The organism is Caulobacter sp. FV1ye6ST, assembly GCF_058681225.1.
Genome location: NZ_CM178733.1, coordinates 4,944,066 through 5,056,847 on the forward strand (window position 1 = coordinate 4,944,066; position 112,782 = coordinate 5,056,847).

The 112,782-nt window shown below is 67.9% G+C and carries 102 protein-coding genes and 1 tRNA gene (2 of these 103 running past the window's edge); 42 read left to right on the plus strand and 61 right to left on the minus strand.

The window, feature by feature from the left end; all coding sequences use genetic code 11:
- Nucleotides 1-4,411 carry the 5' portion of an NAD-glutamate dehydrogenase gene (locus tag ACW175_RS23500; protein WP_492102321.1) on the minus strand. The gene continues 392 nt to the left of window position 1, outside the view, so 4,411 of the gene's 4,803 nt are visible here — the first part of the coding sequence; the start codon lies at nucleotides 4,409-4,411; its stop codon lies off the left edge, out of view.
- A gap of 314 nt (nucleotides 4,412-4,725) precedes the next feature.
- Nucleotides 4,726-5,877 (minus strand): AI-2E family transporter, encoded by a 1,152-nt coding sequence (locus tag ACW175_RS23505; RefSeq protein WP_492102322.1) that lies wholly within the window; start codon nucleotides 5,875-5,877, stop codon nucleotides 4,726-4,728.
- Nucleotides 5,878-5,979: 102 nt separating this feature from the next.
- Between ACW175_RS23505 and ACW175_RS23510 the strand changes: the two genes are divergently transcribed.
- Nucleotides 5,980-7,524 (plus strand): helicase HerA-like C-terminal domain-containing protein, encoded by a 1,545-nt coding sequence (locus ACW175_RS23510; protein WP_492102323.1) that lies wholly within the window; start codon nucleotides 5,980-5,982, stop codon nucleotides 7,522-7,524.
- On the opposite strand, the gene ACW175_RS23515 is transcribed toward ACW175_RS23510, so the two are convergent.
- From ACW175_RS23515 to ACW175_RS23550, 8 genes are all read right to left on the minus strand, one after another.
- Complete coding sequence (locus tag ACW175_RS23515) at nucleotides 7,502-9,907, minus strand: ATP-binding protein (RefSeq protein WP_492102324.1); 2,406 nt, start codon at nucleotides 9,905-9,907, stop codon at nucleotides 7,502-7,504. The two genes, ACW175_RS23510 and ACW175_RS23515, sit on opposite strands and share 23 nt — an antisense overlap.
- A 108-nt stretch (nucleotides 9,908-10,015) precedes the next feature.
- Nucleotides 10,016-12,448: a bifunctional diguanylate cyclase/phosphodiesterase gene (locus ACW175_RS23520; protein ID WP_492102325.1), complete on the minus strand. Its 2,433-nt coding sequence runs from the start codon at nucleotides 12,446-12,448 to the stop codon at nucleotides 10,016-10,018.
- Between the two features lie 136 nt (nucleotides 12,449-12,584).
- Nucleotides 12,585-13,562, minus strand: a complete 978-nt coding sequence (galE, locus tag ACW175_RS23525; protein WP_492102326.1) for a UDP-glucose 4-epimerase GalE — start codon at nucleotides 13,560-13,562, stop codon at nucleotides 12,585-12,587.
- A gap of 99 nt (nucleotides 13,563-13,661) precedes the next feature.
- Complete coding sequence (locus ACW175_RS23530) at nucleotides 13,662-14,573, minus strand: DMT family transporter (protein WP_492102327.1); 912 nt, start codon at nucleotides 14,571-14,573, stop codon at nucleotides 13,662-13,664.
- Complete coding sequence (locus ACW175_RS23535; RefSeq protein WP_492102328.1) at nucleotides 14,570-15,460, minus strand: SDR family NAD(P)-dependent oxidoreductase; 891 nt, start codon at nucleotides 15,458-15,460, stop codon at nucleotides 14,570-14,572. The genes ACW175_RS23530 and ACW175_RS23535 overlap by 4 nt, the downstream gene beginning before the upstream one ends.
- 127 nt (nucleotides 15,461-15,587) lie before the next feature.
- On the minus strand, nucleotides 15,588-15,779 hold the full coding sequence (locus ACW175_RS23540) for a hypothetical protein (protein WP_492102329.1): 192 nt from the start codon (nucleotides 15,777-15,779) through the stop codon (nucleotides 15,588-15,590).
- Between the two features lie 66 nt (nucleotides 15,780-15,845).
- Nucleotides 15,846-16,763: a WecB/TagA/CpsF family glycosyltransferase gene (locus ACW175_RS23545; RefSeq protein ID WP_492102330.1), complete on the minus strand. Its 918-nt coding sequence runs from the start codon at nucleotides 16,761-16,763 to the stop codon at nucleotides 15,846-15,848.
- Between the two features lie 103 nt (nucleotides 16,764-16,866).
- Nucleotides 16,867-17,865 carry an NADPH:quinone oxidoreductase family protein gene (locus ACW175_RS23550; RefSeq protein ID WP_492102331.1) on the minus strand — a complete coding sequence of 333 codons (999 nt, stop codon included), beginning with the start codon at nucleotides 17,863-17,865 and terminating at the stop codon, nucleotides 16,867-16,869.
- Nucleotides 17,866-17,936: 71 nt separating this feature from the next.
- Here ACW175_RS23550 and ACW175_RS23555 point away from each other — a divergent pair, with 71 nt between their 5' ends.
- The 4 genes from ACW175_RS23555 (at nucleotide 17,937) to ACW175_RS23570 (ending at nucleotide 22,650) form a co-directional block, all read left to right on the plus strand.
- Nucleotides 17,937-18,815, plus strand: coding sequence for an isoaspartyl peptidase/L-asparaginase family protein (locus tag ACW175_RS23555; protein WP_492102332.1), 879 nt, complete (start codon nucleotides 17,937-17,939; stop codon nucleotides 18,813-18,815).
- Between the two features lie 87 nt (nucleotides 18,816-18,902).
- Nucleotides 18,903-20,555 carry a phosphoglucomutase (alpha-D-glucose-1,6-bisphosphate-dependent) gene (gene pgm, locus ACW175_RS23560; RefSeq protein WP_492102333.1) on the plus strand — a complete coding sequence of 551 codons (1,653 nt, stop codon included), beginning with the start codon at nucleotides 18,903-18,905 and terminating at the stop codon, nucleotides 20,553-20,555.
- A 43-nt stretch (nucleotides 20,556-20,598) separates the two neighbouring features.
- The gene (locus ACW175_RS23565) at nucleotides 20,599-22,257 is read left to right on the plus strand and encodes a lysine--tRNA ligase (protein WP_492102334.1); all 1,659 of its coding nucleotides are present in this window, start codon (nucleotides 20,599-20,601) and stop codon (nucleotides 22,255-22,257) included.
- A gap of 183 nt (nucleotides 22,258-22,440) precedes the next feature.
- Entirely contained in the window at nucleotides 22,441-22,650 is a 210-nt protein-coding gene (locus tag ACW175_RS23570; protein WP_125157278.1) for a hypothetical protein, read from the plus strand.
- Between the two features lie 17 nt (nucleotides 22,651-22,667).
- Here ACW175_RS23570 and ACW175_RS23575 read toward each other — a convergent pair whose 3' ends face one another.
- Nucleotides 22,668-23,324: a S24 family peptidase gene (locus ACW175_RS23575; protein WP_492102335.1), complete on the minus strand. Its 657-nt coding sequence runs from the start codon at nucleotides 23,322-23,324 to the stop codon at nucleotides 22,668-22,670.
- 193 nt (nucleotides 23,325-23,517) lie between these two features.
- Here ACW175_RS23575 and ACW175_RS23580 point away from each other — a divergent pair, with 193 nt between their 5' ends.
- The 7 genes from ACW175_RS23580 (at nucleotide 23,518) to ACW175_RS23610 (ending at nucleotide 31,710) form a co-directional block, all read left to right on the plus strand.
- Complete coding sequence (locus ACW175_RS23580; protein WP_099581949.1) at nucleotides 23,518-23,997, plus strand: MerR family transcriptional regulator; 480 nt, start codon at nucleotides 23,518-23,520, stop codon at nucleotides 23,995-23,997.
- 108 nt (nucleotides 23,998-24,105) lie between these two features.
- Nucleotides 24,106-25,899 (plus strand): acyl-CoA dehydrogenase C-terminal domain-containing protein, encoded by a 1,794-nt coding sequence (locus tag ACW175_RS23585; RefSeq protein ID WP_492102336.1) that lies wholly within the window; start codon nucleotides 24,106-24,108, stop codon nucleotides 25,897-25,899.
- Between the two features lie 2 nt (nucleotides 25,900-25,901).
- Complete coding sequence (locus ACW175_RS23590) at nucleotides 25,902-27,065, plus strand: acyl-CoA dehydrogenase family protein (RefSeq protein WP_492102337.1); 1,164 nt, start codon at nucleotides 25,902-25,904, stop codon at nucleotides 27,063-27,065.
- Nucleotides 27,062-27,439, plus strand: a complete 378-nt coding sequence (locus ACW175_RS23595; RefSeq protein ID WP_492102338.1) for a hypothetical protein — start codon at nucleotides 27,062-27,064, stop codon at nucleotides 27,437-27,439. The genes ACW175_RS23590 and ACW175_RS23595 overlap by 4 nt, the downstream gene beginning before the upstream one ends.
- Before the next feature lie 64 nt (nucleotides 27,440-27,503).
- Entirely contained in the window at nucleotides 27,504-28,709 is a 1,206-nt protein-coding gene (locus ACW175_RS23600; RefSeq protein ID WP_492102339.1) for an acetyl-CoA C-acetyltransferase, read from the plus strand.
- 20 nt (nucleotides 28,710-28,729) lie between these two features.
- Nucleotides 28,730-30,928 carry a 3-hydroxyacyl-CoA dehydrogenase NAD-binding domain-containing protein gene (locus ACW175_RS23605; protein ID WP_492102340.1) on the plus strand — a complete coding sequence of 733 codons (2,199 nt, stop codon included), beginning with the start codon at nucleotides 28,730-28,732 and terminating at the stop codon, nucleotides 30,926-30,928.
- 131 nt (nucleotides 30,929-31,059) lie between these two features.
- A complete protein-coding gene (locus ACW175_RS23610) occupies nucleotides 31,060-31,710 on the plus strand; it encodes a hypothetical protein (RefSeq protein ID WP_492102341.1) in 651 nt (216 codons plus the stop codon).
- Nucleotides 31,711-31,818: 108 nt separating this feature from the next.
- Here the strand turns inward: ACW175_RS23610 and ACW175_RS23615 are convergent, their stop codons facing one another.
- From ACW175_RS23615 to hemC, 6 genes are all read right to left on the minus strand, one after another.
- On the minus strand, nucleotides 31,819-32,118 hold the full coding sequence (locus tag ACW175_RS23615; RefSeq protein WP_492102342.1) for a hypothetical protein: 300 nt from the start codon (nucleotides 32,116-32,118) through the stop codon (nucleotides 31,819-31,821).
- 71 nt (nucleotides 32,119-32,189) lie between these two features.
- Nucleotides 32,190-32,265 (minus strand) — tRNA-Thr (locus tag ACW175_RS23620).
- Nucleotides 32,266-32,305: 40 nt separating this feature from the next.
- A complete protein-coding gene (locus ACW175_RS23625) occupies nucleotides 32,306-33,850 on the minus strand; it encodes a heme biosynthesis protein HemY (protein ID WP_492102343.1) in 1,545 nt (514 codons plus the stop codon).
- A complete protein-coding gene (locus ACW175_RS23630) occupies nucleotides 33,847-34,740 on the minus strand; it encodes a COG4223 family protein (protein WP_492102344.1) in 894 nt (297 codons plus the stop codon). The genes ACW175_RS23625 and ACW175_RS23630 overlap by 4 nt, the downstream gene beginning before the upstream one ends.
- Before the next feature lie 45 nt (nucleotides 34,741-34,785).
- Nucleotides 34,786-35,472, minus strand: coding sequence for a uroporphyrinogen-III synthase (locus tag ACW175_RS23635; protein ID WP_492102345.1), 687 nt, complete (start codon nucleotides 35,470-35,472; stop codon nucleotides 34,786-34,788).
- Nucleotides 35,473-35,476: 4 nt separating this feature from the next.
- Nucleotides 35,477-36,445 (minus strand): hydroxymethylbilane synthase, encoded by a 969-nt coding sequence (gene hemC, locus ACW175_RS23640; RefSeq protein ID WP_492102346.1) that lies wholly within the window; start codon nucleotides 36,443-36,445, stop codon nucleotides 35,477-35,479.
- Nucleotides 36,446-36,516: 71 nt separating this feature from the next.
- Between hemC and tsaD the strand changes: the two genes are divergently transcribed.
- The 7 genes from tsaD (at nucleotide 36,517) to ACW175_RS23675 (ending at nucleotide 42,660) form a co-directional block, all read left to right on the plus strand.
- Complete coding sequence (gene tsaD, locus ACW175_RS23645; RefSeq protein ID WP_492102347.1) at nucleotides 36,517-37,620, plus strand: tRNA (adenosine(37)-N6)-threonylcarbamoyltransferase complex transferase subunit TsaD; 1,104 nt, start codon at nucleotides 36,517-36,519, stop codon at nucleotides 37,618-37,620.
- On the plus strand, nucleotides 37,617-38,612 hold the full coding sequence (locus ACW175_RS23650; RefSeq protein WP_492102348.1) for an NAD(P)H-dependent glycerol-3-phosphate dehydrogenase: 996 nt from the start codon (nucleotides 37,617-37,619) through the stop codon (nucleotides 38,610-38,612). Before tsaD ends, ACW175_RS23650 begins: the two co-directional genes overlap by 4 nt.
- Before the next feature lie 19 nt (nucleotides 38,613-38,631).
- A complete protein-coding gene (locus ACW175_RS23655; RefSeq protein ID WP_492102349.1) occupies nucleotides 38,632-38,916 on the plus strand; it encodes a YciI family protein in 285 nt (94 codons plus the stop codon).
- Between the two features lie 2 nt (nucleotides 38,917-38,918).
- Complete coding sequence (locus tag ACW175_RS23660) at nucleotides 38,919-39,284, plus strand: Rieske (2Fe-2S) protein (RefSeq protein ID WP_492102350.1); 366 nt, start codon at nucleotides 38,919-38,921, stop codon at nucleotides 39,282-39,284.
- A gap of 51 nt (nucleotides 39,285-39,335) precedes the next feature.
- Nucleotides 39,336-39,902: an Hcp family type VI secretion system effector gene (locus ACW175_RS23665; protein ID WP_492102351.1), complete on the plus strand. Its 567-nt coding sequence runs from the start codon at nucleotides 39,336-39,338 to the stop codon at nucleotides 39,900-39,902.
- A 57-nt stretch (nucleotides 39,903-39,959) separates the two neighbouring features.
- Entirely contained in the window at nucleotides 39,960-40,736 is a 777-nt protein-coding gene (locus ACW175_RS23670; protein ID WP_492102352.1) for a class I SAM-dependent methyltransferase, read from the plus strand.
- A 127-nt stretch (nucleotides 40,737-40,863) separates the two neighbouring features.
- A complete protein-coding gene (locus tag ACW175_RS23675) occupies nucleotides 40,864-42,660 on the plus strand; it encodes a methyl-accepting chemotaxis protein (RefSeq protein WP_492102353.1) in 1,797 nt (598 codons plus the stop codon).
- Here ACW175_RS23675 and moaC read toward each other — a convergent pair.
- From moaC to moaA, 5 genes are read right to left on the minus strand one after another with little or no spacing between them, the layout of a single operon-like run.
- A complete protein-coding gene (gene moaC, locus ACW175_RS23680) occupies nucleotides 42,657-43,136 on the minus strand; it encodes a cyclic pyranopterin monophosphate synthase MoaC (protein WP_492102354.1) in 480 nt (159 codons plus the stop codon). The two genes, ACW175_RS23675 and moaC, sit on opposite strands and share 4 nt — an antisense overlap.
- Nucleotides 43,137-43,149: 13 nt before the next feature.
- Nucleotides 43,150-43,701, minus strand: a complete 552-nt coding sequence (gene moaB / locus ACW175_RS23685; protein WP_492102355.1) for a molybdenum cofactor biosynthesis protein B — start codon at nucleotides 43,699-43,701, stop codon at nucleotides 43,150-43,152.
- 12 nt (nucleotides 43,702-43,713) lie between these two features.
- A complete protein-coding gene (locus ACW175_RS23690) occupies nucleotides 43,714-44,169 on the minus strand; it encodes a molybdenum cofactor biosynthesis protein MoaE (protein ID WP_492102356.1) in 456 nt (151 codons plus the stop codon).
- Nucleotides 44,166-44,405 carry a MoaD/ThiS family protein gene (locus ACW175_RS23695; RefSeq protein ID WP_492102357.1) on the minus strand — a complete coding sequence of 80 codons (240 nt, stop codon included), beginning with the start codon at nucleotides 44,403-44,405 and terminating at the stop codon, nucleotides 44,166-44,168. Before ACW175_RS23695 ends, ACW175_RS23690 begins: the two co-directional genes overlap by 4 nt.
- A gap of 3 nt (nucleotides 44,406-44,408) precedes the next feature.
- Complete coding sequence (gene moaA, locus ACW175_RS23700) at nucleotides 44,409-45,452, minus strand: GTP 3',8-cyclase MoaA (protein WP_492102358.1); 1,044 nt, start codon at nucleotides 45,450-45,452, stop codon at nucleotides 44,409-44,411.
- Between the two features lie 29 nt (nucleotides 45,453-45,481).
- On the opposite strand from moaA, the gene ACW175_RS23705 reads away from it, so the two are divergent.
- A complete protein-coding gene (locus ACW175_RS23705; protein WP_492102359.1) occupies nucleotides 45,482-46,102 on the plus strand; it encodes a nucleotidyltransferase family protein in 621 nt (206 codons plus the stop codon).
- Between the two features lie 46 nt (nucleotides 46,103-46,148).
- On the opposite strand, the gene ACW175_RS23710 is transcribed toward ACW175_RS23705, so the two are convergent.
- The 3 genes from ACW175_RS23710 to ACW175_RS23720 form a co-directional block, all read right to left on the minus strand.
- Entirely contained in the window at nucleotides 46,149-46,373 is a 225-nt protein-coding gene (locus ACW175_RS23710) for a hypothetical protein (RefSeq protein ID WP_492102360.1), read from the minus strand.
- A gap of 175 nt (nucleotides 46,374-46,548) precedes the next feature.
- Nucleotides 46,549-48,744: a xanthine dehydrogenase family protein molybdopterin-binding subunit gene (locus ACW175_RS23715; RefSeq protein ID WP_492102361.1), complete on the minus strand. Its 2,196-nt coding sequence runs from the start codon at nucleotides 48,742-48,744 to the stop codon at nucleotides 46,549-46,551.
- Nucleotides 48,741-49,271, minus strand: coding sequence for a (2Fe-2S)-binding protein (locus ACW175_RS23720; RefSeq protein ID WP_492102362.1), 531 nt, complete (start codon nucleotides 49,269-49,271; stop codon nucleotides 48,741-48,743). The genes ACW175_RS23715 and ACW175_RS23720 overlap by 4 nt, the downstream gene beginning before the upstream one ends.
- Before the next feature lie 153 nt (nucleotides 49,272-49,424).
- Here ACW175_RS23720 and ACW175_RS23725 point away from each other — a divergent pair, with 153 nt between their 5' ends.
- Together ACW175_RS23725 and ACW175_RS23730 are read left to right on the plus strand one after the other, a co-directional pair.
- Entirely contained in the window at nucleotides 49,425-49,739 is a 315-nt protein-coding gene (locus tag ACW175_RS23725; protein ID WP_492102363.1) for an MliC family protein, read from the plus strand.
- 27 nt (nucleotides 49,740-49,766) lie between these two features.
- Entirely contained in the window at nucleotides 49,767-50,660 is an 894-nt protein-coding gene (locus ACW175_RS23730; RefSeq protein ID WP_492102364.1) for an NAD(P)-dependent oxidoreductase, read from the plus strand.
- Here ACW175_RS23730 and ACW175_RS23735 read toward each other — a convergent pair.
- The 4 genes from ACW175_RS23735 to ACW175_RS23750 all read right to left on the minus strand — a co-directional run bounded on the left by ACW175_RS23735 (nucleotide 50,657) and on the right by ACW175_RS23750 (nucleotide 58,350).
- Entirely contained in the window at nucleotides 50,657-52,297 is a 1,641-nt protein-coding gene (locus ACW175_RS23735; RefSeq protein ID WP_492102365.1) for an MFS transporter, read from the minus strand. The genes ACW175_RS23730 and ACW175_RS23735 overlap by 4 nt on opposite strands.
- Nucleotides 52,298-52,371: 74 nt before the next feature.
- A complete protein-coding gene (locus ACW175_RS23740; protein ID WP_492102366.1) occupies nucleotides 52,372-55,080 on the minus strand; it encodes a PAS domain S-box protein in 2,709 nt (902 codons plus the stop codon).
- A 102-nt stretch (nucleotides 55,081-55,182) separates the two neighbouring features.
- Nucleotides 55,183-55,866: a Fe2+-dependent dioxygenase gene (locus ACW175_RS23745; RefSeq protein ID WP_492105038.1), complete on the minus strand. Its 684-nt coding sequence runs from the start codon at nucleotides 55,864-55,866 to the stop codon at nucleotides 55,183-55,185.
- Between the two features lie 141 nt (nucleotides 55,867-56,007).
- Nucleotides 56,008-58,350, minus strand: a complete 2,343-nt coding sequence (locus ACW175_RS23750; protein ID WP_492102367.1) for a TonB-dependent receptor — start codon at nucleotides 58,348-58,350, stop codon at nucleotides 56,008-56,010.
- A 210-nt stretch (nucleotides 58,351-58,560) separates the two neighbouring features.
- On the opposite strand from ACW175_RS23750, the gene ACW175_RS23755 reads away from it, so the two are divergent.
- Nucleotides 58,561-59,193, plus strand: coding sequence for a LysE family translocator (locus ACW175_RS23755; protein ID WP_492102368.1), 633 nt, complete (start codon nucleotides 58,561-58,563; stop codon nucleotides 59,191-59,193).
- Nucleotides 59,194-59,376: 183 nt separating this feature from the next.
- Nucleotides 59,377-60,075, plus strand: coding sequence for a ribonuclease T2 (locus ACW175_RS23760; RefSeq protein ID WP_492105039.1), 699 nt, complete (start codon nucleotides 59,377-59,379; stop codon nucleotides 60,073-60,075).
- A 177-nt stretch (nucleotides 60,076-60,252) separates the two neighbouring features.
- Here the strand turns inward: ACW175_RS23760 and ACW175_RS23765 are convergent, their stop codons facing one another.
- From ACW175_RS23765 to mutS, 10 genes are all read right to left on the minus strand, one after another.
- Nucleotides 60,253-61,089 (minus strand): alpha/beta fold hydrolase, encoded by an 837-nt coding sequence (locus tag ACW175_RS23765; protein ID WP_492102369.1) that lies wholly within the window; start codon nucleotides 61,087-61,089, stop codon nucleotides 60,253-60,255.
- 124 nt (nucleotides 61,090-61,213) lie between these two features.
- A complete protein-coding gene (locus tag ACW175_RS23770) occupies nucleotides 61,214-61,477 on the minus strand; it encodes a hypothetical protein (RefSeq protein ID WP_492102370.1) in 264 nt (87 codons plus the stop codon).
- 125 nt (nucleotides 61,478-61,602) lie between these two features.
- Nucleotides 61,603-63,741, minus strand: a complete 2,139-nt coding sequence (pnp, locus tag ACW175_RS23775) for a polyribonucleotide nucleotidyltransferase (protein ID WP_492102371.1) — start codon at nucleotides 63,739-63,741, stop codon at nucleotides 61,603-61,605.
- 314 nt (nucleotides 63,742-64,055) lie between these two features.
- Nucleotides 64,056-64,325, minus strand: coding sequence for a 30S ribosomal protein S15 (gene rpsO / locus ACW175_RS23780; RefSeq protein ID WP_099581985.1), 270 nt, complete (start codon nucleotides 64,323-64,325; stop codon nucleotides 64,056-64,058).
- 14 nt (nucleotides 64,326-64,339) lie between these two features.
- Nucleotides 64,340-65,272 carry a tRNA pseudouridine(55) synthase TruB gene (gene truB, locus ACW175_RS23785; protein WP_492102372.1) on the minus strand — a complete coding sequence of 311 codons (933 nt, stop codon included), beginning with the start codon at nucleotides 65,270-65,272 and terminating at the stop codon, nucleotides 64,340-64,342.
- Nucleotides 65,273-65,274: 2 nt separating this feature from the next.
- The gene (gene rbfA, locus ACW175_RS23790) at nucleotides 65,275-65,769 is read right to left on the minus strand and encodes a 30S ribosome-binding factor RbfA (protein ID WP_492102373.1); all 495 of its coding nucleotides are present in this window, start codon (nucleotides 65,767-65,769) and stop codon (nucleotides 65,275-65,277) included.
- A gap of 140 nt (nucleotides 65,770-65,909) precedes the next feature.
- Complete coding sequence (locus ACW175_RS23795) at nucleotides 65,910-66,449, minus strand: hypothetical protein (protein ID WP_492102374.1); 540 nt, start codon at nucleotides 66,447-66,449, stop codon at nucleotides 65,910-65,912.
- A 56-nt stretch (nucleotides 66,450-66,505) separates the two neighbouring features.
- Nucleotides 66,506-66,673 carry a hypothetical protein gene (locus ACW175_RS23800; RefSeq protein ID WP_199170684.1) on the minus strand — a complete coding sequence of 56 codons (168 nt, stop codon included), beginning with the start codon at nucleotides 66,671-66,673 and terminating at the stop codon, nucleotides 66,506-66,508.
- A gap of 60 nt (nucleotides 66,674-66,733) precedes the next feature.
- On the minus strand, nucleotides 66,734-69,556 hold the full coding sequence (locus ACW175_RS23805) for a [protein-PII] uridylyltransferase (RefSeq protein WP_492102375.1): 2,823 nt from the start codon (nucleotides 69,554-69,556) through the stop codon (nucleotides 66,734-66,736).
- Between the two features lie 20 nt (nucleotides 69,557-69,576).
- Nucleotides 69,577-72,282 carry a DNA mismatch repair protein MutS gene (gene mutS, locus ACW175_RS23810; RefSeq protein ID WP_492102376.1) on the minus strand — a complete coding sequence of 902 codons (2,706 nt, stop codon included), beginning with the start codon at nucleotides 72,280-72,282 and terminating at the stop codon, nucleotides 69,577-69,579.
- 132 nt (nucleotides 72,283-72,414) lie between these two features.
- Here mutS and ACW175_RS23815 point away from each other — a divergent pair, with 132 nt between their 5' ends.
- Entirely contained in the window at nucleotides 72,415-72,915 is a 501-nt protein-coding gene (locus ACW175_RS23815; RefSeq protein ID WP_492102377.1) for a TonB family protein, read from the plus strand.
- Here ACW175_RS23815 and dnaJ read toward each other — a convergent pair.
- The 3 genes from dnaJ to ACW175_RS23830 form a co-directional block, all read right to left on the minus strand.
- Nucleotides 72,912-74,069 (minus strand): molecular chaperone DnaJ, encoded by a 1,158-nt coding sequence (gene dnaJ / locus ACW175_RS23820; RefSeq protein ID WP_492102378.1) that lies wholly within the window; start codon nucleotides 74,067-74,069, stop codon nucleotides 72,912-72,914. The two genes, ACW175_RS23815 and dnaJ, sit on opposite strands and share 4 nt — an antisense overlap.
- A 160-nt stretch (nucleotides 74,070-74,229) precedes the next feature.
- Nucleotides 74,230-76,128, minus strand: a complete 1,899-nt coding sequence (gene dnaK, locus ACW175_RS23825) for a molecular chaperone DnaK (protein WP_492102379.1) — start codon at nucleotides 76,126-76,128, stop codon at nucleotides 74,230-74,232.
- A 327-nt stretch (nucleotides 76,129-76,455) separates the two neighbouring features.
- Nucleotides 76,456-79,140: a M1 family metallopeptidase gene (locus ACW175_RS23830; protein ID WP_492102380.1), complete on the minus strand. Its 2,685-nt coding sequence runs from the start codon at nucleotides 79,138-79,140 to the stop codon at nucleotides 76,456-76,458.
- Nucleotides 79,141-79,232: 92 nt separating this feature from the next.
- Here ACW175_RS23830 and ACW175_RS23835 point away from each other — a divergent pair, with 92 nt between their 5' ends.
- On the plus strand, nucleotides 79,233-79,850 hold the full coding sequence (locus ACW175_RS23835; protein ID WP_492102381.1) for an alpha-ketoglutarate-dependent dioxygenase AlkB: 618 nt from the start codon (nucleotides 79,233-79,235) through the stop codon (nucleotides 79,848-79,850).
- On the opposite strand, the gene ACW175_RS23840 is transcribed toward ACW175_RS23835, so the two are convergent.
- From ACW175_RS23840 to mutM, 5 genes are all read right to left on the minus strand, one after another.
- Complete coding sequence (locus tag ACW175_RS23840) at nucleotides 79,847-80,320, minus strand: MerR family transcriptional regulator (RefSeq protein ID WP_492102382.1); 474 nt, start codon at nucleotides 80,318-80,320, stop codon at nucleotides 79,847-79,849. The genes ACW175_RS23835 and ACW175_RS23840 overlap by 4 nt on opposite strands.
- Before the next feature lie 118 nt (nucleotides 80,321-80,438).
- Nucleotides 80,439-81,923: a chromosomal replication initiator protein DnaA gene (gene dnaA, locus ACW175_RS23845; protein ID WP_492102383.1), complete on the minus strand. Its 1,485-nt coding sequence runs from the start codon at nucleotides 81,921-81,923 to the stop codon at nucleotides 80,439-80,441.
- Nucleotides 81,924-82,326: 403 nt separating this feature from the next.
- Nucleotides 82,327-82,602, minus strand: coding sequence for a 30S ribosomal protein S20 (gene rpsT, locus ACW175_RS23850; RefSeq protein ID WP_492102384.1), 276 nt, complete (start codon nucleotides 82,600-82,602; stop codon nucleotides 82,327-82,329).
- A gap of 207 nt (nucleotides 82,603-82,809) precedes the next feature.
- Nucleotides 82,810-83,598 carry an enoyl-CoA hydratase gene (locus ACW175_RS23855; protein ID WP_492102385.1) on the minus strand — a complete coding sequence of 263 codons (789 nt, stop codon included), beginning with the start codon at nucleotides 83,596-83,598 and terminating at the stop codon, nucleotides 82,810-82,812.
- 111 nt (nucleotides 83,599-83,709) lie between these two features.
- The gene (gene mutM, locus ACW175_RS23860; protein WP_492102386.1) at nucleotides 83,710-84,573 is read right to left on the minus strand and encodes a bifunctional DNA-formamidopyrimidine glycosylase/DNA-(apurinic or apyrimidinic site) lyase; all 864 of its coding nucleotides are present in this window, start codon (nucleotides 84,571-84,573) and stop codon (nucleotides 83,710-83,712) included.
- An 85-nt stretch (nucleotides 84,574-84,658) separates the two neighbouring features.
- Here mutM and ACW175_RS23865 point away from each other — a divergent pair, with 85 nt between their 5' ends.
- Nucleotides 84,659-85,417, plus strand: coding sequence for a class I SAM-dependent methyltransferase (locus ACW175_RS23865; RefSeq protein ID WP_099582000.1), 759 nt, complete (start codon nucleotides 84,659-84,661; stop codon nucleotides 85,415-85,417).
- Between the two features lie 4 nt (nucleotides 85,418-85,421).
- Entirely contained in the window at nucleotides 85,422-86,930 is a 1,509-nt protein-coding gene (ubiB, locus tag ACW175_RS23870; RefSeq protein WP_492102387.1) for a 2-polyprenylphenol 6-hydroxylase, read from the plus strand.
- A gap of 2 nt (nucleotides 86,931-86,932) precedes the next feature.
- Here the strand turns inward: ubiB and ACW175_RS23875 are convergent, their stop codons facing one another.
- Nucleotides 86,933-87,496, minus strand: a complete 564-nt coding sequence (locus tag ACW175_RS23875) for a hypothetical protein (protein WP_492102388.1) — start codon at nucleotides 87,494-87,496, stop codon at nucleotides 86,933-86,935.
- 166 nt (nucleotides 87,497-87,662) lie between these two features.
- Here ACW175_RS23875 and coaBC point away from each other — a divergent pair, with 166 nt between their 5' ends.
- Both coaBC and dut read left to right on the plus strand, forming a co-directional pair.
- Nucleotides 87,663-88,859 carry a bifunctional phosphopantothenoylcysteine decarboxylase/phosphopantothenate--cysteine ligase CoaBC gene (coaBC, locus tag ACW175_RS23880; RefSeq protein ID WP_492102389.1) on the plus strand — a complete coding sequence of 399 codons (1,197 nt, stop codon included), beginning with the start codon at nucleotides 87,663-87,665 and terminating at the stop codon, nucleotides 88,857-88,859.
- 167 nt (nucleotides 88,860-89,026) lie between these two features.
- Complete coding sequence (gene dut / locus ACW175_RS23885) at nucleotides 89,027-89,494, plus strand: dUTP diphosphatase (protein ID WP_492102390.1); 468 nt, start codon at nucleotides 89,027-89,029, stop codon at nucleotides 89,492-89,494.
- Here dut and ACW175_RS23890 read toward each other — a convergent pair whose 3' ends face one another.
- A complete protein-coding gene (locus tag ACW175_RS23890) occupies nucleotides 89,495-89,632 on the minus strand; it encodes a hypothetical protein (protein ID WP_492102391.1) in 138 nt (45 codons plus the stop codon).
- Nucleotides 89,633-90,024: 392 nt separating this feature from the next.
- Here ACW175_RS23890 and ACW175_RS23895 point away from each other — a divergent pair, with 392 nt between their 5' ends.
- From ACW175_RS23895 to ACW175_RS23910, 4 genes are all read left to right on the plus strand, one after another.
- On the plus strand, nucleotides 90,025-91,815 hold the full coding sequence (locus tag ACW175_RS23895) for a methyl-accepting chemotaxis protein (protein WP_492102392.1): 1,791 nt from the start codon (nucleotides 90,025-90,027) through the stop codon (nucleotides 91,813-91,815).
- Between the two features lie 115 nt (nucleotides 91,816-91,930).
- Complete coding sequence (locus ACW175_RS23900; protein ID WP_492102393.1) at nucleotides 91,931-93,046, plus strand: HlyD family secretion protein; 1,116 nt, start codon at nucleotides 91,931-91,933, stop codon at nucleotides 93,044-93,046.
- Nucleotides 93,047-93,062: 16 nt separating this feature from the next.
- Entirely contained in the window at nucleotides 93,063-94,649 is a 1,587-nt protein-coding gene (locus tag ACW175_RS23905) for a DHA2 family efflux MFS transporter permease subunit (protein ID WP_492102394.1), read from the plus strand.
- A 16-nt stretch (nucleotides 94,650-94,665) separates the two neighbouring features.
- Entirely contained in the window at nucleotides 94,666-95,274 is a 609-nt protein-coding gene (locus tag ACW175_RS23910; RefSeq protein ID WP_492102395.1) for a TetR/AcrR family transcriptional regulator, read from the plus strand.
- A 13-nt stretch (nucleotides 95,275-95,287) separates the two neighbouring features.
- Here the strand turns inward: ACW175_RS23910 and ACW175_RS23915 are convergent, their stop codons facing one another.
- The 5 genes from ACW175_RS23915 to ACW175_RS23935 all read right to left on the minus strand — a co-directional run bounded on the left by ACW175_RS23915 (nucleotide 95,288) and on the right by ACW175_RS23935 (nucleotide 100,492).
- A complete protein-coding gene (locus tag ACW175_RS23915) occupies nucleotides 95,288-96,103 on the minus strand; it encodes an enoyl-ACP reductase FabI (RefSeq protein ID WP_492102396.1) in 816 nt (271 codons plus the stop codon).
- A 75-nt stretch (nucleotides 96,104-96,178) separates the two neighbouring features.
- Entirely contained in the window at nucleotides 96,179-98,068 is a 1,890-nt protein-coding gene (locus tag ACW175_RS23920; RefSeq protein ID WP_492102397.1) for an O-linked N-acetylglucosamine transferase, SPINDLY family protein, read from the minus strand.
- A 7-nt stretch (nucleotides 98,069-98,075) separates the two neighbouring features.
- Entirely contained in the window at nucleotides 98,076-99,290 is a 1,215-nt protein-coding gene (fabB, locus tag ACW175_RS23925; RefSeq protein ID WP_492102398.1) for a beta-ketoacyl-ACP synthase I, read from the minus strand.
- A gap of 71 nt (nucleotides 99,291-99,361) precedes the next feature.
- Nucleotides 99,362-99,877, minus strand: coding sequence for a 3-hydroxyacyl-[acyl-carrier-protein] dehydratase FabA (fabA, locus tag ACW175_RS23930; protein WP_099582011.1), 516 nt, complete (start codon nucleotides 99,875-99,877; stop codon nucleotides 99,362-99,364).
- 81 nt (nucleotides 99,878-99,958) lie between these two features.
- The gene (locus ACW175_RS23935) at nucleotides 99,959-100,492 is read right to left on the minus strand and encodes an SH3 domain-containing protein (RefSeq protein ID WP_492102399.1); all 534 of its coding nucleotides are present in this window, start codon (nucleotides 100,490-100,492) and stop codon (nucleotides 99,959-99,961) included.
- Between the two features lie 72 nt (nucleotides 100,493-100,564).
- On the opposite strand from ACW175_RS23935, the gene ACW175_RS23940 reads away from it, so the two are divergent.
- Nucleotides 100,565-101,551 (plus strand): 2-hydroxyacid dehydrogenase, encoded by a 987-nt coding sequence (locus ACW175_RS23940; RefSeq protein WP_099582013.1) that lies wholly within the window; start codon nucleotides 100,565-100,567, stop codon nucleotides 101,549-101,551.
- Nucleotides 101,552-101,555: 4 nt separating this feature from the next.
- Here the strand turns inward: ACW175_RS23940 and ACW175_RS23945 are convergent, their stop codons facing one another.
- From ACW175_RS23945 to ACW175_RS23960, 4 genes are all read right to left on the minus strand, one after another.
- Nucleotides 101,556-101,939 carry a group II truncated hemoglobin gene (locus tag ACW175_RS23945; RefSeq protein WP_492102400.1) on the minus strand — a complete coding sequence of 128 codons (384 nt, stop codon included), beginning with the start codon at nucleotides 101,937-101,939 and terminating at the stop codon, nucleotides 101,556-101,558.
- A gap of 78 nt (nucleotides 101,940-102,017) precedes the next feature.
- Nucleotides 102,018-103,532 (minus strand): succinyl-CoA:acetate CoA-transferase ScpC, encoded by a 1,515-nt coding sequence (gene scpC / locus ACW175_RS23950; RefSeq protein WP_492102401.1) that lies wholly within the window; start codon nucleotides 103,530-103,532, stop codon nucleotides 102,018-102,020.
- A gap of 63 nt (nucleotides 103,533-103,595) precedes the next feature.
- Entirely contained in the window at nucleotides 103,596-104,573 is a 978-nt protein-coding gene (locus ACW175_RS23955) for an alpha/beta fold hydrolase (RefSeq protein ID WP_492102402.1), read from the minus strand.
- Nucleotides 104,574-104,630: 57 nt separating this feature from the next.
- Nucleotides 104,631-105,368, minus strand: coding sequence for a HesA/MoeB/ThiF family protein (locus ACW175_RS23960; protein WP_492102403.1), 738 nt, complete (start codon nucleotides 105,366-105,368; stop codon nucleotides 104,631-104,633).
- 5 nt (nucleotides 105,369-105,373) lie between these two features.
- Between ACW175_RS23960 and hslV the strand changes: the two genes are divergently transcribed.
- Nucleotides 105,374-105,988, plus strand: coding sequence for an ATP-dependent protease subunit HslV (gene hslV, locus ACW175_RS23965; protein WP_492102404.1), 615 nt, complete (start codon nucleotides 105,374-105,376; stop codon nucleotides 105,986-105,988).
- Nucleotides 105,988-107,283 (plus strand): ATP-dependent protease ATPase subunit HslU, encoded by a 1,296-nt coding sequence (gene hslU / locus ACW175_RS23970; RefSeq protein ID WP_492102405.1) that lies wholly within the window; start codon nucleotides 105,988-105,990, stop codon nucleotides 107,281-107,283. The genes hslV and hslU overlap by 1 nt, the downstream gene beginning before the upstream one ends.
- On the opposite strand, the gene ACW175_RS23975 is transcribed toward hslU, so the two are convergent.
- A complete protein-coding gene (locus tag ACW175_RS23975; RefSeq protein ID WP_492102406.1) occupies nucleotides 107,280-108,182 on the minus strand; it encodes a methylated-DNA--[protein]-cysteine S-methyltransferase in 903 nt (300 codons plus the stop codon). The genes hslU and ACW175_RS23975 overlap by 4 nt on opposite strands.
- A gap of 58 nt (nucleotides 108,183-108,240) precedes the next feature.
- On the minus strand, nucleotides 108,241-108,717 hold the full coding sequence (locus ACW175_RS23980; RefSeq protein ID WP_492102407.1) for a DUF2244 domain-containing protein: 477 nt from the start codon (nucleotides 108,715-108,717) through the stop codon (nucleotides 108,241-108,243).
- 54 nt (nucleotides 108,718-108,771) lie between these two features.
- Between ACW175_RS23980 and nth the strand changes: the two genes are divergently transcribed.
- On the plus strand, nucleotides 108,772-109,479 hold the full coding sequence (gene nth, locus ACW175_RS23985; protein ID WP_492105040.1) for an endonuclease III: 708 nt from the start codon (nucleotides 108,772-108,774) through the stop codon (nucleotides 109,477-109,479).
- Here the strand turns inward: nth and ACW175_RS23990 are convergent.
- A complete protein-coding gene (locus ACW175_RS23990) occupies nucleotides 109,476-110,333 on the minus strand; it encodes an ATP-grasp domain-containing protein (RefSeq protein WP_492102408.1) in 858 nt (285 codons plus the stop codon). The two genes, nth and ACW175_RS23990, sit on opposite strands and share 4 nt — an antisense overlap.
- A gap of 146 nt (nucleotides 110,334-110,479) precedes the next feature.
- Here ACW175_RS23990 and ACW175_RS23995 point away from each other — a divergent pair, with 146 nt between their 5' ends.
- The 4 genes in view from ACW175_RS23995 to hisA are tightly spaced (at most 9 nt apart) and all read left to right on the plus strand, a layout consistent with a single transcriptional unit that may run on beyond the window.
- On the plus strand, nucleotides 110,480-111,469 hold the full coding sequence (locus tag ACW175_RS23995) for an adenosine kinase (RefSeq protein WP_492102409.1): 990 nt from the start codon (nucleotides 110,480-110,482) through the stop codon (nucleotides 111,467-111,469).
- An 8-nt stretch (nucleotides 111,470-111,477) separates the two neighbouring features.
- Nucleotides 111,478-112,068, plus strand: coding sequence for an imidazoleglycerol-phosphate dehydratase HisB (gene hisB, locus ACW175_RS24000; protein ID WP_492102410.1), 591 nt, complete (start codon nucleotides 111,478-111,480; stop codon nucleotides 112,066-112,068).
- 9 nt (nucleotides 112,069-112,077) lie between these two features.
- Nucleotides 112,078-112,719, plus strand: a complete 642-nt coding sequence (hisH, locus tag ACW175_RS24005) for an imidazole glycerol phosphate synthase subunit HisH (RefSeq protein WP_492102411.1) — start codon at nucleotides 112,078-112,080, stop codon at nucleotides 112,717-112,719.
- Nucleotides 112,707-112,782: the 5' portion of a 1-(5-phosphoribosyl)-5-[(5-phosphoribosylamino)methylideneamino]imidazole-4-carboxamide isomerase gene (gene hisA / locus ACW175_RS24010; RefSeq protein WP_199170688.1), read on the plus strand. 659 nt of this gene lie beyond the right edge of the window; only the first 76 of its 735 coding nucleotides appear in the window; its start codon is at nucleotides 112,707-112,709; the stop codon falls past the right edge of the window. The genes hisH and hisA overlap by 13 nt, the downstream gene beginning before the upstream one ends.

Below are 112,782 nucleotides of genomic sequence, written 5' to 3' on the forward strand. Positions count from 1 at the left end.
CCAGATCGACGAGGTCGGCGGCCGTGGTCAGGGGCTGCAGGGCCGCGACGGCCTGGGCCAGGGCGTCGGGCGCGCCGTCCCCGACATAGGCCTTCACCCGCTTGGCGACCGCCCTCTGCTCGTACGGCGACAGGATGGCTGGGGCCATGCCGGTCAAGGCCTTCACCGACGGGCCGTAAGCGTCGAACAGCTGCTGGACGGTCGCCTTGTCGCGCACCGCGCGGCGGGCCAACCAGAAGCTGAGGCTGCGCAGGGCGTAGGCCAGGGCCTTGTAGAGCGCTGTCTGCCCCTCGGCCGACGCCTTGTTGTCCAGCGCGCTGACCTGGTCCCACAGACCGTCGACGCCGAGAATCTCGCGAGCGGCCGTGAAGCCCACCACGACCGCGCCGACATCGGCCACGGCGGCGGCCTTCAGGCGGCTGACGAAGGTCGGACCGCACATGTTGACCATCTGATTGCCGACCACCGTGGCGATAATCTCGCGCTTCAGGCGGTGCTTCTGCATGGCGTCGGCATACTTATCGAGCGCCTTGGGGAAGTAGCCACGCAGGGTCGCCTCGAACCACGGATCGTCCGGCGCCTGGCTGGCGACGATGTCGTCGAACAGGTCCAGCTTGCCGTAGGCCAGCAGCACCGCCAGCTCGGGCCGCGTCAGGCCCTTGTTGGCGGCCTTGCGCTCCAGCAGCGCCGTATTGGTCGGCAGGCCCTCGACCTTGCGATCCAGGCGGCCGCGCTGTTCGAGATCGACCATGTAGCGGATCTGGGCGTCGACCTCGCTGACCGCGTCGCTTTCCAGCAGGGTCAGGGCCAGGGTCTGGTCGTAGTTGTGCTCCAGCACGTGGTGTCCGACATCGTCGGTCATCGAGGCCAGCAGCGTGTTGCGACTTTCGCGAGTCAGCTCGCCGCCGCGTTCCAGGATCCCGGTCAGGATCTTGATATTGACCTCGTGGTCGGAACTGTCGACGCCGGCCGAGTTGTCGATGGCGTCGGTGTTGATGTGACCACCGGCTTGCGCGAACTCGATGCGACCCGCTTGTGTCAGACCCAGATTGGCGCCCTCGCCCACGACCTTGACCCGCAGGTCCGCGCCGTTGATGCGGATGGCGTCGTTGGCCTTGTCGCCGGCGTCGGCGTTGCTCTCGCCCCTGGCCTTCACATAGGTGCCGATGCCGCCGAGATAGAGCAGTTCGGCTTTCGACTTCAGGATCGCGGTCATCAGCTCGGCCGGCGAGACGGCCTCGGCCTTGATCTCGAACAGGTCGCGAACTTCCTTCGACAGCGGGATGCTCTTCAGGCCGCGGGCGAAGACGCCGCCGCCCGCCGAGATCTTCGACTTGTCGTAGTCGTCCCACGACGAGCGCGGCAGCTTGAACATCCGGTCGCGCTCTTCCCACGACGCGGCGGCGTCCGGGTTCGGGTCGAGGAAGATGTGGCGGTGATCGAAGGCGGCCAGCAGCTTGGTCTGCTTGGACAGCAGCATGCCGTTGCCGAACACGTCGCCAGACATGTCGCCGACGCCGACCACGGTGAAGGGCTGGGTCTGGATGTCCTTGCCCAGCTCGCGGAAGTGGCGCTTGACCGCTTCCCAGGCGCCCCGGGCGGTGATGCCCATGACCTTGTGGTCATAGCCGACCGAACCGCCGGACGCGAACGCGTCGCCCAGCCAGAAACCGTAGCTCTCGGCCACGCCATTGGCGATGTCGGAGAAGGTCGCGGTTCCCTTGTCGGCGGCGACGACCAGATACGGATCCTGGCCGTCATGCACGACGACCGAGGCCGGCGGCACGACCTGGTTGTCGGCGTCGATATTGTCGGTCAGGTCCAGCAGGCCCGACAGGAAGGTCTTGTAGGCGCGGATCGCCTCGGCCTGGATCGCGTCGCGATCGCCGCCGCGCGGAAGGCATTTGGGATAGAAGCCGCCCTTCGAACCGACCGGCACGATGACCGCGTTCTTGACCTGCTGGGCCTTCACCAGGCCGAGCACTTCGGTGCGGAAATCGTCGCGACGGTCCGACCAGCGCAAACCGCCCCGGGCGACCGGGCCGAAGCGCAGGTGCACGCCCTCCACATGCGGGGCCGAGACATAGATCTCGCGATAGGGCTTAGGCGCCGGCAGGTCTTCCAACTCGCGCGAGGCGATCTTGAAGCTGATGTACGGCTTGGGGCCGCCATCGGCGGCCGGCTGGTAGAAGTTGGTCCGCTGGATCGCGCCCACGAGGGCGGCCAGGCGGCGCAGCACGCGGTCGGCGTCCAGGCTCTCGACGGCCTGCAAGGCTTCGATGATCTTGCCTTCGACGGCCTTGGCCTGCTCCCGGCGGGTCTTGAGGTCCGCGCGGACGGCCGGGTCGAACTGGGTCTGGAAGAGGTCCAGGATAAGGCGGGCGACGCCCGGATGATCCGCCAGGGCCTGCTCCTGGACGCCCTGGCTGGGGTCGAGGCCTGACTGCTGGCGATAGCGGGCCAGAGCGCGGATGAGCGCGGCCTCGCGCCAGCCGATGCCCAGTTCCAGCACCAGGCGGTTGAAGCCGTCGCTCTCCGCGCGGCCCGTCCAGATGGCGACAAAGGCGGCCTCGAAGGCCTGCTTGATGTCGCCGAACACCAGGTGCTCGCCCGCCTCGTCCCGCAGGACGAATTCATGGACCCAGACCGGCTTGCCGTCCGGCGAGACCTTGAAGCCGTCCTCGATCAGGGCCTTCAGGCCCATGTGCTCCAGGATCGGCAGCACGTCGGCCAGCGGCGCGGCCGCGCCCGGGCGATAGAGCTTGAAGCGGAAAGTCACCGCGCTGTCGTCGGCTCGACGGAAGGCGCGAACGCGGACGGCCTCGTCCTGCGCCAGGTCGTCGATCACCTGGATGTCGGCCAGGGCCTCGTCAGCGTCGTACTGGTCGCGATAGCCGGGCGGGAAGGCGCCGGCATAGCGGGCCAGCAGATGCGCGACACGGCCGGTCGAACCTTCGCGGACGGCGGCTTCGAAGCGGTCCTCCCAGGTGCGGGCGGTTTCGGCGATGGCGGCCTCGACGGCGGCCATGTCAGGCTCGGCGTGGTCGCCGGGCGTCACGCCGAGGATGTAGTGAACGCGGGCCAGCGGGGCGTCGGAGAAGCTGGGATAATAGGCCGAAACCCGGCCCCGGAACGCCTTGGCCAGGATGTCGCCGGCCCGGGCGCGGACGCCGGAGTCGTAACGGTCGCGCGGCACGAACATCAGCACCGAGATAAAGCGGTCGAACGGGTCGCGGCGGGCGAAAAGCTTGACGCGCGGGCGGTCATAGAGGTGCAGAACCCCCATCGCCGTGGTCAGGAGCGGGGCTTCGTCGGTCTGGAACAGTTCGTCGCGCGGCCAGGTCTCGAGGATGTTGCGTAGGCGCTTGCCGTTATGGCTGTCGGGATCCTTGCCGGCGCTGGTCAGCACATGGGCGACCTTGCGACGGACCAGCGGCACCTCGTGAGCCGGGGTCTCATAAGCCTCGGCGGTGAACAGTCCCACGAAGCGAACCTCTCCCGAGGCCTTGCCATCCGCGCCGTAGCGGCGAACGCCGATATAGTCAGCATAGCCACGCCGGTGGACGCGCGAGCGCAGGTTCGACTTGGCCACCACGATCGGATCGCCGATGTCGATGTGGGTGCGCATCTGGGCCGACAGGATCGCCGGCTCGCTGCCCCGGCGCAGCACCGTACGGGCCTGGTCGCGCAGAACGCCGAGGCTGCCTTCCGGCTGGTACAGCGGCTCCTCAGCCGCGTAGCCGCCATCGGCCGTGCGGGGATACTCGTAGACACGGGCGCCCAGGAACACGAAGTGATCGGCTTCCAGCCAGTCGAGGAAGGCGAGGTCCTCGTTCTTCTCGTCGGCGGAGACCGGCGCATCGGTGGTCTTCAGTTCATCGATCGTGCGGCGCATCAGGGCGCGCATGGCCTCGAAGTCCTGCACGGCCACCTGGACGTCCGAGAGCGCTTCGCGGACGCTTTCGAGCAGAGCCGCCTCGCGGTCCTCGCCAACGGGAGCCAGCCAGATCTGGATCATCGAGCGGCGGACGCCGCCGCAGTCGGCCACGGGGTGGAACATGGCGCGGACCGAGAAGCCGGCCTCGGTGACCTCGCCCATGATGCTATCGACCAGGAACGGGCGGTCGGCCTGGACAATTTCCAGCAGGTCGGAGGGTATCTCGCCGCCTTCGGTGCGGCGCAGGCGAATGACGGGTTCGGAGACGTCCTTGGCGCTCTCGCCGAAGCGCCAGAAATCGGCCAGGGCGCGGGCCACGTCGGCGACGTCCAGGCCGGGCAGTTCCTCGGCGGACCAGTCGTCCTGCGCCTGGGTGACGAAGCCGCGCGCGGCAGGCGACAGAGCCTCTGCCGACGCGCCCAGGGCCTGGGCGAAAGCGCTTATCAGCGGACCGATCGGAGCCCCAGTGGACATGAGGTCATTTTTTTCACCGATCATAGGATTTCCTCGCGAATTTTTGGTCGGAAACTAGCCCGTTTGGGCGTTACTTCAACCGCTACGTCGGGAATTGGAAAGAATTCGTGCCGTTCATCGCAAATCCGGCCAGAAACGGAAGCGCCGCCGGCTGGGGGGAAGCCGGCGGCGCGGGCCCGCTCCGGGGGGACGGGCGGGCGGTTTCCGCTTCGGTCCGGGCGGCCTTGCCAGCCGGGACCCGCGCGGGGTGTCCGGTTGGGGGGCGCCGGACAGGGGATAGATAGGGACCAGCGTCCGGAGTTTAAGGGGCGCGCTCATTTCTTTCGCGGGGTTGGGCGGGCCGGAGAGGAATCGGGCGCTGGACCATGGCCGCCCGCGCCGCCCGCGCCCTGCGGGTCGCCGTCCTCGGACAGCAGGATGGCGATCCAGCGCGAGCCCTCGAACTGGGCCAGGATCACCATGGCCGCCACGGTCAAGGGCGTGGAAAGGAACATTCCCGGCACGCCCCAGAGCGCGCCCCAGACCGCCAGCGACAACAGGATCACCGTCGGGTCCATGTTCAGGCTGTCGCCCTGCATGCGCGGATAGATGACATTGCCGACCACGAAGAAGATCCCCTGCAGCGCCGCGAACAGGATGATCGCCGGCCACAGGCTGTCGGGGAACTGAACGAGGGCGAACAGCGGCGGCAGGAAGCAGCCGATGGCGCCGCCGATGATCGGCAGATAGGCGGCCAGGAAGATCAGGAACGCCCAGAAGAAGGCGTTGTCCAACCGGACCAGCATCATCACCACCCAGGCGGCGACGGCGATCATCAGGCCGGTGACCGTTTGGATCCACAGGTACTGCTCCACGCCATCGCGGATGCGCTGGAACATGTTCATGTTCGACTCGCGCTCGGCATGGTGCGGGAAGAGTGCGACGATCTTTCGGCCGAAGCCTTTGCGGGACGCCAGGATGAAGCCGAGATAGATCAGCACCAACACGGCGCTGGTGCCGAAATTTTTGAAGGACTGAGCCACGTCGCCGACATAACTCTGCAGGTTAGACAGCTTGGCTAGGTCGCCGATGGTCGGAACGCCATGCAGTTGCAGACCGGGAAACAGCCTGCTGACCAACGGCGTGAACTTGGCGATGATCGCGTTCAGGCTGGCGACATATTCCGAGGAGTGGTCGAAGAACGTCTTGCTGTTCACGACGACGATCCAGACCGAGACGCCGAACAACGCCAGAGACAGCACCACCGCCGTTGGCAGGGCCAGCTTGCGTGGGAACCCTGGCGTGCGCATGGTCAGCACCCGGGCGAAGCTGTCGATCATCACCGCCAGGAACACGGCCAGCGCCAGGGGGGTCAGGATATCCTGCATCCACTTCAGCGTCGCCCCACCGGCGATGACGGCCAGGAAGACCACCGCGTTGCGCGTCGTGACCGGCGGCGGAGCGCGGGGCGGGTCGGTGGCCGTCATTTGTAAAATATCTCCAGAGGCGAGCCCGACATTGCCTGTCTCGATTGGCGACGCGCAAGGCCCCGGTTAGGGTCGCGTCCAACCTTGTGAGGAATTGCGCCCATGCCCCTGTCGATTGGCGAAAACGAGATCCTGGTGGGCCTGGGCGAAGGCCCCGTGACGCAGAGGCTCGATCGCTCCAACCGCCACGGCGTCGTGGCCGGCGCGACTGGCACCGGCAAGACCGTGACCCTGCAGGTTCTGGCCCAGGCCTTCTCCGACGCGGGGGTGCCGGTCTTCGCCGCAGACGTGAAGGGCGACCTCTCGGGGGTGGCCATGCCCGGGACCCCGAACGCGAAGATGCAGGCCCGCGCCGACCAGATGGGCCTTGTGCTGTCGCCGGCCGCGCCGCCGGTGATGTTCTGGGACCTGTTCGGCCAGAAGGGCCATCCGATCCGTACGACCATCTCCGAGATGGGTCCGCTCCTGCTGTCGCGCCTGCTGGAGCTGAACGACGTGCAGGAGGGCGTGCTGACCATCGTCTTCCACGTCGCCGACCAGGACGGGCTGCTGCTGCTGGACCTGAAGGACCTGCAGGCGGCGCTGAAATATGTCGCCGACCACGCGGACGAGATCGGCACGCAGTATGGCAACGTTTCGGCCGCCACGGTCGGGGCCATCCAGAGGAAGCTGCTGACCCTGCAGACACAGGGGGCCGATCACTTCTTCGGCGAGCCTGCCCTGGATCTTTCCGACATCATGCGCACCGACGCGGCCGGGCGCGGCTACGTCAATCTGCTGGCCGCCGACCGCCTGATCCAGTCGCCCAAGCTCTATTCGACCTTCCTGCTGTGGCTTCTGTCGGAGCTGTTCGAGGTGCTGCCCGAGGTCGGCGATCCGGAGAAGCCCAAGCTGGTGTTCTTCTTCGACGAGGCGCACCTGCTGTTCAACGACGCGCCCAAGCCGCTGCTGGAGAAAATCGAGCAGGTCGTGCGCCTGATTCGCTCCAAGGGCGTGGGCATCTATTTTGTCACCCAGAACCCGGCCGACATTCCCGACGCGGTGCTGGGCCAGCTGGGCGCCCGGGTTCAGCACGCCCTGCGCGCCTACACCCCCGCCGACCAGAAGGGGCTGAAGGCCGCCGCCCAGTCGTTCCGCGTCAACCCGAACTTCGACACCGCCGAGACGATCCAGGCTCTGGGCGTCGGCGAGGCGCTGGTCTCGACCCTCGACGAGAAGGGCGCGCCGCACGTGGTGCAGAAGACCCTGATCCGCCCGCCGGCCTCGCGCCTGGGTCCGCTCTTGCCGGCCGAGCGCGCCGCCTTGCAGGCGCAGAGCCCGGTGGCGGGCGTCTATGACGCCACGGTCGATCGCGACTCCGCCTATGAAATTCTGCAAGGCCGCGCCAAGAAGGCCCAGGCGGACGCCGATGACGCCCGCGAGCAGGCTGAGCAAGACAAGCGCGAGGCCGCCGAGGCCAAGGTCCGCGAACGCGAGGAAGCCCAGCGCGCCCGCGAAAGCCGTCCTCGCGCCTCAAGTCGCCAGACCATGACCGAGGCCTTCGCCACCACCCTGGTCCGCACCGTCGCCTCGACGGCCGGTCGCGAACTGATGCGCGGTCTGCTGGGCGGGCTGCTCGGCGGGTCTACGAGCCGCCGTCGCCGCTAATCCGGCGCTTGCGGGGCGCTCGCGTCTTCTTCGGCCCCTTCTCCGGCGGCCGCGGCTCGCGGGCGGCCAGCAGGGCCGAGGCGATCTCGGCCAGCTGGTCGATCTGGAACGGCTTGCGCAGCACCGGCCAGGGCAGATCGACGGGCGCGGTGTCCATGCGGTCGCCCGCATAGCCGGTGGTCAGCAGCACGGCCATGTCCGGCCGCTTGACCGAAGCCGACCGCGCCAGGTCCACGCCGCTGACGCCGCCAGGCATGATCACGTCCGACATCAGCAGGTCAAAGGTCACGTCCTTCTCAAGCGCCTCCAAGGCCGAGGCCCCGTGTTCGGCGGTGTCGACCTCGCAACCCAGGTCGCGCAGCAAACCGCCGGCGATCTCGCGCACGGCCGCGTCGTCCTCGACCAGCAACACCCGCACGCCTTTGAGCCGATCGCGGATCGTTGACGGATCGACGGTCGGGGCCGGCGTCGCGGCCTCCTCGGTGGCCGGCAGGTAGAGGGCGACGGTCGTGCCGCGTCCCTCGACGCTGTCGATGGTCACCCCACCGCCGCACTGACGCAGGAAGCCATAGACCTGGGCCAAGCCCAGGCCGGTGCCCTTGCCGACCTCCTTGGTCGTGAAGAAGGGCTCGAACACCCGGGCCAGAACCTCGGGCGGCATCCCCATGCCGGTGTCGCTGACCGCCACGCGGACATAGTCGCCGGGCGCCGTATCGGCGACCTCACCCCGCCCCAGCGTCACGGGCGCGACGGCGATGCTGATTTCGCCGCCGAAGGCCGTGGCGTCGGCGGCGTTGACCACGAGGTTCAGCAGCGCCGCCTCGAACTGGGCCGCGTCAACCCGCGCGCCGGAAGCCGCCGGTTCGCGGCGCAAGACCAGAGCCACGCCTTCGCCGACCGCCCGGCGCAGCAGCGGTTCGGCCTGGTCGAGCAAGGCGCCGATCTCGACCACCTCCAGCTTCAGTTCCTGGTTCCGAGAGAACGCCAGCAACTGGCGAGTCAGGCGCTCGCCGCGCTGCCCCGCCGCCAGGGCCGCTTCAGCCAGGCGGGTGACGCGCGGCGTGTCGTCGGGCCGGCGCAGGATCATGTCCAGGCCTCCGACGATCACGGTCAGCAGGTTGTTGAAGTCGTGCGCCACCCCGCCGGTCAGCCTGCCAACCGTCTCCAGCCGTTGGGCTTGGGCCAAGGCGGCCTGGGCCCGCGCGGTCTCGGCCATGCTGGCCTGAAGAGCGGCCGTGCGCTCGGCGACCCGGTCCTCCAGATCCTTCCGCGCCTCGACCGTCTCGGTGAAGTCGAAGCAGCTGCCGATATAGCCGCGATAAGCCCCGGCCTCGTCGAAGCGCGGCGCGCCGACGCTGCTGATCCAGCGCCAAGCCCCGTCGGCGCGGCGCAGGCGAAAGGCGACATTGAAGGGCTCGCGCCGGCTGGCCGCGGCGGCGGCGATCTCGAAGCCAGCTTGGCGATCCTCCGGATGCAGGCCCTCGCGCCAGCCGGCGCCCAGTTCGGCCTCGAGGGCGCGTCCGCGAAAGTGGAGCCAGGCCTGATTGAACCAGTCGGCCTGGCCATCCTCCGCCGTCGCCCAGATCAGCACCGGCGCCGTATTGGCGACGCTCCGGAACAGCTCCTCGCTGCTGCGCAGGGCCGCCGCCGCGCGACGCTCCTGCGTCACGTCGCGGAAGGTCACGGCCAAATCCTCGTCCAGGCGCACACCGCTGGAGCGGATCCAACGCTCCTCGCCGTCGATCATCCGCCGCACGTCGATATCGTCGGGCCCCCCGGCCTCCAGCAAGCGCCTCAGGCGATCGACCATGTCGCGGCCGGTCTCGTCGGGAAAAACGTCCAGGACCCGCCGGCCCAGCAGGGTCGAGGTCCCCCACGGCCTCATGGTCTCGGCCATCGGGTTGGCGTAGGTCCAGCGGAAGTCCACCACCCCTCCAGCCTCGCGGACCGGCTCCAGGATCGCGAAGGCGTCCAGCGACACCTCCTGCGCCGAGCGAAAGCGCGCTTCCGCGGCCAAGCCGGACCGCACGGCCCGCCGCAGAGCCTCGACCAGCAAGACGATCAGCCCACCGCATGACAGGAACATGCTCAGCTGCGCCGCTTCGCGGGCGTGCAGGATCCACGTGCCGTCGGGCGCCATCCAGAACCGCCAGGCGGTCAGGGCGCAGACCACCAGGGCCAGGAGTCCCGGTCCCAGCCCGCCGACCATCGCCGCGAGCATGACCGCGACGAAGAAGGTCGGAAAATAGACCGGGACGCCGAACGCGAGGACAGCGCCGAAACGGGCGGCGACGGCGACGCCAACCGCCAGCAGCGCGAATCCGTAGCGCAGTTCGCGCCGATCGGTCGCGGTCACGAACTTGATGGCGGTCCGTCCCAGCACGCGCTCGCCTCGATGTCGGCTCCACGGCCCCGCTTGGCGCCGTCATAACCCGCTAAGGCATAGGCGGTTCCGGGCGCGGCGAAAAGCGGTCGACCCCGCGTGGCCCGATCAGGCCGAGCGCTTGGCCTCGACCGGCGCCTGGCCAAGATCGACAGGGCCTTCCAGCCGGGCATGCGCCGCGCCCGTCACGGTCCAGGCCGACAGCGTGTCGATCGGCGCCGGGCGACCGATGGCGTAGCCTTGAAGCTCGGTGCAGTTCTCGCCGCGCAGGAAGATGATCTGTTCCTCGGTCTCCACCCCCTCGGCCACGACCGGGATCTCCAGGCTGCGGCCCAGGCCCAGGACGGCGCGCACGATGACGGTGGCGCGGTCGTGGCGATGGATGTTCTCGACGAAGCTCTTGTCGATCTTGATCTTGTCGAACGGGAACGACTGCAGGGTCGACAGCGACGAGAAGCCCGTGCCGAAATCGTCCATGGCGATCCGCACCCCCAAGGCCTTCAGGCGGCGCAGATTGTCCAGCGCCCGCTGGTAGTCCTTGAACAGGGCGCTCTCCGTGATCTCCAGCTCCAGGCGCGAGGGCGACAGGCCGGTGGTGATCAGCACCTCGTGCACCAGGCTCGGCAAAGCGGGATTGTGCAGCTGAATCGGCGAGAGATTGACGGCGATGCGCAGCGGCTTTTCCCACGAGGCGGCGTCGGCGCAAGCGCGGCGCAGGACCCAGTCGCCCAGGGCGCCGATCAGGCCGTTCTCTTCGGCGACCGTGATGAACTCCAGCGGCGGGATCATGCCGCGCGTCGGGTGCTGCCAACGCACCAGGGCCTCGAAGCCGCAGACTTCGCCGTCGGTGGCGCGGGCCAACGGCTGGTAGTGGACCACCAACTCCTCGTCGATGATTCCCTGGCGCAGATCGCGGGCCAGGTTGCGGCGCTCGCGGATGGTGTCGTCCATCTCGCGCTTGAAGAAGCGATAGACCCCCCGTCCGCTTTCCTTGGCGCGATAGAGGGCCATGTCGGCGTTGGCCATCAGCGATTCCGTCGTGCGGCCGTCGTCGGGATAGAGGCTGACGCCGAGGCTGGAGCCCAGAGCCAGTTCCTGGCCGTCGTGGACCATCGGCGCTGACAGGAGCTCGATCAGGCGGCCTGACAGCTCGGCGGCCGCCGTCGGCTGGTCGCCGCCGGCCACCTGGACGATGATGAATTCGTCGCCGCCGAGACGGGCGGCGAAGGACGGGGCCTGGACCGCCGACTGCAGACGGCGGGCGGTCTCGACCAGGATGGCGTCGCCGGCCAGGTGACCGTGCTGGTCGTTGGCTTCCTTGAAGTGGTCCAGATCGATGCAGATCACCGACAGGCTCTCGCCCGAGGCCTCGACGCGATCCAGGGCCGCGCCCAGGCGGGCCTGCAGCGAATTGCGGTTCGGCAGGCCGGTCAGGCCGTCGTGCTCGGCGAGATAGCGGATCTTCTCCTCGGCGGCGCGGCGTTCGCGCAGATCGCGCACGGCCAGGACCGTCAGGCCCGAGGTCTCGATGCGGGCGCCGTCGTCCATCAGACGCGAGAAGACCTCCACCGGAATCTCGCGACCACCGGCGACGGGTTGGATCTTGCCTTCGCGGCGCACGCCCTCGCGGGTGGGACCGGCTTCGTCGAAAGTGAGGATCGAGCCGACCAGCGGGCGACCGACCAGTTCGGAGAGCTCGGCGCCCACCAGTTCGCAGAAGGCGGCGTTGGCGTCGTTGATCTTGCCAGACTGGACCACGACCAGGCCTTCGTAGGCGGCGTTGGCCAGGCGGCGGATGCGCTCGAGGGCCGAACGCGAGGTCTGGGATTCGATGGCGACGGCGCCGAGACCGCCCAGGATGATCATGGCCGTTATCGAGCCGACGGCCAGGGTGAGGATGCCGCCCGACAGCAGTTGGTCGGGCACCTGCACGCCGGCGTCGGGAATGATCGTGATCGCCGACATGCCGGTGAAGTGCAGGCCGACAATGCCCAGGCACAGCAGGCCGCCGCCGATGGTCTGGTTCTTGACGGTGCGGGCTTGGCCGGCCAGCACCAGGGCGGCGGTCGCGCCGCAGACGCCCAGGATGGCCGAAAGGCCGACGGTGGCGTGTTCCCAGACCAGGTGGCCCTGGGTCACGAAGGCCGACATGCCGGTATAGTGCATGGCCGCGACGCCGAGGCCGATCAGGACGCCGCCGGCGAAGTCATTGGTGGTCGAGCGCTGGGCCGACGCCACGGCGAAGCCGCTGGCCATGAACAGCACGGCGATCATCAGCGACAACAGCGTGCCCGTCGGGCTGTAGCCGGTCTTCAGACCTGGCGTGAAGGCGACCATGGCGATGAAGTGGGTGGCCCAGACGCTGGAGCCGGCGACCAGACCGGTCAGCAGCAGCCAGGCCGCGCGGACGACGCCTCGGGCGCCGCGCATCCGCGAATAGAGGCGGAACGTGGTGAAACAGCCGGCGATGCAGACGAGGCCGGCGACAAGCACCAGGCGCAGGTCATGTTGCGTCGTCAGGCAGGTCAGGAACTTGAGCACGCACGCCCCCGGGGGTTACATCCCTCCAGAGCTACAGCGAGAGTTGCAAATAAAGCGTTTCACGAGAATTCGCCGCGACATACGGTCTGCTCGACGCCTTGGCTTGGGTGATATTTGCCCGTTCGACGACCTCCATTCAGCCGCCAAGCTGAGCCTGATGCCACTTCCAGGCGCTGGACAAGATGGCGTCGAGATCGCGCGAAGGGTTCCAACCCAGGTGCGCGCGGGCCTTGGCGTTGTCGCCGACCAGGATCGGGGCGTCGCCCGGCCGGCGCGAGGCCATCTGGACCGCCAGGGGTTTGCCGACCGCCCGTCCGACGCCGTCGACCAACTCGCGCACCGTGGTGCCCGTACCCGTGCCCAGATTGTAGGACTCTGACGATCCGCCAGCCAGCAGACGCTTCAGCGCCGCGACGTGGGCGTCGGCAAGGTCCAGTACGTGGACATAGTCGCGCACCGCCGTGCCGTCGCGGGTGTCGTAGTCGTCACCGAAGATCGTGAAGTGAGAACGCTGGCCCAGAGCGACCTGGATCGCCAACGGAATGGCGTGGGTCTCCGGCTCATGCCACTCGCCGATGCGGCCCTCGGGGTCCGCGCCGGCGGCGTTGAAATAGCGCATCACCGCGCTGCGGAACCCGACATAGCGGTCGTAGTCGGCCAAGGCCTGCTCGACCATCAGCTTGCTGCGGCCATAGGGATTGAGCGGCGCTTGCGGGTGATCCTCCGGCATCGGCAGGGTCACAGGATCGCCGAAGGTGGCGCAGGTCGAGGAAAACACCAGGGCCTCGACCCCGGCCCGCCGCGCGGCTTCGACCAGGGTGATCGTCCCGCCGACATTGTTGTCGAAGAAGGCGCCAGGATTTTTCACCGATTCGCCGACCTCGATGCGGGCCGCGAAGTGCAGGACGGCGACAGGCTTGTGCTGGGCGAACACCGCGTCCAGCCGCGCGGCGTCACGGATGTCCCCGACTTCCAGCGGCCCCCACTGGACGTGCTCACGGTGACCGTTCGACAGATCGTCGAACACCACCGGCCGGAAGCCCGCCGCGGCGAGCGCGAGACAGCAGTGCGACCCGACATATCCGGCGCCGCCAGCCACGAGAACGGTTTGCATCGAAATCCCCCACGCGATGGCTCTCGCTAGCGAGTTTACTCGCCCGTTGGAAGCCGTTGCCCGACCGTGTCGTCAACAAGTCACGCCGCCGGACGCTTTTTAGCGCGTGTCCCGCAAGGGCGCCTCGCCTAGCGCCGCCCGCCTCGACAGCTGGTGCTCGCGCCAGGAGATGAACAAGGTCGAGGCGACCACGATCGCGGCGCCGAAGATCACCGCCGGCTTGGGGACTTCGTGGAACAGCAGCAGGCCCGCGCCGACGGCGAAGACCAGCCGCGTATAGTCGATCGGCGCCATGACCGCCGCCTCGCCGGCCTCCATGCCCTTGATATAGGCCCCCTGGGTGAAGGTGCCGATCACGCCCATGGCGGCCAGCAGGCCAAGGTCCGGCCAGGTTGGCCACTTCCAGACGAACAGGGCCGGCGGGATGGCGAAGACCAGGCCCAGCACGGCGGCGTAGACCAGCAGCACGAACGGGCTGTGATCGCGGGTCATGACCTTCATGCCCGTGATGGTCAGCGCGAACAGGAAGGCCGAGATCAAGGCGCAGGCCTGGGGCCAGCCGATCCAGGCGGCGGCCCCGCCCGAGCCCGGCCGGAGCATGATCAAGACGCCGACGAAGCCGACCAGGGCCGCGCTGATCCGCAAGGGTCCGATCGGTTCGCGCAGCACGAAGGCGGCCAGCGGCACCAGCCAAAGGGTCCGGGTGAAGGACAGGGCGTTGGCGTCGGCCAGCGGCAGCTTCTGGTAGGCGTAAAAGCCCATGATCAGCGCCAGGACCCCGGCGCTGGAGCGGAAGATCAGGATCCCCGGCCGGGTCGTGCGGAAGGCGGCCCTCCAGTCGCGGGCCATCAGCGGCAGGAGCACGATCACGCCCGCCAGTTGCCGGTAGAAAGTCTGGAGCGCGGCCGGATAGCCCGGCCCCAGGAACTTGATCAGGGTGGTCATCGCCGTGAAGCCGACCGCCGAGGCCAGCATCCACAGCGCGCCGCGCAGGTTGGGCGTCAGGGTCACCCGGCCGCGCCGGCGGCCACCAGTTGGGCCCGCATGGCCTCGGCCTGCTCGGGCGTGATGCCCATGGCCGCCAGAATTGGCGAAGGCGTGTTCTTGTCCCAGGCTGAACGCGGGCCGACGGTGATGCCGCCATCGACGACGATGTGGGTCCCCGTCACGAACTGGGAGTCGTCGCTGGCCAGGTAGAGGGCGGCGGCGGCGATGTCCTCGGGCAGGCCGGACTTGGGGATCGGCTGGATCTTCGGTCCGATCGAGGCGATCTGGGCGGCCATCTGGTCGGCGACCTCGCGCGGCAGGCCCATCGAGGCCCCAAAGATCGAGGTGGCGATCAGGCCCGGGCAGATGGCGTTGACCCGGATCTTCAGCGGCGATAGCTCGGCCGCCGCGCAGCGGCTCATATGGATCACCGCCGCCTTGGCCGCCGAATAGGCCAGCGGACCGAAGCCTGCCTGCAGGCCGGCGATCGAGGCGGTGTTGATGATCGAGCCGCCTCCGCGCTTTAGCATCAGCGGCAGGGCGTGCTTCATGCCGATGGCCGGACCGCGAACCAGCAGGGCGAAGGTCTTGTCCCAGCCCTCGACAGTCAGCTCCGGCACCGCCGCGGGCGTGCCGCCATGGCCGGCGTTGTTGAACAGGATGTCGAGCCCGCCGAAGCTCTCCTCAGCCAGGGCCATGGTCCTGGCCAGGTCGTCTTCCGAAGTGACGTCGCAGCGCGAGAAGCGGACGTGGTCGGGAAAGCGCCTTTCCAGCATCTCGCCTTTTTCGGCCTGCAGGTCGGCGGCGATCACGCTCGCCCCCTCGGCCACGAACAGCTCGACCGCGCCGAGTCCGATGCCCGAGCAGCCCCCGGTGACGACGGCGACCTTGCCGTCCAGACGTCCGACCATGAGAAATTCCTCCGCGTCCCCGACCTCTTCGTGGGTCAGTGATCAATGATCATATTCGCGGAGCAAACAGAGGTTGGCTAGAGGCCTTCGAGCACTCAGGCCGAGACGAGATTGGCCCGAGACGAAATCAGGCCGGACGGCGAACCAGCGGCTCGAGACGACGACCCAGGTGACTGAGAGCCAGCCAAAGCAGACATGGCGCCAGCAGGACGGCCCAGGCCAGGCCAAGCCCGACCAGACCCACGCCCGCGACGGCGCGATGAGCGAAGCTGGAGCGCTCCCTGGCCTCCAGCGTCATGACGCGAATATCCAGGCCCATTATCCCCCAAGCCCCTCTTTCGAGATCAACGTCACGATGATCTCGGCCCCCACAGACCGCGTCATCCTAGCGTACTCCCTCGTTGCGAGCACGCATTTGCTCCCAGCGGGCGTTTTCCGCCGCCCGGGGATCACTTGTCGCTCGCCTGCCCAGCGCCCGGACCACGTCGCGGCAGGCCGGACCGACCAGCGACCAGGGCTCGACGCAGTAGCGCGCGAACAGGCGCTGCGGATCATTCATCAGCCGGAACAGCCATTCCATGCCCATCGGGCCCATCCAGCGCGGCGCGGGCGTCTGGACGCCGGCCTCGTAGTCGAAGGCTCCGCCAACGGTAAAGGTCACGGCCGGACCGTAGGCCTTGTGGTTCTCCAGCGTCCAGATCTCCTGACGCGGCATGCCCATGCCGACCAGCACGACGTCAGGCTGGTAGTCGCGAATGGCCTCGACCACCGCGTCGTTGGCGGCCGAGCCGGGCCTGACGTCGAAATAGCCATGATGGCTGGCGATCTGGGCGGTCGGATAATCCTGATGGATGCGCGCGATGGCCTTCTCGGCCACGCCGGGGGCGCCGCCGACGAAGAAGACCTTCCAGTTCTTCTGCGTGGCCAGGCTCCAGAATTCGTCGCGCCAGTCCAGATAGGTGCAGCGATGGAAGCGCCGGCTGGCCCGGCCCACCAGCCGCGCCCAGAAGATCAACGGCACGCTGTCGACCTCGATCAGGTCGGCTTCCTTGTAGAACGCGCCGATCTGATGGTCCTTGCCGATCAGATAGAGGCTGTGAAGATTGTGGTTGGCGACGATGGCGCTCTGACGCGCTTCCAGCTTGCCGGTGACGAAATGGAACACCTCTTCCGGGCGCACCAGATCCATCACCCCGCCGAGCACGCGCACGCGTTCCTCGGGGCGCCGTGTCAGGCGATAGGCGCGCCGCGGCGCCGCCGGCGCCGCGTCGTTCATTCCGCTCTGTTCCTGGGGGACGAACATCGCCGCAGAGTCTCCTAGTCTTGAGGAGCACTCTGCGGAAATGTCGTGTTTCCTTTGCTAAAAAGGATACTTAGCGGGATTTAACCACGTCCCGATAACCCTTCTAATCAACCGTGATCACCACCTTGCCCATGGCCTTACGGCTGGAAAGATGGGCGATGGCCTCGCCGGCGCGAGCCAGCGGGAAGCGTTCGGAGACGTAGGGCTTGATCTTGCCGGTGGCGTAGAGACCCATCAGGTCCTTGAGGTTCTGGGCATGGCCCTTGGGATCGCGCGCCACCGCCGCGCCCCAGAACACCCCGACGATGTCGCACGACTTCAACAGCGTGAGATTCAACGGGATTTTCGGAATCCCCGACGGGAAACCGATGACCAGGAAGCGGCCGTTCCAGCCAGCGGCCCGGATGGTCGCCTCCGAATAGTCGCCGCCGACCGCGTCATAGGCGACATCCCAGCCATTGGGGCCGCAAGCGTCCTTGATCAGGTTGGCCAGCGCCTTCTGGCCGTCCTTGTCGAACGGGCCACGCGGATAGACGACGCCGCTGTCGGCGCCGTGCTTGATGGCCAGATCGACTTTTTCCTGGCTGGAGGCCGCGGCAATAACACGCGCCCCCGCCGCCTTGCCCAGCTCGACGGCCGCCAGGCCAACGCCGCCGGCGGCGCCCAGAACCAGCAGGGTCTCGCCGGCCTTCAGCGCGCCGCGGTCCTTCAGGGCGTAGTACGAGGTGCCGTAGGTCAGGACGAAGGCGGCGGCCTCGTCGAAAGGCATGTTGTCGGGGATGGGCGTGCAGCGCTGTTCTTCCAGGGCAAGCTTTTCGGCGAAGCCGCCCCAGCCGGTCGAGGCCAGGACGCGGTCGCCGACCTTGAAGCGGGTGACGCCCTCGCCGACCGCGGCGATCACGCCCGAGACCTCGCCGCCCGGGGCGAACGGCCGCGTCGGCTTGAACTGGTACTTGTCCTCGATGATCAGGACGTCGGGATAGTTGACCCCGCAGGCCTTGACGTCGATCAGCACCTGGCCGGGACCGGCGACGGGATCGGGCAGCTCCTCCAGCACCAGGGTCTCCGGACCGCCGACTTCCTTGCTGAGCACCGCCTTCATGATCGCCTCTCCCAGATTTCTTGATTAAGAGGGCCGGACGCTAGCGCGGGACGCCGGGCCAAGGAAGCAGAATGTCAAACAAACGTTTTAGTCTCGCCCTGCACGGCGGCGCGGGCGCAAAGCCCGGCCACGACTACGCCGTTGAGATCGCCCACATGCGCGGCCTCGTCGAGGCGGCCCGCGACCGCCTGGCCGCCGGAGCGAACGCCCTGGACGTGGCGGTCGAGACCGTCGTCGCCCTGGAGGCCAGCGGCCTCTACATCGCCGGCAAGGGCGCCTCGCCCAATGCCGACGGGGAATACGAGCTGGACGCCAGCCTGATGTGCGGCCCCACCTCGCGGGCCGGTTCGGTCGCGGCGCTGCAAGGCTTCAAGAGCCCGATCCTGGCCGCTCGCGCGGTGATGGAGAAGACCCCGAACGTGATGCTGGCGGGCCAGGGCGCGATCGACTTCGCCCGCGACCAGGGGCTGGAGATGGTCGAGGATCCGGAAACCTGGTTCACCCGCGCCGGGGCGTTCGAGGACAACCATCCGCCCGGGATCCTGCCGACCGGCACCGTCGGCTGCGTGGTCCGCGACGCCGAGGGACGCCTAGCGGCCGCGACCTCGACGGCGGGCGTGTTCGGCAAACGGCCCGGTCGGGTGGGTGACTCGCCGATCATCGGGGCCGGCGCCTGGGCCGACGGCTTCGCGGCCGTCTCCTGCACCGGCCAGGGCGAATATTTCATCCGCACCGCCGTCGCGGCCCAAATCGCCCACCGGCTGCGGTTCGGCGGCGAGAGCCTGGACAGCGCGGCGCGGGCGGCGATCCAGGGCGTAGCGAACTTGGGCGGCCATGGCGGGCTGGTCTCCGTGGATCGGGACGGCCATGTCGCCATGCCGTTCGCGTCCAGCGGCCTGAAGCGGGCGGCGCTGCTGCTGGACGGAACGATCGTCAGCGAAGCGTTCTGACGCCGCAGATAGTTGGTGAAATCGTCTTGAACCGCCTCTAGGGGTTGGCCGTTGCCGTCCGACGTCCAATCATAACCTGGGGTCTTCATGCACAGCCGCGCCGGCCTTCGCGCTCTTCCCGAGGACCTGATCGACCTGGAGGCGCTGATCGGCGCCTATTTCGAGATCAAGCCCGACGTCGCCAACCCCGCCCAGAAGGTGGTGTTCGGCACCTCGGGTCACCGAGGCTCCAGCCTGGACGGCGGCTTCAACGAGAACCACATCCTGGCCGTCACCCAGGCCGTGGTCGAGCACCGCGCCGGCCTAGGGATCACCGGTCCGATCTTCGTCGGTCGCGATACTCACGGCCTGTCCGAACCTTCCTTCCGCTCGGTGCTGGAAGTGCTGGCCGGCAACGGCGTCACCGCGCTGATCGACAGCCGTGACGGCTACACCCCGACCCCGGCGGTGTCGCACGCCATCCTGACCCATAATCGCCTGAACACGGCGCAAGCCGACGGCCTTTTGCTGACCCCCTCGCACAACCCGCCCCGCGACGGCGGCATCAAGTATAATCCTCCGTCCGGAGGTCCGGCCGACAGCGGCGCGACCTCGGCGATCGCCGCGCGCGCCAACGAATTGCTGGCCGAGGGCCTGGCGGGGGTAAAGCGGATAGGCTTCGAAGAGGCTCACAAGGCCGCCGGTCGCTACGACTTCCTGGGCCGCTATGTCGACGACCTTTCCAGCGTCATCGACATGGAAGCCATCCGCGCGGCCGGCGTCCGGATCGGCGCCGATCCCCTGGGCGGCGCGGCCGTGGCCTACTGGGGCGAGATCGCCGAGCGCCACAAGCTGAACCTGACGGTGGTCAACGACGCGGTGGATCCGCGCTGGGCGTTCATGCCGCTCGACACCGACGGCAAGATCCGCATGGACTGCTCATCGCCCTCGGCGATGGCCAATCTGATCGAGATCATGAAGGGCGGCGCGGCCTACGACGTCGCCCCATATGACGTGGCGATTGGCAACGACGCCGACGCCGATCGCCACGGCATCGTCACGCCCGACGGCGGGTTGATGAACCCCAACCACTACCTGGCCGCGGCGATCTCCTACCTGTTCACCCACCGCCCGGGCTGGCGCGCGGACGTCGCGGTCGGCAAGACCCTGGTCTCGTCGTCGATGATCGACCGGGTGGTCTCCGGGCTCGGCCGTCGCCTGCTGGAAGTGCCGGTCGGCTTCAAATATTTCGTGCCGGGCCTGCTGGACGGGTCGGTCGGCTTCGGCGGCGAGGAGTCGGCCGGCGCGGCCTTCCTGCGTCACGATGGCCGCGTCTGGACCACCGACAAGGACGGCCTGCAGCTGGCCTTGCTGGCCGCGGAGATCCAGGCCCGGACCGGCCAGAGCGCCAGCCAGCTCTACGCCGACCTCACCCAGAAATACGACGCCCCGTCCTATGCCCGCGTCGACGCCCCGGCGACCCGCGAGGAGAAGGCGCGGCTCGCCAAGCTCAGCCCCAGCGACGTCGCCGCAAAGACCCTGGCCGGCGAGCCGATCACCGACATCCTGACCAACGCCCCCGGGAATGGCGAGGCGATCGGCGGCCTCAAGGTGACGACCGCGAGCGCATGGTTCGCCGCGCGCCCGTCAGGCACCGAGGACGTCTACAAGATCTACGCGGAGTCGTTCCTGGGTCCGGATCATCTGAAGCAGGTCCAGGCCGAGGCGCGCGAGGTGGTGGCCGGGGCGCTGAAGGGCTGATGCAAAGCTAGCCCTCTTGCGTCACAGCGTTTATACGCCCCGCATGTTTGAAGGCCTCTCCCCCCTCGCCCGCGAAGCCCGCTCCTGGCCGTTCGAGCAGGCGCGCGCCACCATCGCCCGCGTCCTGCGCGTGCGGCTTCCCGACCGCGCCGACCAGGAAGCCGCCAAGGCCCTGATCGACGCCGGCAAGACGGACGAGGCGGTGAAAGCCTATCCGGCGCTAGCCAAGGCCGTGATCTTCGAGACCGGCTATGGTCCGTCGGGCCTGCCCCACCTGGGCACGTTCGGCGAGGTGGCGCGCACGACCATGGTGCGCCAGGCCTTCCGTGCGCTGGTCGGCGACCACATCCCGACGCGCCTGATCGCCTTCAGCGACGACATGGACGGCCTGCGCAAGGTTCCCGACAACATCGAGAACAAGCAGCCGTTGATAGAGGACCTGGGCAAGCCGCTGACCGTCGTCCGCGACCCATTCGGCACCCACGACAGTTTCGGCGCCCACAACAACGCCCGCCTGCGCGCGTTCCTGGACGGCTTCGGCTTCGAGTACGAGTTCGTCTCGTCGACCGAGTGCTACAAGTCCGGCCTGTTCGACGCGACCCTGCTGACAGCCCTGGAGCGCTTCGACGCCATCCAGAAGGTCATGCTTCCGACCCTGGGCGAAGAGCGCCGCGCGACCTATTCGCCGTTCCTCCCGGTCAGCCCGACCACCGGCAAGGTGCTGCAGGTCCCGACGCTGGAGCGCGATGTCGAGAAGGGCACGATCGTCTTCGAGGACGAGGACGGCTCCAAGGTCGAGGTCCCGGTCACCGGCGGCCACGTGAAGATGCAGTGGAAGCCCGACTGGGCCATGCGCTGGACGGCGCTTGGCGTCGACTACGAGATGTCGGGCAAGGACCTGATCGACTCGGTCAAGGCCTCGGGCGCGATCTGCAAGGCCCTGGGCGGGGTTCCGCCGGAAGGCTTCAACTACGAGCTCTTCCTGGACGAGAACAACCAGAAGATCTCCAAGTCCAAGGGCAACGGCCTGTCGATGGAGGACTGGCTGCGCTACGGCGCGCCGGAGAGCCTGTCATACTACATGTTCCAGAGCCCCAAGTCGGCCAAGAAGCTCTATTTCGACGTCATCCCCAAGGCGACGGACGAATATCTGCAGCAGCTGGACGCCTACGGGCGCCAGGAGCCAGCCAAGCAGCTCGACAACCCCGTCTGGCACATCCACTCGGGCAAGCCGCCCGAGCAGGGCTCGCCGGTGTCGTTCAGCCTGATGCTGAACCTGGTCTCGGCCGCCGACGCCTCGACCAAGGAAATCCTGTGGGGCTTCCTGTCGCGCTACATCCCGGGGGCCTCGCCGGAAACCCAGCCGCTGCTGGACCGCCTGGCCGGCTACGCGATCAACTACTACGAGGACTTCGTCAAACCGACGAAGACCTTCCGCGCCCCGACCGACCAGGAGCGCGCCGCGATGCTGGACCTGCTGGCCAAGCTGAAGGCCATGCCGGCCGACGCGCCAGACGCCGAGCTGATCCAGAACGAGGTGTTCGAGGTCGGCAAGACCCACGGCTTCGACCCGCTGCGCGCCTGGTTCCAGGCCCTCTACGAGGTGCTGCTGGGCCAGAGCCAGGGTCCCCGCTTCGGCTCCTTCGCGGCGATCTTCGGCATCGACCGGACGGTGGCGCTGATCGAGGAGAAGCTGGGCTAGTCCAGCCCCGCACCGCGCGGATCCAAAAGGCCACGCTTACGCGCACCGGGTGAATCCGCGCGCCCTGCGACACCATGTCCTTGAAAATGAACGAAGTCTGAAAACGCGGTTAAGGGTCCGCCCACGTTTCGGAGTCTAGGGTCGGACCATCAGAACCAAGATCAGTCATCAAGGTTTAGGACCATGGCTTCGTTCACTCTCCGCCCCGCCGACCGTCAGGAATTCGATTCCCTGCTCGGCGGAATCATTCAGCAGTTCCCCGACGCCCACGTCGAGGCCGCGCACAATGACACCTGGGCGTCGTACCGTCTGGACGTGTCGTGCGAGGATCCCTCGGCCGGCCCGTTGATCGCCTGGCTGCTCGACAGCCACGCCGGCTGCCCGCGCACGTAAAGACCTGCCGGGTCGACCTACTGGCTGACCCAGACGATCCGCGCGACCCAGGCGACCTCGTCCCGCGACAGCAGGCGGGGTTCGCCCGAGTGGTCCAAGGCGACAAGCTCTAGGGTCCGGGCCGTCACCCGCCCCAGCTCCCGCACCAGCACCTCGCCGGTGTTCGTTCGCGCCACCACGCGGTCGCCCTTGCGCGGCTCCTGGCTGGGCGACACAAGCAGGCGGTCGCCGTCGCGATAGACGGGCGCGAGATCACCGCCCGTCACCTCCAGCGCGAACAGGCCCCCGCCGAGATCCGGCGCGGCGACCTCGTCCCAGCCAGCGCCGACCGGCATTCCCGCCTCGTCGAAGAATCCGTCCTGCCCGGCCTGGGCCAGGCCGATCAACGGCGCGCCACGGACTTGCCTTCCATTGGGCGGCGCCCTCACCGGGGACTGCTCTGTCAGGGCCGCGAATTCCGTGAAATTGACCCCCGTAGCCTCCAGCAGCTTGGCCAGGCTCTCGGTGGAGGGCCAGCGCGCGCGACCGTCAGCGTCCGCCGAACCGCGCTTGGAGCGGTTGAAGCTGGTGGGATCCAGGCCCGCCATGCGGGCCATTGCCGAGGGCGTCATGTCGAAGCGCTGAGCCAGGGCGTCGATGGCCCGCCAGATTTCGCCGTGAGAGAGGGTCGCCACTGACGCCTCCTTGAGCGCTGTCCTGTCGCGGAAAATACGCCCCGCAACCTAGGAAAGTAAACCTATCGCCGATCCCTAGATTGACGTTTACGTAAGCGTTGACGTCCGCCCGAGATCGGGTTTAGGGTGATCAACGATAACAAAGCGGCCCGGCCGCGGTAGCCAGGCCCTCTTCATTGGGAGGTTTCCATCCATGGCCGACCTGCGACGCCCCGAGCGGACCTTCACCATCCGCCAGCTGTGCAACGAATTCAAAGCCACGCCGCGCGCCCTGCGCTTCTACGAGGACAAGGGCTTGCTGAACCCGGCCCGTGAGGGCCTGAACCGCGTCTATTCCCATAAGGATCGCGTCCGCCTGCAGCTGATCCTGCGTGGCAAGCGCGTGGGCCTGTCGCTGACCGAGATCCGCGAACTGCTTGACCTCTATGACGAGAACGACGAGGGCGCGGCGCAGATGGCCCGCTCGCTGAAGAAGTTCCGCGAACGCGCCAATGCCCTTGAACAGCAGCGCGACGACATCGACAACGCCCTGATCGAGCTGCGCGAGGCCTGCAATCGCCTCGAAAAGCGCCTCACCGAGATCCGCCCCGACCTACTGCCCCGCGCGGCCGATTACGAGCAGGTGCTGCGCGCCCGTCTCGACGGTCACGGCGAAGCGATGTTGGGCAAGTAAGAAACTCTCCAGCGGCGCCGCCTCCGTGCAAGACGCGCGAGAGGCAGCGGCCGCACATCCACTTTTCCTACCCATCACTCTTTTTCAGTTCCCTCCCAGGACCGCTCCATGACCTACCAGCCGCCCGTTCGCGACCACGCCTTCATCCTGCGTGACGTGCTCAACATCGATCAGCACGGCGACCTGCCCGGCTTTTCCGACGCGCCGTTCGAGACCGTGGAGCAGATCCTCGACGCCGCCGCCCAGTTCACCGGCGAGGTCCTGGCCCCGCTGAACGCGGTCGGCGACAAGACCGGCTGCAAGCTGGATCCGGTCACCAACGTCGTCACCACCCCGCCGGGCTTCAAGGACGCCTACAAGCAGCTGTGCGAAGGCGGGTGGACCGGCCTGGGCTCGGACCCGGCCTATGGCGGCCAAGGCCTGCCGCACGTCGTGAACCTGGCCTTCAGCGAGATGTCGAGCTCGGCCAACATGGCCTTCTCGATGTATCCGGGCCTGGCCCACGGCGCCTATTCGGCCATCCACACCGGCGGCAGCGACGAACAGAAGCAGACCTACCTGCCCAAGATGGTGAGCGGCGAATGGACCGGCACCATGAACCTGACCGAGCCGCACTGCGGTACGGACCTGGGCCTGCTGCGCACCAAGGCGGTTCCGCAGGCGAACGGAAGCTACAAGATCACCGGCCAGAAGATATGGATCAGCGCCGGCGAGCACGACATGTCGGACAACATCGTCCACCTCGTCCTGGCCCGCATCGAGGGCGCTCCGGCCGGCGTGAAGGGCATCAGCCTGTTCATCGTGCCGAAATTCTTCCCCAAGGAAGACGGCTCGGTCGGCGAGCGTAACCAGGGCGTCAAGTGCGTGGGCCTGGAAGAGAAGATGGGCATCCACGGCAACGCCACGTGCGTCATGCAGTATGATGACGCCGAGGGCTATCTGATCGGCGAGGAGAACTCGGGCCTCAAGATCATGTTCGTCATGATGAACGAGGCGCGCCTGGGCGTCGGCATGCAGGGCGTGGCCCAGGGCGAGGCCGCCTACCAGGCCGCCGTCGCCTTCGCCAAGGATCGCCTGCAGGGCCGCTCGCTGACGGGTCCGAAGAACGCCGACGGCCCGGCTGACCCGATCATCGTCCACCCGGACGTCCGCCGCATGCTGCTGGAGAGCAAGGCCCTGATCGAAGGCGGCCGCGCCTTCCTGTTCTGGACCGCCCTGCACGGCGACCTGTCGCACGTCCACCCCGACGCCGCCGTCCGCGAAAAGTCGTCGGACTACATGGGCCTGATGACGCCGGTGCTGAAAGGCTACCTCACCGACAAGGGCTTCGAGGTCTGCTCGAACGCGGTGCAGGTGCACGGCGGCAGCGGCTTCACCGAGCATTTCCCGGTCAGCCAGTTCATGCGCGATTGCCGCATCGCCCTGATCTACGAAGGCACCAACGGCGTGCAGGCCCTGGACCTGGTCGGCCGAAAGCTCGCCGCCAAGGGTGGTCGCGCGGTCATGACCTTCTTCCAGGAGATCGACCAGTTCATCGGCGAGAACGACGCCGACGAGAGCTTGAAGCCCTTCATCGAGGCCCTGACGGGCGTGAAGGCCCAGCTGCAGGACGGCACCATGTGGCTGATGCAGAACGGCCTGCAGAACCCCGACAACGCCGGCGCGGCCTCGACCGACTACATGCACCTCTTCGGCCTGACCGGCCTGGCCTACATGTGGGCGCTGATGGCCAAGGCGGCCAACGCCAAGATCGCGGCCGGCTCGTCCGACCCGTTCTTCACAACCAAGCTGACCACGGGCCGCTATTTCATCGAGCGCATCTTGCCTGACGCCGGGGCACACCTGGCCAAACTTAAGACGGGTTCGGCGACCCTGATGGCGCTACCCGCGGAGGCCTTCTGATCATGAGCGTGCTCAACGTCGAAAAACCCGCCTTCATGGCCGAAGAGGACATCGCGATCTTCGAGGACGCGGTGGGCAAGTTCTTCGATGAGCACGCGCCTGAATCGACCGTGGCGCGGTGGCGCAAGAACCACTGCGTCGATCGCGACATGTGGACCAAGGCGGGAGAGGCCGGCTTGCTCGGCCTCTCCACGCCCGAAGAATACGGCGGCGCCGGCGGCGACTACCGCCACGAGGTCGTGCTGATGGAGCAGTTGGGCCTCAAGGGCGTCGACGGTTTCGGCATCAGCCTGCACAACGCGATCATCATGCCCTACGTGGTCCACTATGGGACCGACGAGCAGAAGCGTCGCTGGCTGCCGAGGCTGGCGACGGGCGAACTGGTCGGCGCGATCGCCATGACCGAGCCCGGCGCCGGGTCTGACCTTCAAGGGGTGAAGACCACCGCCAAGAAGGTCGGCAACCACTACGTCATCAACGGCTCCAAGACCTTCATCACCAATGGCCAGACGGCGAACTTCATCATTGTCGTGGCCAAGACCGATCCGGCGGGCGGCGCGCGCGGCACCAGCCTGCTGATCGTCGAGACCGACGAGGTCGAAGGCTTCGAGCGCGGCCGCAATCTCGACAAGCTGGGCCAGGAAGCCCAGGACACGTCGGAGCTGTTCTTCAACGACGTGAAGATCCCGACCGAGAATCTCCTGGGGACCGACGAGGGCCAGGGCTTCTTCCAGCTGATGGGTCAGCTGCCGCAGGAACGCCTGAACATCGCCGTGCAGGGCATGGCGACCATCGAGCGGGCGCTCGAACTCACCATCGCCTACGTCAAGGACCGCAAGGCGTTCGGCAAGGCGATCATCGACTTCCAGAACACCCAGTTCGTCCTGGCCGAATGCAAGACCGAGGCGACCGTGGCCCGCGTCTTCACCAACCACTGCATCGAGCAGCACCTGGCCGGCAAGCTGGACGCGGCTACCGCATCGATGGCCAAGTACTGGGTCTCGGATCTGGAGAACAAGATCGTCGACCGCTGCCTGCAGCTGTTCGGCGGCTATGGATTCATGAACGAGTACCCGATCGCCCGCATGTACAAGGACAGCCGCATCCAGCGCATCTACGGCGGCACCAACGAGATCATGAAACTCCTGATCGCGAGGACACTGTGATCGTACCGCTCATCCTGCTGCTGGCCGGCCCGGCCGCGGCTCAACCCGTTCCCGACGCCCGCGCGGCCGTGGTCTGCGTCCGCGCCGCGCCTGGTCCGCGCCCCCTGACCTTTTCCGGCGAACTGGTTGGCAAGCGCCCGCAACCCGGCGCCTTCAAGCTGCCGCTGACGCCGCCCGGCAAGGATGTCTGCAACACGCTGCTGCGCTCCAAGATCGCCACATGGAAACTGGAGGTCACGACCTCGGGCTTCACGGCGTGCGAGCTGCCACCGCCGGACTTCGGACAGCGTACGTACTACCGCGCCAAGGCCGCCGCCAGCGGCCTGAAGTGCGAGCCGATCGGCAAGTACCCGATCGGCAACTGGAAACCATAGGACCGGCCTTAAAAGGCCGCGCCTTCAACGACACGAACACCACTTCTCGGGAAGGAGCCATTCCATGGCTGACGCTTACATCTTCGACGCCGTGCGCACCCCGCGCGGCAAGGGCAAGAAGGACGGGTCTCTGCACGAGATCACCTCGCTGTCCCTGGCCACCCAGGTGCTGGAAGCTCTGCGCGACCGCAACAACCTCGACACCAAGTACGTCGACGACGTCGTGCTGGGCTGCGTCGCCCCCGTCGGCGAGCAAGGCTCGGACATCGCCCGCACCGCCGTCCTGACCGCCGACTACGCCGAGAGCGTCGCCGGCGTGCAGATCAACCGCTTCTGCGCCTCGGGCCTGGAAGCCGTGAACATGGCCGCGGCCAAGGTCGCCTCGGGCGAAGCCAGCCTCGCCATCGGCGGCGGCGTCGAGAGCATGAGCCGCGTGCCCATGGGCAGCGACGGCGGCGCCTGGCCGACCGACCCGTCCTCTGCCTTCAAGACCTATTTCGCCCCGCAGGGCGTCTCGGCGGACCTGATCGCTTCGCTGTATGGCTTCTCGCGCGATGACGTCGACGCCTATGCCGTCGAGAGCCAGAAGCGCGCGGCCGCCTCGTGGGCCGACGGTCGCTTCAAGAAGTCGGTGATCGGCGTGAAGGACCAGCTGGGCCTGACCATCCTCGACCACGACGAGACCGTGCGCGGCTCGACCACCATGCAGACCCTGGCCTCGCTGAACCCCTCGTTCACGGGCATGGGCGAGATGGCCTTCGACGCCGTCGTCACCCAGCGCTATCCGCAGGTCGAGAAGATCAACCACGTCCACCACGCCGGCAACAGCTCGGGCATCGTCGACGGCGCCGCCGGCGTGCTGATCGGCACCAAGGAAATGGGCGAGGCCCTGGGCCTGAAGGCTCGCGGCCGCATCAAGGGCGCGGCTTCGATCGGCTCTGAACCCTCGATCATGCTGACCGGGCCGTCGCTGGTCACCGAGAAGCTTCTGAAGAAGCTGAAGATGGAGGTCTCCGACATCGACCTCTACGAGCTGAACGAGGCCTTCGCCGCCGTCGTCCTGCGCATGATGCAGGCGCTGGACATCCCGCACGACAAGATGAACGTGAATGGCGGCGCCATCGCCATGGGCCACCCGCTGGGCGCCACCGGCGCCATGATCCTGGGCACCATGCTCGACGAGCTGGAACGCTCGGACAAGGAAACCGCCCTGATCACCCTGTGCGTCGGCGCCGGCATGGGCACCGCAACCGTCATCGAACGCGTCTAAGACTCAAGGACCTGACACCTATGGAAAACTTCAAGATCGAGGTCGATTCCGACGGCGTGGCCCTGGTCACCTTCGACGTGCCCGGCCGCTCGATGAACACCCTGACCGCTTCGGTCATCAAGGAAATCGGCGACGTCGTCGATCGCATCAAGAGCGACGAGACCATCAAGGGCGCCGTCATCACCTCGGGCAAGACGACCGGCTTCTGCGCCGGCGCCGACCTTGGTGAGCTCGGCGGCAGCGGCGGTCTCGGCGGCGGCAAGCCGGGCGAAGAGGGCCTGAAGGCCGCCTTCGAGGCCGGCTTCGCGCTGAACAAGGCGTTCCGCGCCCTGGAGACCTGCGGCAAGCCTGTGGCCGCGGCCGTCAACGGCCTGGCCATGGGCGGCGGTCTCGAGATCACCCTGGCCTGCCACTATCGCGTGGTCGCCGACAATCCGAAGATCCAGCTGGCCCTGCCGGAGGCCAAGGTTGGCCTGCTGCCGGGCGCCGGCGGCACCCAGCGCCTGCCGCGCCTGATGGGTGTGATGGCCGCCGCGCCTTACTTGCTCGAAGGCAAGTCGATGAAGCCCGCCGAGGCCCTGGCCAACAAGGTCGTGCACGAGGTCGTCCCGGCCGACCAGGTGGTCGAGGCCGCCAAGACCTGGGTCAAGACCAAGGGCGACCCCGTCGCGCCGTGGGACAAGAAGGAGTTCAAGCTCCCGGGCGGCGGTCCCTACACCCCGACCGGCAGCCAGGTCTTCGTCATGGGCAACGCCATGCTGCGCAAGCAGACCTACGGCAACTACCCCGCGCAGCTGAACATCATGAAGGCGGTCTATGAAGGCACGCAGGTGCCGTTCGACGCCGCCCTGCGGATCGAGACCCGCTACTTCCTGAAGACCATGATGACGCCCCAGGCCAAGGGCATGATCCGCACCCTGTTCCTCTCCCTGCAGGAGCTGGGCAAGGGTTCGGGCCGTCCCGCCAGTGTCCCGCACTACGACGTCAAGAAGGTCGCCGTCCTGGGCGCCGGCATGATGGGCGCGGGCATCGCCTATGTCCAAGCCATGGCCGGCATCGAGAGCGTGCTGATCGACCAGACGCAGGAAGCCGCCGACAAGGGCAAGTCCTACGCCGAGGGCCTTGTCAAGAAGGCCGTCTCGCGCGGCAAGATGACCCAGGAAAAGGGTGAGGCCATCCTCGCCCTGATCACCCCGACCACCGACTATAGCCTGGTCAAGGGCTCGGACCTGGTCGTGGAAGCCGTGTTCGAGAACCGCGACGTGAAGGCCGAAGTGACCAAGAAGGCCGAGGCCGAACTGGCCGAGACCGCCATCTTCGGCTCCAACACCTCGACCCTGCCGATCACCGGCCTGGCGAAGGCCTCGGTGCGTCCGGCCTCGTTCATCGGCATCCACTTCTTCTCGCCGGTCGACAAGATGGGCCTGGTCGAGATCATCATGGGCGAACAGACCAGCCAGGAAGCCCTGGCCAAGTCGATCGACTACGTCCTGAAGATCAAGAAGACCCCGATCGTCGTCAACGACAGCCGCGGCTTCTACACGTCGCGCTGCTTCGGCACCTTCGTGCAGGAAGGCCTCGAAATGCTGGCCGACGGCATCGCGCCGGCGATCATCGACAATGTCGGCCGCGCCACGGGCATGCCCCGGGGTCCGCTGGAAATGAACGACGATGTCGCCCTGGACCTTGGCTACAAGGTCACCCAGCAAACCAAGAAGGACCTCGGCGACAAGTTCGAGGACCGTCCGTTCGCCCCGATCATCGAGAAGATGGTGGTCGAGCTGCAGCGCTTTGGCCGCAAGAACGGCAAGGGCTTCTACGACTACCCGGAGAACGGCCCGAAGGTTCTGTGGAAGGGCCTTTCCGACCTCGCCCCGGTGAAGATCGCCGACGCCGACCAGGCGCTGATCCAGGAGATCCGCACCCGCCTGCTCTACCGTCAGGCCGTCGAAGCCGCCCGTTGCTTCGAGGAGGGCGTCATCGTCGACCCGCGCGAGGCCGATGTCGGCGCCATCCTGGGCTGGGGCTTCGCGCCCTGGACCGGCGGTCCGATCAGCCTGATCGACGGCGTCGGCGCCAAGGCCTTCGTCGAGACATGCGACGCCCTGGCCCAGAAGTACGGCAAGCGCTTCGCGCCGCCGGCCCTGCTGCGCGAGATGGCCGAGAAGGGCGAGACCTTCTACGGCCGTTTCGGCGTCAAGGCGCAGGCGGCGGCTTAAGCCTCCAGTCTCATCGCTGAAACAAGGAAAGGCCCGATAGAAGCATCGGGCCTTTTTCTTGTCCCGCACGGCCACGCTCGCGCCGTATCGCGCGCATACCCCTATCCAGCGCCGCGGCGCCTGGAGATATCATGAGTACGGCGATCGCCATCGGAACCTGGCGGCGCCCCTCACGGCGGGATCTGCGGCGCAACCTCACGGCCCTGGGCGCGGTTCTGGCGGCTCACGTCCTTGTGCTGCTGGCCCTGGTCTCCGGAGCGCGCTGGCTGCCGCAACTGGTCGAACCGCCGGTCATCGAGGCGCAACTGCTGGACGCACCGTCCCGAGCCGTCGATGCGCCCGCGCCCGCCCCGGTCGCGCCGGACCGAACCCGGCGAAGCGCTGTCTCGCCCCCGCTGCCCTCGCCGACAATCATTCCGGTCCCGCCCACGACCGCCAAGACCTCGGGCCCGCCAGCGATCGTCGCCCCTCCCGGCTTCACCGCCCGCAAGCTGGTCGAACAGAGCGACCAGACCCGCGACAGCCTGCGCGAAAGCCTGGGTTGCCGGCACGAGAAAGCCGTCGCCCTGAACCGCGACCAGAAGGCCGCGTGCGCCGAGGCCGACGGCCAGCGTTCGCGCACCGCGCCGATGTACGCCGCCATCGACCCGGACAAGAAGGCGGCCTTCGACGGCGACTGCGCCAAGGACGACGACTGGTGCCTCTATCGCGTAGGAAAGGGGCCGTATCCCGGGATCTTCGCCCTGGGCAAGAAGAAGAAACGCAAGGGCTGGGACGACTGAGGCCGGCTAGAGCATTTTCCGATCGGACTGGATCGGTGAAATGCTCTAGCCCTTTGTTTTAACGCATTTTCTGACGACGAACCGGTGTCCACTTCGTCGGAAAATGCCCTAGGACTTGCTCACATCCATGCCCAGCGTTGGGCCAATCCCGTCGGGATGGTCGCCGAAATAGTGGTTCCCGCCTCGCTTTTTCGCCAGCGCTTCCAACCGACCCCGCAAGCTGTCGTCCAGCTGCAAGGTCGGTCCGTCCGCCGGATCCTCGCCCTCATCCAACGGAATCGCCGCCGCGATCACCTGCCGCAGCCGCTCGCCAAACCGGGCGTCGTCGGCACCGCCCTCTTCGGGCGGAGCGTCGAGAAAGCCCATGACTTCCTCGAGGGCGGTATCGTCGTCGACGCGATCGGACATGCGGAACTCCTTCAAGACACGAACGGAGCCGTCGTGGCGAGAGTTCCGAATTTCAAATGGGAAAGAAGAAATGGTGCCGCCTAGGTGACTCGAACACCTGACCTACGCATTACGAATGCGCCGCTCTACCGGCTGAGCTAAGGCGGCCCACGCACCCCGAAGCAGAGCTCCAAGGCGAAGGGAGCGCCTATTTAGCGGCGCGCGAGCCACTTGCCAAGCGCCGTCTTGCACCAGAATTGCGACGGGGCGCCGGACCGCCTTCCGGAGGGTCGGAAATCGGCGGCGCGTCGAACACGCCAGGATCGTCCGGGACGGGCATCAGGGCCCCGCCGGTCTCGGCCGCGCGGATGAATGGCGTCGACGCCGCGTAGTCCGCATAGGCCGAAGGCAGCTCGGGCAGGTCGTTCATCGTCCGCTCGCGGCGTTCGTGTCGCGGATGGATCAGCTGGCCGGTCTCGCCGTAGCTGCCGACGAGGCGGGCCCAGTCCTCGGGGTGATAGGCGAAGGCGCGGCCTTCGGGGTCGAGGTCGGACCAGTCGGCTTCCTGCGGGGCCTCGATACCCCGGGCGATCCACGCGCGGGCCTCGTCGGCCTCGCCGTTGGCGGCGGCGACGCGAGCCATCAGGCCGGCGAAGCGGGCCGTGGGCGCCTCGGCGTCCAGCAGGCGGGCGGCGGCGCGAGCGGCGATGGGGTCGCCGCCGATCAGGGCGCTCTCGACGCGCAGGATGCGGCTCTCGCGGGCCTCGGGCTTCAGGGCGGCCAGAGAGGCCAGCCGCTGACCGCGGGCCTTGGGGGTCTCGTTGGTCTTCAGGTCGCGATAGGCCAGCCACAAGGCCGGGTGCGGTTCGGCCTTCCAGGCGGTCTCGATCAACTGGCCAGCCTTGGCGACCTTGCCGTCATCGGCCAAGAGGCGGGCGGCCATCACCACCCCGGGGGCGAAGTCGGGCTTCAGCTTCACCGACTGGGTCGCGAAGTCGAGCGCTTGGGCGCGGACCTTGGGCTCGACGCTGTTTTCCAGGCTGGCGGCCGAAGCGGCCAGAAGCGCGGCGCGGCTGCGGTCGGCGACGGCCGGCGAGACGATCTTGCGCTCCAGGGCGCCCTGGACGAGGTCCAGCGCCGCGGCCCAGTCGCCGACCTCCAACCGGGCCTCCAGCAGGGCGCGCCAGGCCCAGCGGGCGGTGCGGGCCAGGCCGTAGGCGGTCTCGGCGTGACCAATCGCGGCCGAGCGGTCGCCCTCGGCCTGCGCCGCCTGCATCAGGCCGCGCAGGCCGGCCAGGCGCATTTCGGGAAAGCCGAGCATGGCGTTGTAGGCGCTCTTGGCCGCGCCCAAGTCGCCGGCCGCCTCGGCCGCCTGGGCGGCCAGCACGCGCACCAGGGCCGGGGCGTCCTCGGCCAGTTCGGCGGACTTCTGGGCCAGGCGGCGGGCCTCGGAGCCGTCGCCGGCGGCGACCGCGAGGAAACCGCGCGACAGAGCCTCGATCGCCGATTTGCGCTTGGCCTCGGCGCGCGCGCGCGCGGCGCGGCGCGGCGCCTCGACGATCCAGATGACGCCCCGCCACAGCAGGGTGAACAGCAGGGCCGACAACAGGGTCAGCAGGGCCGCCGCCGCGGCGGTCATCTCGATGCGCCAGCCCATCCAGTCCAACGCCGCGCGGCCGGGCTCGCCGGTCAGGGCCAGGACCGTGACCGCGACCGCGGCCACGAGGAAAAGGGCGAAGGCGACGCGGGTCATGGTTGCCCCTGGGATCCGGTCCGCGCGACGCGAGACAGGTCGGTCAGGGCGTCGGCGCGGATGGCCGCCACGTGGCGGTCGATCTCGATGCGGCGGTTGGCGGCGTTGATCCACGGCGCCAGCACCACGCGGGCGGCGTCGGGCAGCGGGTCCAGAGCCTCAACCGCGCCCTCGACATCGCCATCGTCCAGCAGGGACTGGGCGCGAGCCAGCATGGCGTCCGGCGTCGAGCCGGTGGTCGACCCGACGTGGCGGATCGAAACGATGCTGGAGAGGGCGTAGCGGATCCGCGAGAACAGGTCGGCGTCCGGGCCAGGATTGCGCGAGGCGCTGGCGGCGCGGCCGGCCAGGGCCCCGAACTGCACGGCCAGGCCGGCTCGGGTCGGGGCGCCCTTGGCGGCCAGGTCGCTCAGCCCGCGGAGGTCCGGCGAGGGCGGGAGCACGCGCTGCAGACCGGCCAGTTCCTGGCCGAACGGGCGCGAGGTCTCGGTGGCCTCCGCGAGCGCCGAAACCGCCAGGGCGGCGGTCGCCGCGTCGGTCACGCTTTTCTGGCTGGCTTCCAGGGCGGCGATTCGGCCGTCCAAGCGCTGCAGATCGGCGGCCGGCGGGGCCACGGCGCTGGTCCCGGTATCGACCGGCAGGGCCGAGCCCGTGGCGACACGGTCGGCGACGGCGTGCGGGCTGGGCTCGGCGGAGACCGCGCCGTCGGCCGGCGCGGCCGTGGCCTTGAACAGAGTCGGGCCGTAGTGCGCGACGCCCGCGCCCAGGGCGACGCACAGCACACAGAGGACCAGCCAGATCCACACGCCGGGACCCATCACACGGCGACGGGCGTACAGCGCCGGGTCGCTGGGGGCGACGATTTCAGCGGGATCGGGGACGGCGTTCATGAGGTCCATTCGTGCCCCAGGCCGCGACGCTTCGCAACGTCGTGCTTAGCTATTGAGCAGGTCCAGGAGGGCGGATTCGTCCGGACGCGGCGCGAAGGTCACAGACCCGGGTTCGGCGATGCCGCGCAGAGGGGCGGCGACGGCCTCGGAAAGGCACAAGAAGCGCAGCGCCGACGCGGGCCGTTCGCGCAGCATGGCCGCAAGGACCCGGGCCGCGCGGGGCGAATGCAGCAGCGCCGTGGCGGGCGCCTCCAGCCGCGCGAAGGTCTCGTCGGATGGGACGCGTTCGAGGGTCTCGTAGACCGCCACGCCCTTGGCCATCACCCCTCGGCCGCGCAGCATGCCGACAAGATCGCCGGCCGGCTCCCGGGCCCCCGCCCAGAGCACCGGCCCAGAGGCCCCGGCGGCGATCAGTTCGCAGAGATCCTCGACATCGCCGTCCGCGCTGGAGACGGACGCGAAACCCTCGGCTTGCGCCGCCTTGGCGGTGGCCCGGCCGACCGCGAACACCGGCAGGCCGCGCGTGTCCGACAGCCGCGCGAAAGCCTCGACGCCGTTGGCGCTGGTGAAGGCCAAGGCGGTGATATGGGAAAGATCGAGCTCGGTATGCAGCGCCTCGACCTCCAGCAGGGGGTCGACGATGGCCTCGAAGCCCAGGCCTCGCACGCGTTCGGCCGTGGCCAGGGCGCCGGGACGGGCGCGCGTGATCCAGACCGGCGCGCCCGCGCTCATGCCCCTACTCCGGCAGCAGGATGGCGTCGCCGCCTTCCAGGCGGACCTCGGCGCCGAGCTCCAGGCCCAGGGCGCGCGCTTCGGTGATGTCATCCGCGCCGGAGAGGATCGTCTCGTCCTGGCGGCGGAAGCGCTGGGCGCCGTCCGGGGTCAGGGCCTCGACGATCAGGGTCAGGCGCGAGCCGTCCAGCACGGCGCGGGCGCCGATGGCCGTGCGGCACGAGCCTTCCAGGGCGTAGAGCGCGCCTCGTTCGGCGGCGACGGCGAGGGTGGTTTCGCGGCAGCTGACGGCCTGCAGCCAAGGGGCGTGGGCGTCTTCCAGGCGGGTCTCGATGACCAGAGCGCCCTGGCCCGGCGCGGGCGGGGCGGCGTCGGGGTCGAGCCAGCTCTTGGTGATATGACCCAGCCCCAAGCGGTTCAGGCCAGACTGGGCCAGCAGGATGGCGTCGGCCTCGCCGCGTTCCAGCTTGGCAAGGCGAGTATCGACATTGCCGCGCAGCATGACGATCTCGAGATCGGGCCGCACGTGCAGGGCCTGGGCCTGGCGACGCAGGGAAGCTGTGCCGAGGCGCGCGCCCTTCGGCAGGTCTTCCAACCGCTCGCAGATATTGCTGATGAAGGCGTCGCGCGGATCCTCGCGCTCGGGCGTGGCGGCCAGGATCAGACCCGGCGGCAGCTCGGCCGGCATGTCCTTCAGCGAGTGAACGGCGCAGTCGATGCGGCCGTCCAGCAGGGCTTCCTCGATTTCCTTGGTGAAGAGGCCCTTGCCGCCGATCTCCATCAGCCGACGATCCTGGATGCGGTCACCGCTGGTGACGATCGGGATCAGCGGAGCGGCCGCCTCGATCTCTTCACGAGAGGCGTCGAACGGAACGCCCAGCGCATGCGCGATCCGCGCCTGCATCAGCCCCGACTGGGCCAGGGAGAGCTTGGAGCCACGCGCGCCGATACGGATGGGAGGTTGCCGGGACACGGTCGGAACGTTACCTGCGGAGACAAGATTTCATCTTCGCTGCTACAGGAGCGGCGGGAAGCCCGCAACGAATGACTATCCTTACGGATTCTGCACTCACCATTCTCGGCCTGGAGACCAGCTGCGATGAGACCGCGGCATCGGTCGTGCGCCGCGCGCCGGACGGTACGGTGACGGTGCTGTCCTCGGTCATCGGCACCCAGTTCGAGCAGCACGCCCCTTTCGGCGGCGTGGTGCCCGAGATCGCCGCTCGCGCCCATGTGGAGTCGATCGACGCCATCGCCGCCGAGGCCATGCGCGCCTCGGGCCTGGGCTTCGACCAGCTGGACGGCGTCGCCGCCACGGCCGGTCCAGGCCTGGTCGGCGGGGTCATGGTCGGCCTGGCGTTCGGCAAGGCCGTGTCGCTGGCGCGAGGCTTGCCGCTGATCGCCGTCAATCACCTGGAGGGCCACGCGGTCTCGGCGCGCCTGGGCGCCGACATCGCCTATCCGTTCCTTCTGTTGCTGGTCTCCGGCGGCCATTGCCAGCTGCTGGAAGTCTCCGGCGTCGGGGCCTGCAGGCGCCTGGGCACCACGATCGACGACGCGGCCGGCGAGGCCTTCGACAAGATCGCCAAGAGCCTGGGCCTGCCCTATCCGGGTGGTCCCGCCCTGGAGAAGCTTGCGGTCGGCGGCGACGCGGCGCGCTACGCCCTGCCCCGCGCCCTGCTGGGCCGCAAGGACTGCGACTTCTCGTTCTCTGGCCTGAAGACCGCCGCCGCGCGAATCGCCGAGACCTTGACGACCGACAATGAGCGCCGGGATCTCGCGGCCGCCGTCCAGGCCGCCATCGCTCGCCAGCTGTCCGAGCGGGTCGACCGGGCCATGAAGCTCTACAAGGATAGCCACCACGCGGCGGATCTGCGCTTCGTCGTCGCCGGCGGCGTGGCCGCCAATGGCGCGGTGCGCGCGGCCCTGCTGGCCGACTGCGAGAAGAATGGCTTCTCGTTCGCCGCCCCGCCGCTGGCCTATTGCACCGACAACGCCGCCATGATCGCCCTGGCCGGGGCCGAACGGCTGGCCCTGGGGATTTCCGACGACCTCGACGCCGTGGCCCGTCCGCGCTGGCCGCTGGACGAAGCCGCGGCGCTGGCCAACCCCGCCAACGCCTACGGACGCAAGGGAGCCAAGGCATGACCTTCCACCATGTAGGCGTCATCGGCGCCGGCGCCTGGGGCACGGCCCTGGCCCAGGTCTGCGCTCGCGCCGGTCTCCAGGTCACCTTGCAGGCCCGCGAGCCCGAGGTCGTGACGGCCGTCAACGAACGCCATGAGAACGCGGTGTTCCTTCAGGGAATCTCGCTGGAGCCATCGATCAGGGCGGTTACCGACCTGGTCGGCCTCGCCGACTGCGATCTGATCCTGGCCGTGGCCCCGGCGCAGCATCTGCGCGCGGCCCTGGGCGCCTTCGCCCCGCACCACAAGGCCGGTGCGCCGATCGTGCTGTGCTCGAAGGGCGTCGAGCAGGGCTCGCTGAAGCTGATGACCGAGGTGGCGGCCGAGGCCCTGCCCGGCGCGCCGATCGCGGTCCTGTCCGGCCCCAGCTTCGCCGGCGAAGTGGCGCGGAACCTGCCCGCCGCCGTCACCCTGGCCTGCGAGGACGAGGCTCTGGGCCGCGCCATCGCCGAGGCCATCGCCATCCCGACCTTCCGCCCCTACACGGCCAACGACCTGATCGGGGCCGAGGCCGGCGGCGCGGTGAAGAACGTCCTGGCCATCGCCTGCGGCATCGTCGAAGGCAAGGGCCTGGGCCGCAATGCCCACGCCACGGTGATCACCCGCGGCTTCGCCGAGCTGACCCGCCTGGCCGTAACCCTCGGGGCCAAGCCCGAGACCGTCGCCGGCCTCTGCGGCCTGGGCGACCTGGTCCTCACCTGCTCCAGCCCGCAGTCGCGCAACATGAGCGTTGGCCTGGCCCTGGGCCAAGGCCTGACCCTGGAACAGGCCCTGGCCGGCAAGGTTTCGATCGCCGAAGGCGTCGCCTCGGCCCCGGCCGTCCGCGCCCTCGCCCGCAAGGTCGGGGTCGAGGTTCCGATCTGCGAAGCCGTCGCCGCCATCCTGGCCGGCGAGGTCGAGGTCGACGCCGCCATCGCGGGCCTGCTCTCGCGACCGCTCAAATCCGAAGCCTGAACCCACAAAGGACCGCCGCATGGCCCTCTTCGTCGTCTACTGCAAGGATAAGCCCGGCGCCCTCGAGACGCGCATGGCGACCCGCCCGACCCATCTCGACTATCTGAACGGCGCGGGCCTGGTGAAGGCAGCCGGCCCGCTACTGGACGACGCCGGTTCGCCCATCGGCTCGATGCTGATCGTCGAGGCCGAGGACCGCGCCGCCGCTCGGACCTTCGTCGACAACGACCCATACACTCTGGCCGGCCTGTTCGAGAGCGTCGAGATCCAGAGCTGGCGCGTGGGTGTCGGCTCGATCGGCTAAGCTTGCGCACCGACCCGGAAAATCCCGCCCGTCCCGCGCCGGGGACAGTGCTCTGCGCGCTGGACGAGATCGCCTCGCCCGGTTCGAGGGGCTTCCGCTGGCGTGAGGGCGACGCGATGTTCGCCGGCTTCGTGGTGCGCAAGGACGAGCGGGTGGTCGGCTATCTCGACAGCTGTCCGCACGCCGGATGGCCGCTGGCGGGCTTCGCCGGCCGTTACCTGACCCGCGAGAACGACCTGATCCTGTGCGCCGGCCACGCGGCCCTGTTCAAGATCGAGGACGGGGCCTGCGTGGCCGGTCCCTGCCCCGGCGACAAGCTGTTCCCGTGGCCAGTCGAGGTCCGCGACGGCCAGATCGTGGTCGCCTGATACTCGCCGATAGGCTTAAGATGCGGGACAAACAACCGTGAGGCTCGAGCCATGGATCTGATTCTGCTAGAGCCGGGCGATCAGAGCCTGTTTGGTAGCCCTGGCGGACCCGACTGGAGCCAAGGCGAGTCGCTGATCGATCCCGGCTGGCACTTGGCCAATATCGGTCGATGCATCGAACTGGTGTCCATGCACCAGGGCATGAAGCAGCAGATCAGCACCGATGTCTCGGCCAACGCCAGGGCCTCGGGCCGGCCGATCATCACCGAGTTCACCTGCGTCAAGTACGTCGACCAGACCTCGGTCAAGCTCTACGAACACTGCCTCGGCGCCAAGCCCATAGGGATCGGCGCCGAGCAGCCCACCAAGCTCTACATCGCGCGAAATTCCGGCGACAAGACCGCGAACATCATCACCGTCTCCCTGCGCGACGCAATCGTCAGCGAGATCCAGCTCCAGTCGCACCCCGACGACATGCCGACCGAGCAGTTCAAGCTGAATTTCACCGAGATCCTCTGGACCTACACGATCCAGAATACCGACCTAGCGACGGCGGAGACTATCTCGGCCGGCTGGAGCCTGACCAGGAACAGGCCGATCACGGCGTTCACCGACTGAGCCCTTCCTTAAGACCTTCCTGCGCAAATTCCCCGCAACCGATTGTAGGGAACGACCATGGCCGCCGCCGACATGCACTTCGACGCCGAGACCGTCACCCACCGCGCCGGTCTGGCGAAGCTGCGCTCGCTGACCAAGATCAATCCGCGTCTAGCCACCACCCTGGCCAAGACCATGCTGGGCGGCCAGCGCGATCCGGCCGTGGTCGATGCGTTCAACGCCCATGCCGAACAGGCCGGCTTCGAGTTCACCTCGACATGGGCCAGCAACAACATCCCGTTCGTGGCCCCGTTGCTACGCGACTTCGCTGGCAAGCGTCCCGCCGGCGAAACGATTCGGTACATGGAGATCGGCGCCTATGAGGGCCGCAACCTGGCCTTCATGGACTGGCTGTTGCCCCAACGCCTGGCCGTCACGGTCATCGATCCCTGGTTCGACGAGGCCCTGAACCCGGAAGAGAAGTACCACGCGGTCGAGCCGCGCTTCCGTCGCAACATGGCCAAGTGCGGCTTCAAGAGCCTGGACACCCATAAGGGTTTCTCGACCTACGTCCTGCCCCAGATGCTGGAGCGGAACGAACAGTTCGACCTCATCTATGTCGACGGCAGCCACACGGCCCTGGCCGTGCTGATCGACCTGTGCTTCTGCGCCAGCCTGCTGAGCGTGGGCGGCATGATGGTGCTGGACGACTACTGGCACGACATCAGCGAGATCGGCGGCCCGGGCGTGAAGCAGGCCGTCGACCAGTTCCACGCCGCCTTTGGCCGCTATTTCGAGGTCGCCGCCGTCTACAGGCAGGTCGCGTTGGTGAAGACCGCCGACATCCCGCGTTAGATCGACCACCGATCGCCGAACGCGACCTTATGTCGCCGCTCCGACACAGCCCCGGTTAACACCCGTTAGACATGTCGTCGCGCATTCTTTCCCGCGAGATTTGCGATGCGTCGCGGGGAGATACCATATGGCGTCATTGGCTCAGAAGGTCATGGGAGCGGCGGCCGGCGCGGCGTTGCTTTGCGCGGCCACCGCCGGGACGGGCCTGTGGGTGGCGATCAGCCTCGACTCGGCCCTGACCCGGTCCGAGGCCTCTGCGAAGATTCTGAGGCTGCACATGCACGCCGACATGATGCACGACGCCCTGCGGGCCGACGTCATGGGCGCTATCATGTCCTCCGACCCGGGCCTGGGCGTTGACATCAAGGCCGTCCGCGCCGATCTGGCCGAACATACCGAAGCCTTCAAGACCGACATCGCCACCAGCGGCCGTCTGGCGCAGGACCCGGCCGTGAAGGCCGCGCTGGCCGATGTCGCGGCCCCGTTGGCGACCTATATCGCCTCGGCCGGCGAGATTGGCGGCCAAGCCGACACCGACCCGGCCGGCGCCCGCGCCAAGCTGCCGGGCTTCGCGAAGCAGTTCTCGGCGCTCGAAACCAAGATGGAGGAGGCCTCGACCAAGATCGAGGCCGCCGCGACCGGCGACGCCAAGGCGGCCAAGTCGATGAGCCTGCTGGGCCAGGTCGTCATGGGCGCGCTGCTGCTGGTCGCCGCCGCCTTCGCCGCCGTTCTGATGATCGCCGCCCAGAAGGGCCTGGTCGCGCCGCTGGCGCAGATCACCAGCGCGCTGCGTCGCCTGGCGGCCGGCGACCTCTCGGTCGCGCTGCCACGGGCGCACGGCAAGGACGAGATCGGCCAGATGACCGAAGCCCTGCGGACCTTCCACGACACCATCGAGGCCCGCCGCAAGGAGCTGGAGGCCGCCGACGTCCGCGACACGCTGGAGATCGAGCGCCGCGAGGCCGAAAAGCGCCGGGACGAGGCCGAAGCCACCCAGAAGGCCGTCGTCGACAGCCTCGGTCGGGCGCTGAAGCACATGTCCGAGGGCGACCTCTCTCACCGGATCGACCAGACCTTCCCGGCTGGCTACGAGAAGCTGCGCGTGGACTTCAACATCGCCGTCGAGACGCTGTCAGGCGTCATCGCCGCCTCTCTGGGCGCGGTGAAAGCGATCCATCGCGGAACCGCCGAGATCACCGCCGCGGCCGACGACCTGTCGGGCCGCACCGAGAACCAGGCCGCCAGCCTCGAGGAAGCCGTCGCCGCCCTCGACGAGATCACCAGCACCGTGCGCCTCACCGCCGAGGGCGCCAACCGCGCGCGGAAGGTGGTTGAACGGGCCCGCGGCGCCGCCGACGCCTCGGGCTCGATCGTCACCCAGGCCATTGAGGCGATGGGCGCGATCGAAAAGTCTTCGGCCCAGATTGGCCAGATCATCGGGGTGATCGACGAGATCGCTTTCCAGACCAACCTCCTGGCCCTCAACGCCGGCGTCGAGGCGGCGCGGGCGGGTGAAGCCGGTCGCGGCTTCGCGGTGGTGGCCCAGGAAGTCCGGGCCCTGGCGCAGCGTTCGGCCGACGCCGCTCGGGAGATCAAGACGCTGATCAGCGCCAGCACGGTCGAGGTCGGACAGGGCGTGGACTATGTCGGCAAGACCGGCGAAGCCCTGCGCGCCATCGCCGACGAAGTCGATCAGATCGACAGCTTGGTAGGCGACATGGCCGCCTCGACCCAGGAACAGGCGCGCGGCCTGGCCGAGGTCAACACCACCATGAACCAGATGGACCAGGTCACGCAGCGCAACGCGGCGATGGTGGAACAGACGACCGCCGCCAGCCATGCTCTGGCGGAGGAGGCGACGCGGTTGGCCCAACGGATGGGTGAACTGCGGATCGCGAGCGAGGGGCAGCGTAGGGCGGCCTAGGTCGGCGGCCCCGCCTTCCACGCCCCCGACTTGCCCCCGGTCTTCTCGATCAGCCGCACGGCTTCGATGACCATGCCCTTCTCGGCCGCCTTCAGCATGTCGTAGATCGTCAGGCAGGCCACCGACACCGCCGTGAGGGCCTCCATCTCGACGCCCGTCGGGCCCGTGGTCCTGACCCGCGCGGTCACCGACATCCCACCGTCGCCCGGCTCGACCTCGACCACCACCTTCGACAAGGCCAGGGGGTGGCATAGCGGGATGAGGCTTGACGTCTGCTTGGCGGCCATGACGCCGGCCAGCTCGGCCACGGCGCGGACATCGCCCTTGCGGCCCGAACCCGACACCGCCAGGGCCAGGGTCTCGGCGCTCATCCGCACGAAGCCCGTCGCCACGGCCTCGCGCGCCGTCGCCGGCTTGTCGGAGACGTCGACCATGCGGGCGCGGCCCTGAGCGTCGATATGGGTGAGCTTGCTCACGGTTCGAGGCGCCTCATTGTTCTAGAAGTCGGGGCATCAGCTCGACCATGTTGCAGGGCTTGTGGCGGCTGTCCAACTGCGCGGAAATGACCTTGTCCCAACCGTCGCGCACCGCCCCGTTGCTGCCCGGCAAGCAGAAGACAAAAACGCCGTCGATCAGCCCGGCCGTGGCGCGCGACTGCAGGGTCGAGAGGCCCACCGAGGCGTAGCTGACCAGGTGGAAGATCACCGAGAAACCGTCGATCTTCTTGTCGAACAGCGGTTCCAGCGCCTGGGGGGTCACGTCGCGGCCGGTGAGACCGGTGCCGCCGGTGGTGACAATGGCGTCGACGGCCTTGGCGTCGATCCAGTCGCGAACCCGCTGGCGAATCTGCTCGACGTCGTCGCGGACCACCGCCCGGCCGCCCAGTTCGTGGCCGGCGGCCTTGACGCGGTCGACCAGGATCTGACCCGAGGTGTCGCTCTCCTCGTCGCGGGTGTCGGAGATGGTCAGCACGGCGACGCGGACCGGCTTGAACGGTAGGTCCGGCTTGATCCCGCCGCCCGGCTTCAGCGCTTCGGTCATTCCGCTCTCCATTCAATCCCAGCGTTGCGCGTCGGTCCTATCGCGGTCCGTCGGCTCGATCCAGCGCGCGCCGTCCGGCCCGTGCTCCTTCTTCCAGAAGGGCGCGCGGCTCTTGAGGTAGTCCATCAGGAAGTCGCAGGCCTCGAAGGCCTCGCGGCGATGGCCGGCGGCGGTGGCGACGAAGACGATGGCCTCGCCGGGCCCGACACGCCCGATGCGGTGGACGACATGGACGTCCTGCAGCTTGAACCTTTCGACCGCGACCTGGGCGATCTCGCCGATCGCCGCGTCGGTAAAGCCGGTATAGGCCTCCAGCTCCAGCGCCGCCGCCGCCCCCTGTTCGGCGCGGGCCAGACCGACGAAGGTGGCCACGGCGCCGGTCTCCTGGCGATGGGCGCAGAAGGCGGTGACGAGCGCTCCGGGCTCGAACGGCTTGTCGGCCAGGGTGACGGTGGGGGTGACGATCATCCGCCGCTCATGGGCGGCAGGAAGGCGACCTCGGTGACGGCGGTCAGGGCCGCCTCGCCCCGCACCAGGGCCTTGTCGACGGCGACCTGAACGCCAGGGCCGCGGAGCGCCTCGCCGAGTTCGGGATCGTCGGACGTCAGCATCGCGCGCAGGGCGGCCAGATCGCCGGCCTCGACCACGCGCTCGCGCCAGCCGGCCTGGTCGGCCAGGCGTCCGAACAGCAAAACCCGAGCCATCGCCTAACCGCCCGTCGTCGACATGTGACGCGCCACGGCCGGCCGGGCGATCTGGAAGTCGTGACCTTTCGGCTTGGACCCGATCGCCGCGAAGATCGCTTCGCGCAGCTCCGGGTCGGTCGCCCCCCCACGCATCACCGCGCGCAGGTCACTGGCGTCGTCGCGGCCCAGGCACGTGTGCAGGGTGCCGGTGCAGGTGAGACGCACCCGGTTGCAGGTGTCGCAGAAATGGTTGCTGAGCGGCGTGATCAGCCCCAGCCGCCCACCGGTTTCGGCCACCCGGACATATCGGGCGGGACCGCCGGTGGCGTGGTGGATGTCCTCCAGCGACCAGAACGACGACAGGTCGCGGCGGACGTCCTGCAGCGACAGATACTGGTCGGTGCGATCCTGGTCGACCTCGCCCATCGGCATGGTCTCGATCAGGGTGATGTCGCAGCCACGCGCATGGGCCCATTGGATCAGGTCGGGCAGCTCGGCGGCGTTGTCGGCCTTCAGGGCCACGGCGTTGATCTTGACCGCGATCCCGGCCGCCCTGGCCGCGTCGACGCCGGCGATCACCCGGGCGAGGTCGCCGCCCCGCGTCAGCGTGCGGAAGAGGTCTGGTTTCAGCGTGTCCAGCGAGACGTTGATCCGCCGCACGCCATGGCGCGCGAGGTCGGCGGCGTAGCCTTCCAGCTGGGTGCCGTTGGTGGTCAGGGTCAGCTCATCCAGCGCCCCCGACCGCAGGTGGCGCGACAGGCCAGCGACCAGGGTCATGAAGCCCTTGCGCACCAGCGGCTCGCCGCCGGTCAAACGCAGCTTGCGCACGCCCAGGCCGACGAAGGTCGAGGCCAGGCGGTCCAGTTCCTCCAGCGTCAGCACTTCGGCCTTCGGCAGGAAGGTCATGTGCTCGGACATGCAATAGAGGCAGCGCAGGTCGCAGCGATCGGTGACCGAAACGCGCAGATAGGTGACGGCGCGACCGAACCCGTCGATCAAAACCGGGCTTGGCGACGGGGCGATCGCGTGAACCGCTTGCGCGGGGCTGTCGTCATAGGGCGTCATGTCTGACTCTAAGGTAGGCGCTGGAGCCCATGACGCAAAGCGATACAAAGGGGTTAGACGCCATCGTACTGGCGGCGGGTCGCGGCGTGCGCTTTGGTGGCGGCAAGCTGCTGGCCGTGCTGGATGGCGCGCCGCTGGTGGCGCACGCCTTGCGCACCGCCTTGCTGTCGCCCGTGCGGCGGGTGTTCGTGGCGGTCGCCGATCCCGCGGTGCGCGCGGCCGCCGAGGCCACGGCCCAGCGGCTGAAGGCCTCGGAACGGCTGGTGGTGGTCGCGGTCGAGGACGCCGACGAGGGTATGGCCGCTTCGCTGCGGGCGGCGCTGGCGGCCCTGCCCGACGATACGGCGGGCGTCTTCGTGTTCCTGGGCGACATGCCGGCCGTGGATCCCGCGACGCCGGCCACGCTGGCCCGGGCCCTGGAGAGTGAGCACCACATTGTCGCGCCGCTGTATCTGGGCCGTCGCGGCCATCCGGTGCTGTTCGGCGCGACCTGGCTGCCGGCGCTGCGGGCGCTTTCCGGAGACGAAGGCGCCCGCGCCCTTCTGGAGAACGCGGGCGCCCGGTTGGCGCGGATTCCCGTGCAAGATCCGGGGATCCACCTCGACGTGGACCGACCCGAGGACCTAGCCCGCGCCATCGAAGGCCGCTGAAGCCGGACTGTCGCCAAGGGTCCGACGACGACCTCGCCATTGAATTTCAGTGTGGCGGCTCCTCCTCGCCGATCAGGATGCGCTTGATCTCCGCGATCAGCCGCAGGGCAGCCGCGCAGTCGCCGCGCTCCTGCAGGGCAGCCAGCTTGGGCAGCAGCACGCGCAGGATCCGCCGATGGTCGGCGCTTATTCCGACGAGGTTGCGCTTGAATTCGGCGGTGTCCTCGGCGTCGGCGAGCGCGTCGAGGTCGGGATCGAAGCGCTCCCTCATCGGCCTGTCTCCAGGCGCGCAGGGTGGCCATTGCGACGGAAGCTGCCAGGCCGCCGAATCCCCCGCTCGCGCGGGGTAAGCTTTTCGAACGCGGTACTGACGCCCTGAACCATGGCGCCAGGATGATCGGCGAAATTGTTCCCGTCTAGCGAGCTAAACGAGAAGTTTCAGCTTCTCAGGTTTCCGAGCGCACGAAGGGCAGGCGCGTGGTCGCCGTCTTGTTCAGGGCGAACAAGGCGTTGGCCACGGCCGGACCAATGACCGGCGTGCCGGGTTCGCCGACCCCGCTGGGGGGATTGCCGGAGGGCACGATATTGGTTTCGACCATCGGCGCCTCATTTAACCGCAGCACGCGGTAGCGGTCGAAATTGGTCTGGTCGACCTGACCGTCGGTCAGTGTCACCTCGCCGAACAGCGCCGCCGACAGGCCATAGCAGGTCCCACCCTCCATCTGGGCGGCGATCTGGTCGGGCGAGATGGCGACGCCGCAGTCGATGGCGGTGACGACGCGGCCGACGCGCGGGACGCCGTCCTCGAGCTTGACCTCGGCCACCTGGGCGACCACCGAACCGAAGCTCTCATGCACCGCCACGCCGCGCGTCCAGCCGACCGTGGGGGCCGAGGCCTTCTCGACCGCCAGGTTCAGGGCCGCCAGGTGCCGGTCGGCCCCGGCCTTGGCGTAGAGCGCCCGACGGTATTCGATCGGGTCCTTGCCGGCCTTGGCGGCCAGCTGATCGATCGTGTGCTCCATGACGAAGGCGGTGTGGGTCGCGCCGACCGAGCGCCACCACAGCACCGGCACGCCGACGTCCGGCAGGGCGACCTGGGCGTCGACGATCGGCGTGGCCTTCAGGTAGGGCGAGCCCGCCGTACCCTCGATCGCCGTCTGGTCGGGACCCTTGCCGGCCGGCATGGGCGAGCCCTTCATGATCGACTGGCTGACGATGCGGTGGCGCCAGGCGGCGGGATAGCCGTCCTTGTCCAACCGCACCTTCACGGCGTGGATGGTCAGCGGCCGGAAATAGCCGGCCCGCATGTCGTCCTCGCGGGTCCAGACCAGCTTCACCGGCCGGCCCTTGCCGACCTTCTTGGCGATGTGGACGCACTCGGCGACATAGTCGGACTGGAAGTTGGCGCGCCGGCCGAACGAGCCGCCGGCGAACAGGGTCTCGATCTCGACCGAGCCCGGCAGGCAGCCGACGATCTTGGCGGCGGCCAGCTGGTCCAGGGTCTGGCCTTGCGAGCCGAAGGTCAGCTTGACCTTGCCGCCGTCCACCGCCGCGACGCAGTTCATCGGCTCCATGGTGGCATGGGCCAGGTACGGGAACTCGTAGGTGGTCTCGAACACCTGCTCGCCCGCCTTGGGGGCGGCGTTCAGCACGTTGGCGTCGCCGCGCTGGTCGAAGGCCTCCCACTTGGCCTCGGTGTTCTTGCCGGCCGCGACGTCCTTGAAGAGCTGGGCGATGGCGGCCGAACCGCGTTTCTCGGCCTTTTCCTCGTCCCATTCGAGCTTCAGCGCCTCGCGACCCATACGCGCGGCGTAGGTGTTCTGGGCCACCACGGCGACACCGGTCGGAATCTCGAAGACGTCGACCACGCCCGGGACCTTCTTGGCGTCGGCGGCGTCGAGGCTCTTCAGCTTGGCTCCGAAGCGGGGACCATGGGCGACCACCGCCGTCAACATGTCGGGCAGGCGGACGTCCTGGGTGTAGCGCGCCGTGCCGTCGCTCTTGGCCTGCGAATCCTTGCGGCGCACCCGGGCGGTGCCGATCAGGGTGAAGGTCTTGGGGTCTTTCAGCTTGACGTCGGTGGCGGCCGGCACCTTGGCGGCGTCGGCGAGAAGTTCGCCGAACCCGGCGGTCTTGCCCGAAGTGTGGGTGACAACGCCGTCCTTGACCGTGATCTCGCCGACCGCGACGTTCCATTTGTTGGCGGCGGCCTGGACGAACATGGCCCGCGCGCCGGCGCCGGCCTTACGCAGTTGCTCCCAAGAGTTGGAGATCGCCGACGAACCGCCGGTCAGCTGCGCGCCGAGAGCGCCGTTGGCGTAGAGCTTGGCGTTGGCCGGCGCCTGCTCGACCTGGACCTTGGTCCAGTCCGCGTCCAGCTCCTCGGCGACGATGGCGGCGAGGCCGGCATGATTGCCTTGGCCGAACTCGATGTGCTTTGAGATCACTGTCACCACGCCGTCAGGCGCGATCTTGATGAACGGCCCGAAAGCCCCGACCTCGACCTTGGAGCCGGCGCTCATGATGTCGGCCGGCGAGCAGCCGACCAACAGCGTCCCGCCGACCAGGGCCGAGGCGACGACCACGTCGCGGCGGCTGGGCTGGGCTTGCGCCAGGTCCTTCGGATTGACGGGGGCGTTCATCGGCCAGCTCCGCGGTTGGTGGCGCCAGAGGCCGCGACGATGGCCTCGTCGATGTCGGCGTGCTTGTCGCCCTGCGGCGGACCGAAGTCGGCCGCGTCCTTGATCGCCGCGCGAATGCGCTGATAGGCGCCGCAGCGGCAGATGTTCCCGGCCATGGCGTTGTCGATGTCCTCGTCCGAGGGCTTGGGCTTCTGAGCCAGCAGGGCGCAGGCCGACATGATCTGACCCGACTGGCAGTAGCCGCACTGCGGCACGTCGTGACGCACCCATGCCTGTTGCACCGGATGCTGGCCGCCGAGGCCCTCGATGGTGGTGATCTTAGACGTCCCGACCGCCTCGATCGGCGTCACGCACGAGCGGATCGGCTGGCCGTCCAGATGCACCGTGCAGGCCCCGCACTGTGCCATGCCGCAGCCGAACTTCGTGCCGGTCATGCCCAGTTCATCGCGCAGGACCCACAGCAATGGGGTCTCCGGCGCGGCCTGGATCGTGGTCGGCTTGCCATTGATGTCGAGCGTCACGGCCATGCGCATGTGTCTCCTGCCTTGCCGCAAACCTAACACTGTTCAGTCGCGTGGGAACAGCCAGCCGCCGAAAAACCCGTCCGCGGACGCGAAGGCGGGCGGGCGCCGTCTTCGAAACCCGCTATGCTTTGGCCGTATCGTCTGGAGGTCCCCGTCTTGCGCCGCGTTCTCGTCGCCTTCGTCCTGCTGGCCGTCACTGTCGCCGGTTGCGCCACCGTCGCTCCGATGGACTCCACCGACGCGCCGATCCGCTACAGCTGCAAGGCCGGCAAGCGGTTCACCAGCGCCTACGCCCTGCACGGCAGGAAGGTCGTGGTCACCGCCGGCGGCGCGACCAAGACCCTGAAGCTGGCCCGCTCGGCTTCTGGCGCGCGCTATACGGCCGGCGACGCCGAGCTGTGGAGCAAGGGCGCGGACGCCGTGCTCAAGGGCTTCCCCGGCGGTCCCTACGCCGATTGCCGCTCCCAATAGATTTGGCGCAAGAGTTCGAGGTTGCCGTTGGATTCCTTCCCCGCCTACTTCCCCCTGACCGGCCGCAAGGTGGTGATCGCCGGTTCGGGCGACGCGGCCGACGCCAAGGCGCGCCTGTTCGAGGGCTCGCCCGCCACGATCATCCGCCTGGACGGCCACGAGGCCTATCTGCCGGGCGCCTATAGCGGCGCGATCCTGGCCTTCATCGCCAGCCAGGACGAGGTCTTCGTGCAGGCCGCCGCCGGCGCGGCGCGGGCGGCGCGGGTGCTGGTCAATGTCGTCGACCGGCCCGAGCTCTGCGACTTCAACACCCCCGCGGTGATCGACCGGGGCGAGGTGGTGGCGGCCGTCGGCACCGGCGGCTCCGCCCCGGTTCTGGCCACCATGCTGCGCAACGATATCGAGGCCCAGGTCCCCGAGGGCACGGGTCGGGTCGCCGCCCTGCTGCGAAGGTTCCAGAGCGAGGTGCGCGGCGCGCTGCCGGCCCTGCACGAGCGTCGGGCCTTCCTGCGCGACGCGGTGCTGGGCGAGGCGGCCCAGGCCGCCCGCGACGGCGACATGGAAAAGGCCGGTCAGCTGTTCCGCGAGGCCCTGGCCAAGGGCGCGGCCCGCAAGGGCGTGGTGCGCTTCATCGCCGGCAAGGGTCCGGCCGATCTGCTGACCCTGCGCGCCAGCCGGGCCCTGGGCGCGGCCGACGTCCTGGTCCTGGATGGCGACGCCGAGCCGGAGGTCGTGAGGATGGCCCGCCGCGACGTCGAGCGCCTGGACCCGTCACAGGCCGACGCCGATCACCTGGTCCAGCTGGCCCGCGAAGGCCGCCAGATCGTCCGGCTGATCACCCACGCCGTCGACCCGGCCCTGGTCCACGCCCTGACCCAGGCCGGCGTCGCGGTCGAGGTGCTGCCCGCCGCCTCTGCCTAATCCAGAGACCGCCCCTTGGTCTCCGGCAGCAGGAACGCCGTGGTCAGCACGCTGATCAGGGTGAAGGCGATCGGGTACCAGAGGCCGGCATAGATGTTGCCGACCGCCGTCACGATGGCGAAGGCGAAGAACGGCACGAAGCCGCCAACCCAGCCCGTGCCGATGTGATAGGGCAGCGACAGGGCCGTGTAGCGCACGCGCGTCGGGAACAGCTCGACCAGGCAGGCCGCCAGCGGACCGAACAGGGCCGTCGCCCCGATCACGAACACGAACAGCACGACCAGCATCAGCGGCTTGTTCATCCGCGCCGGGTCGGCCTTGGCGGGATAGCCGGCCTTGGCCAGAGCGGCCTTGATCCGCGCCTCGACGCCGCTCTTCACCGCCTTGACCTCGGCCTTGGCCAGCCCCTTGGCGCTCCTGGAGACGATCTCGACGCCGCCGATCTTCATCACCGCCACCGAACCGGCCGGAGCCTTCTGGTTGGCGTAGGAAACGCCGGCGTTGGCCAAGGTGCTCTTGATGATGTCGCACGACGTCACGAAGGCGGCCTTGCCGACGGGATCGAACTGCAACGAGCAGTCCTTGGGATCGGCCACGACCACGACCGGCGATTTCGCCGAGGCCTCGGCCAGAGCGGGATTGGCGGCTCGTTCCAGCAGGTGGAAGCCGGGGAAATAGAACAGCAGGGCCAGGGTCATGCCGCCCAGCATCACCGGCTTGCGGCCGATCCGGTCCGACAGCCAGCCAAAGACGACATAGAACACCGCGCTGATCGCCGTGGCGGTCATCATCACGCCGTTGATCGTCGCCGCGTCGACCTTCAGGAACTTCTCCATGAAGGTCTGGACGTAGAAGAAGCTAGTGTACCAGACCGCCCCTTGCGCGCACATCATCGACAGGAAGGCCAGGATGACGAGCTTGAGGTTCTTCCACTGGCCGAACGCCTCGGCATAGGGCGCCTTGGAGGCTTGGCCCTCTTCCTTCATGGCGGCGAAGGCGGGGCTCTCGGTCAGCTTCATGCGCATCCAGACCGAGACGCCCAGCAGGCCGATCGAGACGGCGAACGGGATGCGCCAGCCCCAGACGTCAAAGGCTTCGGCGCCAACGGCCGCGCGCGTCCCCATGATCACCAGCAGGGCGCCGAACAGGCCGAACGCGGCCGAGGTCTGCACCCACGAGGTCGACCAGCCGCGCTGGTTCGGCGGCGAGTGCTCGGCGACGTAGATCGCCGCCCCGCCATACTCGCCGCCCAGGGCGAAGCCTTGAACGCAGCGCATCAGGATCAGCAGGATCGGCGAGATGATGCCGGCCTGCTGATAGGTTGGCAGGAAGGCGATGGCGAAGGTGGCGCCGCCCATCAGCAGCACCGTGGCCAGGAACGCGCCCTTGCGGCCGGCCTGATCGCCGATCTTGCCGAACACCAGGGCGCCCAGCGGCCGGAACGCGAAGCCGACGCCGAACAGGGCCAGCGCCGCGATATAGCCGGCGGTGTCGTTGAGGCCGGCGAAGAAGGTCTTGGAAATGACCTGGGTCAGGCTGCCGAAGATGAAGAAGTCGTACCACTCGAAGGCCGTGCCGGCCGAAGAGGCCGCGACCACCGTGCGCATCGACGCGCGTTCCTGACCTGCTTCGGCCATCTCATTCCCCCGTTATTTGGACCCTGCTTAGCGTGGTTCAGGGCTCGGGGAAAAGGGGCGTGGAAAGCGCGGGGTCAGGCGACGGCGCCCTGGCTGTCGTCGCCGGCCCGCGACAGGCGCAGGATCTCGGCGACCAGCGCGGTGGGGGAGATTGGTTTAGCGGCCACACCGTCCATGCCGGCGGCGCGATAGGACGCTCGCTGGTGGGCCATGACATTGGCGGTCAGGGCGATGATCGGCGCGCGGGCCTCGGGTCCCGGCAGGGCGCGAATGCGGCGGGCGGCCTCCAGGCCGTCCATCCCGGGCATCTGCACGTCCATCAGGATCAGGTCGAAGGTCCCGTCGCGGGCGGCTTCGACGCCGGCCGCGCCGTCGTCGGCGACGCTGACCTCGGCGCCCAGCTGTTCAAGGATTCGGCGGGCGACCAGCTGGTTGGTCCGGTTGTCCTCGACGACAAGCACCTTCAGTCCATCCAGCAGGTCGTCGCAGGCCGGCTCGGCCGGCCTGGGGGCCAGCGCCGGCGGGGCGGCGATGGTCAGGGTGAAGGTCGAGCCCTCGCCCGGGGTCGAGCGGAAGGCCACCTCGCCGCCCAGCATCTGGGCCAGCTTGCGGGTGATGGCCAGGCCGAGGCCAGAACCGCCGAAGCGACGCGTGGTGCCGGCGTCGGCCTGCTGGAAGCGTTCGAACAGGCTGCCTTGCGCTTCCAGCGGCACCCCGATGCCGGTGTCGATCACGTCGAAGACCAGGCGCGGGCCCTCCGCCGTCATCGCCTTGCGAGCCCGGACCGTCACCGAGCCCTTGAGGGTGAACTTCACGGCGTTGCCGATCAGGTTGAACAAGGCCTGGCGCACGCGGGTCGGGTCGGTCTCGATCCAGCCGAGGTCATCGGCGAGGTCCAGTTCGAGCCGCAGGCCTTTATGCGTGGCCTGACCGGCCAGCAGGCGGATCACGCCCCGGGTCAGTTCGCGCGGATCGACCGGCTCGCGATTGAGGTCCAGGCGCCCGGCCTCGATGCGCGAGATGTCGATCACGTCGTCCAGCAGGGTCGACAGCATCTGGCCCGCGGCCAAGGCCTCTCCCAGAAGGTCGGCGCTGTCGCCGGACGGAAGCTCGCGGCGCAGCACGTGCATGACCCCCAACACCCCATTCATCGGCGTGCGGATCTCATGACTCATATTGGCCAGGAACTGGGCCTTGGCCTCGTTGGCGGCCAGGGCGGCGCGCTCGGCGGCCATCAGCGCCAGCTCGGCCCTCTTCTTCTCGTCGATGTCCAGGACCAGACCGACCGCTTTGCGCGCGACGCCGTGGGTGTTGCGGCGCACGTCGTGGAAGATCCGCACCCAGCGCGTATCGCCGCCAGGCGTCAGCACCCGCACGTCGTACTCCTGCGTTCCCACGAGGCCGTCGCGCCACCACTCGGCGGCGCCCTTGTAGAGATGGGCGAGATCATCGGGATGGATCATCGGCCAGGCGGCCTCGCGCACATCGTCATAGACGACGTGGCGACCCATCATGCGGTGGAATTCCGGCGAGCCCCAGAACCGCTCGGCCTCATGGTCGATCTCGTAGACGCCGGCGCGCGCCGCGCTCAGCGCGACCTTCAGCCGACGGGCGTTGATCCGAGCCTCGCGCCGCGCCGCCGTCAGGGCGGTGACGTCGTCCATATAGGTGATGACGCCGACGATTTCGCCGGAGCCGTCCAGCCAGGGCCGAGCCTCCCAGCGGAAGGCGCGCTCCACGCCCTCGGCGTCGAACAGGCGGTCCTCGCGGCGGGTGACGACCTCGCCCGACAGAGCCCGGGTGACCCCCGCCACGAAGCGGCGCCGGCCGCCATTGGTCAGCTCCGACAGGGTCTTGCCGATGACCTGGGCCTCGGTAGACCGGAAGATTTCCAGGAAGCGCGGGCTGACCAGGCGCAGGCGCATGTCCAAATCGTAGACCGCCACGGCGAACGGGGCGTCCTCGACCAGCCGACGGGCCCGGCGCTCGCTCCAGATGGCCCTGTCGCGGCTGCTGGCCACCTCGCTGATGTTCTGGGTGATGCCTTTGAGGGTGAACCGTTCGCCCCGTCGCTCGCCGGCGCGATAGGTGCTGCGGAAAGTCCGCCAGCAGCCATCGTCACCCAAGAGGCGGAACTCGACCGAGCCCCCCTCGCCTGTGCGGATGGCGCGGCCAAAGGCTTCCCGCACCACCGCGCGCTGGTCGTCGGCCAAGCGGGCCAGGAATTGGTCGACCGTGGCGACATTTTTTGGCGAAAGGCCCAGTCGCGCCAGAACGTCGGGCGCCCAGTCGATGCTCCCGCCATCGGGCTCGTAGCTCCAGACGCCGATGCCGGCCTCCTCGGCCAGGATCTGTCGGGTGCGGCGGGCCGATTCCAGTTCGGCCCGGGTCGCCACCTCGGCCGAGATATCGTGCATCAGCCCGATCATCTCGCCGTTCGGGCCCAGGCGCGAACGGCCCTGCAGCCAGACCGTGCGGCCGTCCTTGCAGCGGATCTTCAGTTCGTTGATCGCCTCGCCGGTCGCGCGCATGTGATCGCCGCTCCGGATCAGCTCGGCCTGGCTGTCGGGGTGGGCGAACTTGAGGGTGGGCTGCCCAATCAGCTCCTCGGGGGTCCAGCCCGTCAGGGTGGTCCAGGCGCCGTTGACGCTGACGAAGCGGCCCTCGGGCGAGACCACGGCGAACAGATCGCTGGCGTTCTCGAACAGCCAGCGCGCGGCCTCGGCCTCGCCAAATGGCGCCGGCGCTCCCGCCACCCCTTCGTTATCTCGCCCCTGGGACATCAGGTCTCCGCAAAGTTGGGCGGATCGTGGGGCGCAACCGTAAACTTATGGTTCGCAAGACAGACCGATGTTCCACGAACGCGCTCGTCCAGCCTCGATTTCCTATACCTCGGCCCATTGGCGCAGCAGGTTGTGATATACGCCGGTCAGCGACAGGACGCCCTCGTCGTCCGCCTCGACCTTGCGGGCCAGGCGCTGGATCGCGATGTCCATCTCCAGCAGCATCGTGCGCTTTGCGTCGTCGCGGATCAGGCTCTGGATCCAGAAAAAGCTGGCCGTGCGCCGTCCGCGCGTCACCGGCGTGACGTGATGCAGGCTGGAGCTTGGATAGAGGATCATGTCCCCGGCCCCCAGCTTGACGACATGGTCGCCATAGAGGTCGTTCACCACCAGCTCGCCGCCGTCGTAGTTCTCCGGCTCCTCCAGGAAGAGCGTGGCCGAGAGATCCGTGCGCAGACGCCGGCCGCTCAGCGGGTCGCGGCGGATGGCGTTGTCGACATGGTCCTTGAAGCCCATGCCCTCGCCGTAGCGGTTGAACATCGGCGGCAGAATGAACCGCGGCAGAGCGGCCGAGACGAACAGCGGATTGGCCTCCAGCGCCTGGAGGATCGCCTCGCCGACGGTTCGGGCGGCCTCGCTGTCCTGCGGCAGCTGCTCGTTGGTCTTGGCGCGCGCGGCCTGAAATCCCGAGGTCAGGTTGCCGTCGACCCACGGACCAGCGTCGAGGATCGCGCGGCACTCGGCGACCTGCGCCTTGGTCAGCACCTCGGGAATCTGCAGCATCATCGGGACATCCTTGTTGCGACTCATTCCTAGCATGCCGCGCCGGGTCTGGTTTGATCCGGATCAGGCCGAAACGAGATCGCCCCGCCCGACCCTGGAGAGGCCGGACGGGGCGCGGAGACAAAGCCGCTCGTCGGAGGAGGACTAGTACTTCACATTGACGGTCAGGATCGCCTGACGGCCCGGCGCCGGATCGGCGTGGTGAACGCCGTTGGTGCGCGCGATGTAGCGTTCATCCGTCAGGTTCTGGACGTTCAGCTGCAGGTCGACCTTCGGGTTGATGCTCCACGAGGCGAAGGCGTCGTAGCGGGTGTAGGACGGCGCGTAGACCCGGTTCGTGCCGCCGCCGGCCCCGCCCTGGTTGCCGCCGAAGCTGGTCGACACGTAGTAGGCGCCGCCGCCGAGAGCGATCTGGCGGGTGATCTTGTACGTCGTGAAGGTCGAGAAGGTGTGCTTGGGCGTATTGGCCAGCGGGTCGCCCTGGTTGACGCTGGTATAGGCGCCGCGGACCAGCTCGCTGTCCATATAGGTATAGCCGCCGAACACCTGCCACTTCGGCGTGACGTTGCCCGAGAAGCCGAGCTCGAAGCCCTTGACCTCGACCTCGCCAACCTGGGCGTAGGTGTTGGCGTCTATCAGGATCTGGGCGTTCTTGCGGATGGTCTTGAAGGCGGCCGCCGACAGGGCCAGCGTGTCGTGGAACACATTGGCCTTGGCGCCTAGCTCGAAGCTTTCGCTGTCTTCAGGCTCCAACTGGACCGTGGCCAGGTTGCCCGTACCGGTCGAGGTGTTGCTGTTCTGGTCGCCGCCCGAGATGCCAGGAGGCGTCGACGACGTGCCGTACGAGACATAGAGGCTGGAACTGGTCGTCGGCTTGTAGACCAGGCCGACCTGGTAGTTCGTGAAGTCCCACGAGCCGCCACGCGGCGTGTAGGTCACCGAGGTGACGACGCCGTTGGCGCTGGTCGAGGACGCATCCACGCCGCTGCTCTCGTAGCTGTCGTGGCGCAGGCCCAGGTTCAGCAGGATCTTGTCGCCGAACTTGATGGTGTCGAAGCCGTAGATCGCGGCCGTCTTGGTCAGGTTTCGCGACGCCGGACCCTTGTTCAGCGTGCCGACCCAGACATCGTTGGCGTTGGGCTTGTAGACGAGGGTGCAGTCACCGCCGCCGACGCTGGCCAAGGTCGTCGCCGCGATCACGAAGCCGGTCGGACAGGCCGAGGTCGTCGTGCCGTAGGGCAGGTAGCTGGCGTTGCGATTTTCTTCGCGGCTCAACTCGACGCCGATGTCGAAGCTGTGCTCCAGACCGGCGAAGGTCTTCTTGCCGTGCAGGTCGGTGACCGCGGCGACCGTCTCGGTCGGGTTCCAGCGGCTCTTCGTGCCGCGCTTCATCCACCACTGCCCCTGGACGAACTGGGCCGCGCCGCCGTCGCCGGGATTGGTGACCAGGTAGTCGTTCACGCTCTTCGAATAGCGGACCACCTGCCGGACGTTCAGGTCGTCATCGATCTTGTGGTCGATGGCGAAGGTGGCGATGTCCGACCTGGTCTTCTGGAAGTCGCGGCTCTTGATGCCGTAGAAGCTGCGACGGTCGACGTTCAGTATGCCCGAGGCCGTGCGCGGCTCGGTCGTCTTGGTCAGCAACGGGATGCCGTAGTCGGGCGTCTGGTTGGTGTCGAGATGGTAGTAGGCGACGGTGATCTGGGTGTCGCCGTTCAGACCTATGGCCAGCGACGGCGCGACGCCCCAGCGGTCGAAGTCGACGGCCTTGCGCCCAGGGGTGTTTCCTTGCGTGCCCAGCACGTTCAGGCGCACCGCGACGCTATCGTTGATCGCGTAGTTCAGGTCGGCGGTGGCGCGGGCATAGGCGTCCGTACCCATGCCGACCGATCCGCGCGCGAAGGTGTCGGCCTTCGGGGTCTTGGACGACAGGTTGATGCTGCCGCCGCCCGAACCGCGGCCGCTATAGGCGCTGTCCGGACCTTTGACGACCTCGACCTGCTCGAGGTTGAAGATCTCGCGGGTCTGGCCGCCGCTGTCTCGGACGCCGTCGACGAAGATGTTGTTGGCCGAGCTGGCACCGCGGATGAACGGCCGGTCAGCCAAAGGCTGACCACCCTCCCCGGCGCCGAAGGTGATGCCCGGCGAGGTGCGCAGGATGTCGGTCAGCGAGGTGGCGGCGGTCTGTTCGATGATCTTCGAGGTGATGACCGTCACGGACTTGGGGGTGTCGACCAGCGGCGCGGTGAACTTGCTCGACGACGGGTCGGCGACGCGACGGGCGTCAATCTTGACGGTCGAGACCTCGGTGTTGTCGTCGGCGGTCGGGGCGGCGGCGGGCGGGGCGGTCGCGATCGGCGCGGCGGCGTCCGCCTCGCCCGCGACGGCGGCATGAGCCAGGCCCAGGCCCGCGAGGCCGGCGACGGCGGCGGCGCCCAGGGCGCGACGAGGCCGGCTTACAACGCCGACAGAGATCGGATTACGCATGATCGTCCTTATTCCCCGAGGGCTCGCCGTGGGAGCCCCTCCTGAAATTGCGACGCGTTCTTAGCGTTCCTGCAAAGCAGTCGCAATGATAATCGTTCTCAGTTGCGCGACGCGGCGGAAGGGCGGCGATTTGAGCGTGGCCGGATCGGCCCTGCCCGCGCCCGAACGCGTCATGCTAGAGCTTGGGCCGCACGAACTCGGAGCCGCGCCATGCCCGACGCCAAGACCTGGATCGCCTTCACCTTGGTCTGCCTGGGGATGGCCCTGACCCCAGGACCGAACATGCTGTATCTGGTCAGCCGCTCGATCTGCCAGGGCCGCTGGGCGGGGATCGTGTCGCTGATCGGCACGGCGGCCGGCTTCGTGGTCTACCTGCTCTGCGCGGCCCTGGGCATCACCGCCCTGCTGATGGCCGCGCCGATCGCCTATGACGCCCTGCGGTTCGGCGGCGCCCTCTATCTGGCGTGGTTGGCCTGGCAGGCGATCAAGCCCGGCGGCGCCTCGCCGTTCCAGGTTCGCGAACTGCCCAAGGACAGTCCGGCCAAGCTGATCAGCATTGGCTTCGTGACCAACATCCTGAACCCCAAGGCCGCGATGCTGTACCTGTCTCTGCTTCCGCAGTTCGTCAGGCCCGAGCACGGCGGGGTCTTCACCCAGTCCCTGACCCTGGGCCTGTCCCAGATCGCTGTCAGCTTGACGGTGAACGGCGCGATCTGCCTGGCCGCCGGGACCATCGCCACCTTCCTGGCCACCCGGCCGAGCTTCGCCCTGATCCAACGCTGGCTGATGGCGACGGTGCTGGGCGGCCTGGCCGTACGGATGGCCACCGAGGCGCGGCGGTAGAGCTTGTCCCGTTTAGGCCGAACCATCTAAACGAGATAAACAGGCTCTATAATCAGATATTTAGCGCTGCCTCGCTTTGGAAGGCTTCATCCAGGGTTGGGCGGCGTTAGGACGTTGGCAAAGGGTTTCTTGACGCCGACCACGGCGCGGGTCCCTATCCGCGCCGCTGTTCCGGAGTTCATGATGAAGACCGCCCTCGCCACCGCTTTCGCCGTCCTCACGCTCGCGACCGGCGCCCAGGCCGCCAATCTGAAGGCCTGCGCGGTTCCGCCCGCTGTGACCCCCGCCCCCGCCGAGAGCCCGCCCGCCGACGAGATCCACCCCGACGTGCCGATCGCCGCCTATCTGCTGGCGCTGTTCTGGTCGCCCGAGGCCTGCCGCGCGGGCATCCCGGAGTCGGACAAGGTCATCCAGTGCCAGAACAATCACTTCGGTTTCACGGTGCACGGCCTGTGGCCGAACGGACCGGACAGGGTCCACCCGCGCTACTGCAAGCCTAGCCCGCCGATGAACCCGGCGACCGTGAAGGCCAATCTCTGCATGACCCCCTCGCCCTGGCTGCTACAGCACGAGTGGCAGGCGCACGGCACCTGCAACTGGGACAGCCCCGAGGCCTATTTCAAGAAGGCTCAGAAGGTCCGCAAGGGCCTGAACGTTCCCGACCTGGCCCCGGCTGGCGACACCATGACCGCCGGCCAGATCCGCGACGCCTTCCTCAAGCATAACAAGGGCATGACCCGAGACGGTCTCAATGTTCGCGTCAAGGACGGCCGCCTCGCCGAGGTCTGGGTGTGCCTGGACCTGAAGTTCAAGCCCGCCGCCTGCAGAGGCGGCAATGGCGCCCCGGACGCGGCGCCGGTGCGGGTGACGCCGAAGGGGTAATTTTCTCTATTCGAGCGGGCAAAACGTCATCCCGCGCCTGAAACGCGGGATGACGGGTGGTGATCGCTGAGCGGCTAGAGCATTTTTTCAATCCAATTGGATCGGCGAAATGCTCTAGCCTCTTGTTTTGACACATTTTCTGACGACGAACCGGTACCCACTTCGTCGGAAAATGCTCTAGCCTTCGATGAAGGCCAGCAGGTCCTTGTTGATCGTCTCGGCCTGGGTCGTGGCCATGCCGTGCGGGAAGCCCGGATAGGTGATCAGCTTGCCGTTCTTCAGCAGCTTGATCGCCTGGCGGGCCGAGGCGTCGATCGGAACGACCTGGTCGTCCTCGCCATGCAGCACCAGCACCGGCACGTCGATGACCTTCAGATCCTGCGTGAAGTCGGTCTCGGAGAAGGCCGCCACGCAGTCGTACAGCGCCTTGACGCCGGCCATCATGCCCTGGCGCCACCAGTTGTCGATCACGCCTTGGCTGACCTGCGCGCCCTCGCGGTTGAAGCCGTAGAAAGGACCGGCGGCGACGTCGCGGAAGAACTGGGCGCGGTTATAGGCTGTACCGTTCCGGAAGCCGTCGAACACCTCCAGCGGCAGGCCGCCCGGATTGGCCTCGGTCTTCAGCATCAGCGGCGTCACGGCGCCGACCAGCACGGCCTTGGCGACACGGCCGGGCTCGGCGCGGGCCACGTAGTGAGCCACCTCGCCGCCGCCCGTCGAGTGACCGATGTGGATGGCGTTCTTCAGGTCCAGGTGCTTGGCCAGGGCGATGACGTCGGCGGCGTAGGTGTCCATCTCGTTGCCGGTGTCGGTCTGGCTGGACCGGCCGTGGCCGCGACGGTCATGAGCGATGACGCGATAACCCTTGGCCAGGAAGAACATCATCTGCGCGTCCCAGTCGTCCGACGACAGGGGCCAGCCATGGTGGAAGACGATCGGCTGGGCGGTCTTCGAGCCCCAGTCCTTGAAGAAGATCTGGGCGCCGTCGTTGGTGGTGAAATAGCCGCTGCTCATGTCCGTTTCCCTCTGGCTGGGAGGCCGTCTGGCCCGTCCCGTTGCTCCGATGAGGAGAGAATGAACGCGGACGATCATCTCGGATATGGAAACTATGGAAATCCATTGTTTCTTATTTTGAACCCTATCCGCCAACGCCCTTGAGCACCCAGTCGTAGCGTTGGGCCGGCTGGTAACCGACGATCGGACTGGCGCGGACGATCTCCCGCAGGTTCTCGTCGAGATCGCGCATGACGACGTCGATCAGAGAACTGCGCGCCACCCGGATCGCCTCATCCTTGGGCGCGGTCCTGGCGCAGGCCGGACAACGCGCGGCAAAGCCATCGCCCTCTCGCACAACCTGGACATCGACGCGGCATGCTCCGCACTGCACGACATGATCGGCCATCGCTCGCCTCCCGTTCCGCAACCCAGAATGGAACAAAAACAGAACGATGCAAGCCAAAACGCAAAACGGGCGGCCCCTTTCGGAGCCGCCCGCCTGATCGCGTCCGGAATGGGGACGGAAGGGGCTTACGCCTCTTCGGTCGCGCCTTCCTTCTTGGTCAGGTCTTCGCCAGTTTCCTGATCGACGACCTTCATCGACAGCTTGGTCTTGCCGCGATCGTCGAAGCCCAGGAGCTTCACCTTGACGATCTGGCCCTCTTTCAGCACGTCCGACGGCTTGGCGACGCGTTCGTTGCTGATCTGGCTGACGTGGACGAGGCCGTCCTTGGCGCCGAAGAAGTTCACGAAGGCGCCGAAATCGACGACCTTCACGACCTTGCCGTCGTAGATCTTGCCCACTTCGGCTTCGTCGGTGATCGACTTGATCCAGTCGATCGCGGCCTTGATCTTGGCGCCGTCCGAGGCCGAGACCTTCACGGTGCCTTCGTCGTTGATGTCGACCTTGGCGCCGGTGGTGGCGACGATCTCGCGGATCACCTTGCCGCCCGAACCGATCACTTCACGGATCTTGTCGGTCGGGATGGTGATGGTCTCGATCTTCGGGGCGTAGTCGCCGACGTCGTCGCGCGGGGCGTCCATGGCCTTGTTCATCTCGCCCAGGATGTGGGCGCGACCTTCGTGAGCCTGGGCCAGGGCCTGCTTCATGATCTCCGGGGTGATGCCGGCGATCTTGATGTCCATCTGCAGCGAGGTCAGGCCTTCGCTGGTGCCGGCGACCTTGAAGTCCATGTCGCCCAGGTGGTCTTCGTCACCCAGGATGTCCGACAGAACCGCGAAGCCGTCCTTTTCCAGGATCAGACCCATGGCGATGCCCGAGACCGGACGGATCAGCGGCACGCCGGCGTCCATCATGGCCAGCGACGAACCGCAGACCGTGGCCATCGAGGACGAACCGTTCGACTCGGTGATCTCCGAGACCAGTCGGATCGTGTAGGGGAAGTCTTCCTTGGCCGGCAGCATCGGACGCAGGGCGCGCCAGGCCAGCTTGCCGTGGCCGATTTCGCGGCGGCCCGGGCTGCCCATACGGCCGGTTTCACCGACGCTGTAGGGAGGGAAGTTGTAGTGCAGCAGGAAGGATTCCTTGTAGGTGCCTTCCAGAGCGTCGATGAACTGCTCGTCGTCGCCGGTGCCCAGGGTGGCGACCACGATCGCCTGGGTCTCGCCGCGGGTGAACAGGGCCGAACCGTGGGTGCGCGGCAGGATGCCGACTTCACCCAGGATCGGACGGACGGTGCGGACGTCGCGGCCGTCGATACGGATGCCGGTGTCGAGGATCGAGCGACGGACGATGTCCGCTTCCAGTTCCTTGAAGACCGAAACCAGCTTCAGCGGGTCAATGCCGGCCGGGTTGGTGTCGCTCTTGGCGAAGGTCTCGATGGCCTTGGTCTTGGCGGCGCCCAGGGCGGCGACGCGTTCGGCCTTGCCACGGATGGTGTAGGCGTCGGCCAGGTCCTTGCCGACGGCCTTCTTCACTTCGGCCTTCAGGGCGTCGGTGTCTTCCGGTTGGAAGTCGAAGGGCTCCTTGGCGGCGTGCTCGGCCAGGTCGATGATCGCGTCGATCACCGTCTGCATTTCCTTGTGGGCGAAGTTGACGCCGCCCAGCACGATCTCTTCCGAGAGTTCCTGGATTTCCGATTCAACCATCATCACGGCGTCGGCGGTGCCGGCCACCACGAGGTCCATCTTGCTTTCCTTCAGCTCGTCGAGCGTCGGGTTCAGCACGTAGGCGCCGTCAACGTAACCGACGCGCGCGGCGCCGATCGGGCCCATGAACGGGGCGCCCGACAGGACCAGGGCGGCCGAAGCGGCGACCATGCCCAGGATGTCGGGATCGTTCTCGAGGTCGTGCTGCAGCACGGTGACGACAACCTGAACTTCGTTCTTGAAGCCCTTGACGAACAGGGGACGGATCGGACGGTCGATCAGGCGGGAAACCAGGGTTTCCTTTTCCGACGGACGGCCTTCACGCTTGAAGAAGCCGCCCGGGATCTTGCCGGCCGCGAAGGTCTTTTCCTGATAGTTGACCGTCAGCGGGAAGAAATCTTGACCGGGCTTCGCCTTCTTGGCGAACACGGCGGTGGCCAGGACGACGGTTTCGCCCATGGTGGCCAGAACGGCGCCGTCGGCTTGACGGGCGATGCGACCGGTTTCGAGGACCAGCGTCTTGCCGCCCCACTCGATCGTCTTGCGCTTGATATCGAACATTTTTGCTTCTTTCGGTTCCGAAGGACCCATTTCCTTCAGGACGGACAGGGGCGGGCGGCCGAAGGGCGGTCCCGAGATTTCCTCATCCAGTTCGACAGGCGTCCGAAGATCGTGATCTCCGGCCTACGTGTTCGGATCGCGCATACAGCGGATCCGCGGCAACCTTTCGTTTCGGCCTGTCTCGAAACGAAGGCTTAGACTTGTCGCGTGACGAATATCGAAGCCGGAAACCACTTTGGGCCAACCCGTTTCGACTGTCGCGCTTCAGAAAAGCATTCGGCCGCTCTACAAAAGCAGAGCGGCCGAATTGTGCCTTAGCGACGCAGACCCAGCTTTTCGATCAGGGCCTGATAGCGACCGGCGTCGGACTTCTTCAGGTGGTCGAGAAGCCGGCGACGCTGGGAAACCAGCTTCAGCAGGCCACGACGGCTGTGATTGTCCTTCTTGTGCGTCTTGAAGTGCTCGGTCAGGTTCGAGATGCGTTCCGAGAGGATCGCGACCTGGACTTCAGCGCTGCCGGTGTCGCCAGTGGTGCGGGCGTGTTCGGCGATGAGAGCGGCTTTGCGCTCGATGGTGATCGACATCGGGTTGTCTCCGCTCAGGTGAGTTGGAAGACCCGCACCGGATTGAGCTTTCCGGCGCGCATCTCGCACAGGGCCACCAACCTGTCGCCCGAGATGGCGGAAACGGTGCGATCGCCGGGCGTGAGCTCGGCTTTCAGCGTTTCTACCTGCCTTGGGAGCAGGACGATGGCGCGTCCCTGTGCAAGTCGGAAGGCGTCTTCATCGGTCACGGCCAACGCCGGGATGTCGTCCAGCGCGGTCTCGACCGGAAGCAATGCCTCCGACAGCCGGGCCTCATAGCTCAAATTCTCAAGGGTTTCCAGCGATATCGCGGTCGCCTCGGCGAACCCGCCCACCCGCGTCCGGCGCAGCTCGGCGACGTGACCGCAGGTTCCCAACGCCTTGGCGAGATCCCGGACCACGGCCCGGACATAGGTGCCCTTGCCGCATTCCATCTCCAGGGTGACGTGGTCGGCGTCGGCTTGCTCGACAACCTTCAGGTCGAAGATGTTGACCTTGCGGGTCGGCAGCTCGAATTCCACGCCGTCGCGGGCCAGGTCATAGGCGCGCTCGCCGTCGACCTTGATGGCCGAGAAGTTCGGCGGGACTTGGTCGACCTCGCCGATGAAGACCGGCAAGGCGGCTTCAACCTGCTCCCGGGTCGGCCGGACGTCGGAGGTTCCCGTCGTCTCGCCCTCGCGGTCCAGGGTCGTGGTGTCGCGGCCCCAGGCGATCGTGAAGCGATAGGCCTTGTCGGCGTCCATCAGGAACGGAACCGTCTTGGTCGCCTCACCCAGGGCGATGGGCAAGATCCCCGTGGCCAGGGGGTCCAGCGTACCCGCGTGGCCGCCCTTCTGGGCGTTGAAGGCGCGGCGCACCCGGCTGACGGCCGAGGTCGAGGTCAAGTCATAGGGCTTGTCCAGGCAGATCCAGCCCGAGACGGCGTCGCCCTTCTTGCGGCGCGCCATGCTTAGGCCTCGCCCCCTTGGTCGTCATCGTCGCCCTGGACGTCCGCCAGGGTGCGGGTGTCCTGCTGCACGCGCGGGTCGTCGAAAAGGCGGTCCATATAGGCGGCGGCGCCGAAGCTCTCGTCGTGGATGAACTTGAGGTCCGGCGTGAACTTCATGTCGATCACCTTGCCCAGGCGCCCGCGCAGGAAGCTGGCCCCCCGGTTCAGCGCCTTCATGACCTCCTTGATGTCCTCATCCCCGCGGCCAGCCTCGCCCTTCAAGCCGGCGCCCAGGGGTTCGACGAAGCAGACGGCGTGCCGCAGGTCGGGGCTCATCCGCACTTCCGACACCGTGAACGAGACGTTGACCAGCACCGGGTCGGCCAGGCCTTCCTCCCGGAAGACATCGACCAGGGCGTGGCGGATCAGTTCGCCGGCGCGGAGCTGGCGTTGCGAAGGGCCCGTCGGGGAGGCCTTCTTGGTTTCGGCCTTTTTGGGGCCCGAGAGGCGCTTCATGGCGCGGAATCCTTGTGGCCCGGCCGGCGGATCGAACGCCGGTCGCGGGGAAAATCGAAAGGCGGGGTGTCTAGGCTTCCAAACGCTGGAAGTCCAGTCCGGTCTCGCTCTCCCACCCAAGCCCAGTTAGCGCGCGGCCCCTACTCTTCCCGCGGCTCTAGCGCCGTGAACGGCGTCTGGCCGCGTTCGATGCGGATCAGGTCCAGCACGCCGAGGATCTGGCGCGAGCGCCATTGGCCTTGGAGGTACGAGATCGGGCCCAGGGTGACCCCCGCCGCGACCTGGATCGCCACGGTGCTGTGCTCGCGAATGAAGCTCAACATGCTGTCGCCCGCCAGGTCCGCCATGATGGCCGCGATGGTCAAGGGTACGGTCAGGTAAAACACCACCACCGCCCGCACCATCTGGTCGTGACGACGGGCGTTCAGGCTGGCCAGGGCCGACAGGGCGTCGAACGTGGCGTCGTCGACCCCGTCCAGCAGCGCGAAGGCTTTCACCGTCGAGGGGTTACGGCGAAAGCCGTTGAGGAAGTCGACGCCCATATAGCCCCAGGCGCCGGGCGTGTAGAACGCCTCCAGGAACAAGTTCCAGGCAGGGAACAGACGCCTGAGCTTATCCCAGAGAGCCCAGGCCTCGGCCGTCTCGGCCTTTGCCACGCTCGCCGATATCTTGTTTGCCATGCTCGCCCCGCACTCAACCTATGGAAAGGTCTAAGCAGCCGGCCCGGCGATGTCGATCAGGACTTCGACGACAGGTCCGGGCGCGAGGCCAGGAAGGCCGCCTTTTCCGCGGGCGTCAGCACCTTGGCGGTCTGACGCCGCGCCACCTTCGGCGTGGGTCGGGCATAGGTCTCGGCGGTCGACGCGGGCTTGAGGTCGGCCAGGCGCTTGATAGGCGGCTTCATGTCTCTTCCCCGGTTGCGGACAGAGTCTAGGCCGCTATCCGTGACGGCGGCAAGACGCCCCTACCGCGCCACGCTGGCCCGCGCGCGCTTCAGGCCCAGGCGGGCGGCCGGCGCGGTGGCCTCGTTCTCCTCCAGGGCCGCCAGCAGGTCGGCCTTGACGGCATTGACCTTGCGCGTCTCGGTCAGCTTTCCGCCTTCCTGCGTCTGGACGTAGAAGGCGTCGACCGCCCGCTCGCCATAGCCGTCGATATGGGCCGACTGGATGGAGAGGCCGTTGTCGGCCAGGGTCTTGGCCAGGGCGTGCAGCAGTCCCGGCCGGTCGCGGCCAGAGGCCTCGACCACCGTGGCGTCGTTGGAGGCCTCGTTGTCGACCGTCACGGTTGGCGCGATCGAGAAGGCGGCGGCGCGGGACTGTTCAGAGCCCCGGCGCGGCTCGACGCCCAGCGGCTCGCCCTTGCCGGCGGCTTCCAGCGCGTCGGCCAGGCGGCGCAGGGCGCGGGGGTTCTCACAGCCGAACGGCGCGCCGGTCACGTCCTGGACGTAAAAGACGTCCAAGGCCTGACCCTGACGGGAGGTGAAGACCCGGGCGCCCACGACATTGCCGCCCAGGGCCGAGATAGCCATGGCGAGGTCGGCGAAAAGGCCGCGACGGTCCTTGGCGGCGACCACGATCTCGGCGGCGTTCTGATTGGGCTGCACCCGGCCCTCGGCGGCGGCCCCGCCCTGGATGGCGGCGCGACGGGCCAAGGCGGCGTGCTCGAACAGCTCGTCCTGCGGGAAGGCGCTGAAATAGGCGTTTTCCATCGCCGACACCCAGCCCTTGGCGGCCGGATCGATCTCCAGCAGCGTGGCGCGGGCGGCCTCTGCCAGGCTCTCCTGGTGGCGCAGGACATTGGCGGCGGCGTCGCTGCCGCGTCCGCCGCGGAACACCGCCTCGGTGGCGTTGTAGAGCTCGCGCAGCAGCTGGCCCTTCCAGCCGTTCCAGACCCCCGGCCCGACGGCGCGGATGTCGGCGACGGTGATGACCAGCAAGAGGCGCAGGCGCTCGGGGTTCTCGACGATGCGCGCGAAGGCGGCGACGGTGCCGGGGTCGGCGACGTCCCGCTTCTGGGCGAAGTCGCTCATGACGAGGTGGTTCTCGACCAGCCAGGCGACGAGCTCGACCTTGGTGCGGTCCACGCCCATCCGCTCGCAGGCGCTTCGGGCGGCGCGGGCGCCGGCCTTCTCCTGGCCGCCGACCCCGCCCTTGCCGGTGTCATGCAGCAACATGGCCAGGAACAGGGCCTCGCGGTCCTCGATCAGCGGCATGATCGAGACGGCCAGCGGATGGTCGTCAACCAGCCGGCCGGCGGCCATGTCGCCGATCAGCCCGACGGCCCGCAGGGTGTGCTCGTCCACGGTGTACGAGTGGTACATGTTGAACTGCATCTGGGCCACGATCCGGCCGAACTCCGGCACGAAGCGGCCCAGGACCCCGGCGTCGTTCATCAGGGTCAGGGTGCGATAGCTGCGCTTGCCGCGCGCCAGCAGATCCAGGAACGCCCGGCAGGCCTCGGGAGCGCGACGCACCTTGGAGGTGATCAACGACAGGCTTCGGGTCACCGCCGTGAAGGCGTCCGGATGCAGGTCGAGGTCGCGCTCGTCGGCGATCTTGAACAGGCGGATAAGGTTGACCGGATCGGCCTCGAAGACCGCCGGTCCGTCGATGTTCAGGCGACCGTTGTCCTCGAAGAAGCCCTCGACGTCCAAGGCCTTGCGCTTGGGACGGCCGCCCGGCAGGAACCGCGAGATGCCCTTGGGCTCGTTCTTGAAATGCTCGGCTTCCAACTTGGCCGAGAAGGCGCGGGTCAGGGCCCCGACCTCCTTGGCGATCAGGAAGTAGCGGCGCATGAACCGCTCGACCGCCGGCGCGTCGCCCCGGTCGCCATAGCCCATGCGGCGGGCGATTTCCGGCTGCAGATCGAAGGTCAGCCGCTCCTCGGGCCGGCCCGTCGTGAAGTGCAGGTGGGCGCGCACCGCGTGCAGGAAGTCGAAGGCGCGGATGAAGGCCTTTGTCTCGCGCGTCGAGAACACCTCCATCTTGAAGACGTCCTCCGGGCGGTCGACCGGGTGCAGATATTCGGCGATCCACATCAGGGTGTGGAGATCGCGCAGGCCGCCCTTGCCCTCCTTGACGTTGGGTTCGACCATGTAGCGGCTGGTCCCGGCCCGGGCCTGCCGGTCATCGCGCTCCTTAAGCTTGGCGGCGACGAACTGGGCGCCCGTGCCCTTCATCACGTCGTCGCGGTAACGGCGCTTGAGCTCAGCGGCCAGGCGCTCGTCGCCGGTCAGGCGGCGAGCCTCCAGGATCGAGGTGCGGATCGTGAAGTCTTCCTTCGAGAGGCGCACGCACTCCTCGATGGTCCGCGAGGCGTGGCCGACCTTGAAGCCCAGGTCCCACAGCGCATAGAGCATGAACTCGATCACGCTCTCGGCGTGCGGCGTCTGCTTGTAGGGCCGCAGGAATAGCAGATCGATGTCCGAGAACGGAGCCAGGGTGCCCCGGCCATAGCCGCCGACGGCCAGCAGGCACAGGCGCTCGCCCTCGGTCGGGTTGCGGGCCCGGAAGACGTGGACTGTCGTGAAGTCATAGAGGGCGGTGATCACCTCGTCGGTGACCCCGCTGATCAGGCGGGCGGTCTCGACGCCGCTGGCGCCGTTTTCCAACCGTTCCTTGGCGATCATCCGGCCGCGAAACAGCGCCTGCTTGAGGATGTCGATGGCCCGCGCGCGCTGTTCGACCTCGTTGCCGATGGCGTCGAGGGCGGCTGCGGACAGACGCGCGCGCAGCGCGTGCCCGTCGACGACGTGTTCCAGGCGGGTGGGGCGAAGGCGACGGGGCATGATGGAGATATGGTTACTCTCTAGGCCCTGAGCAGACCCTTAAGACGATAGAGCGCCTCCAAGGCCTCGCGCGGGCTCATGCCGTCAACGTCGAGATCAGCCAGGGAGTCCTCGACGAGGCTCGGCGCCGCTTTGGCGGGCGCCTGGACGACGGCCTGGCTGGCGGCGAACAGCGGCAGGTCGTCCAGCTTGGCTGGCGACTGGTCCTTGCTCTCCAGGCGATCCAGCACCTCGCGGGCGCGGATCACCACCGGGGTCGGCACGCCGGCCAGCTTGGCCACCTGGACACCGTAGGAGCGATCGGCCGGACCCGGCGCGGCCTCGTGCAGGAAGACGAGGTCACCGTTCCACTCCTTGGCCCGCAGGGAGAGGTTGGAGACGTGCGCCATCCGCTCCTCCAGGGTCGCCAGTTCGTGATAGTGCGTGGCGAACAGGGCGCGGCTCTTGTTGGTGTCGTGCAGGGCCTCGGCGCAGGCCCAGGCGATGGCCAGACCGTCATAGGTGGCCGTGCCCCGGCCGATCTCGTCCAGGATCACCAGGCTGCGCGGCCCGGCCTGGGTCAGGATGGCGGCGGTCTCGACCATCTCCATCATGAAGGTCGAGCGGCCGCGCGCCAGGTCGTCGCCGGCGCCGACGCGGCTGAACAGGCGGTCGACGACGCCCAGGCGGAAGCTGGCGGCGGGCACGTAGCAGCCGGACTGGGCCAGGATCGCCAGCAGGGCGTTCTGGCGCAGGAAGGTCGACTTACCGGCCATATTCGGGCCGGTGACGATCGACAGCCGCGCGCCGGTCTCGCCCGAGGCGTCCAGACAGCAGTCGTTGGGGGTGTAGGGATCGCCAGCCCGTTTGACGGCGGCCTCCACCACCGGGTGGCGCGCGCCCTTGGCGTCGAAGGCGTAGGACATATCGACGATCGGCCGCACCGCGCCGGAGTCCTCGGCCCATTCGGCGAGGCTGGAGGCCACGTCCAGGCGCGCCAGGGCCTCGGCGGCGATCTGGATGGCGTCGGCATGGGCGCGGGCCTGTTCGCGCCACTCCTCGAACGCGGCGACCTCCATGGCCAGGGCCCGTTCGGCGGCCTGGGCGATGCGGGCGTCCAGGTCGGCCAACTCCACCGTGGTGAAGCGCACCTGGTTGGCCAGGGTCTGGCGGTGGATGAAGGTCGCGTTCAGCGGCGGCTGGAACAGCGGGTCGGCCTTGCCGGCCGTGGCCTCGACGAAATAGCCGAGCACGCCGTTGTGGCGGATCTTCAGCGGCACGCCGCTCTCGGCCATCAGCTGGGCTTCCAGGGCGATGATCACCTTGCGGCTGTCGTCGCGCAGGCCCCGCGCCTGGTCCAGCTCGGGCCGGATACCGGCGGCGACGAAGCCGCCGTCGCGGGCCAGGGCCGGCAGGTCGGGACCCAGGCCCTGCTCCAGCGTGTTCAGAAATTGCGACAGGCCCTCGTGCAGCGACGGGGTCAGCGCCTTGAAGGCGTGCTCCAGCTCGAACGGCGGCGGGGACAGCGGATCGGGAGCGCCACCGGCCATGCCGGCCAGGCGCTCGCCGCACTTCAGGGTGTCGCGCAGGCACCCCAGATCACGCGGCCCGCCCCGACCGAGCGCCAGACGGGACAGCGCGCGGGCCATGTCGCCCGACCCCTTCAGCACCTCGCGCAGGCGCTGGCGCAGCGGGCGGTGCTCGACGAACCAGGCGACGGCGTCCAGGCGCTGGTCGATGGCGCCGACGTCCAGCAGCGGCCGGGCCAGACGCGAGGCCAGCATCCGCGCCCCTCCCGACGTCACGGTGCGGTCGATCACCGCCAGCAGCGAGCCATCGCGGCCACCCGTCTGGGTGCGATCGATCTCCAGACTGCCGCGCGTGGCCGGATCGATGGCCATCACGTCCGCTTCCGCCGCGCGACGCGGCGCCCGCAGGGCCGGCAGCTTGCCGGCCTGGGTCATTTCCAGGTGGGCGGCGATCAGGCCCAGGGCTCCGATCTCGGCGGGGGTCAGCCCGCCAAAGCCGTCCAAGGTGTCGACGCCGTAGAGGCGCTTGACCCGCGCTTCCGAAGCCTGCGGCTCCGACAGCGCCGAAGGCATCGGCTGCACCAGGCCGCCGCAGATCTTCAGGGTCTGAGACAGGGCGTCGTCGGACAGCAGGCGGTCGGCGACCAGTGTCTCGGACGGGGCCAGGGCCGCCAGGATCGGGGCGACGGCCTCCTTGGCCACGGCGAACACCTCGACCTCGCCGGTCGACAGCTCGACCGAGGCCACCGCCGCCTGGCCCGCGCGGATGGCGACGGCGGCCAGGCGGTTGGCGCCGCGCGCGTCCAGCAGGCCATCCTCGGTCAGGGTGCCGGGCGTGACCACGCGGACGATGTCGCGGCGGACCACCGACTTGGAGCCGCGCTTCTTGGCCTCGGCCGGGTCTTCCATCTGCTCGCAGACGGCGACCTTGAAGCCCATGCGGATCAGCTTGGACAGATAGGCCTCGGCCGCGTGCTGGGGCACGCCGGCCATCGGGATCGGCTGACCGTTGTGGGTTCCCCGGAACGTCTGGCTGATGCCGAGCGCGGCGGCGGCCTTGTAGGCGTCGTCGAAGAACAGCTCGTAGAAATCGCCCATGCGGAAGAAGATCAACGCATCGGGCTGCCGCGCCTTCATCTCGAAGAACTGCTGCATCACCGGCGTCGCGCCAGTGGGGTCGAGCAGGTGGGCAGGAGTCGGCGTGGCGTGGGCGTTCATGACGCCCGAAACTACAGAGCGTCGCGGGTGGCGTTAAGGGGCGGCGTTAAGGAAATACGGGGATGGAAGGCCATGCTCGGGACTTCCGAGCATCCTTGACGAACATATCGACGTCCGGTTGAGCTTGGCCCCATGAGCACCGCCGCGCCGGCCCAGCCACCTCCGCCTCGTCCCGCCGTCATGGGACCCTACAAGCCTGACTGGATGGAGAAGCCGTCCGGCGATGACCTGGCGGCGTTCTATCCGGCCCACGCCGCGCGCAACGACATCTCCGGTAAGGCGACGATCACCTGCAAAGTGATGGCCGACGGGCGCCTGAACGCCTGCGTGATCAAGGAAGAGAGCCCGCCCGGCGAACACTTCGGCGAGGCGGCCCTGAAAATCGCGCCCAAGTTCAGGATGATCCCACCCGATGACCCGAACGCCCCGCCCGCCGACGTAACGGTGCCGCTGGTCTTCGACGTCCCGAAGTTGAACGTCATGATACGGCCGAGCGAGGCCGAAGATGCCCGGTTCATGACTCAGTTCGGCGCTGGCCTTGTGTCGGTCGCGACAGTCTTGCTGGTGATGATGATCTGGGCGCTAGGCCGCTACAACAACCGCGCGGCCAAAGGATCAGCGGAAAAGCCCTAGTTCCCCGTGACCTCTTCCCAGAACCTCTTGGCCTTGCCGACGAAGTTGGCGGACTTGGGGTTCTGTTTCTCGCCGCACAGGCCGGCCAGTTCGCGGATCAGTTCCTTCTGGCGCGCGGACAGGTGGGTCGGGGTTTCGACGAACAGCTCGACCACCAGGTCGCCGCGCTGGCGGCTGCGCAGGGACGGCATGCCCTTGCCCTTGAGGCGGACGGTCTTGCCGGTCTGCGAGCCTTCGGGGACGGTGACGGTGATCTTGCACTCGCCATCGCAGGTCTCGCCGCCCAGCAGGCAGGGGGCCTCGATCTCGCCGCCCAGAGCCGCCGTGGTCATCGGCACCGGCACGGTGCACAGCAGGTCCAGGCCATCACGCTCGAACAGCTCGTGCGGGATCACCGACAGGAAGATGTAGAGGTCGCCGCGCGGACCGCCGCGCGCGCCCGCGTCGCCCTCGCCCGCCAGACGGATCCGGGCGCCGTCGTCGACGCCGGCCGGGATGCGGACCGACAGGATGCGCTCGCGACGCACCTGGCCGTGGCCGTGGCAGTTGGCGCAGGGATCCAGGACCAGACGGCCCGAGCCGCCGCAGCGCGGGCAGCCGCGCTCGACCGCGAAGAAGCCTTGGGTGGCGCGGACCCGGCCGGCGCCGCCGCAGGTGCCGCAGACAGTGGGGTTGGTGCCGGGCTTGGCGCCGGAGCCCTCGCAGACCTCGCAGGTCATGGCGGCGGGCACCTTGATCTCGACCTCGGCGCCGGCATAGGCCTGCTCCAGGGCGATCTCCAGGTCGTAGCGCAGGTCCTGGCCCCGCTGGGGACCGTTCGACTGGCGACGACCGCCCCCGAACATCTCGCCGAACACATCACCGAACACATCGTTGAAGATGTCGCCGGCGTCGAAGCCCTGGCCGCCGAAGCCGCCCGCGCCGCCGCCCTGCCCGTTGACCCCGGCGTGGCCGAAGCGGTCATAGGCCGCGCGCTTCTGCGGATCGGAGAGGACCGAATAGGCCTCGTTGATTTCCTTGAAGCGCCCGGTGGCGTTTTCGCAGCCGCCGTTACGGTCGGGGTGATGTTCCATCGCCAGCTTGCGGAACGCGGACTTCAGACCAGCGTCATCGATGGTCTTGGTCACGCCGAGGATTTCGTAATAGTCGCGCATAATCAGCGTCTGGCGCCCAAAAGGCCCACGAAAGTGGCGTTGATGAAGGAAGAGGTTGGATAGCACGCGGCCCGGCGCAAGGCGTCCTCGGGCGAAGCGGCAAGAGGTCGCGGCCGCGGAACAAGGCTATCGCTGATGTTCCGCGGCGCGCGCATGGCGGTTAGTTCGCCGGCTTGTTGTCGTCGACTTCTTCGAACTCGGCGTCGACGACGCCATCGTCCGCGGCCTCGGCGCCATCAGCGCCTTCGGCCCCTTGCTGCGAAGCGTACATCGCCTCGCCCAGCTTCATCGACGCCTGGATCAGCGCCTGGGTCTTGGCCTGGATGGCCTCGACGTCTTCGCCTTCCAAAGCCGTCTTCAGCTCGGTGATGCCGGTCTCGATCGCGGTCTTTTCAGGCGCGCCGACCTTGTCGCCGTGCTCGGCCAGGGCCTTCTCGGTCGAGTGCAGGATCGCCTCGCCCTGGTTCTTGGCCTCGACCAGTTTCTTCTTGGTCTCGTCCGCGGCCTTGTTGGCCTCGGCTTCCTTGACCATGCGCTCGATGTCCGCGTCGCTCAGGCCGCCGTTGGCCTGGATGCGGATCGAGTGCTCCTTGTTCGTCGCCTTGTCCTTGGCGTGAACCTGCACGATGCCGTTGGCGTCGATGTCGAAGGTGACCTCGATCTGCGGGACGCCACGCGGCGCCGGCGGAATGCCGACCAGGTCGAACTGGCCCAGCACCTTGTTGTCGACGGCCATCGGGCGTTCGCCCTGGAACACGCGGATCGTCACGGCCGACTGGTTGTCGTCGGCGGTCGAGAAGGTCTGCGAGCGCTTGGTCGGGATCGTGGTGTTGCGTTCGATCAGCGGGGTGAACACACCGCCCAGGGTCTCGATGCCCAGGGTCAGGGGGGTCACGTCCAGCAGCAGTACGTCCTTCACGTCGCCTTGCAGCACGCCGGCCTGGACGGCCGCGCCCAGCGCCACGACTTCATCGGGGTTCACGCCCTTGTGGGGTTCACGGCCGAAGAAGTCCTGCACCGCCTGCTGGACCTTGGGCATGCGGCTCATGCCGCCGACCAGGATCACTTCGTCGATGTCGCTCTTCTTCAGGCCGGCGTCCTTGAGGGCCTGTTCGCACGGACCGATGGTGCGGGCGATCAGGTCGTCGACCAGGGCTTCCAGCTTGGCGCGCGACAGCTTGATGTTCAGGTGCAGCGGGCCCGAGGCGTTCATGCTGATGAACGGCAGGTTGACCTCGTACTGAGCCGTCGAGGACAGCTCCTTCTTGGCCTTTTCGGCTTCCTCGCGCAGGCGCTGGAGGGCCAGCTTGTCCTTCCGCAGGTCGACGCCCTGCTCCTTCTTGAACTCGTCGGCCAGGTAGTCGACGATCCGAAGGTCGAAGTCCTCGCCGCCCAGGAAGGTGTCGCCGTTGGTCGACTTCACCTCGAAGACGCCATCGCCGATTTCCAGGATCGACACGTCGAAGGTGCCGCCGCCCAGGTCGTAGACGGCGATCTTCTTGCCGTCGTTCTTGTCCAGGCCATAGGCCAGGGCCGCGGCGGTCGGCTCATTGATGATGCGCAGGACTTCCAGGCCGGCGATCTTGCCGGCGTCCTTGGTCGCCTGACGCTGGGCGTCGTTGAAATAGGCCGGAACGGTGATGACCGCCTTGGTCACGGGCTCACCGAGGTGAGCTTCGGCGGCTTCCTTCATCTTCTGCAGGATGAAGGCCGACACTTCCTGCGGGCTGTAGTCCTTGCCCTGGGCCTTGACCCAGGCGTCGCCGGTCGGGCCCTTGACGATCTCGTAGGGCACCATGCCCTTGTCCTTCTCGACCACCGGGTCGCTGGCGGAGCGGCCGATCAGGCGCTTGATCGCGAACAGCGTGTTGGTCGGGTTGGTCACGGCCTGACGTTTGGCCGGCTGACCAACCAGGCGTTCGCCATCTTCCATGAAGGCGACGACCGACGGGGTCGTACGAGCGCCTTCGGCGTTCTCGATCACCTTCGGATTCTTGCCGTCCATGATGGCCACGCACGAGTTCGTGGTGCCCAGGTCGATGCCGATAATCTTGCTCATTTTGGTACCTGTTCGCTCCTTTAGGCGGACGGTGGTGACGAGGGCCTTCTCGGAAGCGCCCCGGTTTTTCTCGTTCCCGTCCCCGATGGGTTCGTACGCTCTACGGTTGGTTCCACATCCCGTCCCGTCGACGAAAACCGAGGGGGCGAAATGCGTTGTGCGAAGTTGACGAGCCCGTCAACCCCGCTTCGAAGCCGGATATGGGGGATAGGGGACGGGGCGCAAGGCCATAACCCCATGCGGCGAGGGGGAATCTGGCGTTTTGGGCAAGAAAAATGGCCGCACCCTTTCGAGTGCGGCCAATAAATATAACGCGTTATCCAGCGTTTAGCCGTTCTTGCCGACCCAGGCGGTGATGGCCGGCAGGCGTTCCTCGCGGATCTTGGCGCGGTTCAACACCGAGGCGGCGGCCTTGTCGGCTTCCTTGCGCGATCCCTCGGCCAGATTGGCCGCGGCCCAGGCCTTGATCTTTTCCGCCATGGCCGGGTTCGACGAGCTGGCGCCGAGGCCGGGAATGAACCGGGTGCGGGAGGTGGAATCGACCTTGGCGTTGACCGCGTCCTTGTGGGCCACGGCCCAGTCGAAGGTCATGTCCGGGTGACCGCCGGCCACGCGCGAGATCATCGAGCTGGACATGGTCTCGCCCGGCTCCGGCGTCAGGGCCAGCTCCAGAGCCTTCCTGGCCAGGGTCTCGTCCTCGGCCGAGGCCAGCAGCGAGAACAGCTGGGCGCGGATCAGCGGGGTCTTCTCGGCCAGGGCCTGGGCGTGGATGGCGTCCCAGGTGGCGGCGTCGGCGTGACGGGCCACCACGCTGAGGATGGTCTTGCGCACCGGACCGGGGATCGCCGACGGGTCGGTCTTGTCGGCGTTGAACCGACGCGTGGCCTCGGCCACCACCTCCGGATCACCCAGACCCCCCAGCGTGCCGATCAGCTCGCCGCGCAGGATGGCGGTGCTGTCGGGCTCGCCCGCCTGTGCGGTCCAGCCGACCTTGGCCAGCAGCGGCCGCAGCTTGGCGACGGCCAGCTTGCGGAACGCGGCGCGCTCGGCCGGCATGCCTTCGTAATAGTTGTCGATGCCCGAATAGACGCCGGCGATCTTCGAGAACACCTGCGGGTCGGCGTCGGCCGGGGTGGCCTTGGCCAGCTCGAGGAAGTCGGTGGCGGGCTGATAGCCGGCCAGGCCCATCGACCAGGCGTCGCTCATCACGCCCAACTGGTCGATCGCCGGCAGCTTGGCGAAGTTCTGGACGATGCCGCCGAAGCGCTCGGCGCCGTACTGGGTGCGGAAGTAGCCGTTCTGGCCCGCATTGACCACGACCGGGCCGCAGCCGTCGACCGTGACCGCGCCCTTGCCGCCGGTGACCAGGGTCTTGGCTTCGCCACCGCCGATAGCCTTGACGGTGACCGGCACGCGCCACAGAAGCGGCTTCTTGACCGGCATGTCCTTGCTGAACTCGCCTTGCGTCAAGGTCAGCGTGGTCTTGCCGGCCGCGCAGGTCGCCGCGTCCACGGTGATCAGCGGCACACCCGGCTGCAGGGTGAAGTCATGGGCGATGGCGGTGATCGGCTTCTTGGCCGCGCCTTCGACCGACGACCACAGGTCATCGCTGACCGTGTTGCCGTGGGCGTGCTTCTTCATGTAGGCGCGCACGCCGTCACGCCAGGCGTCGTGACCCACATAGCTTTCCAGCATGCGGATGACGGCCTCGCCCTTCTGGTAGGTAATGCCGTCGAAGGCCTGGCTGGCCTGCTCGACGGTGGTCACGTGCTGCACCACCGGGTGGGTGGTCGACAGGGCGTCCAGGCTCATGGCGTATTCGCGGCCGCCCACGGCGTTCAGGTTGGCGTTCCATTCCGGGTGGAAGTGCTCGGTCGCCCGGCCCTCCATCCACGAGGCGAAGCCCTCGTTCAGCCACAGATCGTCCCACCAGGCCATGGTGACCAGGTCGCCGAACCACTGGTGGGCCATCTCGTGGGCGACGGTGGTGAAGACGTTCTGCTTGTCGCTCTCGGTGGAGATCTTCGGGTCCAGCAGCAGGGCGTATTCGAAGTAGAAGATCGCCCCCCAGTTCTCCATGGCGCTGAAGAACTGGCTGCGGCCCGGGGCGGCGATGTTGTCCAGCACCGGCAGCGGGTACGGCGTGCCGAAATAGTCGTTGTACCACGGCAGGATGTCGGCGGCCGCCTTCAGGGCGAACCGCGCCTTGGGGGTGTCGCCCTTCTTGGTGACCACGCCGACGTCGGCGCCAGCGGCCTTGACCGAGGCGCGGTCGAACTCGCCCAGACCGAAGAACAGCAGGTAGGTCGACATCTTCGGCGAGGTCGCGAACTTGACCAGGGTCTTGCCGCCGCCAAGGTCCTTCGAGGACGCGATCGGCATGTTGCCCAGGGCCATCTGACCGGTCGGGATCGTCGCCTCGACGCTATACGTCGCCTTGTAGAACGGTTCGTCCCACGAGGGGATGAAGCGGCGGGCGTCGGAGTTCTCGAACTGGGTGTAGATCGCGCGCTTCTTGCCGGTCTCGGTCTCGTAGTCGAGCGCGAACAGGCCGGCGGCCTGGGTGTAGATCTTGCCCGTATAGTCGAGGGCCAGAACGTACTTGCCCTTCGGAAGAGGCTTGGCGAACGTGAAGCTGGCGGTCTGGGCGTCGTCGTCGACCTTGACCTTCGCCGCGCCCAGGCCAGCGATCTCGGCCTTGGAGAAGGCTAGGTCCGCCGCCTGCAGGGTCACGGTCGCGGTCGGCTCGACCACCTCGATGGCGATCTTGACGCTGGCGGAGAAGGCCATCTTCTCGGCGTCGGGCGTGAACGACAGGTCGTAGTGCGTCGGTCGAACGTCGCGCGGCAGCTGGGTCGTCACAGAGGCGAAGGTCGCGCCCTTGCTCCCGGCATGGGCAGAGACGGCCGCCGGCTTCGGCTTGGCTTGGGCTTTCGCGGCGGTCGCGGCGGACACGCTGCCGGCGGCGAACAAAATCACGGCGACGGCCGCGGAGGACATAAGACGGCGCATGTACGGTCCTGATATGGAAAAATAGTCCGGCCCCCTCGCCGGAGGCGCAAACCAACACCTTCCATCCCTATGGCGCGTCTTAAATTTCAGTAATGTTTCAACCCCTCACCGTCGTTCCCGGTTTCGACCTCTGGCCCGGCCTGCTGGACCTCTCGGCGCGGCGCGCCCTGGTCGACGCGGTGATGGACGCCGCCCAGACCGCGCCTTTCGCGCACTACGACACGGCCTATGGCAAGGCGATGAGCGTGGCCATGACCGCCTTCGGACCGCTGGGCTGGACCAGCGACAAGACCGGATACCGCTACGCCGAACGCCATCCGGTCACGGACCAGGCCTGGCCGGCCATGCCGCTCGCGCTGCTGGATCTCTGGACGACGCTGGGCGATGCCGAGACCCCGCCGGATTCCTGCCTGGTGAACCTCTATCGCGGCGAGGCGCGCATGGGCCTTCACCAGGATCGGGACGAGGCCGACCCGGCCTTTCCAGTGCTGTCCATCTCGCTGGGCGACACGGCGGTGTTCCGGATCGGCGGGACCAACCGCAAGGATCCGACACGGAGCCTGCGGCTGGGCTCGGGCGATGTCTGCCGGTTGTCGGGGCCTGCAAGACTGGCCTTCCATGGCGTGGACCGGATCCTGGTCGGTTCATCGGGCCTCGTCCCGGGCGGCGGCCGGATCAACCTGACTCTGCGCCGGGCGCGGCTCCCTTAGGCGTCCTCGTCCTCCAGCGCGTCGCGCATGGCCTTCAGCGCCGCCTGCAGCCGCGACCGCGGCGGCCCGCCAACGCTCGCGATCAGCACCTCGACACCCGGCGCCACGCGATACCGGTGCACCGGTTCAGGCACGTTCCAGCGGGAACGGAAGCGCTGCTCGATCTCAAGTCGTTCGGTCCGCCCGGTCCAGACGGCCAGCGCGCTCTCGAAGCCCTCTGGACGCCCGGCCAGCTCGGCCTCCAGCTCGCGCAGATAGTCGCCGATCGTCTCCAGATCGTTGCCGGCCTGCTGCATGGCCCGAATGAGCCGCAGCCGGGTCAGGTGGCCGTCATCGAAATTGGCCCCGCGCCCCCGCGCGGCCGGCGGGGGCAGAAGGCCCTCGGCGACATAGTAGCGGACGGTGCGCTCGGAGACCTCGCACAAGGCGGCGAGATCCCGAGCCGTATAGCGGAGCGGATCGTCGGTCATGCCGAGATACTGACACTTCAGTGTCGCATTTCAACTGTCTATTTCTTGAAGGGTCCGGACACGAAAAAGGCCGCCCCCTTCGGAGCGGCCTTCTTGTCGGCGACGAGCTGACGTCGGATCAGCCGCGCAGCTTGCGGGTAATCACTTCCAGGTCGTGGTTCAGGGTGCTGTCCTCGGCGCGCAGGGCCTCGATGCGGCGCACGGCGTGGAGCACCGTGGTGTGGTCGCGACCACCGAAGCGGCGGCCGATATCCGGCAGCGAACGGGTCGTCAGTTGCTTGGCCAGCCACATGGCGGCCTGACGCGGACGGGCCACGGCGCGGTTGCGACGTTCGCTGAGCAGGTCGGCCTGCTTCATGCCGTAGTGGTCGGACGTCGCCTTCTGGATGTCGTCGATGGTGATGCGCTTCTCACCCGACCGCAGATGCGGACGCAGGATCGCCTGCACCTCGTCCAGGGTCATGCGCGACAGGCCTTCGCCTGCGCGGGCCGACAGGGTGTTCAGCGCGCCTTCCAGCTCGCGGACGCTGTCGGTAAAGCGGTCGGCCAGGAACTGCAACACGTCCGGGCGCATGGTCGGCTCGAAGCCGTGGGCCACGGCCAGGGTCTGGATCTTACGTTCCAGGATGCCCAGGCGCAGGTTGCGGTCGGCCGGCTCCAGGCCGCAGACCAGGCCCGCCGACAGGTGCGAGCGCAGGTGGGCGTCCATCTCGGTCATGGCCGACGGCGGACGATCGGCCGAGAAAACGACGCGGCCGCCTTCGCCGACCAGGGCGGTCAGGGTGTGGAACAGCTCTTCCTGGGTCGACTGCTTGCCGGCGATGAAATGCACGTCGTCGATGATCAGCAGGTCGGCGGCGCGCAGCTCTTCCTTGAAGGCGGCCGTCTGGCGATCCATCAGGGCGCGCACGAAGGTCGACAGAAAGCGCTCGGCGGTCAGATAGACCACGCGCTTTTCCGGCGCGTTGCGCATGGCTTCCCAGGCCAGGGCGTTCAGCAGGTGGGTCTTGCCGAAGCCGTAGGGGCCATGGAAGAGCACGGGGTTGAAGTGGCCATCGGCCCAGTTGGCGATCCGGCGCGCCACGGCGTGGGCGAACTCGTTGGCCGGACCCGGGACGAAGGTCTCGAAGGTGAAGCGCTCTTGCAGACCCTGGGTGCGGGTCGACTTGGTGATGGGGGCCATGATCGCCGGGGCGTCGGTCGACACCGGCAGGACGATCTCTATGGGTTCGGCGGCCGCGGCCTTGGGCGCGGCCTCGACATAGGCGCCGCCGTTGCCGGCCAGCGCCGCTTCGAACTCAAGGCGCGACTTCAGGTCGATGCGACGCCCGGTCGGATCGTTGGCGGCCCAAAGCTCGCCAATGCGGCGCCAGGCGCTACGACGGATCCAGTCGCGGGCGATGCCCGTCGACGTGACCAGGACGACATCGCCGGCCGCGGCCTCGCGCAGAACCGCGGGAGCGATCCATGACCCGAAGGCCGCATCGCCAAGCTCGCGTTTCAGAGCCGTGCAAACCTTCGACCACACGCTCGCCGCCGGCTCTACCGCCGCCGCGATCGCTGTCGAGAAGTCCTGGCTGGCCACCCCGCCCTTCATCGTCATTCGTCCACCGCCTTGCACAAAAACAACCGCCGCTACCATTCCTGCCGCCCGCCCCCCATGGCGTACGGCCGGTTCGCTCAGCGCACACAGGTTCTTACCCGGCGGACTCAATGGGTCCGCCGCCGCCTCGTTTTTTCCAAGACTGGAGAAGCGCTGAGACGCTTAAACTAGCCACCGGAGGGGGCCGGTCAAACGGAAAACTTGCGTCCGAGTTCGGATATTTCTGTTGACTCGCGAGAGCCCCTCGCCCGGCAAGGGAATAGCTAGGACAGGTGCTCAGATCACAGATTGCAACGACAGGAATAGAGCATTGGAATCAAAGCAAAAGCCGACCAGGCGGACCTGATCGGCTTTTGTAAATACTTGAATTCATTGGACGAACATAGTTCGTCCAGAAGTTGGACTAGGCCGCGGCCTTATCCAGCTTCTTCAGACGCGCGGCCAGGCGCGACACTTTGCGCGAGCCCGTATTGGGGTGAACCACGCCCTTCGAAACCGCGCGCATCAGCTCCGATTGAGCCTCCACGAAAGCGGTCTTGGCGACGGCCACATCGCCCTTGGCGATGGCGTCGTCGAACTTGCGCAGGAAGGTGCGCACGCGCGAGCGACGGGCGGTGTTGACTTCGGTGCGGCGAGCGATCTTGCGGATCGCTTTCTTGGCGCCGGGATTATTGGCCATTAGGTCGGACCTTCAAACGGACAGCCACGCGGGCGGCCGCGAAGCAGGGAAAATAGAGCGCGCGGATATACGGGAAGCACAGGCCGGGGTCAACGGTCCACAGGCGGATTCCTGCGGGCCATCCTGACGCAATCGTTTCGCAAGCGTGACAGCCGGAACTGGAACCCGGTTCCGGCGACGCTCACGCGGAAAAGAACGCGCGACAGGTCACGCGCCCTTGAATGCCGGCTTTCGCTTCTCGACGAAGGCGGCCATGCCTTCTTTCTGATCTTCGAAGGCGAACAGCGAATGGAACAGGCGCCGCTCCAGCGCCACACCCGTCGTCAGGGTCGTCTCATAGGCCGCCTCGACCAGTTCCTTATTCATGGCCACGGCCAGCGGCGACTGGGCGGCGATCTTGGCGGCGACCGCCAGGACCTCGTGGATCAGCGCGTCGGCCGGGAAGATCCGCGACACGAGGCCCGAGCGCTCCGCCTCCTCGGCGCCCATCATCCGGCCGGTCAGGATCATGTCCATGGCCTTGGACTTGCCGACGAAGCGGGTCAGGCGCTGGGTGCCGCCGATGCCGGGCGCGACGCCCAGAGTGATCTCGGGCTGGCCGAACTTCGCGGTGTCGGCCGCCAGGATGAAGTCGCACATCATCGCCAGCTCGCAGCCGCCGCCCAGGGCGTAGCCGGCGACGGCGGCGATGATCGGCTTGCGGCACTGCTCGACCGCGCGGGCCCCGGCTGTGAAGAAGTCGGCCTTGAACATCTGGGCGTATGTCTTGTCCGACATCTCCTTGATGTCGGCGCCGGCCGCGAAGGCCTTAGCCGAGCCGGTCAGGACGATGCAGCCCACACTATCGTCGGCCTCCGCCGCCAGCAGCGCCTGGGCCAGCTCGCCCAGCAGCTGGGTGTTCAGCGCATTCAGGGCCTCGGGCCGGTTCAGCCGGATCAAGGTCACGCCCGGCGCGGCGTCGGGCGCCTCGACGATCAGGGTCTGGTACTCGGCCATCGCGGGTCTCCTGCTTGAACACTGCATTTATAGAGAGGCGGGCGGCGTTGGGGAGCCCTCGGACAGGCCGCGGCGACTCTTTCCCGGACGCTCAAGCGGCGCGCCGCCCCCTCACACCTGGCAGATCGGGCAGAAGAAGGTCGACCTTCCCGCCTGGACCTGGCGGTCGATAACGCCCTGGCAGCCCGGCGTCGGGCACGGCTCGCCTTCGCGGTCATAGACACGGAAGCGGTGCTGGAAATAGCCCAGCGCGCCGTCGGCGGCGGCGAAGTCCTTGAGGGTCGAGCCCCCGACCTCGACCGCCTCGGCCAGGACCTCCTTGATCGCCGTGGTCAACGGGCCGAGCCGTTTCTTCGCGATCCCGCCCGACGGCTTGAACGGCGAGATGCGCGATCGGTGCAGCGCCTCACAGACATAGATATTGCCCAGGCCAGCGACAGTCTTCTGGTCCAGCAGCAGGGTCTTGGGTCCCTGCTTGCGGTTGGCGAAGGCCTTTTCCAGCGTCTTGGCGTCGAAGCGCTCGCCCAGCGGCTCGGGACCCATGGTGGCGAACCAGGGATGGAGGCTGACGCGGTCGGTCGGGATCAGGTCCATGAAGCCGAACCGGCGCGGGTCATAATAGGTGACCGTCGCGCCCTCTTCGGTCTCGAAGACGACGTGGGCGTGCTTGTCGTCCGGCTTGACCTCGCGGGCGAAATCGCCGGGACGCACGGTTCCTTCGGGCGCGGCGATCTCGAAGCGGCCGGTCATGCCCAGATGCATCACCAGGGTGTCGCCCCGGTCTAGCGGGGCCAGGATATATTTGGCGCGGCGATCAAGGCGCAGGATCTTCGCGCCGGTCAGCCGCTGGACGAAGCCCTCCGGCAGCGGAAAGCGCAGGTCAGGCCGGTTGGCGCGAACACGAGCCAGGCGCGCGCCGGCCAGGACGGGCTCGAGACCGCGTCGCACGGTCTCGACTTCGGGCAATTCGGGCAAGGATCATTCCTTAAGGCGATGACGCGGCGCGAGGCGCAAGCTAATAGCGGACGTTCATATAGTAAGAGCGCGGCCCAAGGACGTCATGAGCAACACCTCCGCCAGCTTCGGGTTCAAGGACGTCGACGCCTCGCTGAAGGCCGGGATGGTTCGCGGCGTGTTCGACCGCGTCGCCAAGAACTACGACATCATGAACGACCTGATGAGCGGCGGCGTACACCGGCTCTGGAAGGACGCCGTGGCCGCGCGCCTCAACCCGCAGCCCGGCGAGGTGATCATCGACTGCGCCGGCGGCACTGGCGACATGGCCCGCCGCTTCGCCAAGATGGCCCGCAGCGCCCAAGAACGGCGCGGCGGCCCCGACGCGACGATCAACATCGTCGACTACAATGCCGAGATGATCATGGCCGGCATCGAGCGCGGCGGCGAACCGGAGATAACCTGGACCGTCGGCGACGCCCAACGCCTGCCGCTGCCGGACAACTACGCCAACGCCTATGTCATCTCGTTCGGCATCCGCAACGTCACCGACATCGACGCGGCCCTGCGGGAGGCGCGCCGGGTGCTGAAGCCGGGCGGTCGCTTCCTGTGCCTGGAGTTCTCGCGTCCTGTGACCGAGGCGCTGGCCAAGGCCTATGACGCCTACAGCTTCAAGGTCATCCCACAGGTCGGCGAGTGGGTGGCCAAGGACCGCGAGGCCTATCAGTACCTGGTCGAGAGCATCCGCCGCTTCCCGGACCAGCGGACCTTCGCCGGCATGATGGAAAACGCCGGCTTCAAGCGGGTGACCTTCACCAACTTCACCGGCGGCGTCGCGGCCCTGCACCAGGGCTGGGCGCTCTAGGCCTGTGACGAGCCTTTCCGCCTTTTGGCGCCTGACCGGTGCGGGCTGGGCCCTGGTCCGGGCCGACGCCCTGATCCCCCGCGAGGTCGAGCCGCAGCTGCCGCCGTCCGCCAAGCTGGCGGCGCGCGCACTGCGCCTGTTCGCCGGCGGCGCGGCCAAGCGCGGCCGGCCGGGCGAGCGCCTGGCGCGGGTGCTGGAAAAGCAGGGTCCGGCGGCGATCAAGATGGGCCAGTTCCTGTCGACGCGGGCCGACATCTTCGGGACCGCCTTCGCCGAGGACCTGTCGCACCTGAAGGACCGGCTGGCCCCGTTCCCGCTGGAAACGGCCAAGGCCGAGATCGTCCGCAACCTCGGCAAGCCGCTGAGCGAGGTCTACCAGGAGATCGGCGAGCCGGTCGCCGCCGCCTCCTTGGCCCAGGCCCATCCGGCCACCCTGCTGGACGGCCGCGAGGTCGCGGTGAAGGTGCTCCGGCCCGGCGTCGAGCGCCAGGTCGCCCAAGACAGCGCCGTGCTGCGCTTGGCCGCGCGCCTGGCCGAGAAACTAGCCCCCGCCGCGCGCCGCCTGCGCCCGACCGAGTTCGTGGAGGTGGTGATCCGGTCGCTGGACCTGGAGATGGACCTGCGCTTCGAGGCCGCCGGCTGCGCCGAGCTGGGCGAGGCCATGGCGGTCGATCCCTATATGCGCGCGCCGCTGGTCTGCTGGGAGGGCGTGGGCAAGCGGGTCCTGACCCTGACCTGGGCGCAGGGCGTTCCGCTGTCCGATCCAGCCTCGCTGGACCTGCCCGGCCTGGACCGCAAGGCCCTGGCCGAGAACGTCACCCGCGGGTTCCTGGCCCAGGCCCTGGACCACGGCCTGTTCCACGCCGACCTGCACGAGGGCAACCTGTTCGTCGCCGCGCCGGCCGAGGTGGTCGCCGTGGACTACGGCATCGTTGGCCGCCTGGGTCCTGGCGAGCGCCGCTACCTGGCCGAAATCCTCTACGGCTTCCTGAACCGCGACTATGCGCGGGTGGCCAAGATCCATTTTGACGCCGGCTATGTCCCCGCCCACCAGGACATGGACGCCTTCGCCCAGGCCCTGCGCGCCGTCGGCGAGCCGGTGTTCGGCCGCAACGCCCGCGAGGTCTCGATGGGCCGGCTGCTGGCGCAGCTGTTCGAGATCACCGCCCTGTTCGACATGGCGCTGCGGCCGGAGCTGGTGCTCCTGCAGAAGACCATGGTCACGGTCGAGGGCGTCGCCCGCCGCATCGACCCGACCCACGACCTGTGGGCCGCCGCCGACCCGGTGGTCCGCCGCTGGATTGGCCGCGAACTCTCCCCCGCCGCCAAGGCCCGCGACTTCGCCGAGGAAGCCCTGCGCGCCATCCGCGCCCTGGCCCGCCTGGCCGAGGCCCCGCCGGCGACGGTCCCGGTCAAGGTCGAGCGCGACCAGACCTGGCCCCTGCTGTGGTTCCTGGTCGGCGCGGCGACGGCGGGCGCGGCGTTCGTGACGGGCCTGCTGCTGGCCCGGTAGCCCTACCCCTCCGCCGCTTCCCGCCGCTTAGCCGCCGAAGCGCGGCGCGCCTCGCGGGTCTTCTGTTCGTCCCAGTAGGCCGCACCCTCGTCCGGCTTGAACATCGTGCGCGGCGCGCCTTCGCGCGACACCACCGCGAAGACATTGCCCTTCGGGTCGTAGATCAGCAGGTCGCCGTTCGCGCGCTTGAGCGTTTCGGCCCCCTTGGGCGGGTCGCTGACGAAGGCGTGGACCTTGGCGACATAGTCGTCGGTCGACCTGGCGTCGAAGGTCTTGCCGTTGCTCTGGAACGAGCGCTCGGCGTTTTCCTCCGCCGTACGGGTGCGGTTGGCGGCCCAGTACGGCTTGCCGGCCACCAGCTTGACCGGCGCGTCGCGCGGATCGGCGCGCCGGACGCCCTCGCCTCTGCCGCCGTCGGCGGTCTCGGCCGGAGACCCCGCCGCGACGCTGGCGCGCTCGCCCGCCTTGGGAGCCTTGACCGCCGACGCCCCGCTATCGCAGGCCGAAAGGCTCATCAGGCCGAGCGCGGCCACGACGCCCGCCGAGATATGTCGCACAACCTTCATGATCGTATCTGCCCCGTAGCTCTATCTATACGATTACTGAACGAAAGCGGAACGAGAGTCGAGTCCTTATCTTCGCCCTGTGATCGCCGCTCGAATTGCCTCTGGCGCTTTGGGCCGAGGGTGGGCATGTGCAACGGACGAGATTGACGTGGATGCGGAGCGCGACGTGAGCGGGAAGCGGGTTCTTCTGATCGTCGGCGGCGGGGTAGCGGCCTACAAGGCGCTGCTGCTGACCCGCCTGCTGCGCAAGGCCGGGATCGGCGTGCGGCCGATCCTGACCAAGGCCGGCGCCGAGTTCTTGACGCCGCTGTCCCTGGCGGCGCTGGCCGAGGACAAGGTCTATCAGGAGCTGTTCTCCCTGACCGACGAGCACGAGATGGGTCACATCGAGCTGTCGCGCTCGGCCGACCTGATCGTCGTGTCCCCCGCGACGGCCGACCTGATCGCCAAGGCGGCTCAAGGCCTGGCCGGGGATCTCGCCTCGACCACACTGCTGGCCACCGACAAGCCGGTCCTGATGGTCCCGGCCATGAACGTGCGGATGTGGCTGCACCCGGCCACCCAGCGCAATATCGCCACCCTGAAAGCCGATGGCGTGACCTTTGTCGGCCCCGATGAAGGCGCCATGGCCTGCGGCGAGTTCGGACCGGGACGCCTGGCCGAACCGGAAGAGATCTTCGCGGCGATCATGGCGATGCTGGAAGGTTCGGCCGCCCGGCCGCTGGCGGGAAAACGCGCCCTGGTCACCGCCGGCCCGACCTTCGAGCCGATCGACCCGGTGCGCGGCATCACCAACCGCTCCAGCGGCAAGCAGGGCTTCGCGATCGCCGAGGCCCTGGCCAGGCTTGGCGCGGAGGTCACCCTGGTGGCCGGTCCCGTCGCCCAGCCGACGCCGGTCGGGGTCAAGCGGGTCGATGTCGAGACCGCCCGCCAGATGCTGGCCGCCAGCCAGGCCGCCTTGCCCGTCGACGTCGGCGTGTTCGTGGCCGCCGTCGCCGACTGGCGCGTGGACGAGGCCTTCGGAACCAAGCTGAAGAAGGAAAAGGGCGGACCGCCGGCACTGACCTTCGTCGAGAACCCCGATATCCTCGCCACCCTCTCGGCCACCGGTCCGCAACGACCCAAGCTGGTTGTCGGCTTCGCGGCCGAGACCGACCATGTCGAGGCGCACGCCCGCGCTAAGCTGGCCCGCAAGGGATGTGATTGGATCATCGCCAACGACGTGACCGAACCGGGCGTGATGGGCGGCGGCGAGAACGCCGTGCTGCTGATCACCAAGGAAGGGACCGAGCGCTGGGACCGAGCGGCCAAGGACCAGGTGGCGGCCCAGATCGCCCTACGGATCGCCCAGGCGCTCGCCTGATACCCCGACGGCCTGAGACTCTGGCCTGACGGGACGCAAATCAGCTAAAGCCGGGCCGACCTTTCCCGCGCCTATCCTACGGATAGGCTCACTCTAACATCGAGAGCGTGGCGAACGCCGAAACCGCACACACTTTCGGCTGCCACGCTCTCCCAGGAACCGCCCGCATGTCCGCCATCCCCGCCGGTCTCGCCATCCGCTTCAAGCGTTGGGAAGGCAATGCCGACCTGCCGGTTCCGGCCTACGCCACCGCGGGCGCGGCGGGCTTCGATCTTAGGGCCCACGTGCCGGAGGACGAACCGATCGTGCTGAAGCCCGGTTCGCGCTGTATGGCCCCGACGGGCTTCTCGGTGGCGGTTCCCGACGGCTACGAAATGCAGGTCCGCCCGCGCTCGGGCCTGGCCTTCAAGAACGGCGTCACGGTGGTCAACGCCCCGGGCACCGTCGACAGCGACTATCGCGGCCAGGTCTGCGTTCTGCTGATCAATCTGGGCGAAGAGGACTTCACGATCCGTCGCGGCGACCGTATCGCCCAGGGCGTGATCGCGGCGGCCCCACAATGGTCGCTGGTCGAGGTCGACGACCTGGACGCCACGGATCGCGGCGCCGGCGGGTTCGGCTCTACGGGCGTCTAACTAAACGGCCGGGTGGATGGCCCGCAGGCCCAGCATCAGATAGCCGCCGAAGCCGGCGGCGAAGGCCAGCGCGGCCATCCAGAGCACCGGGCGGATCATGTCGAGCGGCGTCTGGCCGATCGGGGGATGGGACTTCATCTGAACCTCCTGCGACCTTCAGCGTGGCCGGCGGATACTGACGCCGGAGGAGATACGCGCTGCCGACCCGTTGGTTGCGGTTGGGGAGCGGCTTTTAATCTGTCGTGATTCTGACGCAAGGGAAATCGCGACGCGTCGTCGCACGGTCAAGCTGGCGTGTCTTGCCGGCAACTCAGGCATTGGCGCGGCCGCTGCCAGTAGTTCGAGGCAGTATTGACGACACGGGCTGCGTCAAAACGCCGCGAACGTGGATCCCGTAGCGCGTAACCAGCGCGAGAAATCGATTTCTGGCGCTCAGAACTCAGCTAACATTGATCTAGATCAAGACTCTTGATGTTTATTAACCCTGCCCCGGCATCTTGCCCTCGACTTCGGGTCCTGGGGCACTGCCTATGTCTAATCTCAAGGTTGCGCATAAACTGCTGATCGCGTTCGCCGCGCTGGTCGCCGGCGTCATTTGCGCGGGGGCGCTGGTGGCCGGCAGCCTTTCGTCGATCCAGAAGATCACGGCGCTCAACGAGCACAGCTACGCCTATATCGACGCGATCGCCGACACCACCGGAGCCCTGGTCGAAGAGCAGAACGCCGTGCGCGGCTACGTCGCCAGTCGGGATGCCTCGTTCCTGAAAAAACGCGAAAAGTACCAGGCCGAGTACGCGGAGGCCTATAAGCGCATCGCGGCGGGCGTCGAAAGCCCCGACGAGCAGGCCCGCGCGGACGCCTTGACCTCCGCCGTCGCCACGTTCGAAGGCGAGATCAGCAAGCAGATCGCCGAAACCGACGATCCGACGAAACTTGATCAGGCGCGCGCGACGATCGCCACGACCGGTCGCCTGACCAATGTCCGCAAGGTGCTGGAGACCATGGCGAAGGTCGAGGAGGACCAATTGGCCCAGCGTCGCGCCGACCAGGTCAAGGCTTTCCGCGCCGGCCTGATCACCCTGGCCGCTGGCGGAACCCTGGCGGTCGGCGTCGCCGTATTGATGGGCTGGCTGCTGTCGAACGCCATCGCCGCGCCGGTCACCGCCATGACCGCCACCATGCGTCGCCTGGCCGATGGCGACAACGCCGTCGAGGTGCCGGCCGTGGGCCGCAAGGACGAGATCGGCGGCATGGCCGCCGCCGTCCTGACCTTTAAGGAAGCCGCGCTGGAGAAGATCCGCCTGGAAGGCGTCGCCGCCGACCAACGCGCCGACGCCGAGCGCGCGCGCGAAGCCGGCGAGATCGAGCGCCAGGGCAACGCCCGCGAACAGGCGCAAGTGGTCGCCTGCGTCGGCAAAGGACTGGAAGCCCTGGCCGCCGGCGACCTGACCTTCCGCCTGAACGAGACCTTCCCGCCGGCCTATCGCAAGCTGCAGGGCGACTTCAACGCGGCCATGGAGCAGTTGGCGGACACCATGAGCGTGATCAACGGCGCTGTCGGCGGAATTCAGGCCGGCTCGGGCGAGATCAGCCACGCCGCCGACGACCTGTCGCGTCGCACCGAGCAACAGGCCGCGAGCCTTGAAGAAACCGCCGCGGCGCTGGACGAGATCACCGCTACGGTCCGCCGCACGGCCGAGGGCGCGGGCAGCGCGCGCCGCACCGTCGACAGCGCCCGCAACGACGCCGAAAAAGGTGGAGACATCGTCGACCGCGCCGTGGCCGCCATGGGCCAGATCGAAAGCAGCTCTCGCGAAATCGGCGCCATCATCGGCGTGATCGACGAAATCGCCTTCCAGACCAATCTGCTGGCGTTAAACGCCGGGGTAGAAGCCGCCCGGGCGGGCGAGACGGGACGAGGCTTCGCGGTGGTCGCCCAGGAAGTCCGAGCCCTGGCCCAGCGCTCGGCCGACGCCGCCAAGGAGATCAAGACCCTGATCAACGCCTCGGCCCAACAGGTCGACGAGGGTGTCGGCCTAGTCGGTGAAACCGGCGAAGCCCTGCGGCGGATCATCGCCGGGGTACACGACATCAACCGCATCGTCGCCGAGATCGCCGCCTCTGCCACGGAGCAGGCCACCGGCCTGCATCAGGTCAATACCGCCGTGAACCAGATGGATCAGGCAACCCAGCAGAACGCCGCCATGGTCGAGCAGTCGACCGCCGCCAGCCACGCGCTCTCCAAAGAGGCGCGCGAACTGGGCCGACTGGTGCAGCGCTTCCGCCTGGCCGAAACCGCGAACGCTCGCCGCGCCGCCTAGCTCGCGGGAACCTTTCCCCGATCATTGATTTTTGGACGGGTGCGTCCATTTATCCCTTGAAGCGCGCGCCGGACCCCAGTATCCGGCGCTCGAACTCTTTCGATCGGAACAGGTCATGGCGTCGCCAGAAAAGCCCGCGGGCAACAAGAAGCTGGTCCCGATGATCGCGGGCGGGGTCGCCCTCGCCGTCGTCGTCGTGGGCGGGACGTTCTGGTTCCTCGACAAGCAGCACTTCGAAAGCACGGACAACGCCTTCGTCCAGGCCGACACCGTGCAGGTCAGCCCGCAGGTTTCGGGCTATGTCGCCGAGGTTCTGGTGGCCGACAACCAGCGGGTCGAGGCCGGCCAAGTGCTGGCCAAGATCGACCCCTCGACCTTCCAGGCTCGCCTCGACCAGGCGATCGCTAACGCCAGCGCGGCCGACGCGGCCATTCGCGCCGTCGACGACAAGAACAGCCTTGAACAGGCGATGATCGCCCAGAAGGCCGCCGGCGTGACCAGCGCCCAGGCCGACGCCGGCCGCGCCAAGGCCGATCTCGAGCGCTACGACGCCCTGGCCAAGCAAGGCTGGGTCTCGCAGCAGAAGGTCCAGACCGAACGCGCCGGCGCCACCCAGACCGCCGCCAGCGTCGCCAGCGCCCAGGCCGCCCTGGAAGCCGAGAAGCGCGCCGCCCAGTCGCTCGGCTCGGCCAAGGCCCAGACCATCGCCCAGGCCGCCGCCGCCCACGCCGCCGTGGAGCAGGCCAAGCTGGATCTGGAACGCACCGTGATCCGCGCGCCCGCCGGCGGCGTGGTCGGCGCCCGCTCGGTCCGCCCGGGCCAGCTGGTCCAGCCGGGGGTGGCGCTGATGTCGGTCGTGCCCCTGGGCCAGGCCTATATCGTCGCCAACTTCAAGGAGACCCAGGTCTCGCGTATCCGCGTCGGCCAGCCGGTCGAGATCAAGGCCGACGCCTTCGGCAAGCAGAAGATCGTCGGCAAGGTCGACAGCTTCGCTCCCGCCACCGGGCAGGAGTTCGCCCTGATCCCGGTCGAGAACGCCGTCGGCAATTTCACCAAGATCACCCAGCGCCTGCCGGTGAAGATCGTGGTCGACCGCAGCCAGCTCGGCGCGGCCCTGCGTCCGGGCCTTTCGGTCGAGATCAAGGTCGACGTCCGCGACCGGTCGGGCCCTTCTTTCGCCGAGGCCGGCCAAGCCACGCCGCAGGTCGCCCGCCAGGGCTTGGACCGCTAGAGCGAAGGAGCGCGTCATGACCGACGCCGCCCTGCCCGCCGCCGCTCCCCAGACCCCGACAAAGCCCGAGGTCGACTGGACCAAGCTGTTCCTCGGCTTCGGGGCCATGGTCATCGGCCAGTTCATGGCCATCCTGGACATCCAGATCGTGGCGGCCTCGCTGCCGCAGATCCAGGCCGGGGTCGGGGCCAGCACCGACCAGATCAGCTGGATTCAGACGGCCTACCTGATCCCCGAGGTCGTGATGATCCCGCTGTCGGGATACCTGTCGCGCCTGTGGGGCACCCAGCGCCTCTATTTGATCTCGTGCACGGGCTTCATCGTCATGAGCGTGCTGACGGGCCTGTCCTCGTCGATCGACATGATGATCCTGACGCGAGCCCTGCAGGGGTTCATCGGCGGGGCGATGATCCCGACCGTGTTCGCCGTGGCCTTCACCGCCTTCCCGCCCGAGCGGCGCATCACCGCCAGCGTGATCATGGGCCTGATCGTCACCCTGGCCCCGACCGTCGGCCCCACCCTGGGCGGCCACCTGACCGAGGCGTTGTCCTGGCGGTGGCTGTTCTTCATCAACGTCCCCACGGGCCTGATCGTGCTGTTCGGAGTCTATCGCTGGGCCGACTTCGACAAGGGCGATCCCAGCCTGGCCAAGGGCTTCGACTGGTTCGGGCTGATCGTCATGGCGATCTTCCTGATGAGCATGCAGTTCGTGCTGGAGGAGGGCGCCAAGGACGACTGGTTCGACGACAGCGGCATCCTGTGGCTGACCGTGGTGGCCGTCCTGGGCGGCGCGACCTTCATCTGGCGACAGCTGACCTACAAGAACCCGATCGTCGAGCTGCGCGCCTTCGCCAATCGCAACTTCTCGGTCGGCGTGCTGATGACGGCCGTCTCGGGCGCCAGCCTGTTCGGCGGCACCTTCCTGCTGCCGCAGTTCCTGGGCCGGGTTCGCCACTATTCGGCGTCGGAGGTCGGCACCACGATGATCGTCTCGGGCCTGTCGATGTTCCTGACCGGGCCGATCGCCGGCCGGCTGGTGCGCAAGACCGACCCGCGCGTGCCGATGTTCATCGGCTTCATCCTGGCCGGTTGGGGCATGTACATGGCCCACGGGGTGACCAAGGACTGGGGTTTCTGGGAATTCGCCGGCGTCCAGGCTTGTCGCGGCGTCGGCGTCATGATCGCCATGATCGCCACCCAGCAGATCACGATGAGCACCCTGCCCCCGCACATGGTCAAGAACGCCTCCGGCCTGGTGAACCTGTCGCGCAACACCGGCGGGGCCATCGGCCTCGCCCTGCTCGCCACCTCGATCTCCCAGCAGACGGCGCTCTACTACGACGACCTGACCTCAAAGGTGACCCAGGGCGGCGCGACGGCCGGCATGATGGCGGGACTGATGGAACGGATGCAGCAGCTGGGCGTCGCCGACCCCGGCGGCGCGGCCCGCAAGGCCATCGGCGGCATGATGCAGCAGCAGGCCACGGTGCTGGCGTTCGGCGACAGCTTCACCTTGCTGGCCATCGGCTGCTTCGTCGCCGCCGGCGTGTCGCTGTTGGCCGCCCCGGTCAAGAACGCCCCGCCGCCTTCGGACGCTCACTGATGCTCAGAGTTTTCTAATGCCAAGGGTGCCCGGACAGATCGACGTCGCCAAGAGCGAGGCCATCCTGGACGCCGCCGTGGAGGTGATCGGCGAACGGGGCCTAGCCGCCCCGATGGCGGCGATCGCCCGCCAGGCCGGGGTCTCCAAGCAGACGGTCTACAATCACTACGGCTCCAAGGCCGAGTTGATGCGAGCCCTGATGAACCGCCGGGTCGAGGCCATTACCGCGCCCTTGCGCGACCCCGAGAAGGCTGGCAATCCGGCCCAGGCCCTGGAGGCCTACGCCCGCTCGGTGCTGGACACCGTGGTCACCAACAAGAGCTATTCGATGCTGAGGGTGATCATACTGGGCGCGGGGGAGATGCCCGACATCGCCCAGGAGGTCTTCGAGGCCGGGCCGCTGAGCGCCCGTCGGCAACTGGCGGCGTTCCTGAAGACCGAAACCGAGCTGGGCCGGATGAAGGTCGAGGATTTCGACCAGGCGGCGGAGTTCTTCTCCGGCATGGTCATGGGCCACAGCCAGCTAAGGTCCCTTCTGCGCCTGCCGTCCGACAAGACCCCGGAACAATACGGCCGCCTCGCGAGGGAGGCGGCCGAGAGGTTCATGCGGGCTTACGCCCCTTAGGGCCTGAGAAGGCCTACGCCTCTTCGGCGTCCGGCATGCCCATCATGTGGAAACCGGCGTCGACGTGGACGACTTCGCCCGTGGTCGACTTGCCCAGGTCCGAGGCCAGCCACAGGGCGCAGCCGGCGACCCCTTCCATCGAGGTGTCTTCCTTCATGGCCGAGAACGCGCGGCCTTGGGCGATCATGCCGCGACCGCCCGAAATGCCGGCCAGGGCCAGGGTGCGCATGGCGCCGGCCGAGATGGCGTTGCAGCGGATGCCCTTGGGGCCCAGGTCTCGGGCGATGTAGCGGGTCGAGGCTTCCAGAGCCGCCTTGGCCACGCCCATGGTGTTGTAGTTCGGGATTGTCCGCTCCGAACCCAGATAGGTCATGGTGATCAGCGACCCGCCGTTTGGCATGATCTTCGAAGCGCGCTTGGCCACGTCCACGAAGCTGAAAGCGGAGATGTTCATGGCCAACAGGAAGCCCTCGCGGGTGGTGTTGTCCACGAACGAACCTTTCAGCTCGTTCTTGTTGGCGAAGGCCACCGAGTGGACGACGAAGTCGATCGTGCCGAACGTCTTCTCGATTTCCGCGAAGGCGGCGTCCATCGAAGCGTCGTCGGTGACGTCGCAGGGGATCATCGTCTTGACGCCGATGCTCTCGGCCAGCGGGCGCACGCGGCGCTCAAGCTCCTCGCCTTGATAGGTGAAGGCCATCTCGGCGCCTTGGGCGGCCAGCTGGCTGGCGATGCCCCAGGCGATCGAGTTGTGATTGGCCACACCCATGACGAGGCCCTTCTTGCCCCGCATCAGCTCGCCCTTCGGGAACGCGTAATCGTCGGCCATATGTGGGCCCTCTTTCGTAAATCGTTGACCGTTGGTTAGCAGGGGCCGAGGCCGCGCGGAACCCTTCAGCGGCTTTCAGCGTGGGCCGAGGCCAGCATAGGCCGCCTCGAGCGACCGCGCGAAGGCGACAGGATCGAACAGATCCGAGCGCCTGACCGCCTCGGCGACGCGGGTTTTCAGGCTCGGATCGCGAGCCAGAACGACGGCCTTGGCGACGTAGTCGGCTTCGGACCCGGCGATCAGTTCAGGCAGGCCCGCGGCCGCCAGGAGGCTGGCGCCAACCCGGCTGGCGAAGCTTTTCCCGGGCAGGGTCAGCACGGGTACGCCCATGCGCAGGGCGTCGCTGGCGGTGGTGTGGGCGCCATAGGGCCAGGTGTCGAGAACCAGATCGGCCAGGGCGTGGCGCGCCAGATGCCGATCGTGCGGGACTGGCTCGGCGAAGACCAGGCGCTCAGGCGCGATCCCGGCCGCGACGGCGTGGGCGCCCAGGTTGTCGGCCGCGCCTGGCGCGCCGGCATAGAGCCACAGAACGGCGCCTGGCGCCGCGCTCAGGATCGTCATCCAGGCCGCGAACACCTCCGGTGTGATCTTGGCCGGGTTGTTGAAGCAGCAGAATACCGTCGCGCCTTCCGGCAAGCCGACTTCGACGCGGCTGGGCGGCGGCAATACCGGTCCCAGGGCGTCGTTGGGCTGGTAGTGCGGGAGACGCACCACCGCCTCGGACCAGTCGGACTCCGCGCCCGGCGGGATGGTCACGGCGTCGGCCAGAACCACGTCGGCATGGGCGCCCAAGGTCCCCGGATAGCCCAGCCAGCCGACCTGAACCCGCGCGGCGCGGTGCGCCAGGATCCCTGGTCGGCCGTCCTGAGTGTAGCCCTTCAGATCCACTGCGATATCAACACCTTGTTCGCGGCACTTCAGAGCGATCGCCGCGTCGGAAAGGCCGCGCGCCTCGATCCAATGCTCGCAGGCCGCCCTTAGTCGCGCCTGCATCGGGCTATCGGTCTCGGGGCCATACGAAACCGCGAAGATCTCGAATCTCGAGCGGTCGTGCGCTTCCAGAACGCCGGCCAGAAGCCGCGCCGTGGCGTGCTCGTGCAGGTCCGAGGACAGATAGGCGACCCGGATCCGCTCGCCGGCCGGTCGCACCGGCCATACCGGCCGCGGAACCGACGGCGGGGCGGTCAGCCGCGCGCATCGACGGTGCAGCGCCGGGATGTCGAAGATCGCCAGGGCCGCGAACGGCGAGATGGCGGGCCGGCCAAGCTTCAGGTCCGCCTTGACCAGCATGTCCAGCGCCGCGTCCTCGCGCCAGTCGCAGACCTGGCGGCGCGCCCACAGCAGATCGCCGGCCAGACGCGGATGCAGCGGGTCGAGGTCTAGCACCGCTTCCAGGTCCCGCGCCGCCTCGGCTGGACGGTTCAGCAGCGATTTCAGCGCCGCGCGGTTGGCCAGGGCTTGCGCCGACTTCGGCGCGGCGGCCACGGCGCGGTCGTGGGCGGCGAGGGCCTCTTCGAAGCGCCCTAGGTCGGTCAGGGCGACGCCGCGGTTGCAGAGCGCCTCGATAAAACCCGGCGTGATCGCCAGCGCCGCGTCATAGGCCGCCAGGGCCTCGGCCGCGCGACCGAGGCGGCGGAGCGACACGCCCAAGGCGTTGAGAACTGTTGGATTTTCGGGATCGACGGCCAAGGCCGTCCAGGCGGCGACCACCGCCTCGTCGTCGCGGACAAGACCGTTGAGCGCCAACGCCTTCGCCGACAGCACGCCCGACCGCATGGGATCGAGCGCGAGAGCCGCGTCTAGCGCCGTCAGCGCGGTTCCGATCTGGCCCAGGCCCAGTCGCGCGACGCCCAGCAGATGCCAGGCCTCGACGCTGGGCGCATCCTCGACCAACCGCTCGCACACGGCGACGGCTTCGGCCAGACGGCCGGCTTTGTAGAGATCGAAGGCCTCGCGAGCCGACAACCGCGCCCTAGTCGGCGCGGCTGAAGATCAGCGTGCCGTTGGTGCCGCCGAAGCCGAAGCTGTTGGACATCACCGTTTCCAGCCGCTTGTCGACCCGCTGGCGCAGGATCGGCAGGTCGGCGAACTCGGGGTCCAGCTCCTCGATATGGGCGCTTTCGGCGGCGAAGTCGTTGTTGAGCATCAGGATCGAGTAAATGGCTTCCTGCGCGCCGGCGGCGCCCAGGCTGTGGCCGGTCAGGGACTTCGTCGACGAGATCATCGGGGCCTTGTCGCCGAACACCTCGCGCACCGCGCCCATTTCCTTGCTGTCGCCGACCGGCGTCGAGGTGCCGTGCGGGTTCAGGTAGTCGATGGCGCGGTCGCCGGCGTCCTTCATGGCGATACGCATGCAGCGCGCCGCGCCCTCGCCCGACGGGGCGACCATGTCGTAGCCGTCGGAATTGGCGGCATAGCCGACCAGCTCGCCGTAGATCTTGGCGCCGCGCGCCTTGGCGTGCTCATACTCTTCCAGCACCACGATCCCGGCGCCGCCGGCGATCACGAAGCCGTCGCGAGCCTTGTCATAGGCGCGGCTGGCCACGGCCGGACGGTCGTTGAAGTTGCTGCTCATGGCGCCCATGGCGTCGAACAGGTTCGACAGGGTCCAGTCCAGCTCCTCGCAGCCGCCGGCGAAGATGATGTCCTGCTTGCCCATCTGGATCTGCTCGGCGCCCGCGCCGATGCAGTGGGCGCTGGTCGCGCAGGCCGAGCTGATCGAATAGTTGATGCCGCGGATCTTGAACCAGGTCGAGAGCACCGCCGACGGACCCGAGCTCATGGCCTTGGGCACCGCGAACGGACCGATCCGCTTGGGACCCTTTTCCATCGTCGTGGCCGCGGCCTGGACGATGATGCTGGTCGAGGGGCCGCCCGAACCGACGATCAGGCCGGTGCGCTCGTTCGAGATCTCGGTCTCTTCCAGACCGGAGTCAGCGATCGCCTGCTCCATGGCGACGTGGGCATAGGCCAGTCCAGGCGACAGGAAGCGCGCGGCGCGCCGGTCGACCAGAGCCTCCCAGTCGATCTGGGGCGCGGCATGGACCTGGCAGCGGAAACCACGCTCGGCATAGTCCGGCGCGGCGATCACGCCGGACTTGGCTTCCCGCAGGGACGCCAACACCTCATTGGCGTTGTTGCCGATGGACGAGACGATCCCCAGTCCGGTGACGACGACGCGACGCATATCGTAAATCCTCTTCTCCCCCTCGAAATCCGTCAGGGGCCAGCTCTATAGGGCCGGTCTCGTCTAACGGATCAGGACGCCATCTGTTCGGGTGTGAACAGGCCCACCTTCAAATCCTTGGTTTCGTAGATGGCCTTGCCGTCGGCTTCCAGGACGCCATCGGCGATTCCCATGACCAACTTACGCATGATCACCCGCTTCAAGTCGATCTTATAGACGACTTTCTTGACGTCCGGCGTCACCTGGCCGGTGAACTTCACCTCGCCGACGCCCAGGGCGCGGCCGCGGCCGGGACCACCCGACCAGCCCAGGAAGAAGCCGACCAGCTGCCACATGGCGTCCAGGCCCAGGCAGCCGGGCATGACGGGGTCGCCGATGAAGTGGCAGCCGAAGAACCAGAGGTCCGGATTGATGTCGAACTCGGCCTCGACATAGCCCTTACCGTGCTTGCCGCCGTCGGATTCGATCCGGACGATCCGGTCGAACATCAGCATCGGCGGGGCCGGCAGCTGTGCGTTGCCGGGGCCAAACAGCTCGCCGCGGCCACAGGCCAAGAGTTCTTCGAAGGTGTAGGCGTTCTTCTGCATGGGCACGCCCCTAGCACGGCGGCGGGTCAGGTCTCAACGTTTCCCTGCCGGACGCCTTTCCGGATGATGGGGGATCGCCGCCTAACCCTTGCGACACTGCACAGCCGGATCGGCGCCCCAGATGTCGCTTTCTCTGGCCCAGCCGGCCGAGCCATCGGCGCGCAGCTTGCACCAGCCCTTCTCGCACTTGTCGAGCTGGGCGACCGATCGGCCCTTCAGATAGGCGCTGACCCTGGCCCCCGCCTTAGGGGCGTTGAGCAGGGGCAGGTTCGTCGGCAGCACCCGCATGGCCGAGCGGCGGCCATCGGTGGTGCGCTTGTGGACCCAGGCCAGGCCGCCCTCGGGGTCGCAGATCCGCCGCCACTCGCGCGTTTCGGCCACCACCTGCACCGGCAGGCCCTTGGCGTGGTAGATCCACAGCAGCCGATGCGCTTCGTCCGGACCATTGCGCGCATTGACCTCGGCATATTTCAGCGAGACGTAGCGCGGAACCTCCAGCCCCGACGGGGTGATCTTCGGCCCTTCCGCCCGCGCTGGTCCCGCCAGCAGGGCCAAAGTGACACCGATCAAGGCGAAACCCATTCGGGACGAACGATGTTCTGATTTCGACGGCATGTTGCTTGGCCCCCTCGGGCCCCTTTGCTACAGCTTTCAAACGCCCGTCAGAGAGAGCTTTTCAAACCGCCCATGGCCGCCCGCAAGCTCAAAGTCATCGTCACCCGCAAACTCCCCGATCCGGTGGAGACGCGGATGTGCGAATTGTTCGATACCGAACTGAACGTCTCCGACAAACCCTTGACGGCGGATGAACTCGTCGACGCCATGGGCCGCGCCGACGTGCTGGTGCCGACGATCACCGATCGTATCGACTCCCGCCTTCTGTCGCGATCCGGCGATCGGCTCAAGCTGATCGCCAATTTCGGGGCCGGCGTCGACAATATCGACGTCGCCACGGCCAATGCCCGCGGCATCATCGTCACCAATACGCCGGGGGTCCTCACCGAAGACACCGCCGACCTGACCATGACCCTGATCATGGCCGCCTCGCGCCGCATCGTCGAAGGGGCCGAAGTGGTCAAGTCCGGCGGCTTCCACGGCTGGTCGCCGACCTGGATGCTGGGTCGCCGCCTGTGGGGCAAGCGCCTGGGCATCATCGGCATGGGCCGCATCGGCCAAGCCGTCGCCCGCCGCGCCAAGGCCTTCGGCATGCAGGTGCACTATCACAACCGCAAGCCCGTCAGCCCGCGCATCGCCGAGGAGCTGGGCTGCACCTATTGGGAAAGCCTCGACCAGATGCTGGCCCGGATGGACTTCATCTCGGTCAACTGCCCCCACACCCCGGCCACCTACCACCTGCTGTCGGCCCGTCGGCTGAAGCTGCTGCGGCCGCACGCCATCGTGGTCAACACCGCGCGCGGCGAGGTGATCGACGAAGGGGCCCTGGCCAACATGCTGGCCAAGGGCGAGATCGCCGGCGCCGGCCTCGACGTCTATGAGCACGAGCCCGCGATCAATCCCAAGCTCCTGAAGCTGCCCAATGTCGTGCTGCTGCCCCACATGGGCTCGGCCACGGTCGAGGGCCGCATCGACATGGGCGAGAAGGTCATCGTCAACGTGAAGACCTTCATGGACGGCCACCGGCCACCGGACCGCGTGATCCCGTCGATGCTGTAGAGACCTACCGGGTCGTCATGTTCGCCGACATCCGGCCGTAGACCTCGTGCAGGGCCGCCGCCATTTCTCGGTCGACCTCGACCTGAGCCAAGGCGCGGCCCATCGCGTCAGTCCATTGACCGGCCGTCGCGACGTCGATCGGCATGGCGCGGTGCATCGACATCATGCAGACGCCGGGATTCGCGGCGAACCAGTCGCGCGGGCCGCCCAGCCAGCCGGTCAGCCAGCCCTTCAGCGCGGCGCGCACCGTCGTCATGTCGCGCGCGTGCATCGCCCGGAGACCGGCATAGGCAGGGTCGGTCTCGACGAGATCGTAGAAAGCCTCGACCAGGGCGTCCACGCGCGAAGCGCCGCCGATCTGGTCGAACGCGGTCTGCTGGTCGGTCATCGAACGCTCCGGACTCGAAGCCAGCAAGATCGACGCGATCGGCCGACCGCGCCTTGATGCGGCTCAAGCCTCGGAGCGCTAGCCGCGCATGTCCCCCGTCTCGATGAAGCGCTGGTGCCAGGCGAAAGCCTCCATCAGCAGCGTCGGGGACTGCTGGCCGTAGGAGTACCGACGCGCTCTTGCCAGGTAGTCCTTCAGCGCCGGGCGATAGTCCGGGTGCGAGCAGTTCTCGATGATGACCTCGGCCCGCTGGCGGGGCGAGAGACCGCGCAGGTCGGCCAGGCCCTGCTCGGTGACCAGGATCTGGACGTCCTGGTTGATGTGGTCGACGTGCGGAGCCTTCGGGACGATGGTCGAGATCTTGCCGCCCTTGGCCGTCGACGGCGCCATGAAGATCGAGACATAGGCGTTGCGGGCGAAGTCGCCGCTGCCGCCGATGCCGTTCTGGATCCGCGAGCCCATCAGGTGGGTCGAGTTCACGGCCCCGTGGATGTCGGCCTCGATCATGCCGTTCATGGCGATGCAGCCCAGGCGGCGGATCAGTTCGGGGTGGTTGCTGATCTCCTGCGGGCGCAGCACCAGGCGGTCGCGGAAGCGGGCCATGTCTGCGTTCAAGGTCGCGGCCGCCTCGGGGCTCAGCGAGAAGGCCGTGGCCGAGGCCATGAGCAGCTTGCCGGACTCCATCAGCTCCAGCATCCCGTCCTGGAGCACTTCGGTGTAGGCGGTCATGTTGTCGAACGGCCCGTCGACCAGGCCCGACATCACCGCGTTGGCGATGTTGCCGACCCCCGACTGCAGCGGCAGCAGGCTGGCCGGCAGCCTCCCGCGCGCCACCTCGTGGCGGAAGAACTCCAACAGGTGGCCGGCGATGGCGCGATGGTCCTTGCCCGGGGCGTCGAACGGCAGGTTGCGGTCGGGGGAGTCAGTCTCGACGATGGCGACGATCTTGTCCGGGTCGCAGCGGAAATAGGCCTCGCCGATACGGTCGTCGGGCCGCATCAGCGGGATCGGCACGCGGTTCGGCGGCAGGGCCGTGCCGTAGTAGATGTCGTGCATCCCCTCCAGCGCCTGGTTCTGCCAGCGATTGACCTCCAGGATGACCTTCGAGGCGCGGTCGATCCAGGTCTTGTTGTTGCCGACCGACGAGGACGGGATCAGCGAACCGTCGGGCCGGATGCCGCTGACCTCGATGAGCGCGGTGTCCAGCGGGCCCAGGAACCCCTGCCACGCCATCGGCGCGACCTGGGACAGGTGCATGTCGAAATAGTCCATCTCGCCGCGATTGATCTTGTCCCGGGCGATGGGGTCGGAGTTGTAGGGCAGGCGGAACTCGATGCCGTCGGCCTTGGCCAGGGCGCCGTCCAGTTCCGGCCCGGTCGAGGCGCCGGTCCAGACCCGCAGGCGGAAGCGGTTTCCGGCCGCGTGCTCGGCCTCGATGCGGCTGGCCAGGGCCATCGGCACGGCCTTGGGATAACCCGAGCCCGTGAAGCCGCTCATGCCTACCGTCTCGCCGGGTCCGATCAGGGCCGCGGCGGCGTCCGCAGGCATCACCTTGGCCTTCAGGCTTTGCAGTCCGATCCGCGATGGGCTCATGTCGTGCCTCCGTCCAAGCTGACGAGGCTTAGCCTAGCAGGCGGAGCGAATTCTTGATGCAGATCAACCTGGATTGGATGGGTATTTCACCGGATGGGCCTCCAGCCAGGCTTTCAGGTCCGCCGCCGAGCGATCAGGGACCTGCTCCATAGGCACGTGGCCCACGCCCGGATAGAGGATCAGGGTCGCGCCGGGTATGACCTTGTGGAACTTCTCGCCGTCGGCGGCCGGGATGAGGCGGTCGTCCTGGCCGACCATGACCAGGGTCGGGACGTGGATGCGCGACAAATCCGCCGCCTTGGCTTCCCGCCGCGAACCGGTCTGCAAGCCCAGCAGGATATCGCGATGCCCCGGGGCCCGGGCCAGGTCGACATAGCGATCGACCAGGGCCGGCGTGACCAGCTTGGGATCAAGATAGGCGGCGCGCAGGCCCTGGGCGACCAGCGGGCGGCTGTCGATGTCCTTCAGCAGCCGGCGGCCCAGCGGATTGCGCAGGATCGCGAAGATCGAGGCTCCGCCGGCCTTGGTCATCGGCCAGCCCGCCGCGTCGACCAGGACAAGGCGCTCGACCTTGTCTGGATGGTCCAGGGTGTAGGCCCAGGCCACCCCGCCGCCCATCGAATTGCCGCCCAGGGTGAAGCGAGTCAGGCCCAGCTTGCCGGTCACGCCGTCAACCACCGCGCCGAAACCGTCTGGCCCCGCCGTATAGCCCGGGGGCGTCCGTGTCAGGCCGTGGCCCGGGAGATCAAGGACGACCACGCGGTAGTCCCTCGACAGCGCCCTGGCCCAGGCGTCCCAGGCATGGGTCGAGGCCGAAAAGCCGTGAATCAGCACGATGGCCGGCGCCCCACGCGGCCCGAGGTCGCGGTAGTGCGCCCGCACGCCGCCCGGCAGATCCACATACTGGCTGTCGGCATAGCCATACCGCGCTTCCAGCGTGGGATAGGGTATGTCCGGCCGCTGGAGCAGGAACCAGCCCGCCGTGGCCAGGACGACGATGAGGACCAGGGCCACGCCCAGGCCGCGCAACAGCGTCTTCATCCCGCCACTCCCCGCGATGCGAACTCACACTAGGCTTTCAGAGAACGACGTTCTACGTCAAGCTCCACACGACGGACAATGGGGATCGGCCCCGATCCGCACCGTGCGAGTCTCGGCCGAAAGGGCGTCATAGATCAAGAGCTTGCCGGACAGCGGTTCGCCCGCGCCGACGATCAGCTTGAGCGCTTCCAGGGCCATCATTGATCCGATCACACCCGCCAGGGCCCCGACCACGCCGACCAGCGAGCAGGTCTCGGCGTCCGGCGGGACCTGGGGCACAAGACAGCGATAGCAGGGCTTGCCGTGGAACACCCCGACCTGGCCGGTCCAGCGACCCAGGGCGCCGCTGACCAGCGGCTTGCCGTGGGCCAGGCAGGCGTCGCTGACGGCGAAGCGGGTGGCGAAGTCGTCGGTGCCGTCCAGAACGAGGTCATACCGACCGACGATGTCGCCGGCGTTCGCGGCGTCCAGCCATACCTTATGGGTTTCGACCGTGGTGTGCGGGTTCAGAGCGCTCAGATGCTGGACGGCCGCCTCGACCTTGGGCCGGCCGACATCGGCGGTGGCGTAGAGCACCTGTCGCTGCAGGTTCGACAGCGAGACGGCGTCCGGATCGACCAGGCCAATGGTCCCGACCCCGGCGGCGGCCAGATACAGCGCGGCCGGCGCGCCCAGGCCGCCGGCGCCGACCATTAACACCCGAGCGCTTTTCAGCTTCTGCTGACCCGGACCGCCGACTTCGCGAAGCACCAGATGGCGGGCGTAGCGCTCGACCTCGCTCGCTGAAAAACTCATGGTGCTTGACCCTCCGGCCCGGCCTCGCCACATGCGAAGCCATGCAAAGCTCGACATCTTTCCCCGCCAACTCTTTTCCAAACTGGCACGGCACGACCATTCTGGCGGTGCGCAAGAACGGACAGACCGTGATCGCCGGCGACGGACAGGTCTCCATGGGGCCAACCGTCGTCAAGGGCAACGCCCGTAAGGTGCGACGCCTCGCGGGCGGCAAGGTGGTGGCGGGTTTCGCCGGCGCCACGGCGGACGCCTTCACGCTCATCGAGCGCCTGGAGGCCAAGCTGGAGCAGTATCCCGACCAGTTGGCCCGCGCTTGCGTCGACTTGGCCAAGGACTGGCGCACCGACCGCTATCTGCGCCGACTGGAGGCCATGCTGCTGGTGGCCGACAGGACCGCCATCTACACCGTCACCGGCGTCGGCGACGTGCTGGAGCCCGGCGAGAGCGCCGACGGCAATGCGGTGGCCGCGATCGGCTCTGGCGGAAATTATGCCTTGGCGGCGGGTAAAGCGCTGATCGACCAGGATCTCTCGGCTGAGGAGATCGCCCGCAAGGCGATGGCCATCGCCGCCGAGATCTGCGTCTACACCAATGGCAATCTGACGGTGGAAAGCCTGTAATGACCGAGTTTTCCCCCCGCGAGATCGTTTCCGAACTGGACCGCTACATCGTCGGCCACGCCGAGGCCAAGAAGGCCGTCGCCGTGGCCTTGCGCAACCGCTGGCGGCGCCGTCGCGTGCCGGCCGACCTGCGTGACGAGGTGACGCCCAAGAACATCCTGCTGATCGGCCCCACGGGCGTGGGCAAGACCGAGATCGCGCGCCGCCTGGCCAAGCTGGCCCAGGCGCCGTTCCTCAAGGTCGAGGCCACCAAGTTCACCGAGGTCGGCTATGTCGGCCGCGACGTCGACCAGATCGTTCGCGATCTCGTCGAGAGCGCCCTGGCCATGGTCCGCGACAAGCGCCGCGCCGCCGTGAAGGCGAAGGCCGAAGCCGCCGCCGAGGAGCGCATCCTCGACGCGCTGACCGGCCCCGGCTCGACCGCCGCTCGCGACAGCTTCCGCAAGAAGCTGCGCGCCGGTGAGCTGGACGACAAGGACATCGAGCTGCAGTTGGCCGACACCGGCGGCGGCGCCAGTTTCGAGATCCCCGGCCAGCCCGGCGCCCAGGTGCTGAACCTGTCGGAGATGATGAAGTCGTTCGGCGGCGGTCGCACCAAGACCCACAAGACCACCGTCTCGGCCGCCTGGACCCCGCTGATCGCCGAGGAAAGCGACAAGCTTCTGGACCAGGAAGCCCTGACCCAGGAAGCCCTGGAGCTGACCGAGAACCACGGCATCGTGTTCCTGGACGAGATCGACAAGGTCGCCAGCAGTTCGCAGCGCTCGGGCGCCGACGTTTCCCGCGAAGGCGTGCAGCGCGACCTGCTGCCGCTGATCGAGGGCACGACGGTCTCGACCAAGTACGGGCCGGTGAAGACCGACCACATCCTGTTCATCGCCTCGGGCGCCTTCCACGTCGCCAAGCCGTCTGACCTGCTGCCTGAACTGCAAGGCCGCCTGCCGATCCGCGTCGAGCTGAAGGGCCTGTCGCGCGACGACATGCGCCGCATCCTGACCGAGCCGGAAGCCAACCTGATTCGCCAGCACCAGGCCTTGATGCTGACCGAGGGCGTGATCCTGACCTTCACCGACGAGGCGATCGACACCCTGGCCGACGCGGCCGTGGCGGTGAACAACTCGGTCGAGAACATCGGAGCCCGGCGTTTGCAGACGATCCTGGAAAAGGTGGTCGAGGAGATCAGCTTCTCGGCGGCCGACCGCGGCGGCGAAACGGTGGCGATCGACGCGGCCTATGTGCAGGAGCGGATCGGCGCCCTGGCGGCCAACGCCGACCTGAGCCGGTTCATTCTCTAGGAAGCGGCGGAAACCGCCTCCATCCCCAGGATCGCCGCCTTCCGCGCCAGGCCCCAGTGGTAGCCGGTCAGCTTGCCGCTCTTGCCGATCGCCCGGTGACAGGGGATCAGCAGCGAGATCGGGTTGGCCCCAATCGCGCCGCCGGTGGCCTGGAACGCCTTGGGCTTGCCGGCCCAGCAGGCCACCTGGCCGTAGGTGGCGGTCTCGCCGGACGGGATTCGCAGCAAGGCCTTCCAGACCTGCACGTGGTAGGGCGAGCCGATCAGCACCACCGGCAACGGCCCCTCCCCGCCCGTGAAGGCGTGGATCGCCGTGGCCTGGGCGGCTTCGTCGTCGCGTCGCCAGTCGGCCGCGGGGAAGCGGCGGTGCATGTCGGCGAAGGTCGCCTCATCGTCGCCGTCCGAGAAGGCCAGGCCCGCCAGGCCGCGATCGGCCATCACGAACAGACCCCTTCCGAACGGCGTCGGCGCCCAACCCCAGCGTAGCCGCATCCCCGCGCCGCGTCGGCGCACCTCGCCCGGGGTCGCGGCCTCCTGGGCGATGAACAGGTCGTGCAGGCGCGAGGGGCCTGACAGTCCGGCGTCGAACGCCGCGTCCAACACCGTGCCGCCGGCCTCCAGCGAGCGCCGGGCCTCTGCGTGGGCGATGGCCGAGACGAAGCTCTTGGGGCTGACCCCCGCCCAGCGGGTGAAGATGCGCTGGAAGTGGAACGGCGACAGGCCCACGGCCTGGGCGGCCTCGTCGAGCGAGGGATGATCCGACCACCGCTCGGCCAGCCAGTCGAGCGCCTTGGCCATGCGGTGGTAGTCGACCGAGCGCTCAGCCAGACGAACCAGCTCTTCGCTAGCCGTCTCCGGGATCGCGGTCGTGAGAGGGGATGCGTCGTAGGCCATGCTCATAGGCTATGGCGCGCGCAGAACAGTGTCCGCCCGGTTCTTGCTGTGGGTGTCCTCGCGGTCATGACCAGCGCTCGTTTCGGGCCGCGCGGATGGCGTCCTGCAGAGTATCGGCGAAGTCCATGCGCTCGACCGGCGCCAGGGCGCGGCCGATGGTCAGGCGGCGACGGTAGATCATCAGGCGAACCCGCGCCTCATGCTCGCCCGGCTGCTCGACACCGACCCGCGTGAAAGCCGTGGGCGAGGTCCAAATCTGACGGCTGCCCTTCTCATCCTCTCGGCTGACCGTAATCGCCTCGGCTGTGACGCGCACGCGCTCGGCCCGACGCGCGGCGCGGGCGCTGGCCCTCAGACCCAGCCAGACGCCCAGCACATCCAGGCCCAGGAACGGCAGCACCACCGGCGCGCGCAGCACGAGCAGGAACAGGGCGATGAGCAGGTTGAAGGCGATGACCACGCCCAGCACGATCTTCATGCCCCTATCGCTCAGCGATCGGTTCGGCGTGATCAGCGTGTCCATGTAGGTCGGCGCGGCCATGGGTCGGAAACCTAGTCGCACTGCCAATGCTTGGCGAGACGTTCGTACCACGGCATGGTCCCCGCCATGGCCAAGCCCTCGCTCACGAAGAAGAAGAAACCCGCCCAGAAGCGGGTCAGCCCCGCCGAGCGCGAGCGGGTCGAGGTGCTGTTCGCGCGATTCGAGAGCCTGGAGCCGCATCCGAAGACCGAGCTCAACTACGCCAATCCCTACGAACTGGTGACCGCCGTGGCCCTGTCGGCGCAGGCCACCGACGTCCAGGTCAACAAGGCCACCGGCCCGCTGTTCCAGGTCGCCGATAGCGCCGAGAAGATGCTGGAGCTCGGCGAGGAGGGACTGATCAAGTACATCGCTTCCATCGGCCTGTTCCGCACCAAGGCCAAGAACGTCATCGCCGCCGCCCACATCCTGATGGACAGGCACGGCGGTCAGGTCCCGCTGAACCGCGAAGATCTGGAAGCCCTGCCCGGCGTGGGCCGCAAGACCGCCAGCGTGGTGCTGAACGAGCTGGACATCGAGCCCGCCATCGCCGTCGACACCCACGTCTTCCGCGTCGCCCACCGCCTCAAGCTGTCGGCCGGCAAGACGCCCGACGCGGTCGAGCAGGACCTGATGCGGATCGTGCCGCCGCCCTACCAGACCCGGGCGCACCACTGGCTGATCCTGCACGGGCGCTATGTCTGCGTCGCCCGCAAGCCCAAGTGCGAGATGTGCAAGATCAGCGACCTGTGCCCTTCGCGAGAGCTGTTCCTGGGGGCTTAGCCGATCGCCTTGATCACCGCCCGGGCGAAGGCCTCACCCTGGTCGTGCGCGTGTTCCAGGAAGAGATCCGGCTCGATCGCCTCCAGCTCCATCAGCTGCGGCGTGTGCTCCAGGCCCCGGATCAGATCGACGCGGGCGTAGGTCAGCGGCGCGCCGGCCGCTTCCAGCACCATCTCGGCCGCGCGCAGGGCCTCGGGCTCGGGCGCGATCTCGGTGGCCTTGCCGCCGAACTGCGGCTGGACGCGGAAGTCGCCCTCAACGGCGACCTTGGCCACCGCGTGGCTGAAATGGCCGTCGAAATAGAACAGCGACAGCTCGCCCTCCTCGCCCACCGCCGGCAGGAAGGGCTGGATCAGGGCCGGACCCGTGGGGCCGCCTTCGAGCGATCCGTGGCGTTTGACCCGAATGGTCTCGTGCGAACCGGCCGAGATCTGCGGCTTGACCACCACCTCGTCGACCCCGAAGGCGTCGAAAGCGGCCTGGACATGCTCAAGCGTCAGAACGTCGTGGGCGTGGGTCGGGACGACCGGCGCGCCCTTCCCCGCCAGCTCCACCAGATAGGTCTTGGTCGAGTTCCAGCGCAGCACCGCGGGCGAATTGACCATGCGGATGCCGGCCGCCTCGAAAGTGTCCAGCTGGGCGAACCAGTCGGCCTGGCGGGCGTGGTAGCCCCAAGCCAGGGACGGCATGACGAGACGGGCTTGGTCTCTCTCGACCCGATCCGTCCACGGCTGGGCGGCGATGGTCAGGCCGTGGCGGCGCAGCGGTCCGGCGAGGCGCTCCAGCAGCGGCGCCCAGCTGTCGCCATAGCGGTGCTCATCGCGGGCGGGGACCAGGATCAGGACGTCGGCCATCGGCATACTCGCGTTCAACGAAGCCTCGCAGCTAAGATGTCGCGACCAATCGGGCAAGGCTCGCGTTGCCATGGCCGCCCACTTCCTTTAATCGCCAAGTGTTTCGGGCTTGCCCGCCCTGTTCTTTCAAAGGTTTGTTCCGCTCCATGACCGCGCTCTACGACGTCGCCGGCATCGGCAACGCCATCGTCGACGTCATCGCCCAGTGCGACGACGCCTTCCTCGCCCAGGAAGGCCTGACCAAGGGCTCGATGGCCCTGATCGACCCGGCGCGGGCCGCGAGCCTGTACGACGCCATGGCCGCGGGCATCGAGGCCTCGGGCGGCAGCGTCGCCAACACCATGGCCGGCATCGCCAGCTTCGGCGGCAAGGCCGCCTATATCGGCAAGGTCGCCGACGACCAGCTGGGCCGCGTCTTCCGTCACGACATGAACGCGATCGGCTGCGTGTTCACCACGCCCGCTCTGGCCGAAGGTCCGGCCACCGCCCAGAGCCTGATCAACGTCACGGCGGACGCCCAGCGCACCATGTCGACCTATCTCGGCGCCTGCGTCGAGCTGTCCAGCGCCGATGTCGATCCCGAGATCATCGAGGCCGCCCAGGTGTCGTATCTGGAAGGCTATCTGTTCGACCCGCCGGAAGCCCGCCGCGCCTTCGCCAAGGCCGCCGCCCTGGCCCACGGCGCCGGCCGCAAGATCGCGATCACCCTGTCGGACAGCTTCGTGGTCGAACGCCACCGCGCCGGCCTGCTGGGCTTCATCCAGACCCAGTGCGACATCGTGTTCGCCAATGCCGCCGAGGTCTGCGCCCTGTTCGAAACCGACGACTTCGACGCCGCGACCAAGGCCCTGGCCGCGATGGTCGAGATCGCCGCCGTCACCCGCAGCGAAAAGGGTTCGGTCGTGGCCTCGGGCGGGCAGCTTCACGAAATCTCGGCCTACCCCGTGGAAAAAGTCGTGGACACGACCGGCGCGGGCGACCAATACGCCGCTGGTTTCCTCTATGGCCTGACCCAGGGCCTTCCGCTGCCGGTCTGCGGCCAGCTGGGCTCCCTGGCGGCCGCCGAGGTCATCGACCACTACGGCCCGCGCCCGCAGGTTTCCCTGCGCGAGCTGGCCGCGAAGAACGGACTCTAAGGACACCCATGGCCCGCACCGCTGAAGTGGTCCGCGAGACGAAAGAGACCCAGATCCGGGTCTGGATCGATCTCGACGGGACCGGCGCCTCGACGATCTCCACCGGCATCGGTTTCTACGACCATATGCTGGAGAGCTTCGCGCGCCACGGCGGCTTCGATCTCAAGGTCGAGACCAAGGGCGACCTGCATATCGACATGCACCACACGGTCGAGGACACCGGCATCGTGCTGGGCCAGGCGATCAACAAGGCGCTGGATGGCTTCAAGGGCATCCGGCGCTTTGGCCACGCCTATATCCCGATGGACGAGACCCTGACGCGCTGCGCCATCGATCTCTCCAACCGGCCGTACCTGATCTGGAAGGTCGACTTCAAGCGGCCCAAGGTCGGCGAGATGGACACCGAGCTCTTCAAGGAGTTCCACCACGCGTTCGCGATGAACTGCGGGGCGTGCGTCCATCTGGAAACCCTGTACGGCGACAACACCCACCATGTGGCCGAAAGCGGCTTCAAGGCCCTGGCCCGGGCGCTGCGTCAGGCGGTCGAGTTCGACCCGAAGACCGGCGGCCAGGCTCCGTCCACCAAGGGCGTGCTGTAAGGATCCTCCATGCAGACCGTCGCCCTGATCGACTACGGGTCGGGCAACCTGCGTTCGGCCGAGAAGGCCCTGCGTGAGGCGGCCCGCCGCCGCGCGCTCGACGCCGACATCGTCGTCACCGCCGATCCCGACCTTGTCGCCAAGGCCGATCGCGTCTTCCTGCCCGGCGTCGGGGCCTTCGCCTCATGCCGCGCCGGCCTGGACGCGACCGGCGTCTATGAAGCCATGAACCAGGCCGTGCACGGTCGGGGTGTCCCCTTCATGGGCATCTGCGTCGGTCACCAGCTGCTGGCCACCGAAGGCCTGGAGTTCGGCGTCACGCCGGGCCTGGACTGGATCGCCGGCCAGGTGAAGAAGCTCGCGCCGAGCGATCCTTCGCTGACCATCCCGCACATGGGCTGGAACGCCATAACCTTCGCCCGCGCTCATGCCCTGTTCGCGGGGATCGAGGACGGCGCCCACATGTACTACGCCAACTCCTTCGCCCTCGACGCGGCCGACCCGGCCGATGTCGTCGCCACTACCGACCACGGCGGCCCGTTCGTCGCGGCGGTGGCCAAGGGCAATGTCGCGGGCGTACAGTTTCACCCCGAAAAGTCACAAGCTTCAGGGCTCGCCCTGCTCGCCAACTTCCTGGAATGGCGCCCATGATCCTCTATCCCGCCATCGACCTGAAGGACGGCCAGTGCGTGCGTCTGCTGCACGGCGATATGG

Excerpts from the sequence above, each read along its gene's own strand:
- ACW175_RS23840 (WP_492102382.1), bottom strand. The coding sequence starts at position 80,320 with ATGACCGACGATCCGCTCCGCTATACGGCTCGGGATCTCGCCGCCTTG.
- ACW175_RS23760 (WP_492105039.1), top strand. The coding sequence starts at position 59,377 with ATGAAGACCGCCCTCGCCACCGCTTTCGCCGTCCTCACGCTCGCGACC.
- rpsO (WP_099581985.1), bottom strand. The coding sequence starts at position 64,325 with ATGTCGATCACCATCGAGCGCAAAGCCGCTCTCATCGCCGAACACGCC.
- scpC (WP_492102401.1), bottom strand. The coding sequence starts at position 103,532 with ATGAGCCCATCGCGGATCGGACTGCAAAGCCTGAAGGCCAAGGTGATG.
- ACW175_RS23740 (WP_492102366.1), bottom strand. The coding sequence starts at position 55,080 with ATGTCCCAGGGGCGAGATAACGAAGGGGTGGCGGGAGCGCCGGCGCCA.
- ACW175_RS23960 (WP_492102403.1), bottom strand. The coding sequence starts at position 105,368 with ATGAGTTTTTCAGCGAGCGAGGTCGAGCGCTACGCCCGCCATCTGGTG.
- ACW175_RS23585 (WP_492102336.1), top strand. The coding sequence starts at position 24,106 with ATGACCTACCAGCCGCCCGTTCGCGACCACGCCTTCATCCTGCGTGAC.
- ACW175_RS23795 (WP_492102374.1), bottom strand. The coding sequence starts at position 66,449 with ATGGCAAACAAGATATCGGCGAGCGTGGCAAAGGCCGAGACGGCCGAG.
- moaA (WP_492102358.1), bottom strand. The coding sequence starts at position 45,452 with ATGACGCCCTATGACGACAGCCCCGCGCAAGCGGTTCACGCGATCGCC.
- ACW175_RS23910 (WP_492102395.1), top strand. The coding sequence starts at position 94,666 with ATGCCAAGGGTGCCCGGACAGATCGACGTCGCCAAGAGCGAGGCCATC.
- ACW175_RS23675 (WP_492102353.1), top strand. The coding sequence starts at position 40,864 with ATGGCGTCATTGGCTCAGAAGGTCATGGGAGCGGCGGCCGGCGCGGCG.
- ACW175_RS23800 (WP_199170684.1), bottom strand. The coding sequence starts at position 66,673 with ATGAAGCCGCCTATCAAGCGCCTGGCCGACCTCAAGCCCGCGTCGACC.
- ACW175_RS23605 (WP_492102340.1), top strand. The coding sequence starts at position 28,730 with ATGGAAAACTTCAAGATCGAGGTCGATTCCGACGGCGTGGCCCTGGTC.
- ACW175_RS23805 (WP_492102375.1), bottom strand. The coding sequence starts at position 69,556 with ATGCCCCGTCGCCTTCGCCCCACCCGCCTGGAACACGTCGTCGACGGG.
- nth (WP_492105040.1), top strand. The coding sequence starts at position 108,772 with ATGGTCCCCGCCATGGCCAAGCCCTCGCTCACGAAGAAGAAGAAACCC.
- ACW175_RS23665 (WP_492102351.1), top strand. The coding sequence starts at position 39,336 with ATGGATCTGATTCTGCTAGAGCCGGGCGATCAGAGCCTGTTTGGTAGC.
- ACW175_RS23755 (WP_492102368.1), top strand. The coding sequence starts at position 58,561 with ATGCCCGACGCCAAGACCTGGATCGCCTTCACCTTGGTCTGCCTGGGG.
- ACW175_RS23890 (WP_492102391.1), bottom strand. The coding sequence starts at position 89,632 with ATGAAGTCCCATCCCCCGATCGGCCAGACGCCGCTCGACATGATCCGC.
- ACW175_RS23720 (WP_492102362.1), bottom strand. The coding sequence starts at position 49,271 with ATGGCCGTGACGCTCGACATCAATGGCAAGCCGACCACGATCCAGGCC.
- ACW175_RS23510 (WP_492102323.1), top strand. The coding sequence starts at position 5,980 with ATGCCCCTGTCGATTGGCGAAAACGAGATCCTGGTGGGCCTGGGCGAA.
- ACW175_RS23945 (WP_492102400.1), bottom strand. The coding sequence starts at position 101,939 with ATGACCGACCAGCAGACCGCGTTCGACCAGATCGGCGGCGCTTCGCGC.
- ACW175_RS23935 (WP_492102399.1), bottom strand. The coding sequence starts at position 100,492 with ATGCCGTCGAAATCAGAACATCGTTCGTCCCGAATGGGTTTCGCCTTG.
- ACW175_RS23980 (WP_492102407.1), bottom strand. The coding sequence starts at position 108,717 with ATGGCCGCGCCGACCTACATGGACACGCTGATCACGCCGAACCGATCG.
- ACW175_RS23905 (WP_492102394.1), top strand. The coding sequence starts at position 93,063 with ATGACCGACGCCGCCCTGCCCGCCGCCGCTCCCCAGACCCCGACAAAG.
- ACW175_RS23590 (WP_492102337.1), top strand. The coding sequence starts at position 25,902 with ATGAGCGTGCTCAACGTCGAAAAACCCGCCTTCATGGCCGAAGAGGAC.
- ACW175_RS23690 (WP_492102356.1), bottom strand. The coding sequence starts at position 44,169 with ATGATCGTCACCCCCACCGTCACCCTGGCCGACAAGCCGTTCGAGCCC.
- ACW175_RS23745 (WP_492105038.1), bottom strand. The coding sequence starts at position 55,866 with ATGATGCTGCAGATTCCCGAGGTGCTGACCAAGGCGCAGGTCGCCGAG.
- galE (WP_492102326.1), bottom strand. The coding sequence starts at position 13,562 with ATGCAAACCGTTCTCGTGGCTGGCGGCGCCGGATATGTCGGGTCGCAC.
- ACW175_RS23655 (WP_492102349.1), top strand. The coding sequence starts at position 38,632 with ATGGCCCTCTTCGTCGTCTACTGCAAGGATAAGCCCGGCGCCCTCGAG.
- mutS (WP_492102376.1), bottom strand. The coding sequence starts at position 72,282 with ATGAACGCCCACGCCACGCCGACTCCTGCCCACCTGCTCGACCCCACT.
- ACW175_RS23570 (WP_125157278.1), top strand. The coding sequence starts at position 22,441 with ATGGCTTCGTTCACTCTCCGCCCCGCCGACCGTCAGGAATTCGATTCC.
- ACW175_RS23550 (WP_492102331.1), bottom strand. The coding sequence starts at position 17,865 with ATGAAGGCGGTGCTCAGCAAGGAAGTCGGCGGTCCGGAGACCCTGGTG.
- dut (WP_492102390.1), top strand. The coding sequence starts at position 89,027 with ATGTCCGCCATCCCCGCCGGTCTCGCCATCCGCTTCAAGCGTTGGGAA.
- ACW175_RS23580 (WP_099581949.1), top strand. The coding sequence starts at position 23,518 with ATGGCCGACCTGCGACGCCCCGAGCGGACCTTCACCATCCGCCAGCTG.
- ACW175_RS23615 (WP_492102342.1), bottom strand. The coding sequence starts at position 32,118 with ATGTCCGATCGCGTCGACGACGATACCGCCCTCGAGGAAGTCATGGGC.
- ACW175_RS23555 (WP_492102332.1), top strand. The coding sequence starts at position 17,937 with ATGTCAAACAAACGTTTTAGTCTCGCCCTGCACGGCGGCGCGGGCGCA.
- ACW175_RS23535 (WP_492102328.1), bottom strand. The coding sequence starts at position 15,460 with ATGGTCGGACGTCTGGACGGCAAGGTCGCCGTCGTCACCGGGGGCTGC.
- fabA (WP_099582011.1), bottom strand. The coding sequence starts at position 99,877 with ATGCAGAAGAACGCCTACACCTTCGAAGAACTCTTGGCCTGTGGCCGC.
- dnaJ (WP_492102378.1), bottom strand. The coding sequence starts at position 74,069 with ATGCGCGACTATTACGAAATCCTCGGCGTGACCAAGACCATCGATGAC.
- tsaD (WP_492102347.1), top strand. The coding sequence starts at position 36,517 with ATGACTATCCTTACGGATTCTGCACTCACCATTCTCGGCCTGGAGACC.
- truB (WP_492102372.1), bottom strand. The coding sequence starts at position 65,272 with ATGGCGCGCCGCAAGAAGGGCGACGCCGTCTCGGGCTGGATCTGCCTG.
- ACW175_RS23915 (WP_492102396.1), bottom strand. The coding sequence starts at position 96,103 with ATGGCCGACGATTACGCGTTCCCGAAGGGCGAGCTGATGCGGGGCAAG.
- pnp (WP_492102371.1), bottom strand. The coding sequence starts at position 63,741 with ATGTTCGATATCAAGCGCAAGACGATCGAGTGGGGCGGCAAGACGCTG.
- pgm (WP_492102333.1), top strand. The coding sequence starts at position 18,903 with ATGCACAGCCGCGCCGGCCTTCGCGCTCTTCCCGAGGACCTGATCGAC.
- ACW175_RS23940 (WP_099582013.1), top strand. The coding sequence starts at position 100,565 with ATGGCCGCCCGCAAGCTCAAAGTCATCGTCACCCGCAAACTCCCCGAT.
- hslU (WP_492102405.1), top strand. The coding sequence starts at position 105,988 with ATGACCGAGTTTTCCCCCCGCGAGATCGTTTCCGAACTGGACCGCTAC.
- ACW175_RS23865 (WP_099582000.1), top strand. The coding sequence starts at position 84,659 with ATGAGCAACACCTCCGCCAGCTTCGGGTTCAAGGACGTCGACGCCTCG.
- ACW175_RS23765 (WP_492102369.1), bottom strand. The coding sequence starts at position 61,089 with ATGAGCAGCGGCTATTTCACCACCAACGACGGCGCCCAGATCTTCTTC.
- ACW175_RS23750 (WP_492102367.1), bottom strand. The coding sequence starts at position 58,350 with ATGCGTAATCCGATCTCTGTCGGCGTTGTAAGCCGGCCTCGTCGCGCC.
- ACW175_RS23705 (WP_492102359.1), top strand. The coding sequence starts at position 45,482 with ATGACGCAAAGCGATACAAAGGGGTTAGACGCCATCGTACTGGCGGCG.
- ACW175_RS23670 (WP_492102352.1), top strand. The coding sequence starts at position 39,960 with ATGGCCGCCGCCGACATGCACTTCGACGCCGAGACCGTCACCCACCGC.
- ACW175_RS23610 (WP_492102341.1), top strand. The coding sequence starts at position 31,060 with ATGAGTACGGCGATCGCCATCGGAACCTGGCGGCGCCCCTCACGGCGG.
- ACW175_RS23770 (WP_492102370.1), bottom strand. The coding sequence starts at position 61,477 with ATGGCCGATCATGTCGTGCAGTGCGGAGCATGCCGCGTCGATGTCCAG.
- dnaK (WP_492102379.1), bottom strand. The coding sequence starts at position 76,128 with ATGAGCAAGATTATCGGCATCGACCTGGGCACCACGAACTCGTGCGTG.
- ACW175_RS23625 (WP_492102343.1), bottom strand. The coding sequence starts at position 33,850 with ATGACCCGCGTCGCCTTCGCCCTTTTCCTCGTGGCCGCGGTCGCGGTC.
- hisB (WP_492102410.1), top strand. The coding sequence starts at position 111,478 with ATGGCCCGCACCGCTGAAGTGGTCCGCGAGACGAAAGAGACCCAGATC.
- hisH (WP_492102411.1), top strand. The coding sequence starts at position 112,078 with ATGCAGACCGTCGCCCTGATCGACTACGGGTCGGGCAACCTGCGTTCG.
- ACW175_RS23830 (WP_492102380.1), bottom strand. The coding sequence starts at position 79,140 with ATGCGCCGTCTTATGTCCTCCGCGGCCGTCGCCGTGATTTTGTTCGCC.
- ACW175_RS23815 (WP_492102377.1), top strand. The coding sequence starts at position 72,415 with ATGAGCACCGCCGCGCCGGCCCAGCCACCTCCGCCTCGTCCCGCCGTC.
- ACW175_RS23975 (WP_492102406.1), bottom strand. The coding sequence starts at position 108,182 with ATGAGCATGGCCTACGACGCATCCCCTCTCACGACCGCGATCCCGGAG.
- ACW175_RS23635 (WP_492102345.1), bottom strand. The coding sequence starts at position 35,472 with ATGAGCGCGGGCGCGCCGGTCTGGATCACGCGCGCCCGTCCCGGCGCC.
- ACW175_RS23895 (WP_492102392.1), top strand. The coding sequence starts at position 90,025 with ATGTCTAATCTCAAGGTTGCGCATAAACTGCTGATCGCGTTCGCCGCG.
- rpsT (WP_492102384.1), bottom strand. The coding sequence starts at position 82,602 with ATGGCCAATAATCCCGGCGCCAAGAAAGCGATCCGCAAGATCGCTCGC.
- ACW175_RS23995 (WP_492102409.1), top strand. The coding sequence starts at position 110,480 with ATGACCGCGCTCTACGACGTCGCCGGCATCGGCAACGCCATCGTCGAC.
- moaB (WP_492102355.1), bottom strand. The coding sequence starts at position 43,701 with ATGACCGAAGCGCTGAAGCCGGGCGGCGGGATCAAGCCGGACCTACCG.
- dnaA (WP_492102383.1), bottom strand. The coding sequence starts at position 81,923 with ATGACGATGAAGGGCGGGGTGGCCAGCCAGGACTTCTCGACAGCGATC.
- ACW175_RS23835 (WP_492102381.1), top strand. The coding sequence starts at position 79,233 with ATGTTTCAACCCCTCACCGTCGTTCCCGGTTTCGACCTCTGGCCCGGC.
- ACW175_RS23735 (WP_492102365.1), bottom strand. The coding sequence starts at position 52,297 with ATGGCCGAAGCAGGTCAGGAACGCGCGTCGATGCGCACGGTGGTCGCG.
- ACW175_RS23650 (WP_492102348.1), top strand. The coding sequence starts at position 37,617 with ATGACCTTCCACCATGTAGGCGTCATCGGCGCCGGCGCCTGGGGCACG.
- rbfA (WP_492102373.1), bottom strand. The coding sequence starts at position 65,769 with ATGAAGCGCCTCTCGGGCCCCAAAAAGGCCGAAACCAAGAAGGCCTCC.
- ACW175_RS23695 (WP_492102357.1), bottom strand. The coding sequence starts at position 44,405 with ATGGCTCGGGTTTTGCTGTTCGGACGCCTGGCCGACCAGGCCGGCTGG.
- ACW175_RS23855 (WP_492102385.1), bottom strand. The coding sequence starts at position 83,598 with ATGGCCGAGTACCAGACCCTGATCGTCGAGGCGCCCGACGCCGCGCCG.
- ACW175_RS23990 (WP_492102408.1), bottom strand. The coding sequence starts at position 110,333 with ATGGCCGACGTCCTGATCCTGGTCCCCGCCCGCGATGAGCACCGCTAT.
- ACW175_RS23875 (WP_492102388.1), bottom strand. The coding sequence starts at position 87,496 with ATGAAGGTTGTGCGACATATCTCGGCGGGCGTCGTGGCCGCGCTCGGC.
- ACW175_RS23630 (WP_492102344.1), bottom strand. The coding sequence starts at position 34,740 with ATGAACGCCGTCCCCGATCCCGCTGAAATCGTCGCCCCCAGCGACCCG.
- ACW175_RS23505 (WP_492102322.1), bottom strand. The coding sequence starts at position 5,877 with ATGACGGCCACCGACCCGCCCCGCGCTCCGCCGCCGGTCACGACGCGC.
- ACW175_RS23955 (WP_492102402.1), bottom strand. The coding sequence starts at position 104,573 with ATGAAGACGCTGTTGCGCGGCCTGGGCGTGGCCCTGGTCCTCATCGTC.
- ACW175_RS23900 (WP_492102393.1), top strand. The coding sequence starts at position 91,931 with ATGGCGTCGCCAGAAAAGCCCGCGGGCAACAAGAAGCTGGTCCCGATG.
- fabB (WP_492102398.1), bottom strand. The coding sequence starts at position 99,290 with ATGCGTCGCGTCGTCGTCACCGGACTGGGGATCGTCTCGTCCATCGGC.
- ACW175_RS23540 (WP_492102329.1), bottom strand. The coding sequence starts at position 15,779 with ATGGGCCTGGATATTCGCGTCATGACGCTGGAGGCCAGGGAGCGCTCC.
- ACW175_RS23715 (WP_492102361.1), bottom strand. The coding sequence starts at position 48,744 with ATGAACGCCCCCGTCAATCCGAAGGACCTGGCGCAAGCCCAGCCCAGC.
- ACW175_RS23565 (WP_492102334.1), top strand. The coding sequence starts at position 20,599 with ATGTTTGAAGGCCTCTCCCCCCTCGCCCGCGAAGCCCGCTCCTGGCCG.
- ACW175_RS23600 (WP_492102339.1), top strand. The coding sequence starts at position 27,504 with ATGGCTGACGCTTACATCTTCGACGCCGTGCGCACCCCGCGCGGCAAG.
- ACW175_RS23545 (WP_492102330.1), bottom strand. The coding sequence starts at position 16,763 with ATGTTCGTCCCCCAGGAACAGAGCGGAATGAACGACGCGGCGCCGGCG.
- ACW175_RS23710 (WP_492102360.1), bottom strand. The coding sequence starts at position 46,373 with ATGAGGGAGCGCTTCGATCCCGACCTCGACGCGCTCGCCGACGCCGAG.